Source organism: Blautia sp. HCP3S3_H10_2, from assembly GCF_052122375.1.
Lineage (GTDB): Bacteria > Bacillota > Clostridia > Lachnospirales > Lachnospiraceae > Blautia_A.
This window is the reverse complement of sequence record NZ_JBQKCL010000009.1, coordinates 1-115343: the sequence shown is the minus strand read 5'-3', so window position 1 is coordinate 115343 and position 115343 is coordinate 1. Positions and strand designations below refer to the sequence as shown.

92 protein-coding genes, 1 tRNA gene, 6 pseudogenes and 1 riboswitch (1 of these 100 running past the window's edge) are annotated in these 115343 nt (G+C 42.2%); of the genes and pseudogenes, 18 read left to right on the top strand and 81 right to left on the bottom strand.

Annotated elements, in window-relative coordinates; genetic code table 11:
- The 23 genes from ACTQWB_RS11600 to ACTQWB_RS11490 form a co-directional block, all read right to left on the bottom strand.
- Positions 1-613: the 5' end (the start) of a response regulator transcription factor gene (locus ACTQWB_RS11600; protein ID WP_441501813.1), read on the bottom strand. 983 nt of this gene lie to the left of the window's left edge; 613 of the gene's 1596 nt are visible here — the first part of the coding sequence; its start codon is at positions 611-613; the stop codon falls past the left edge of the window.
- Entirely contained in the window at positions 588-1622 is a 1035-nt protein-coding gene (locus ACTQWB_RS11595) for an ABC transporter substrate-binding protein (protein ID WP_441501812.1), read from the bottom strand. The genes ACTQWB_RS11600 and ACTQWB_RS11595 overlap by 26 nt, the downstream gene beginning before the upstream one ends.
- Entirely contained in the window at positions 1619-3058 is a 1440-nt protein-coding gene (locus ACTQWB_RS11590; protein WP_441501811.1) for a sensor histidine kinase, read from the bottom strand. Before ACTQWB_RS11590 ends, ACTQWB_RS11595 begins: the two co-directional genes overlap by 4 nt.
- A 71-nt stretch (positions 3059-3129) precedes the next feature.
- Entirely contained in the window at positions 3130-5139 is a 2010-nt protein-coding gene (locus ACTQWB_RS11585; protein WP_441501810.1) for a GTP cyclohydrolase IIa, read from the bottom strand.
- A 264-nt stretch (positions 5140-5403) separates the two neighbouring features.
- The gene (locus ACTQWB_RS11580; protein ID WP_441501809.1) at positions 5404-6111 is read right to left on the bottom strand and encodes an HAD family hydrolase; all 708 of its coding nucleotides are present in this window, start codon (positions 6109-6111) and stop codon (positions 5404-5406) included.
- A gap of 377 nt (positions 6112-6488) precedes the next feature.
- On the bottom strand, positions 6489-7892 hold the full coding sequence (locus ACTQWB_RS11575) for a S1C family serine protease (RefSeq protein ID WP_441501808.1): 1404 nt from the start codon (positions 7890-7892) through the stop codon (positions 6489-6491).
- 357 nt (positions 7893-8249) lie between these two features.
- A complete protein-coding gene (locus ACTQWB_RS11570; protein WP_441501807.1) occupies positions 8250-8753 on the bottom strand; it encodes a GtrA family protein in 504 nt (167 codons plus the stop codon).
- A gap of 14 nt (positions 8754-8767) precedes the next feature.
- Positions 8768-11203, bottom strand: a complete 2436-nt coding sequence (locus tag ACTQWB_RS11565; protein ID WP_441501806.1) for a glycoside hydrolase family 3 C-terminal domain-containing protein — start codon at positions 11201-11203, stop codon at positions 8768-8770.
- Positions 11204-11562: 359 nt separating this feature from the next.
- Positions 11563-12873 (bottom strand): ATP-binding protein, encoded by a 1311-nt coding sequence (locus ACTQWB_RS11560; protein ID WP_441501805.1) that lies wholly within the window; start codon positions 12871-12873, stop codon positions 11563-11565.
- Entirely contained in the window at positions 12870-13580 is a 711-nt protein-coding gene (locus ACTQWB_RS11555) for a LytR/AlgR family response regulator transcription factor (RefSeq protein ID WP_441501804.1), read from the bottom strand. Before ACTQWB_RS11555 ends, ACTQWB_RS11560 begins: the two co-directional genes overlap by 4 nt.
- A gap of 16 nt (positions 13581-13596) precedes the next feature.
- Positions 13597-17496, bottom strand: coding sequence for an ATP-binding protein (locus ACTQWB_RS11550; RefSeq protein ID WP_441501803.1), 3900 nt, complete (start codon positions 17494-17496; stop codon positions 13597-13599).
- Between the two features lie 51 nt (positions 17497-17547).
- The gene (locus ACTQWB_RS11545; RefSeq protein ID WP_441501802.1) at positions 17548-19014 is read right to left on the bottom strand and encodes an extracellular solute-binding protein; all 1467 of its coding nucleotides are present in this window, start codon (positions 19012-19014) and stop codon (positions 17548-17550) included.
- Between the two features lie 294 nt (positions 19015-19308).
- Complete coding sequence (locus ACTQWB_RS11540) at positions 19309-21600, bottom strand: alpha-L-rhamnosidase-related protein (protein WP_441501801.1); 2292 nt, start codon at positions 21598-21600, stop codon at positions 19309-19311.
- 162 nt (positions 21601-21762) lie between these two features.
- Entirely contained in the window at positions 21763-23244 is a 1482-nt protein-coding gene (locus ACTQWB_RS11535; RefSeq protein WP_441501800.1) for an MFS transporter, read from the bottom strand.
- Positions 23171-24331, bottom strand: a complete 1161-nt coding sequence (locus tag ACTQWB_RS11530; RefSeq protein WP_441501799.1) for a glycoside hydrolase family 5 protein — start codon at positions 24329-24331, stop codon at positions 23171-23173. The genes ACTQWB_RS11535 and ACTQWB_RS11530 overlap by 74 nt, the downstream gene beginning before the upstream one ends.
- A gap of 106 nt (positions 24332-24437) precedes the next feature.
- The gene (locus ACTQWB_RS11525; RefSeq protein WP_441501798.1) at positions 24438-25817 is read right to left on the bottom strand and encodes an ATP-binding protein; all 1380 of its coding nucleotides are present in this window, start codon (positions 25815-25817) and stop codon (positions 24438-24440) included.
- A gap of 1 nt (position 25818) precedes the next feature.
- Entirely contained in the window at positions 25819-26523 is a 705-nt protein-coding gene (locus ACTQWB_RS11520; protein WP_441501797.1) for a LytR/AlgR family response regulator transcription factor, read from the bottom strand.
- Positions 26524-26745: 222 nt separating this feature from the next.
- The gene (locus tag ACTQWB_RS11515; RefSeq protein WP_441501796.1) at positions 26746-27690 is read right to left on the bottom strand and encodes a hypothetical protein; all 945 of its coding nucleotides are present in this window, start codon (positions 27688-27690) and stop codon (positions 26746-26748) included.
- A 19-nt stretch (positions 27691-27709) separates the two neighbouring features.
- Positions 27710-28156 (bottom strand): hypothetical protein, encoded by a 447-nt coding sequence (locus ACTQWB_RS11510; RefSeq protein WP_441501795.1) that lies wholly within the window; start codon positions 28154-28156, stop codon positions 27710-27712.
- Positions 28134-31190 carry a glycoside hydrolase family 3 N-terminal domain-containing protein gene (locus ACTQWB_RS11505; protein WP_441501794.1) on the bottom strand — a complete coding sequence of 1019 codons (3057 nt, stop codon included), beginning with the start codon at positions 31188-31190 and terminating at the stop codon, positions 28134-28136. Before ACTQWB_RS11505 ends, ACTQWB_RS11510 begins: the two co-directional genes overlap by 23 nt.
- A 405-nt stretch (positions 31191-31595) precedes the next feature.
- A complete protein-coding gene (gene larE, locus ACTQWB_RS11500) occupies positions 31596-32420 on the bottom strand; it encodes an ATP-dependent sacrificial sulfur transferase LarE (protein WP_441501793.1) in 825 nt (274 codons plus the stop codon).
- 269 nt (positions 32421-32689) lie between these two features.
- Positions 32690-35866 (bottom strand): glycosyl hydrolase, encoded by a 3177-nt coding sequence (locus ACTQWB_RS11495; RefSeq protein WP_441501792.1) that lies wholly within the window; start codon positions 35864-35866, stop codon positions 32690-32692.
- A 90-nt stretch (positions 35867-35956) separates the two neighbouring features.
- Positions 35957-37180, bottom strand: coding sequence for an ABC transporter substrate-binding protein (locus tag ACTQWB_RS11490; RefSeq protein WP_441501791.1), 1224 nt, complete (start codon positions 37178-37180; stop codon positions 35957-35959).
- A gap of 137 nt (positions 37181-37317) precedes the next feature.
- Between ACTQWB_RS11490 and ACTQWB_RS11485 the strand changes: the two genes are divergently transcribed.
- Together ACTQWB_RS11485 and ACTQWB_RS11480 are read left to right on the top strand one after the other, a co-directional pair.
- A complete protein-coding gene (locus ACTQWB_RS11485) occupies positions 37318-39039 on the top strand; it encodes a histidine kinase (RefSeq protein ID WP_441501790.1) in 1722 nt (573 codons plus the stop codon).
- Positions 39040-39049: 10 nt separating this feature from the next.
- Positions 39050-40612, top strand: a complete 1563-nt coding sequence (locus tag ACTQWB_RS11480; protein ID WP_441501789.1) for a response regulator transcription factor — start codon at positions 39050-39052, stop codon at positions 40610-40612.
- A gap of 93 nt (positions 40613-40705) precedes the next feature.
- Here the strand turns inward: ACTQWB_RS11480 and cysK are convergent, their stop codons facing one another.
- The 16 genes from cysK to ACTQWB_RS11400 all read right to left on the bottom strand — a co-directional run bounded on the left by cysK (position 40706) and on the right by ACTQWB_RS11400 (position 56430).
- Positions 40706-41635, bottom strand: a complete 930-nt coding sequence (gene cysK / locus ACTQWB_RS11475) for a cysteine synthase A (RefSeq protein WP_441501788.1) — start codon at positions 41633-41635, stop codon at positions 40706-40708.
- A gap of 198 nt (positions 41636-41833) precedes the next feature.
- Entirely contained in the window at positions 41834-42055 is a 222-nt protein-coding gene (locus ACTQWB_RS11470) for a hypothetical protein (protein ID WP_441501787.1), read from the bottom strand.
- Positions 42056-42137: 82 nt separating this feature from the next.
- Entirely contained in the window at positions 42138-42680 is a 543-nt protein-coding gene (locus tag ACTQWB_RS11465) for a histidine phosphatase family protein (RefSeq protein WP_441501786.1), read from the bottom strand.
- A gap of 41 nt (positions 42681-42721) precedes the next feature.
- Positions 42722-42937 carry a hypothetical protein gene (locus ACTQWB_RS11460; RefSeq protein WP_441501785.1) on the bottom strand — a complete coding sequence of 72 codons (216 nt, stop codon included), beginning with the start codon at positions 42935-42937 and terminating at the stop codon, positions 42722-42724.
- Positions 42938-43024: 87 nt separating this feature from the next.
- Positions 43025-43570 (bottom strand): hypothetical protein, encoded by a 546-nt coding sequence (locus ACTQWB_RS11455; RefSeq protein ID WP_441501784.1) that lies wholly within the window; start codon positions 43568-43570, stop codon positions 43025-43027.
- Positions 43571-43664: 94 nt separating this feature from the next.
- A complete protein-coding gene (locus tag ACTQWB_RS11450) occupies positions 43665-43898 on the bottom strand; it encodes a helix-turn-helix domain-containing protein (RefSeq protein WP_441501783.1) in 234 nt (77 codons plus the stop codon).
- Positions 43899-44046: 148 nt separating this feature from the next.
- Positions 44047-44577, bottom strand: coding sequence for a hypothetical protein (locus ACTQWB_RS11445; protein WP_441501782.1), 531 nt, complete (start codon positions 44575-44577; stop codon positions 44047-44049).
- Positions 44578-44807: 230 nt separating this feature from the next.
- Complete coding sequence (locus ACTQWB_RS11440; protein ID WP_441501781.1) at positions 44808-45641, bottom strand: energy-coupling factor transporter transmembrane component T family protein; 834 nt, start codon at positions 45639-45641, stop codon at positions 44808-44810.
- Positions 45631-47355 (bottom strand): ABC transporter ATP-binding protein, encoded by a 1725-nt coding sequence (locus ACTQWB_RS11435; RefSeq protein ID WP_441501780.1) that lies wholly within the window; start codon positions 47353-47355, stop codon positions 45631-45633. The genes ACTQWB_RS11440 and ACTQWB_RS11435 overlap by 11 nt, the downstream gene beginning before the upstream one ends.
- A 226-nt stretch (positions 47356-47581) precedes the next feature.
- The gene (locus tag ACTQWB_RS11430; RefSeq protein ID WP_441501779.1) at positions 47582-48133 is read right to left on the bottom strand and encodes an ECF-type riboflavin transporter substrate-binding protein; all 552 of its coding nucleotides are present in this window, start codon (positions 48131-48133) and stop codon (positions 47582-47584) included.
- 137 nt (positions 48134-48270) lie between these two features.
- Positions 48271-48729: a YhcH/YjgK/YiaL family protein gene (locus tag ACTQWB_RS11425; protein WP_441501778.1), complete on the bottom strand. Its 459-nt coding sequence runs from the start codon at positions 48727-48729 to the stop codon at positions 48271-48273.
- A gap of 211 nt (positions 48730-48940) precedes the next feature.
- Positions 48941-52252: a glycosyl hydrolase gene (locus ACTQWB_RS11420; protein WP_441501777.1), complete on the bottom strand. Its 3312-nt coding sequence runs from the start codon at positions 52250-52252 to the stop codon at positions 48941-48943.
- A 101-nt stretch (positions 52253-52353) separates the two neighbouring features.
- A complete protein-coding gene (locus ACTQWB_RS11415; RefSeq protein ID WP_441501776.1) occupies positions 52354-53640 on the bottom strand; it encodes a TRAP transporter large permease in 1287 nt (428 codons plus the stop codon).
- Complete coding sequence (locus ACTQWB_RS11410; protein ID WP_441501775.1) at positions 53637-54131, bottom strand: TRAP transporter small permease; 495 nt, start codon at positions 54129-54131, stop codon at positions 53637-53639. The genes ACTQWB_RS11415 and ACTQWB_RS11410 overlap by 4 nt, the downstream gene beginning before the upstream one ends.
- A 189-nt stretch (positions 54132-54320) precedes the next feature.
- Positions 54321-55370 carry a sialic acid TRAP transporter substrate-binding protein SiaP gene (locus tag ACTQWB_RS11405; protein ID WP_441501774.1) on the bottom strand — a complete coding sequence of 350 codons (1050 nt, stop codon included), beginning with the start codon at positions 55368-55370 and terminating at the stop codon, positions 54321-54323.
- 136 nt (positions 55371-55506) lie between these two features.
- A complete protein-coding gene (locus ACTQWB_RS11400; protein WP_441501773.1) occupies positions 55507-56430 on the bottom strand; it encodes a dihydrodipicolinate synthase family protein in 924 nt (307 codons plus the stop codon).
- A gap of 274 nt (positions 56431-56704) precedes the next feature.
- On the opposite strand from ACTQWB_RS11400, the gene ACTQWB_RS11395 reads away from it, so the two are divergent.
- Positions 56705-57610 carry an AraC family transcriptional regulator gene (locus ACTQWB_RS11395; RefSeq protein ID WP_441501772.1) on the top strand — a complete coding sequence of 302 codons (906 nt, stop codon included), beginning with the start codon at positions 56705-56707 and terminating at the stop codon, positions 57608-57610.
- A 249-nt stretch (positions 57611-57859) separates the two neighbouring features.
- On the opposite strand, the gene ACTQWB_RS11390 is transcribed toward ACTQWB_RS11395, so the two are convergent.
- The 8 genes from ACTQWB_RS11390 to ACTQWB_RS11355 all read right to left on the bottom strand — a co-directional run bounded on the left by ACTQWB_RS11390 (position 57860) and on the right by ACTQWB_RS11355 (position 68536).
- Positions 57860-58216 (bottom strand): response regulator, encoded by a 357-nt coding sequence (locus ACTQWB_RS11390; RefSeq protein ID WP_441501865.1) that lies wholly within the window; start codon positions 58214-58216, stop codon positions 57860-57862.
- Between the two features lie 365 nt (positions 58217-58581).
- A complete protein-coding gene (locus tag ACTQWB_RS11385) occupies positions 58582-60723 on the bottom strand; it encodes an aryl-sulfate sulfotransferase (protein WP_441501771.1) in 2142 nt (713 codons plus the stop codon).
- Between the two features lie 51 nt (positions 60724-60774).
- Positions 60775-61542, bottom strand: coding sequence for a DUF4352 domain-containing protein (locus tag ACTQWB_RS11380; RefSeq protein ID WP_441501770.1), 768 nt, complete (start codon positions 61540-61542; stop codon positions 60775-60777).
- A gap of 70 nt (positions 61543-61612) precedes the next feature.
- A complete protein-coding gene (locus ACTQWB_RS11375; RefSeq protein WP_441501769.1) occupies positions 61613-63685 on the bottom strand; it encodes an aryl-sulfate sulfotransferase in 2073 nt (690 codons plus the stop codon).
- 45 nt (positions 63686-63730) lie between these two features.
- Positions 63731-65008: a sensor histidine kinase gene (locus ACTQWB_RS11370; protein WP_441501768.1), complete on the bottom strand. Its 1278-nt coding sequence runs from the start codon at positions 65006-65008 to the stop codon at positions 63731-63733.
- On the bottom strand, positions 64998-65684 hold the full coding sequence (locus tag ACTQWB_RS11365; protein ID WP_441501767.1) for a response regulator transcription factor: 687 nt from the start codon (positions 65682-65684) through the stop codon (positions 64998-65000). Before ACTQWB_RS11365 ends, ACTQWB_RS11370 begins: the two co-directional genes overlap by 11 nt.
- A 227-nt stretch (positions 65685-65911) precedes the next feature.
- Positions 65912-66532 carry a peptidase C39 gene (locus ACTQWB_RS11360; RefSeq protein WP_441501766.1) on the bottom strand — a complete coding sequence of 207 codons (621 nt, stop codon included), beginning with the start codon at positions 66530-66532 and terminating at the stop codon, positions 65912-65914.
- Positions 66533-66550: 18 nt separating this feature from the next.
- Positions 66551-68536: an ATP-binding protein gene (locus tag ACTQWB_RS11355; RefSeq protein ID WP_441501765.1), complete on the bottom strand. Its 1986-nt coding sequence runs from the start codon at positions 68534-68536 to the stop codon at positions 66551-66553.
- A 265-nt stretch (positions 68537-68801) separates the two neighbouring features.
- Here ACTQWB_RS11355 and ACTQWB_RS11350 point away from each other — a divergent pair, with 265 nt between their 5' ends.
- Positions 68802-71666 (top strand): bifunctional diguanylate cyclase/phosphohydrolase, encoded by a 2865-nt coding sequence (locus ACTQWB_RS11350; RefSeq protein WP_441501764.1) that lies wholly within the window; start codon positions 68802-68804, stop codon positions 71664-71666.
- Between the two features lie 31 nt (positions 71667-71697).
- Here the strand turns inward: ACTQWB_RS11350 and ACTQWB_RS11345 are convergent, their stop codons facing one another.
- The 3 genes from ACTQWB_RS11345 to ACTQWB_RS11335 form a co-directional block, all read right to left on the bottom strand.
- On the bottom strand, positions 71698-73788 hold the full coding sequence (locus ACTQWB_RS11345) for an ATP-binding response regulator (protein WP_441501763.1): 2091 nt from the start codon (positions 73786-73788) through the stop codon (positions 71698-71700).
- 45 nt (positions 73789-73833) lie between these two features.
- The gene (locus ACTQWB_RS11340) at positions 73834-74550 is read right to left on the bottom strand and encodes a PAS domain-containing protein (protein ID WP_441501762.1); all 717 of its coding nucleotides are present in this window, start codon (positions 74548-74550) and stop codon (positions 73834-73836) included.
- Positions 74551-74722: 172 nt separating this feature from the next.
- Positions 74723-74798: riboswitch (cyclic di-GMP riboswitch) on the bottom strand.
- Entirely contained in the window at positions 74796-75005 is a 210-nt protein-coding gene (locus tag ACTQWB_RS11335; RefSeq protein WP_441501761.1) for a DUF6783 domain-containing protein, read from the bottom strand. It overlaps the preceding riboswitch by 3 nt.
- On the opposite strand from ACTQWB_RS11335, the pseudogene ACTQWB_RS11330 reads away from it, so the two are divergent.
- A pseudogene (locus ACTQWB_RS11330) lies at positions 74952-75071 on the top strand (DUF6783 domain-containing protein); the annotation flags it as partial. The gene ACTQWB_RS11335 and the pseudogene ACTQWB_RS11330 sit on opposite strands and share 54 nt — an antisense overlap.
- A 48-nt stretch (positions 75072-75119) precedes the next feature.
- Here ACTQWB_RS11330 and ACTQWB_RS11325 read toward each other — a convergent pair.
- The 19 genes and pseudogenes from ACTQWB_RS11325 to ACTQWB_RS11235 all read right to left on the bottom strand — a co-directional run bounded on the left by ACTQWB_RS11325 (position 75120) and on the right by ACTQWB_RS11235 (position 95010).
- Positions 75120-76046 (bottom strand): site-specific integrase, encoded by a 927-nt coding sequence (locus tag ACTQWB_RS11325; protein ID WP_441501760.1) that lies wholly within the window; start codon positions 76044-76046, stop codon positions 75120-75122.
- A 63-nt stretch (positions 76047-76109) separates the two neighbouring features.
- On the bottom strand, positions 76110-76829 hold the full coding sequence (locus ACTQWB_RS11320) for a type I restriction endonuclease subunit R, EcoR124 family (protein ID WP_441501759.1): 720 nt from the start codon (positions 76827-76829) through the stop codon (positions 76110-76112).
- A complete protein-coding gene (locus ACTQWB_RS11315) occupies positions 76813-79074 on the bottom strand; it encodes a type I restriction endonuclease subunit R (protein WP_441501758.1) in 2262 nt (753 codons plus the stop codon). Before ACTQWB_RS11315 ends, ACTQWB_RS11320 begins: the two co-directional genes overlap by 17 nt.
- Before the next feature lie 20 nt (positions 79075-79094).
- Positions 79095-79652 (bottom strand): annotated as a pseudogene (locus ACTQWB_RS11310) (restriction endonuclease subunit S); the annotation flags it as partial.
- Between the two features lie 21 nt (positions 79653-79673).
- Entirely contained in the window at positions 79674-80147 is a 474-nt protein-coding gene (locus ACTQWB_RS11305) for an NADAR family protein (protein WP_441501757.1), read from the bottom strand.
- Between the two features lies 1 nt (position 80148).
- A complete protein-coding gene (locus tag ACTQWB_RS11300) occupies positions 80149-80565 on the bottom strand; it encodes a hypothetical protein (RefSeq protein WP_441501756.1) in 417 nt (138 codons plus the stop codon).
- Positions 80566-80575: 10 nt separating this feature from the next.
- Entirely contained in the window at positions 80576-81223 is a 648-nt protein-coding gene (locus ACTQWB_RS11295; RefSeq protein ID WP_441501755.1) for a DUF3990 domain-containing protein, read from the bottom strand.
- Between the two features lie 15 nt (positions 81224-81238).
- Entirely contained in the window at positions 81239-81853 is a 615-nt protein-coding gene (locus ACTQWB_RS11290; RefSeq protein WP_441501754.1) for a restriction endonuclease subunit S, read from the bottom strand.
- Positions 81854-81858: 5 nt separating this feature from the next.
- Positions 81859-83457: a type I restriction-modification system subunit M gene (locus ACTQWB_RS11285; RefSeq protein WP_441501753.1), complete on the bottom strand. Its 1599-nt coding sequence runs from the start codon at positions 83455-83457 to the stop codon at positions 81859-81861.
- Between the two features lie 59 nt (positions 83458-83516).
- Entirely contained in the window at positions 83517-84509 is a 993-nt protein-coding gene (locus ACTQWB_RS11280) for a Fic family protein (RefSeq protein ID WP_441501752.1), read from the bottom strand.
- Positions 84510-84828: 319 nt separating this feature from the next.
- Positions 84829-85890 carry a PDDEXK nuclease domain-containing protein gene (locus ACTQWB_RS11275; RefSeq protein ID WP_441501751.1) on the bottom strand — a complete coding sequence of 354 codons (1062 nt, stop codon included), beginning with the start codon at positions 85888-85890 and terminating at the stop codon, positions 84829-84831.
- A gap of 212 nt (positions 85891-86102) precedes the next feature.
- Positions 86103-86453: pseudogene (locus ACTQWB_RS11270) on the bottom strand (AAA family ATPase); the annotation flags it as partial.
- Positions 86454-86679: 226 nt separating this feature from the next.
- Positions 86680-87627: a BadF/BadG/BcrA/BcrD ATPase family protein gene (locus ACTQWB_RS11265; RefSeq protein WP_441501750.1), complete on the bottom strand. Its 948-nt coding sequence runs from the start codon at positions 87625-87627 to the stop codon at positions 86680-86682.
- A 9-nt stretch (positions 87628-87636) separates the two neighbouring features.
- Positions 87637-89196 carry an ADP-ribosylglycohydrolase family protein gene (locus ACTQWB_RS11260; RefSeq protein WP_441501749.1) on the bottom strand — a complete coding sequence of 520 codons (1560 nt, stop codon included), beginning with the start codon at positions 89194-89196 and terminating at the stop codon, positions 87637-87639.
- A gap of 100 nt (positions 89197-89296) precedes the next feature.
- Entirely contained in the window at positions 89297-90022 is a 726-nt protein-coding gene (locus ACTQWB_RS11255; protein ID WP_441501748.1) for a response regulator transcription factor, read from the bottom strand.
- Positions 90019-91899, bottom strand: coding sequence for a sensor histidine kinase (locus tag ACTQWB_RS11250; protein ID WP_441501747.1), 1881 nt, complete (start codon positions 91897-91899; stop codon positions 90019-90021). The genes ACTQWB_RS11255 and ACTQWB_RS11250 overlap by 4 nt, the downstream gene beginning before the upstream one ends.
- 21 nt (positions 91900-91920) lie before the next feature.
- Entirely contained in the window at positions 91921-92715 is a 795-nt protein-coding gene (locus ACTQWB_RS11245; RefSeq protein ID WP_441501746.1) for a carbohydrate ABC transporter permease, read from the bottom strand.
- 3 nt (positions 92716-92718) lie between these two features.
- A complete protein-coding gene (locus tag ACTQWB_RS11240; protein WP_441501745.1) occupies positions 92719-93612 on the bottom strand; it encodes a carbohydrate ABC transporter permease in 894 nt (297 codons plus the stop codon).
- An 84-nt stretch (positions 93613-93696) separates the two neighbouring features.
- Positions 93697-95010, bottom strand: coding sequence for an ABC transporter substrate-binding protein (locus ACTQWB_RS11235; protein ID WP_441501744.1), 1314 nt, complete (start codon positions 95008-95010; stop codon positions 93697-93699).
- 395 nt (positions 95011-95405) lie between these two features.
- Here ACTQWB_RS11235 and ACTQWB_RS11230 point away from each other — a divergent pair, with 395 nt between their 5' ends.
- The 10 genes and pseudogenes from ACTQWB_RS11230 (at position 95406) to ACTQWB_RS11185 (ending at position 101608) form a co-directional block, all read left to right on the top strand.
- Positions 95406-96623, top strand: a complete 1218-nt coding sequence (locus ACTQWB_RS11230; protein ID WP_441501743.1) for an ATP-binding protein — start codon at positions 95406-95408, stop codon at positions 96621-96623.
- A gap of 689 nt (positions 96624-97312) precedes the next feature.
- Positions 97313-97384: transfer RNA gene (locus ACTQWB_RS11225), tRNA-Arg, on the top strand.
- A gap of 416 nt (positions 97385-97800) precedes the next feature.
- Positions 97801-98142: pseudogene (locus ACTQWB_RS11220) on the top strand (ParB N-terminal domain-containing protein); the annotation flags it as partial.
- 16 nt (positions 98143-98158) lie between these two features.
- Positions 98159-98773, top strand: a complete 615-nt coding sequence (locus tag ACTQWB_RS11215; protein WP_441501742.1) for a DUF6017 domain-containing protein — start codon at positions 98159-98161, stop codon at positions 98771-98773.
- 17 nt (positions 98774-98790) lie between these two features.
- Positions 98791-99087, top strand: a complete 297-nt coding sequence (locus ACTQWB_RS11210) for a hypothetical protein (RefSeq protein WP_441501741.1) — start codon at positions 98791-98793, stop codon at positions 99085-99087.
- Between the two features lie 15 nt (positions 99088-99102).
- Positions 99103-99534 (top strand): hypothetical protein, encoded by a 432-nt coding sequence (locus tag ACTQWB_RS11205; protein WP_441501740.1) that lies wholly within the window; start codon positions 99103-99105, stop codon positions 99532-99534.
- A gap of 171 nt (positions 99535-99705) precedes the next feature.
- Positions 99706-100029, top strand: a complete 324-nt coding sequence (locus tag ACTQWB_RS11200) for a helix-turn-helix domain-containing protein (protein WP_347375505.1) — start codon at positions 99706-99708, stop codon at positions 100027-100029.
- A gap of 57 nt (positions 100030-100086) precedes the next feature.
- The gene (locus ACTQWB_RS11195) at positions 100087-100806 is read left to right on the top strand and encodes a hypothetical protein (protein WP_441501739.1); all 720 of its coding nucleotides are present in this window, start codon (positions 100087-100089) and stop codon (positions 100804-100806) included.
- A gap of 14 nt (positions 100807-100820) precedes the next feature.
- On the top strand, positions 100821-101159 hold the full coding sequence (locus ACTQWB_RS11190; RefSeq protein ID WP_441501738.1) for an MmcQ/YjbR family DNA-binding protein: 339 nt from the start codon (positions 100821-100823) through the stop codon (positions 101157-101159).
- Positions 101156-101608: pseudogene (locus ACTQWB_RS11185) on the top strand (YaiI/YqxD family protein). Before ACTQWB_RS11190 ends, ACTQWB_RS11185 begins: the two are co-directional and overlap by 4 nt.
- A 223-nt stretch (positions 101609-101831) precedes the next feature.
- Here ACTQWB_RS11185 and ACTQWB_RS11180 read toward each other — a convergent pair.
- The 7 genes from ACTQWB_RS11180 to ACTQWB_RS11150 form a co-directional block, all read right to left on the bottom strand.
- Positions 101832-102710 (bottom strand): DUF445 domain-containing protein, encoded by an 879-nt coding sequence (locus tag ACTQWB_RS11180; protein WP_262655208.1) that lies wholly within the window; start codon positions 102708-102710, stop codon positions 101832-101834.
- Positions 102704-104035 carry a citrate/2-methylcitrate synthase gene (locus ACTQWB_RS11175; protein ID WP_416888015.1) on the bottom strand — a complete coding sequence of 444 codons (1332 nt, stop codon included), beginning with the start codon at positions 104033-104035 and terminating at the stop codon, positions 102704-102706. Before ACTQWB_RS11175 ends, ACTQWB_RS11180 begins: the two co-directional genes overlap by 7 nt.
- Positions 104019-104546: a hypothetical protein gene (locus ACTQWB_RS11170; RefSeq protein ID WP_441501737.1), complete on the bottom strand. Its 528-nt coding sequence runs from the start codon at positions 104544-104546 to the stop codon at positions 104019-104021. The genes ACTQWB_RS11175 and ACTQWB_RS11170 overlap by 17 nt, the downstream gene beginning before the upstream one ends.
- Positions 104547-104597: 51 nt before the next feature.
- Positions 104598-105101, bottom strand: a complete 504-nt coding sequence (locus tag ACTQWB_RS11165; RefSeq protein ID WP_441141861.1) for a flavodoxin family protein — start codon at positions 105099-105101, stop codon at positions 104598-104600.
- 108 nt (positions 105102-105209) lie between these two features.
- Positions 105210-106823, bottom strand: a complete 1614-nt coding sequence (groL, locus tag ACTQWB_RS11160; RefSeq protein ID WP_441501736.1) for a chaperonin GroEL — start codon at positions 106821-106823, stop codon at positions 105210-105212.
- 25 nt (positions 106824-106848) lie between these two features.
- Positions 106849-107136 (bottom strand): co-chaperone GroES, encoded by a 288-nt coding sequence (locus tag ACTQWB_RS11155; RefSeq protein WP_441141863.1) that lies wholly within the window; start codon positions 107134-107136, stop codon positions 106849-106851.
- A gap of 211 nt (positions 107137-107347) precedes the next feature.
- Positions 107348-107779: a MarR family winged helix-turn-helix transcriptional regulator gene (locus tag ACTQWB_RS11150; protein WP_154433057.1), complete on the bottom strand. Its 432-nt coding sequence runs from the start codon at positions 107777-107779 to the stop codon at positions 107348-107350.
- Between the two features lie 340 nt (positions 107780-108119).
- Here ACTQWB_RS11150 and ACTQWB_RS11145 point away from each other — a divergent pair, with 340 nt between their 5' ends.
- Together ACTQWB_RS11145 and ACTQWB_RS11140 are read left to right on the top strand one after the other, a co-directional pair.
- Positions 108120-108560 (top strand): Hsp20/alpha crystallin family protein, encoded by a 441-nt coding sequence (locus ACTQWB_RS11145; protein ID WP_441501735.1) that lies wholly within the window; start codon positions 108120-108122, stop codon positions 108558-108560.
- 72 nt (positions 108561-108632) lie between these two features.
- Positions 108633-109166: an HdeD family acid-resistance protein gene (locus ACTQWB_RS11140; RefSeq protein ID WP_154433055.1), complete on the top strand. Its 534-nt coding sequence runs from the start codon at positions 108633-108635 to the stop codon at positions 109164-109166.
- Positions 109167-109757: 591 nt separating this feature from the next.
- Here the strand turns inward: ACTQWB_RS11140 and ACTQWB_RS11135 are convergent.
- The 5 genes and pseudogenes from ACTQWB_RS11135 to ACTQWB_RS11115 all read right to left on the bottom strand — a co-directional run.
- On the bottom strand, positions 109758-110723 hold the full coding sequence (locus ACTQWB_RS11135) for a hypothetical protein (RefSeq protein WP_441501734.1): 966 nt from the start codon (positions 110721-110723) through the stop codon (positions 109758-109760).
- 70 nt (positions 110724-110793) lie between these two features.
- Positions 110794-111510 (bottom strand): AAA family ATPase, encoded by a 717-nt coding sequence (locus ACTQWB_RS11130; RefSeq protein WP_441501733.1) that lies wholly within the window; start codon positions 111508-111510, stop codon positions 110794-110796.
- A 112-nt stretch (positions 111511-111622) separates the two neighbouring features.
- Positions 111623-114043 carry a DNA methyltransferase gene (locus tag ACTQWB_RS11125; protein ID WP_441501732.1) on the bottom strand — a complete coding sequence of 807 codons (2421 nt, stop codon included), beginning with the start codon at positions 114041-114043 and terminating at the stop codon, positions 111623-111625.
- A 12-nt stretch (positions 114044-114055) separates the two neighbouring features.
- On the bottom strand, positions 114056-114235 hold the full coding sequence (locus tag ACTQWB_RS11120) for a helix-turn-helix domain-containing protein (RefSeq protein WP_441501731.1): 180 nt from the start codon (positions 114233-114235) through the stop codon (positions 114056-114058).
- Between the two features lie 19 nt (positions 114236-114254).
- Positions 114255-114509 (bottom strand): annotated as a pseudogene (locus tag ACTQWB_RS11115) (single-stranded DNA-binding protein); the annotation flags it as partial.
- A 641-nt stretch (positions 114510-115150) separates the two neighbouring features.
- Here ACTQWB_RS11115 and ACTQWB_RS11110 point away from each other — a divergent pair.
- Positions 115151-115343: hypothetical protein (locus ACTQWB_RS11110; protein WP_441501730.1), on the top strand; the 193-nt coding region annotated here is incomplete at its 3' end.

Genomic DNA, 115343 nt, shown 5'->3' with positions numbered 1-115343 from the left:
CCTGTTTTCTGAGGAAGCCCTCTATCTTGTCCTTATTTTTCTCCTGCAGATACAAGAAAAGCAGATTGTACCCGGCAGCTGTGATTTCAATGGACTGGCGCGCAGCCTCATCATAAATCTCTTTTACAGACAGCTCTCCTTCCAGGATTTTCTCCATGAAGCGTCGTCTGGAAAACTGCTCGTATTCCTGGATCTCATTCTGGAACTGGGTACGGTAATCCTCCTGCTCCTGATCCTGCTCAATCTTCTCCTTCAGCTCCAGAAGCACAGTTTTCAGCTTCATTCTGGTAACCGGCTTCAGAAGATACTGATCTACCCCTACTTCGATTGCCTGCCTTGCATATTCGAAATCATCATACCCGCTGATGATGATGATCTTCATCCGCGGAAATTCCTTGCTTACTATCTTACTTAAAGAAAGTCCATCCATAAATGGCATCTTGATATCCGTGATCAGCACATCCGGCCTTGTTTTACGGATAAGGGGCAATGCCATCTCCCCATCTGCTGCTTCCCCCACAAAACGGTATCCGAACTGGTCCCACGGGATTCTGTCTCTTAGACCCTCACGGATAACGGTCTCATCTTCAACCAGAAATACCTTCAGTAACATTTTCTTCCTCCTCGACGTTCTCCTGGGTATATACCCGCTCTGGAACGTAATATGCTTTTTCTACTTCTTTGCCAGCCTGTATATCCTGAATAATCTGCTCCACATATTTTCCCTGATCCGGGTTGCACTGCACATCAATGTTGATCTCACCATTTCTCACAAGCTCCACACCCGCATCCACTGCGTCAAAAGAGATCACCGTAATATCGCCATTCACCCCGGCAGTTTTGCCAGCCTCCCGGATTGCTTCAAGAGCCCCAAAGGTCATATCGTCATTCTGGGAAACCACCACATCAATATCATCATACAGTTCCAGCAGACGTGCCATCTCCTCTTTGCCTTTGGCCGTAGTAAATTCACCATCTGCCTGTTTCAGGATATTCCAGTTATGCTGCAATCTGGCAACCTGATTAAAACCCTTGGTTCTTCCGATTGTGGCAGATGCACCTTTGGTGCCTTTCAGAACCACGATATTTACCTCTTCCTGCTCTTTGCCCTGCTTTTTCAGATAATCTTCCAGCCAGTAGCCTGCGTCCTGTCCCTCTCTTACGAAATCAGAGCCAACCCATGCTGTGTAAAGGGACGGGTCATTTACGGACACCATACGGTCCATAAGGATCACCGGGATTCCGGCATCCTTCGCTTCCTGAAGAACGGTATCCCATCCGGTCTCCTCAATCGGGGAAAGTACAATATAATCCACCTGCTGGGAAATAAAGCTCCGGATCGCCTTGATCTGATTGGCCTGCTTCTGTCTTGCATTGTCAAAAATCAGCATATAGCCATTTGCCCGGGTAAAAGCATCCTGCACAGACTGGGTATGGGCCGTCCGCCACACGGATTCACTTCCCACCTGGGAAACGCCCACTACGATCAGATTGTCGTCTTTGTCCGTCTGGCTCTCCTGTACATCTCCTGCCTGCAGGGGATTTCCCATAAGGAGAATCGCTATCAGGACAAATAAAACCGGAGCTGCCGCCCAGATATTTTTTCTTATAAACTGTCTCATAGCTTTGTCTCCTCCAAAATCGCCGGAATCACGATCTCAACTGTAGTTCCCTTGCCTTTCTGTGACTGGATCTTCATGCCATATTCCGGACCGAAATACATATGGATACGTTCATTTACATTCGCCAGGCCAAAGCCTTTCTCTGTCTCCTGGCAAGGCTTCTCGATCTGGCACCGGAGCTGCTCCAGCTCTTCCTCATCCATACCCACACCATCATCCCGGACGGTCAGACGGATGATATCTCCCTCTTTTTCCCCGTGAATGTGGATGCAGCCTTTCGCACGTTTATATTTAATACCATGATAAAGCGCATTCTCTACCACAGGCTGTAAGGTCAGCTTCAGGATCTGATATTTATAAAGCACCTGATCCAGCTGAATATCATATTCCAGAATGTCCCGGTAGCGCATTTCCTGAATCTGAAGATAGCTGCTGATATGCTTTTCTTCTTCCCTGATAGAAATAAATTCTTTCCCCTTACTGAGAATTTCACGGAAAAAGTCAGACAGGGTGACAACCATGGTCACTGCTTCATCCGGCTCATTGGACTCGATCAGCCACACGATAGTATCAAGGGTATTATAAAGAAAATGAGGCTGGATCTGTTCCTGAAGAAGACGCAGATCTGCCTTGCGCATTTTGCGCTCATCCTCTTTTACCTTGTCAATAAGGGACTGCATGTTTCCAGCCATTTTGTTAAAGCTCACTGCCAGCTCTGCGATCTCATCATCAGAATCCACCTGGGCTCTGGCATTAAAATCCCCCTGGGCGATTTTCTCTGTGGCCTGGTTCAGCTGCCGGACTGGCTGCAAAATCCCGGAACCGATCATCACCGCACTGATTGCAACTACAATGATCAGTACCACGATCAGCACACTACACACCACCATGAAACGCCCGATCTGACTCTGCAAGGTGTCCGTAACCTGATCCATATATCTGGTCTGATAATAAATGTAATACTGGATATCATCCTGGATCAGTTCCGTCAGAATATAAATATTGTTATCCAGCTTTTCGATATTCTCACTATACCTGCCCCCTGCGGAAATACTTTCTACAATATCATCCACTCTTTTTTCCAGGGTATCGATGTTTCGCAGCAGGCTTTCCAGCCACATTTTGCTCTCGGATTCTGTGGAAATCGCTGTAAGCCGGGTGAATTCGCTGCGCAGCTCTTCAATTAAAGTGTATGGATTTTTCAGACTTTTATCTGCTTCTATGGTGTCCAGAGTGACGTAGCCTACAACCAGCTTGTACAGGCTCTCGTCCATCTCTTCCTTAAAATTCAGATTATAATTGTTGGCTACCGTCATGTTGCTTACGATTTTATCATAAGTATTGCTATAGCTTGCCATTGAAGCAAGAAGATATATTACAAGAAGAATAAACGGCAGTGTTACCACTGCCGCCAGTGTAAGAATTTTCTTTTTCATAAAGTAAACTTCCCCCACCTCTGCGGGCACCCCTACCCGCAGTTTCCCAATACATGATAATTTGTAACAGCTTACTGCATCGTCTCAATCATTTTCCCCACATAAGTGCTCTGGGTAAGCGTCGGCTGCTCGGCCGCCTTTTTCATCTCCACCCGGATGCTGCCCTGAATATCCTTCAGACACTCCAGAAGCAGTGGATTAAAGGTTCCGCATTCTCCTGCCAGAATCATCTCCATGGCTTTCTCATGGGAAAATGCTTTCTTATATACACGCTCACTGGTCAGCGCATCATATACATCTGCAACGGAAACCACCTGTGCTGCAATCGGGATCTCTTCCCCTTTCAGACCGTCCGGGTATCCCTTTCCATCGTAACGCTCATGATGCCATCTGCAGATCTGATAAGCGACCTTCACAAGCTCTTCATCCTGATATACCCCAAGACTTTTCAGCATGGAGGCACCGATCAGCGTATGCTTCTTCATCTCTGCGAATTCCTCATTGGTAAGCCGGCCAGGTTTGTTCAGGATCTTCTCATCAATTCCCACTTTTCCAATATCGTGAAGTGCAGAAGCCACTGTGATCATGTACTGGTCTGACCACTGAAGCTTGTATTTATCCGTTTTCTGCACCAGTCTGTCCAGCAAAAGACCTGTGAGCGTCTTGATATGCTGTACGTGCAGACCACTCTCTCCATTGCGGAATTCTACGATATGGCTGAGAATATCCACCAGAATCTGACTATTTTTTTCTTTTTCCCGAATTTGATCCGTTACAAGTGTGATTAGACGCCTCTGTTTTACGTATAATTTAATAGTATTATATACACGCCGGTAGACAACCTTGGCATCAAATGGACGGCTGATATAGTCCGAAACCCCCATCTCATAAGCACGGCGTATATATGATTCGGTCTCCTCACTGGAGATCATAATGACTGGAATATCCTCCAGCCAGTGGTTCCGGTTCATTTCTTCCAGAACCACAAAACCGTCCATGCCAGGCATAACAATATCAAGCAACACCAGCGAGATTCCTGCACCATATTGCCGCAGCATCGAAATACATTCTTCCCCGCTGCAGGCTTCCATAGTCTTAAAATCCGGGTGCAGGATCTCCGCTAGGATCTCACGGTTCAATTCGGCATCGTCTACGATCAGGATCTGCTGCTTCAGATCTTCACGGTCAACCTCTTCTCCACCTGCATTCCCATCTTTTATCTCATTGGATTCGGTTACGACCAGGTCTTTACGGCTTTTCGCCTGATACATAAAATAATCTGCCCTGCCTACAACGCTTTCGATAGTTTCGTCTGCACCGGCAATGGTCCCTCCAATGCTTACAGAAAGCTGAATTCCTGCATATCCCGGAACACTTGCCACATGTATCTTATCATGGATTTCCTGAAGTCTGCGGGCAAATTCCATTTCCCCTACCTCAGGCAGCACCAGCAGAAACTCGTCTCCGCCGTACCGGATCAGCACATCTGCTTTACGGATATATTTGCAGATGGTCTCTGCTACAGCTGTAAGTGCCAGATCTCCGGCATTGTGCCCATATGTATCATTGTACAGCTTGAAATCATCCAGATCGATCATGGCAATTCCTACCGGGCCGGTCTGGTTCTTCAGTTCTTCTTCGTAGTAGCGTCTGTTATATACCTTAGTCAGTACATCCCGGTATAACCGCTCATTATATCCCGTAAGGCTGCTGATCAGACGCTCTCTGTCCTTCTGTTCGATCAGGGAATTCTTATCCAGAGCTTTAAGAAGCTCCATCACGTAAGGTTTCCCGTCGATTTCCAGATATTTCACCATGATCTGGTAGATATCATCATCAATAAATTCCAGCTTGGACAGCTCTGTCTTCTGGAAAAAAGCGTCCATAGCCGCACAGCCAGAACACTGGTGGCCAAATTTTACACACTCTTCTTTAGAAGAGTTCTCTGCTGCCGCTTTTCTCTCAGCTTCTAACCGTAACAGTTCCTCATGGTCAAGAAGCCGTACAATACTGAACACCTTACGGTAGCAGGCCATCTCTTCTTCTGCCTGCTGCATTGTAATTTTGTAATCTGAATCCATTCTTTATCTTCCTCTTCGTTGTGAAGTGCACACGATTTACTATGAAAGTCCTGTATGACAATCAATTTTCATTCATGGTGATGTCTACATAGGCAGACATGTCCGTTTATATGAAAAAGTCCGCACAGCCACAGTCACCACCGTGGCCATACGGACAGCGCCAGTTGTAAAACAGAGAATCTCTCTCTGTTTTCTCATATCTTCATTATAGTCAAACTGGCGTTATTTGTCTATAACTTAAAGTTCCCGAAGCTGGATATTTTTTCAAGCACGCTCTGACACAATGTTTCTTAACTCTTCTTCCGTATACGCAATATGATCCGGTGCCTCCATGCCTTGCGGAAGTGGATATCTGTGGTGGTTCATCCAGATAGTCTTCCATCCGGCTTTTTTCGCTCCGGCAATGTCATTCTCCAGGGAATCACCGATCATATATGTACATTCCGGCTTCATCCCCCATTTTTCCTCTGCCATGCGGAAAATGCGGACATCTGGCTTCGCCACGCCTACGCCGGCAGATACCAGCAGCCTCTCTTCTGTAAACCATTTATCCAGGCCCAGTGTATGGAATTTCTGTACCTGATGGGCAAAGGGACCATTGGTGATCACACCCATTTTCACACCTGCTGCTTCACATTCATCCAGCATCTGCGAAAGCACTTCTGATACATGCAGATGGGACTGGTTTTCTTTATATCTTGCCTGGAAAATCTCTGCCTGTTCCCGGGTAAAAGGAATTCCCAGGTCTTTCATGGTATTTTCTATCCGGTAAATCCTGGATTCGTGGATAGAGACCTGTCCACTCTCACTGAACAGAAACATTTCAGCACTTCTTTTGCCAAAGATCTGATAGAACAGCTCCGGATCCGGAAGCTTATGCCCCAGACTGAATTCACAGGCTGTAAGCAGCGGTTCCATCTGACTGTATAATGTATCATCTATATCAAAAACCAGGGAAATTTCTTTCTTCATATGGTACGCCCTTTTCCGGCTGCCAGCCGTGACAGCCTTTCCTTTTCATATTGTAAATTGATTAAATAATCACCATAGCTGCGCATAGCAGTTTGTAAATGATTATACATTTTTACAGCAGGTTGTGCAATGTATTATTGATTTGTAAAATTTCCTACTTTCTTTTAACACCACTATTCACAACGAATCCAGAATGATATCTGTGACCAGTAGCCTTTTAGCTTTTTTCCACTGTCTTTTCGCAGAAAAAAAGAGGCCCACTATAGGTGAACCTCTCATTTTCCTATCACTCTATTTATTTTGCAATTCAGATTCCGATTCAGCCCCGATTCTTAAAATCCAAACTGCGGATTGCAGGAACGATTTTCAGACAGGCTTTAGTTCCAGCCCTCGCCGTACTGAAGTCCGGCGCCGCCTTCGTTATTCTGCCAGTCTTCCAGAAGATTGTCGTCCTGACTTCCGTCCTGGTTTCCATCCTGGCTGTTATTGGAATCTGCGTTCTGGTTATCCTGGCTTTCACCAAGAGTTACTGTAACCGTCTCTTCTTTATAACCTTTTCCGTCTGGAACCTCGATGGTGAGCTCTACATCCTCACCTGGCTCATAGTAGGAAAGGAAGTCAACCAGCTGTTCTTTGGTTGTAACAGTCTTGCCTGCGAATTTGGTGATAATGGATTTCGCTTCGATACCAGCATCATCAGCTGCACCGCCCTCAGTTACCTCTCTTACAAGGACACCTTCCGGAACACCGTAAGCTTCGCTTACATCACTGTCTACAGTCTGAACGGTGATTCCGAGAACACCGTGATTATCTACTTTATCTCTGGTCTCCTCATTCATCAGAGTTTCAATTGTATCTGTTACATCAGAAATTGCGATTGCATAACCGATACCCTCAACTTCTGTAGAAGCAAGTTTCGCAGAGTTAATACCAACGACCTCACCATTCATATTCAGAAGAGCACCGCCACTGTTGCCAGGGTTGATAGCTGCATCTGTCTGGATCAGGTTCGTAGCGGAATTGCTGTCGCTATCATAATCACCAACTGTATCATCGGAATTCAGCTGACGGTTCTTAGCACTTACAATACCAGTCGTTACGGACTGACCATAGCCAAGTGCATTACCAATTGCAACGACCTGCTCACCAACCTTCAGATCATCGGAATTACCGATTGTTGCGATTGTGATTGCATCCATTGTATCACTGTCAATATCATCCAGGGAAACTGCTACAACTGCAAGGTCTTTCTCGCTGTCGTAACCTTTTACCTTCGCTTCATGTGCTGTGCTGTCGCAGAAGCCAACGGATAAAGTATCTGCACCTTCTACTACATGGTAGTTAGTAGCAACCAGAAGCTCAGTGTCGTTCTTACCAATAATAATACCGGAACCGCTTCCCTGAACCTCTCTCTGCTCTGGAGAATAAGCACCATACTGGCCAAACATTCCGTAATAGTTCTGAACCTCTTCTACAGATTTGGTTGTGATGGAAACGATGCTTGGCATTGCCTCTTCTACAATATCAGATACATCAAGGCTTCCTTTACTGGATGAGCTGTCCTTGCTGTCATCCTTTGACTCGGAATCATCTGATTTCTTCTCGGACTTCAACAGTTCTACCTGATCTTTACCAGCTGCCTGCACACTCTGTTCGTAACCTGACAGATAATTGACTCCTGTATATGTTCCTGCTGCAAGACCACCTGCCAATACTGCGCAAAGACTAATGCTTGCTGCTTTTTTAAGTTTTCTCTTTAATTCTTCATTTCTATTCTTCATGATAAAAGCCTCCTTTAGAAACTCCTTTTGTTCTCTTTCATTTGATAGTTCAAAGTATATAGATAATTTGTGTTCTCTTTGTGGGAAAAATGTGTTTAAATTGTTAAATCCCAGGCATAAAATCATTATACCTGGGATTTCTTTATCTGTCACTATATCATTTTGAAAGTCCTGTGCGGCAGCTATGAATCCAGCATGCTTGCATGATGGATTCATAGATATCACACAGGCTGGACTGTATGAGTAAGTAGGGCGATAGCCCGGATTACGAATACAGTGGTTGATTGTGGGAGCGCCAAGGGGCGCGGAACAATCGACTTTCATTCATGGATATGTCTGCGTAGCAGACATATCCGTTTATTTATTCGGCATAATCCAGAATTTCATGGTCGGGTAGCTGAGTACTACCTGGACCAGGATATTCACTACGTTCGCAAGGGTAGGTGCAAGTGCCTCAGAAATGCCGATGTTTACGAAAAAGCTCTGGCTGTATGCCGGAAGTGCTGCGGAAACAAGTACCAGCACAACTGCAAGTACGATATATTTCAGTACCGCTTTTTCAAAAGCGGCATTGGATTTGAATACCAGATTCTTCTGTACAAAGAAATTTACGGTCTGAGCTGCTGCTGTTGCAACCAGGAAGCTTAAGAATCCACATAAACCAAGGTTGGACTCGATGTTGTCTGCATAGTTGAACATCAGGAACTTAAATGGTGTATTTGCAAAACTTTTGAAAATGAAGCCTGTGCACAGCCACATAATGATAAAATTGGTGATAGTAGCGCAGTTTGATAATACATTGAATTTAATAAACTCCCAGATATTCGGGTGATCCGCGATCAACTGTTTGATTTTTCCCATAATAATTTTCCTCCTTATTTCTGCTCTTCCAGCTCTTTCTCATACTGCTTGTTCAGCTTCCGGTTCCTGAAAAATCCGCTGATCACTTTGCCCAGTCCGCTGAAATGTCCATTTACAACCTTCAGAAGCCCTTCCACCATTTCCATGGAAACCATACCGCCTGTCATCTTGGCGATCGCACGGAATGGCATGTTATACTGGAATAATGTGTTCAGATCCGGCACACCTGCTGCCTCGCTCTTTTTCAGCTTCTCGCCCAGCTTCTTGCAGATGAAACGGGCGATTCCGCTCTTCGCGTAATACATCTGACAAAGGGCATCATTCATGCCAAGCTCTCCGCTCCAGCTTCCATCTGGAATGGAATGTCCAAGGATTGTCTCATATTCCTCATTGCCAACCTGCTGGATTTTTCCATCTACATAAGATGCAACACGGTTGGTATAATATGGCATCACTTCTGTAGTACCGATGATGGCAAGGGTATCCTGAAGACGGATGTCTGCGCAGCTTGCACCGATCATAATGCTGTAAACGCCGCCTTCTACTTCCCATTTATTTGTTCTCATGTTCCAGTAACGGAATGTCTTATCGTCAAATTTGATGGAAACGGTTTTCTCTTCGCCAGCTTTAATAAATACCTTTGCAAAACCTTTCAGCTCTTTTACAGGACGGAATACTTTCGCTTCCGGAAGACCTACATAAAGCTGTGCGATCTCTGCACCGTCATATTTTCCGGTATTGCGGATGGTAAATGTCACTCCGTCTGGTTTCACCTGGAGATTGCCATACTCAAATGTAGTATAGGACAGACCATATCCAAATGGATAATTTACCGGCACTCCTGCAGTGTCAAAATAACGGTATCCTACATAAATTCCCTCTCTGTACTCGGAGTTGCGCTCCTGGGATGGATAATAATTGTAAGAAGGTGTGTCTTCATATTTTTTGATATAAGTTTCTGCCAGCTTTCCGGACGGATTTACTTTACCGGAAAGAATGTCAAGGACTGCGCCAGCACCAGCCTGTCCCATCAAAGCAGTATGAAGCAGAGCTTTGAAATGATGATGCCACGGCATCTCAATAACAGAACCGGCACTGATGATACCGATCATATTTGCATTGGCTTTTGCCAGCTCCTGGATCAGATTGATCTGGTTCTGCGGAATACGGAGGTGCTTACGGTCAAGTCCCTCTGTCTCGCTTTTCTCGTTCAGTCCGAAGAAAAACAGAACTACATCTGAACGGCGTGCCAGATCTACTGCCTCTTTTTTCATGGCTTCGTCTTCTTTACCGTCACGCTGATAGCCGTGAACGATTCCGGTTACAGCGATTCCACTGCTCTCTAACATATCTTTGATAGAATCCACTTTTGTGGAATTTACCATGGAAGAACCAGCGCCCTGGTATCTTGGCTCAAATGCGAAATCACCGATCACTGCAGCACGGACTTTTTCTCCTACCGGAAGAATTCCGTCTTCATTTTTCAGAAGGACTGCACTATTTTCACAGGCCAGACGGGCCAGCTTGTGATGTTCTTCGTGAAGTGCCTTTTTGTCAGCCACTTTTTTATAATGCTTTGCATTCTCTGTTGTGGTAAGTACCAGGTCAAGAAGCTCATCTACACGCTCATCAATATCTTTTTCACTGATCTTTCCGCTCTCTACACTGGCAAGCAGCTCTCTTGCAGCATCAAGCCCAGGTGTTGGCATCTCCAGAGTGGAGCCGTTCTTTACACCCAGGGAATGATCGTTGGAAGCTCCCCAGTCTGTGATAACAGAACCCTCGAAGCCCCACTCATTGCGAAGAATATCTTTCAGCAGGTGCTCATTTTCATTGGCGTAAACACCGTTTACCTCGTTGTAACTGCTCATAACGGTTTTCGCATCTCCCTCTTTGATGGCGATCTCGAAACCGGTCAGATAAATCTCACGGAGTGTTCTCTCATCTACAACTGCGTTCATAGCCATACGGCGAAGCTCCTGGCTGTTTACTGCAAAATGCTTTGCACAGGCTGCTGCACCAGTACTCTGTACACCACGGATAAAGGCAGCTGCCATTTTTCCGGAAAGATATGGATCCTCGGAAAAATACTCGAAGTTACGTCCGCAAAGAGGATTTCTCTTAATATTCAGTCCAGGTCCAAGAAGAACGTTTACATCCTCTTCCATGGATTCTTCACCAAGCGCTACACCAACCTTCTGCTCCAGCTCTTCATCCCAGCTGTTTGCCATTGCTGCTGCCGTCGGAAAACAGGTGGCCGGTACTGACGGGTTGATTCCTAAGTGATCGCCTGTTCCAGCCTGCTTACGCACCCCATTTGGTCCGTCTGAACAGAAAATCGCCGGAATGTCCAGTCTTGGAAAATCCCTTGACTGCCATTCGCTTTTTCCACTTAAAAATGCTGCCTTTTCTTTCAGCGTCATATTGTCAATGATGTTCTGATATTTCATTGCTGCTGTCTGCTCCCTTCTTTTATTTCTCTGCTATTTTTATCTGTTCGAAACAACTTCGTATTTCAGACTTTTTTTCTATTGGCATAATAACACAACCCCGTCTGAAAAAGACGGGGTTGTCACAAACTGTCATTATTTTGCGCAAGTTGCATTTTATATGAAAGTTCTGTGCGGCAGCCATGAATCCAGCATGCTTGCATGGTGGATTTATGGATATCGCACAGGCTAGACTGTATGAGTAAGTAGGGCGATAGCCCGGATTACGAATACAGTGGTTGATTGCGGGAGCGCCATAGGCGCGGAGCAATCGACTTTCATTCATAGTGATGTCTGCGTAAGCAGACATGTCCGTTTAGTTACTGCTCAGGAATCAGGATCCGCACCTCAAACCAGTGATCCTTCGCCCGCAGCGACATGGTGCCCTTATATTTCTCTGCTGTCTGACGGATGCTCTTCAGGCCATAGCCATGGTTCTCCCGGTCACGCTTGGACGTCGCCGGCAGGGTGCCTTTTTCCAGAACCATATCTTCTGCGATATAGTTGGAAACATTTATTAATACAAAATTCTTCTGTCTGGAAAGTGCCACATGGATCATCCGCTTATCAGGATCCTCCAGGGTAACTACACTCTCAATGGCATTGTCCAGCGCATTTCCAAATATGGTACAAATGTCCGTTACATGCATGAAATTCAGCAGCTTGCCGTCTGCCACGCAGGTAATGCGGATACCATTTTTCCTTGCCTGGAAAATCTTGGCCGCCAGAATGGTGTCCAGCACATTATTTCCCGTACGCTCCATCAGCCGGTTCTCATCCAGCTCATGCTCCAGCTGATCCAGCCAGGCCTTTCTCTGGGCCTCATCTGTCACTCCCCGGAGTCCTGTGATCTGGTGCTTCAGGTCATGATATTTGATATGGATCATCTCCATACTTTCCTGATAGTACCGGTACTGGTCGTACTGTTTCTTATATACGGACTGCATAGCGGATAATTCTTTTTCCACCATGTACTCACAGATCCTGGTCTGATAAGCATACAGGATAACCAGACCACACAGGTCACCGATGGTTCTCATGTGAAATGTATCTGCCAGAACAGCGCTGCTGAACGGGGAGTTCGTGATCACGTAGCTCATGTTACTGAAAAGGAATGCGGATACTGCAATAGCCACAGCTGAAACCAGTTCCTTTACCGTAAGCTGCTTTTCAAAAGAAACAGACCTCATTTTCCGCTCAAAAAAATATATTCCACAAAATACGATTTCAAAGATCAGCGCCAGCAGAACAATCTGTAAAAACAAAGACTCTATTCCCAGAAATTTCCAGAGAAAAGAATCGATCTGCCATTCCAGGGATGCGGCAAACTCTGCTACCAGAAATGCCTTGGCGCAGCAGTAGCCTGCCAGCACAGGAGTACTGGCCGTACAAAGCAGGATCAGTCCATACATCAGTCCTACCGCAGCTATCATCACCGGAATCCAGAGAATGATCGCCACATTCTCCGTAAGTACAAGAAATGCACTCTGGATCACAAGTCCCAGGACACACATTGCAACCGTCATCCATTTGTTCCACCGCTTTGGCAGCATGATAATATAAATCACGCAGGCCAGCCACTCAGCCAGCGCCGTATAGATCCGTGGAATATCACCAGTTATCTCTATCATCTGACTGCCTCACTCATATAATTTACCAGGGCTTCCATAAATTCCTTTCGCTTCTGACGGCTTACCTGAAGCCGTTCACCATGAATCATGCAGCAGCCCTCCTGGATTCCCTCCACATATTTCATATTCACCAGATAGCTTTTCGCGCAGCGGAAAAAGTCATATTTCAGAAGCTCATCCTCCGCTTTTTTCATGGTCATCCGGGACTGCAGATTGCCATGCTTCGTTACGAAGATCATCTGGTGTCCATAACTCTCCACATAATAAAGATCCTTCACATTCAGCCGCTGGACTCCTGTTTCTACCGGAAGCAGCAGATAATGCTCATTGTTCTGCGGAATCCGGTCAATGGCACGCTTCAGCTTCTGGCTGAAGGAAAAATATTCTACCGGCTTTACCATATAATCCAGAGCATCCACCTCATATCCACGCACTGCATAAGATGTCATATTTGTTATAAACATAATAATGACCTTTTTATCCATTTGCCGGATCTTCTCAGCAGCTGTCATACCATCCATGAATTTCATCTGAATGTCCATGAGAATAATGTTGTACTCTGCGCTATATTTCTCCACGATCTCATCCCCGTCCCGGAAAAAGGACAGATGTATCTCCTGGGAAAATTCCTGCCGGAAACGCTCCATATATTCCGTCAGCTGCCGGATATAAACATCTTCATCTTCTACAATTGCAATATGGATCATAGACTCCACCTCATATTTATTTCCCTAATACTTCCCACAGCGTCTTCTCCAGAGCCTGCACATTCACAGGTTTGGAAAGATGGCCGTTCATACCGCTTGCCAGTGACCGTTTTACATCCTCGTCAAAAGCATTCGCGCTCATTGCATAAATCGGAATGCTCTTACAATCTTCACGGTCCAGATTCCGGATTTCTTTTGTAGCTTCCAGTCCATCCATTACCGGCATCATAATATCCATGAAAATCATATCGTAATATCCCGGAGCAGATTTTTCCACGCTAAGAACTGCTTCTTTTCCGTTAACAGCCTGGTCTGTCTCAATTCCATAATCTGCCAGAATGGTGCAGATGATTTCCATATTCAGCTCATTATCCTCTGCAACCAGAATCCGTTTTCCTGGGAAATGAACTTTCTCCGGCTTCTGTGTGGTCTGGGTCATCTCACCATTTACCGGGTGAAGTTTTACAGTAAAGCTGAAACTGCTTCCCTGGTCAGGCGCACTTACCAGCTTGATATCCGAATCCATCATCTGCACGATCCGGCTGCTGATGGCAAGTCCAAGACCTGTGCCCTGCTTTCTTGCATGCTCCGAATTGTCCGCCTGCTCAAACTGACGGAAAATCAATTGTTGCTTCTCAGGGGCAATTCCGATTCCATCATCCTTCACCTGGAAATACACACTGGAAACTCCATTTTCCCCTTCGGACTCTCTGATCGTCAGCCACACATGTCCGCCTGGTCTGGAATACTTCACTGCATTTCCAAGAAGATTTACCAAAACCTGGTTCAGTCTCAGGGAATCTGCCATAAACCAGTGATTCTTCAGCTGGATATCTGCTGCATACTGAATCTTCTGCTCTGTAAGCTTAGCTTCCAATAATGGCTGAAGCCCCTGTGCCATCTCCATGAGGTTGCATTTATCTTCTACCAGACGCATTTTGCCGCTTTCAATCTTTGACATATCCAGAATGTCATTGATAAGGCCAAGCAGATATTCTGATGAGTATTCAATCTTTCTCAGACAGTCTATTCTCTGCTCTTCTGTCTGTCCATCCTTTAGTGCGATCTGTGTCATACCGATGATACCATTCATAGGAGTACGGATTTCATGGGACATACGTGCCAGGAAATCAGATTTTGCTTTCGCGGACAGATCATGCCGCTCCAGATTCAGACGGTTCTGGATAATAGCACTGATTTCTTCCAGGCATTTATATTCTTCTTTCTTTTCCAGAACAGACTGGTCAATTCCTGCAAATACAATGCTTCCGGAATACTGGCCATTGTCTGTCATATGGAATACGATATCCTGCCTGCTCTCTGTATAAGGGCTGATCAGTGGCTCTTCCTGGATTTTCTCATCAGCAGTAAGAAGCTGCTGCAGCTCCTGAGTCTCCACAAAATGCTGGTATTGTTTTTCGGAACAGTGTACCATGCCATCCCAGTCTTCTTTTTCCTCATCTGGCTTCCAGCTGTAAAACAGATCATTTACCATATATTCCCTGGTGAAACGGGTAATCAGAATATTATCCAGACGGTACTTCTCCTGTAATTTCAATGCAAGAATATCCAGGACAACAGAAGTATCACCCTCCCTGTCAAACAGATTCAATGCAATAGACGAAAGTCCCATTTCCTTCAGACGCTCTACAGATGCCACTTCATCAAACGTAACATTAACAGGGATCTGTTTCTCAACAGCTGTAAGGCTGTCATAAAATATAATCTCTCTATTGCTCTGCCGCGCTGCACATAATGCAGTCTTGGTCTGTTCCAGTGCCTTCCCCAGGGTATTGTGCTCATTCATGACTGCCACACCGCATTTCAGGGAAAGGGAAAGATATTTCTCATCCGTAAGTGCTGCAAAATCCTTCTGAAGCTTATGCACACTCTCAATAACCATCTGAGGCGTACAGCCTGGCAGCCATACCATCATCTGGTCTGCTCCGGCCCTTATATAAACGCCATCTTTCAAGTCATCTCCCTGGAATCTTTCTGCCAGAAGTCTGGCAAATTGTTCCAGGATGATATCTCCGAAAATCAGTCCATACTGTTCATCAATTCTGGAAAACTGCTGGATTTCCAGAAGACCCAGAAGCCCCTCACAGTCAGCCTGACACACAGTTTCCACAACCTCCAGTCCGCTTCCAAGGCGGTAAAAAGAAGTAATAGAATCGTAGATCTTTTTCCTTTTCTGCGCTTCCTCCAGAAGCTTATGCTGGTGGACGTTATGAAGACAGCCCACAATTCTGGAACGCTCTCCGTTTTTGTCAAAGGTAACACTTCCTGAAAGATTCACCCACTGGAATTCCCCATTTTTCTGACGCAGTCTGAAATCCACACCCAGAACACCACTACAATTCTTCACTGCTGCCATAAGTCTGGCTTTGTCCGCAGGATGAACCACATCATTGTCAATAAATTCCGGATGCTTTACACAGTCCCACACGCCATCATTTCCTCTGCTGTTTACCATTTCCAGCATTTTTTCATTACACTGGTAGGTAAAAAACGCATCCTGGGAGCTCTCTACTGCGATCCGGTAGCGTTCCTTTTCCTCCAGAAGCTGGTTTTCTGTCTGCATCTGGATATCTGTCAGATGTTCCACTACATCATGAAGCTCATCGATTTCCTGGATACCTGAATTCTTAAAATCATGAATCGCTTTTACACCATTCCGTACACTATCAACCAGCCGGTAGACAGGATCTGTTGTATACTGTACCAGCAGATAGACCAGAATTACCGCCAGCAGGGCACTTCCCAGAATCGCGCCAAGAATCCTCTGGTAGACCTCGGATATAAGTCCGTAAACAGAATCCTCCGTGACAAAGCCACACAATGCCCACTGCGTATCTTCATAAGGCACATTTCTGCTGTACAGATTCAGGCTGCTGGTGATCCCGTAAATCTTCTGCTTACCAATGACAGCATCCCTCACCAGCTGCAGGTTTTCCTGTTCAGGTTCCTCTAGCACAAATGTATCTCTGTCTCTGGAAACAGTATCATACAAAGCACCCTCCCCGGCAATTCCTTCATAGCTTCCATCGCCATGGTCTACAACAAGAGCAAAGCCTGCATTCAGATCCGCATCCAGATCTTTTACCGGAAAATAATTGGTCAGATCATTTACACCAATCTCCACACCCAGAACACCATAAACGGTTTTGTTGTAAACAAGAGGTACGGAATAGGTGATCATCTTATGATTATCCATATAGAAGTCTTCCAGGATAAACGGCTTCGCCCAGTATCCCAGATTGGCCATGTTTACATTGGAATCCACATAATCTCCAGCGGTAATATACGGCTGGTAAAAGAAGTCATCTGCACTCCTTTTTCCATTTCCTTCAAAACGAAAATCGGTTCTCCAGGGAGTATCCAGTGAAATCGACATACTCTGGGACAGTGCCTTACTTCCACGCTCCATCAAAAGATCTGTATGGGAGGCAGTCTTATTCAGTCGGTCCGAATCCCTTACCCAGAAGCCATTATATTCTCCCGCTTCATCCACTGAACCATTATTTCCCAGTACCAGGAAGATTCCCGAAGTCGAGTTATACTGCAAAACCTCCACCATATCAAAAAAAACCGTTTCCAGATATTCTTCCTGCACTTCATTGGAGCTAAGGAATCCCTGCATATCCATCTGGTGACTGTCAAGCACTTTCACCAGTGCTGTAGCAAGTCCACCACTTTCCTTATATACACTGCTCCACTGCTCCAGCATATCATTTTCCAGAACCACTTTACGGTTCTCCACCGTATGGCTGTCAAGACCAATAACTGTGTTCTCCACACTGGAACGGATTCCGCTGAAAATAAGGGTCAGAAACGGCACTGCGCCCTGCACGAATACAATAATCAGTATCGGTATTAAAAAAATATCAAGGAGGGATCTTTTTTTCCGCTTCACAGTTCCGCCTCACCACCTTTTATACTTTTTGAATCAGGGATTCACCCGCCATCAGGAATTCGCAACCGCCTGGTTCAGTCCATCGCAAAACTCTGTATACCAGTTCTCGAAATTCTCGTCTGTCAGGTATTCTGCCAGTGCATCCTCTTTGCTCTGACCACCTGCGATCGCAGCATCCAGAGCTTCCTTATCTGCTTTCGCCTTGTCAGACAGGGAATAATCCAGAATCTTACGTGCGCTGTATCCATTATTAAAGCTCTTTGGTGTATAGAAGCTGGTCTTATCGAAATCTTCCATCTCGGTCTTAAAACAGTCATAAACCTTCTGGTTGATCTCTATATGGTTCTCTTTGATCACAGAGTCCATTGCCTCTACGCTATTTGCTTCCTTCAGTACCGGCATGTAAGAAGACTCGCAGACAAAGCGGAGATTCTGGTCTTTCTGGGTAAACCATTTCAGGAATACACTTGCAGCATACTCATGCTCCTCGTCAGACTTGGTGACTGCCATTCCAGCCCCTTGCTGTACCTTCACATTCTCGCCGCCTTCCATGACCGGTGGGTTGCAGACAATGTAATCAATAGGATAGCTTTCTTCATCTGTCTCCACAGTATCCGGGAAATAGACAGCGGATGAAGTAGAGCCTGTATAAGCCAGAACATCCCCTGTTTTTACATCATCAGAACGGAATTTACCCAGAGAAGCAAAATACCCCTTCATATATGGTACATAATAATTGTCCCAGAGACGGCGGATCAGATCTTTGTCTGTGTTGAATGTCACTTTGCCATCTTTTACCTCGAAGATTTCTTTTCCCATCTGTTTCATGCCAAGGACAAAATAGTTGGACATGGAATCCCTGCCATAAAACGCCTTGCCATCGTCAGGCACATCCGGGGTCTGCTCATCTGTCCACTCGTAATAGCGCTGGGCGACCTCTGTGATTCCCTCTGTAGTAGCCAGCTCATCCACTGTGGTCCCGGTAGCCTCTGCAAACGGCTCCCAGTCTGTCTTATTGATCATGGTGATCTCCGTGGATTTCGCAACCGGGAAAAGATATAAAGCTCCATCCTGGTTAAAATACCCCTCCTGGATATAGGAATCCACATATTCCTTCAGCTCATCCTCTGTAAAATACTTGGAAAGATCGGCCAGCTTGTCTTCCTGCTGTACTGCATATGCAGTATCGGAATAAGAAGAAAAAATATCCGGCAGCTCGTCTGCACCTACTTCCCCTTTCAGGGAGCTGGTAACTGCCTCCTCCAGATCAGATACGGAACCCTGGCTGTAACCCTCTACATAGATTCCCTCATCTTTTCCAACAGATGCATTGAACTCCTTCACCAATGTATCAAACATTGCCTGCTGGGCGCCATTGTAATAATGCCAGATAGTCAGTGATACCGGGTGATCCGGATCCAGTTTCACGGACTTACTGCTGCCATCACTGCCTCCGCAGCCTGCCAGAGACATGGTCATCATTGCACACAACAGCATTGCTACACATTTTTTCTTCATATTCTTTTTCTCCCTCCCGGCACCTGGTGCCGCAACAAAATGGACGTGCCTGGCTGTTCATCCCGGCATGACTCACACTTTCGTACAAAAATCTGCCTGACTCTGAACATTACACATTGACGTAAATAAAAAGCCCCTGTAATGTGCCCCATACACCGCTGACTTCTGCGAAATGCAATGTCATTTCCGGCGCTTTCACACATCACAGGGGGTGAATTTATAGCATATATGTTTATTATAGAAAATATGAGGAAAAGAATCAACAAATTTTCTCAGAAAATACTAAAAATAAAATTATTTTTCTGTAACTTTTTCAGCATTTATGTAAACTTCTTTGTCTTCCTTATTCCATTCCACCTGAACCGCCCCCTTGGGCGTAATCACTTCCCCTTTTGCCCACGTAAGATAACCAGATACCGGTTTCACCTCCATGTCTTCATATCCTGGTTTCGAAGGGCGTACGCCAAGGATCACGGAGGGCAGTTCATAGAGAAGCAACGCGCCCCAGGCGTGGCAGTCGCTTCGCTCCTGCACGTCATCCTCCACGCAGGTTGTGGCATGCTTCTCGATCATCTTCTGCCAGATATCCCAGTAGGATTCGGTCAGTTCATACATTCCTGTTTTTTCCAGGGCACGGAAAAGATAGTATGCCATGGCAACGGAACACTGGGGATACTGGTCTTTGTGCAAAATGGTTTCCCTGAGATTCTTTTTTCCCCGCTCTCCGGTTACCGTATCAGTGAGAACCGCAAAAACCTGGGTGTGCTGGCTGTACGCATCGATTCCAGGGCCATCCTGCAGCATTCCATTCGTTCCAGTGCAAAATGTTCTAACCGCAGTCTGTACGGCTGCCGCTCTTTCCTCAAATATATACTTTAATTCGTTTCTTCCAAGGTACTCCGCTATTTGGGCAGCCTTTTGAAGTCCCAATATATAGAGAAGGCTTTCCATGGTCACAGGACCTTTCAAGGTTGCAGGTGGGATTCCTGTGGTGTCTGCCCATTCCACAGCCCAGTCAATAAAAGACCAGAATCGGGCCTTTCCGTTTAATCCTCCGATCTTGTCCACGTATCCCTCTTTGCTTCGGTGGAAATGGAAAAAGTTCAGAATTCCTTCTACTGTAGGCATATGTTTTTCCAGCAATTCTTTGTCGCCAAAATACATCATGTGATCGTACAGCATGAGAATATAATAGATAGAAAATCCCGGTATCACACTGGCATCATATCTGGGCGCCGCACAGTTTAAAAGTCCGTCGTATCTCTGGGAACGCCGGAAATCTTCCATGCAGCGTCTTGCCAGGCGGTCATCTGCCGCAACTGCATAGGTGTACAAAATCTGGGTTCTTGCATCCATTGCATACTGCAGCTGTTCATAGAACGGACAATCTTCATAGGTTTCATGCATACAACGGCGCAGAGTACGCTCGCTGATTTCCCATATTTTTGCAAAGCGCTCATCGGAAGCAGTTACCTTTGTCTTTACTTCCAACGGATATCCGGTCTCTGTATAATCAAATTTCTGCAATATCAGCGGCTCTTCCTGGGTAATAATTTCCAGGCGGATAAACCGGAACGTCCGGAACCAGAATGGCTCGTAGATTTCCGGTTCATCTACGGTTCCATATCCCGCACATCTGTATTGATCGGTAAAACCATCCAGGTATCCATGCTCCATATCTTCTCTGTCACCCTTTAAGGGAACCTTCAGGTCACCAATCTCACCGCCCAGCACATAAGCCTCGGACTGCAAAATCTTTATCCGGGCACCGCTTCCTTTTTCCATAAGAAGGTGGAGATAGCCAGTCATCTCCTCACCGGCACTGATCTCTACAGATACGGTCGCCTCTTCCGGGATGCAAAGGCTTCTTTTTCCGGCAAGAAAAGCCTCCCATTCTTCTTTTGCAAAGAGAGCATTTTCGCCCAGCTGCATCACCTTTTCGAACTTCCTGTTCTTTCTGTAAAGAAATGGAATTGTCCTTTTTTCCAGGTTTCCCGGGCTGCACGCGCGGTTCATATCCGGATACACATATGGAAGCGCCCAGCCTGTGGTATCATATCCGGGCTTCATCCAGCCCTTCTGCCACATGGAACCACCTGTATTTTCCAGAATCTGTAATGGGGCAAAAAGATCGGATTCGGATACGATATGAAATGCGTCATCTTTTCTTCCCATCCATCCTTCACTTGTGTCTAAAGTGTACCGGCTGCCAAGATCATCTTCGGCGCCGCCTTCTACATACAGGAATGGATATTCTGTGCGGTAGATTCCGAAACAGCCTTTACTTTGTATGGTCGGGTATCTTAATACACGGACTGCTATTACATTTTTTCCTTTTTTTAGAAATGGAAGCAGATCAACATCATCTGCATACCAGACCTGCCGGTCTCCTTTGCTCGGGCCAGCCTCAGCCAGTTCGCCATTTACATACAGCTTGTATCTGGAATCTGCTGAAATGGTAATTTTTCCGGCAGTTGGAGTTCCTGTTATTTCCAATTCCTTGCGGAACAGAACTAAGGCCGGGTTCTCTTTGTCCTCTGCTGTCCAGGTGGGCAGCCAGATCCAGTTGGATTTTTTATCGCTCATTTTATTGTGATCTCCTTTATTTCCTGAATTCATTCATGTTAAGTGAAAAAAACTTTCTATAAACCTTATGCTCTAATTTCCCAGTTTACAGAAACAGGCAATGCATCCTCCCGCATTGCCTGTTTTTGCCATATATGAACCACATTGTTTTTCAAATAGTCTCTATATCTGTCCCTTTCTTCTGGCAATCAGTTCCTGCTCTTCCTTGATATTCTTCTCCACATTCAGGAAGGATACCACGATAATCAGGATTCCATGTGCCGCGATCTCGAATCCCAGGAAAAAGAATGCGGCTGTTCCTTTATGGGAAAACATGGCGCTGTCGTAGAAGAAATTAAACACTGCTACTGCCAGACCATTTACCACTGTCAGCACCGTATTGTAAACCGACATGGAAATTCCATCTACGCGGTAACCAAGCTTCGCCTCCAGGTGATCCAGCACATCTGCGAACAATGCCATCATAATGTATGCACCTGGTACGCTGGATAAGCCTTTCAACGTCTGACCAGCCAGCATCACTACGAAATTATCCGGTGCCAGGAGACACACGATACTTCCTGCAATGGAAACCACACAGCCTGCCAGGATCATATTCTTTTTCCCGAACCGGTTTGCCAGAGGCCAGATAAAGAGCATACCAGCAGCCAGCGGGATTCCGCTGATCAGAGCCAGAACGGACTGTGCCATATCTGCGGATAAGGTCATTCCGAGAATATGCACTTCCTGAAAAAATTCATGACAGAATATATTGAACACGTAACCGCCTTTGAACATAACGCCAGTCTGGTACAGCATGTAGAAAATAATAATGATCCACCAGTAGGAATCGGAGGCTGCGCCTTTTAGCTGCTGTAACGTGGAAGGAGTTCCTGTAGTTTCTGCTTTATTTACTTCTGCATCTGTCTCCACCATATCCTCTTCCGTGATACGTTCTCTGGTGAAGAAGTACTCCAGGATACATCCCACAAATGCCAGTACCGCGAACATGGTCATAACCATCTGCCAGCGGTTCTGCATCACACCGTTGCTGCCGGCAGAATTGATCCAGCCCAGAATCAGCGGCATTACGATACTGCTGATCAGACCGTTTCCTGCCACCGCCGGAATATTCGAAACAACGGAAAGCTTTCCTCTCTGGTCCAGGTCACGGGTGGATAAAGACACCATCAGATAGTGGGAGGTACCATAGACCGGATTGGCAATGGCTGCAAATAAATTGTAAGTTACCACCATCCAGACCATGCGCACACCCAGACTGAAATAAGGAATGCAAAATACCAGGATTCCGGAAATCAGCAGCATTGGCGCTGCCATTAATATGTAAGGTCTTGCTTTTCCCTGCTTCGTCCTTGTTTTTCCCACCATGATTCCGATCACAATGTTTGACAATGCCATAGGGATCACGGAAATCAGCGGCAATACCGTCAGAAAAACCCTCTGATTTACAACATCCTCATAAGTCCGGTAAAAGGTAAGATAATAAGACGCTACCACGCTGGTCATGGACAGCACCAGAAGTGGTCCCAGGAAATATCCGAAGATCATTTCCCTCAATGTAACCTTCTTTTTATCGGTTCTTGAATTCAATCCAGCCGTTTTCCACACATCTTGAAAAATCCCAGCTTTCTTTCCACTTTTCATCAAGAGGCTCCTTTCGATTTGGTTTAAACTGATAGCTCCAGTAGATCCAGCCAGCACCGCTTTCCCATGCCTGAAGCTGCATGGCTGCGATTTCCAGATAACGTTTCTTCCGCAGTTCGTCTTGCGCGGCTGCCTGCGCACTCCTGTCAGAAGATTCTTCTGCAGGCTTTCCGGAAACCGCTTTCTCCGCATATTTATTACAGATACACCATTCGCCAACCACCACTGGCACATCCTTCTGGATTCTCTCTATCAGCCGCTGCTGGCTCTTTATGTAAATCTTATAAACCCACGGCATATGAATCGGCACGAAGCTTTCCATGGCAAAAATATAAATGTGGGTGTCCAGCACCACATTTTTCATATGTTCCTTACGGAAAAACCTTCCCCAGTGTCTCAGGCGGAAGCCGTCATGGAACACGATGGGCTTACTTTCCGGGAGGATTTTCCGAAGACGCTTATAGCCATTCCGATAGAAGTTTTCCAGAAACGGAAGGGGAACATAGCCGGAGCCTTTGGCCTCTTCTTTGTCCACCGCTTTTCCGGTAGAAGGTGCTGTCGCATACACAAGAAAGCTGATCGGCTCATTGAGAACTTCAATTCCATATAATCCCTGGCGCTGGCCATAACGCTTCGCCAGCCGTTCCAGTACGGTAAGGGCAAACTCCACTTCCTCTGGATTTTTGCACCATTTACATACACCGGTCAGACCGCCATTATCATATCCATTCTGGCTTCCCGGAACTGTATGCAGGTCGATTAATATCTGCAAGCCATACTTCTCTGCCCAGTCAAAGGCTTTGTCCAGATATTCCACACATCCGTTAAAAGGTGGTCGGTCACCGAATATAAAGTATGGAACCGGAATGCGCAGCAGCCAGATTCCCTGCTCTTTGATAAATGCGAAGTCCTGCTCCGTAATAAATGTATCACGATGCTCCTTCATCTTTTCTTTTAACTCTGCGGGATTCATCTTCCGATTCAGCCAGACCTCATCCTCTGCACCGGTTCCCTCGAACAGCTCTGGCAGCATCCATTTCTCCAGGACAAGCCAGTTGCCTAAATTGACACCTTTTATTTTTTTCATTTATACTTTCTCCTCATATTTAAAAAAGCATTCCTACAATCCGCATGCCTCTCTTTCAAAATGCCATCACCGTAGGTGATTTGAAATGCATATTTGCGAATCTTTCCTACCTCACAGGCAGCATAATCTGAAGCGAAAACGTATGGTTATTCACACTGATCCGGATATCTCCGCCATATTTCTTCGCGATCATCTGCATGCTTTTCACACCATAGCCATGATAACCTTTGTCAGCCTTGCTTGTTACCGGGAATCCGTTGCGGAATTCCAGCTCACCATCGAAATAGTTATCAATAAAAATGTGAAGCATACTGCCCCGTTCCAGAACCGCTACATTGATTACTTTTTTCTCGTTATCTTCGTACCTGGAAACACATTCAATTGCATTATCCAGGCCATTGCTTACTATTGTGTAAAAATCGAGCACATCAATGATGTCCATATGTTCTGCATGGATATTGCAGGAAAAACGGATGCCCTGTCTTGTACATACAAAACTTTTTTCTGTTAGAATAGTATCCAGCACATCATTTCCCGTCTTCACATGGGCATCATAAAACTGTACTGCTTCTTCTGTCTCCTTGAAAAGCCGGTCTCTTTCTTCCCCCTGAACCAGCTTCAGTGCCCGGATCTGCCGTTTCAGATCGTGGCACTTCTGGTTGATCAGATCCACATTTTCACGGCTGAAATTGTACTGCTGCTCCTTTTCCTTCTGAAGGATCTGGATCATCTTTTTTTCCTGCTGCAAGGACAAAATCCGGTATGTCATGCTCTGCAAAAGGACGATTACCAGATTGACAACCACATTTACCGCAATGCAAAAATACGGTACTGCCGTATGGGAAAATACTTCTATCCCACCAAACATTTTGCCACCAGCCTGCCCCCAATGGAAAATAAGACTTGTCACATCTCCCATTACTGAAATAAAAATATAAATCATCAGATAGATAAAAAAGGTACGCCAGTCCTCTTCCACTACGATCTGTCCTCTGACATTTTTCCGTACAAGAAGCAGGTATGCCATCATGTCAAACAGCGCATAACACAGAACTGTCATCACAATATACAGAACTGTATGCTCCGTCTGCAAGGAAGGAAACCACTTTTTACAAATCAGATATTGGAGAACAAGAGTCGCCAGATTTTCCAGTGCAAGTCCAAAAATACACTGGAACATAAGATTGCATACGGTTACTTCATAGCAATAATAGATAAAACACATAGACACGACGCCGATCATCAGCCACCAGCCACCGGTTATCAAAGAGGCGCTCGCAGAATTTCCGACTATTTCCCGGAACATGTACATCGGAATACATAGCAGCGCAAACAAAAGGATTCCCACTCCCCCCGTCAGCACTCTCCTCATAAAATGTTCCCGGTGCCTGGCTGCGTGCTCCACAAAAATCAACTCTGCGCTGACCATTCCCAACAGCACGCGATAAACATCAAAAATGTCAAGAAAGGATATATTTTCCAACATTTTATTCCTCTCCCCTTATGTATTTCAAATATTCTTCCTTTAATTTTTCCTTGTAATTCCGCCCTACCGGAAGAACATGCTCTCCTACGGTTACCTCTTTGCTCAACACTTTGCTTACATATTTCAGGTTCACAATATAAGAGCGATGGATCCGCACAAAATTATATTTTTCCAGTTCCTTTTCTATCTCAGAAATATTGCCTCTGGATCTGTAATCTCTTTTTGTAGTGTGAAAATACAGATAATGAGAAAGTACTTCTACATAGATCAGTGCCGGAAGCCGTAACCTTCTGGTTCCTTCCGCAGTCTCTATTTTTATGGTGTGTTCCTTCTTCTGGGCTGCCTTTGCCACCGTTCTGTGAAATTTCATGGAAAAATCGTAGTAACTTACAGGCTTCAGGATATAGTCTACCGCATCTACCTCATAACCGTTAATGGCATACTGGGCGATATTTGTCACGAAAATAATGGTCACATTAGAATCCGTCTCTCTTAGCTTTCTTGCAGTATCAATTCCGTTGATTCCCGGCATATCAATATCGAAGATGATAATGTCAAAAATCATCTTATAATTTTTCAGAAACTGCTCCCCAGATTCGAAAGTCACCGTCTCCAGCTCAATACCGGATTCCTCTCCGAATCTTCCAATATAATCCACTAATGTCTGGCGCATTTCCAGTTCGTCATCTACGATCGCTACGTTCATTTTTCCACACCTTTTCCCAAGTACAGATTTACTTAACAGCAACACTTCAATTTATCTGCCCAATTATATTTTTGCCATTAACAGCCATTGAACAGTTGCTTTTATTTTTTAATATAACATACTTGATTTGTGTGGTCAAACAAGGCTTCCGACCAGCCGGAAGCCTTGTTTCTATCTGTTACTGTTTTCTCTTTTTATCTTTTACAAGACTTCAATATTTCCTTATTTCAGTGCATCTGCAAGTGCTGCTGCCTCTACAGTGAAGTCTCCTGTAAGCTGGTCGCTTTCGCTGTATTCATAGTGGAATTTCACATTGTCGCCATCTGCCTCAGATTTTGTCTCTTTTCCATTTGCATCTGTGATGGTAAGAGTCTGGGAGTCTGCATCATAAGCATAGGTTCCGTTGTCTTTTACATCATAGCTTGCGAAATAGAATTCATAAGTTCCATTGTCATATAAGGTAAAGGTTGTCTGCTCATCATCACTTGGAATTGCGATCAGTTCATTTCCAGCTGCTGCGCTGTCAGAAGCCGCTGCATCTGCTCCATCTTTTGTTTCTTCTGTCTCATAATCTTCCGGATGGAGATAATTGTAGGTTACGATTTCGTCTTTATCATTTACCGTAAATACGGTTTCCGGAACCATGGAAGTCATCTCCGGCAGATCATCGCTGTCATAGGAACCGTCCTCTGTATTTCCAAGGACATTCATTCCTGCAGCTTCTTTCATCTGAATTGAATAAGTGTCTGTGAACATATCATGATGTACATGCTCCGGAGTATCAATTGTTATAGTGTCATCTCCATTATCTGTATAGGTACCTTCTGCAGTTGTTGTCATGGTAAAACCGATTCCGGTATCATCCCCGACCTCTGCTCTCTTTCCATTTTCCACGCAATAGCAATCGGAAACAAGCTTATAACCATCTTTTCCATCCAGCGTAAGATCAATCTGTACATATACACGGCTGTCGTAGGAAGTCATTCCTTTCATATCTGCACTTATGAACTGGAAGTTCGGCATTTCCTCTGCATTTCCGTCATTGAGATTGTAAGTAACGCTGTAGGTTTTCTCCTCTGTACCCTCAGCAAATACGGTAAGTCCGCTGCTGATCACTCCTGCTGCCATGATTCCTGCTGTTAAAACTGCTGCTACTGATTTTTTCATTCTAGATTCCTCCGTTTTATTATTTTATTTTCTGGGGAACTCTGCAAAAGCTCCCCACAACATTAAAGATCATTCCCAGAAGCATAGCTCCGGAAGCTGCCAATGAGTAATAGATGGCTTCCTCGCCGCCGTGACCGGAATCGTAATCTGTAACAATACAATTTCCGATTCCCTCTACACGGTCTCCGATCAGAAGGATCGCGCCTGCTACAAGCAATGCTGTTATGGCAAAGGTAAGAAACCGTGTCCACATTTTATCTCCCCATTTTACCATGGCAAGCAGGGAAAAGATTTCCATGCCGATTCCTACCAGGAAAAAGGAAAGAATCATAGGAGAATTCATTTCTCCGAATTTGTAATATCCTGTGGTGTAGCTGACGAAGAATAAAACAAGACCAACTATATTCAGGAGCAATGACAGAACTCCCATAACAAATTCCAGTCTACTGAATTTTCTCTGGTTCATCGTTTTTCTGCTCCTTTCTGTATTTCAAAATAAACATTATCAGGAATACGATAAACAGTACAAAGCTGATTCCCATTGCCAGCTGCAATGCCAGGATCCACCATGCGATTGCTCCTGTTGCATCTGTTTTTTCAGAAATTCCATTCATTACACTACTGTTTACATAGGTGTACAGATATCTGTGGTAAGATTCCCTTACGCCTGCCTGGATCACCAGATCATCTGCTACTTCATCCTCTGTATAACCCCATACGGAAACGTTGTTGGAGCCTCCCAGCATTCTGTCATTTCCAGCCACCAGACATTCAGATGGAAGGAAATACTTGGCAGATTTTACAGAGTCTGTAATTACATAGCCCTTGAATCCCCATTCACCGCGAAGAATACCGTTCATAAGACCTTTACTTGCTCCTACGTGGGTGCAGCCAAGACGGTTGAATGCGGTCATCAGGCTGTTTGCGTTTCCATCACGGAATGCGATCTGGAATCCACGAAGCTCATTTTCTCTTGCGGCCTGCTCTCCTAGGAACACAGCCACACCATCACGGTTTGTCTCCTGATCATTAAAGGCAAAGTGTTTACCAGCAACTACCATTCCATAAGCAACTGCCTGTCTGTAAACATTGGCTCCCATTGCTCCTGTCAGGATCGGATCCTCGGAATAATATTCCAGGTTACGGGCGTTGTACTGGTTTCTGTGAATATTTAAGCCTGGTGCATTCCATTCTGTATATCCATCCCATAAGCCTGCATTTCCGATCAGACGTCCCTGCTCACTGGAAAGCTCATGGCTGAAGGTTGCCGCTACCACATTTTCACTGACATAAACAGCGGTGGAATGTCCATAGGACGGGTCGTCTTCTGCAACTTCATAAATAGTTCCTGCGGTGTATTTTCCAATGGTTCCAAGAAGTCCCACAGGGCTGTCTGCACCATTTTCTTTTGGCATAACGATATCTTCATTGGAATTCATCAGAGCACAGTAGGTGTTCAGCATATCCTGAAGGCTGACCTCATCAAGCACCTGGTCATACAGTGGATCGTCATAATCAAGTCCCCGAAGCTGGATTGCCTGGACATTGTTGTCTGCCCCATAGGTAAATTCTGTAGGACCGTCGTATGCAGCATTTTCCCCTTCTTTGTCGTAAATCTCATTGCGAAGAAGGCGGATCATTTCTTCAGTTGCTGTGATATCGCCAATTCCGGTTGGGAAAGTATGTGACCAGTCACTTCTGCTTAAGTAATTGATTTCTGTGCCGCAATTATAGGAATTCAGATCTCCATCTGTTAGCTGGTTCTGAATGGTGGCACCGTTTGACTCGGTCAAAGTAAGCTTGGAGTCTACCGCTTCTTTATATACTGTTCCTGTAGGCTCTGCATCTTTCATCTTATCCGGGTACTGCTCTTTCAGAACAGCCTGGACTGCATCATGGGCACCATTTCCGGTTGCAAAATAATAATCGCCAGCTTCCAGAATGTAGGCACCTGTAACGCCATCATGTTCCTCTGTCGTATCATAAGAATAGAAATCTGTTGCTGTAAATGTAATGGTTACATCTTCACTTTCTCCTGGCTGAAGAAGTACTACATCCTCGAAGGATTTCTCCTGTGCTTCCCCTGTTTTTCCAAAACCAACCAGCTGAATCGCGGATTTCTCTACACCGGCTTCTTTGTCATAGTCTGTATATGGAAGAGAAACATAAAGCTGTACTGCATGTTTCGCTGCGTTATCGCCTGTGTTTGTTACTTTTACAGTCACCTCAGACTGAGTTTCCCCACTCCAGTCGATTTTTGCATCTGTGATTTCTTCTGAGAAGGTGGAACCTTCCTGTCCGTATCCAAAGCTGTAGGATACTTCGTTGTCGTAATCCCATACTTTTCCACCATCTACAGTTTCCCCTGTCAGAGCCTGGGATGCATTTCCCTGCTCCAGGATAGAATCAAAGTAACGTGTTTCATAGTATTTGTAACCGATGTAGATTCCCTCTTCTTCTGCCAGATACCATCTGCTTCGCAGGGCATTGTTGGAAGAAGTGTCAATGTCATCTGCATTTGTAAATACATATGCCCCATAGTCCCGCATTGCCGGTGCAAGTGCAGCATTTACTGCGTATGTATCGGTAAGATGTCCGGATGGGAGCACGGAGCCATTCAGAAGCTCTGCGATTCCGTATGTTCCATAGCAGCCCGGATTGCCGATCCAGAGAATGCTGTCTACTGCGTCATCCTGTTTCAGTTCTTCAATCTCCATTGCACATGCGGAGTTAAGAAGAACCACAATTTTCTTAAAGCCCTGGTTTTCTACATAGTTGATCAGCGCTCTCTCTGCATTTGACAGGCTTAAGATGTTTCCGGTAGGACTGTTGGAAAATTCCTCCGGATCTGCGATTCCGTCTGATCCTGGGTAAAAGCAGGCACCTTCGCCTGCGTCTCTTCCGAGAACTACGATTGCTGCGTCTTTGTAGCCTTCCATGGAATCCGGAGAAACTGCAAAGTATTCTTTTACAGGAACTTCGTTCACGGTAGAACCTTCGTTTGTATCTACGCAGTTGCCACCGGCAGCTTTGGTCGGCGCATATGTTTTTTCCATATCCTCGTAAAAGGAAACCATCGCCGGATTTACAGAAAATCCGTATTCCTCCAGTGCGTCAGCCAGCCGCACTGCCTGCTTGGTTTCTACCAAGGAACCCATGGAGCCGCCGTACTGCATTGCCTGGCTGCGCATTCCGAATAAGGTAACTCCGGTTCCATCAACAGCCGGTGTACCTTTCAGTGCCACCGCACCTTCGGCTTCCATTCTGGTATTCAGGGCAATTTCTGCTTTGATCAGATCTGCCGGATCTTCATAATCAGACTTGTAATAGTAGTCATCGGGATTCTGGCTTTTCACAAAAGTGTCATCCGAAATGCCCAGAAGCTCGTTTACACGGCCTTCCCAGCTAAGTGCCACTGACATGACGGTTCCGAACAGCACCATCAATGCAAGGAAAATGCTGGCAAGTCCACGGAAAATGTGACTTCTTTTTTTCTTCATCTCTTTCCTTTTACCTCCTGTTTTTACTATGAAAGTCCTGTGCGGCAGCCATGAATTCACCATGCTTGCATGGTGGATTTATGGATATCGCACAGGCTAGACTATATGAGTAAGTAGGGCGATAGCCCGGATTACGAATACAGTCGTTGATTGTGGGAGCACCAGAGGTGCGGAACAATCGACTTTCATATTGTGATGTCTGCGTAAGCAGACATTTCCGTTTGCTGAAATTTATCTTATCGGACTTTGTTTGGAAAAGAAAGGAAATGGCATGGATGACAGGATTTGTGGCGCGAATGAACCTCTCAGGAAATGCTTATATGCGGTTTAATAAAAAATGTGGTGAAGAAAAATATCTCCAACGACACTTTTCTCCACCACAACGTAAATTGCCTGATCTGATTTTTATTTCTTCAAGGTCTCATTCATACTTCCCATGCGATACCCCTGAAGATCCATTGTTACATAAGAAAATCCGTACTCTTTAAATGCTTTCACGATCTGCTCTCGGTTATCCAGCACCTTTGGCAGCTCATCCGGCAGAACCTCGATTCTGGCAAGTGTTCCGTGAATACGGACGCGGAGCTGATGGAAACCAAAATCCAGAAGCAGCTGCTCCGCTTTATCTACCATGCCAAGCTTCTCCTTTGTAATGGTCTCGCCATATACAAAACGGGAGGAAAGACAGGCAAAGGACTGTTTTTCCCAGGTTGGAAGCCCCAGGTCTTTGGACAGTGCACGGATATCATCTTTATATAATTCGCTGTGACGCAGCGGACTCTTTACCCCAAGTTCTGCAACTGCCTGCAGACCTGGTCTGTAATCCCCGTTATCATCCATATTGGAACCTTCTGCCACTGCATTCAAGCCCTCTTTTCTGGCAATTTCCCAGATTTTCTCAAATAGCTCTTTCTTGCAGATATAGCAGCGGTTTGTTGGATTCTGGCAGAATCCCTCGATTTCCAGTTCCTCAGATTCTACCGTAATGTGGCGGATTCCCTCTTTTTCGCAGAAAGCTTTCGCCTCCTCCAATTCTCTCTTTGGAAAAGAGCAGGACATAGCAGTGATTGCCAAACATTTATCCCCCAGCACATCATGAGCCGTTTTTAAAAGAAATGTAGAATCTACGCCGCTGGAAAAAGCTACCGCTACGCTTCCCAGACTGCGTAAGTACTCCTTAAGGTTTTCATATTTATTCTGCTGTTCTTTGGTTGCGGTTGTTTCACTCATATTGATTTCCTCCTGCTGCAGTTTATTTCTAAACAGGAATCTCTCCTAACAGTAAACAATAAACAGCTAGGACTTCCATTCCCATAGATCACATTTGAATTATGTTACTATAAGATACCCTAGTATGTCAATAGGGTTAGTTGCACTTAGTTTTAGGTATACAATAAGAAAAAGCAAAGCTGCCGCTTTACAAATTTGCGTAAAGCGACAACTTCGTTTCATACTTAAACTCACATATTTAATACTACATTTTTAAGATCATTACATGCTTATCCAATAACATTTAAAGTAAGTGGTCCCACAATACCGCCGCCCATAACAACCGGATCAGCTCCCATTGAACCTTCTACAGTTTTACTATAGTATTCATATTTTGCATTTGCTTCAGGATCTGCTAAATAGGCTTCTCTTAAGCCAACACGACGGTTATGTCTCAGTGGCTGCACATGAATTTCAAGAGTATTTTCTCCCTCTGTAAGAGCCGAAGTAATATCTCTTTCATATGGTGCATATACAAGCTGACCAAGATTAACACCATTTACAATAATCTCTGCTGCATACTTGGTTTCGCCAAGACTTAAAACAAGAGATTTTTCCCCGTTTGTATAAGGAGCGAGATCATCTATTGTAAAGGTTGTATTATAAATGCCCTCATCACTTACGTATTTTAATTCTCCATTTTGGAAGGAATCATCTCCCCAATCACCAAGAACATCTCCCTCATAAACTTTTGTTTCTGCAGTATCAGAAGGAACATTTGTACCAATGTTATCTGCAGTAACAGTAAGGGTAACAGCACCTGTTTCGACAGTAGAAGCTGTCTCGCTGACAAGCGCTTCTGGTTTCCCGTTTTCAGCAGTAGAATATCCATTTCCTTCTGTTTCACAAAGCAGAATAATAGAGGAATCTGGTTTCAATTCAAGAGAAAGTGTACCGGAGGAAATATCTGTACTATAAATTTTTCCCGTATTCTGATCAAGAAGATAACCATTGCAAAGACCTTCAGCAATCTGAACGTCAACCACATTACTGTTTTCCTGATCCAGATTACGGATATAAGCAACTTCGCCGCCGCTTTCAAGGGTTCTTCTGTTCATTCTTACCTGCTCATTAGAAGCATAGGTGATTTCCGGATCTGCAACTTCTGAAAGGCTTGCTTTTAATTCATCCGCAGTGGCTACAGTCTTTACAGATTCCTGTTTCTGCATATCAGCAGAAAGTTCACTGATATGGGCATCTGCTTCCTGATAAGCTCCATCAAGATAACTTGGCTGGCGATTTGGCAGTTCTCCAAAAAATACGATATTCGCACCTTCCTCAGAAAGCTTTTCCAGACTTTCCATAGTTGCTGTCGGAAGAGACTGTTTATCAACAATAAGTGCATCATAAGTAATTCCGGAAGCTGCAACAGTCAGTTTTCCATTTTCTGTGGAAAGCTCGTTCTGAATCACATCGTCATTCATAACATCATATAAATATCCCTCTGTGTTCAGTGTATTAATCGTATCATTCGCCTCAACAGAGCCAAATAATGGCATGTAAACTGCTACATCCGCACTCTGGGTACCAGCCTGCATCACATAATTATTACGTGCACTGTACATATTCAGAGTTTTGTAATAATCAGAGAGAGAATCTGTTTCATTTGTTTCGATTCCTATAGTCGGCCATGCACGCCATCCTTCTTCTCCCCATACACCTGCTTCTTTCTGTTCATCAGTGCCATAGTACGTAGCATTTAATCCATGATAGAAGAAATTGGTAACACCTGAAGTAGCCATAAGATCATAGCCTTCTTTAATAAAGGACGGTGTTAACGTATAAGGTGTACTTCCTAAAGTATATACCTCAGAAGTAATAAGATTTTTTCCATAAAGGTGTGCACCAGATGTAACACGCTTTAACTGAAGCTCATCCAATCCTTCTGTTTCCGGAATATCTACGTATTTGGAAGATTTTAAGGTATCAATTGGCGGATTATAGGCCTGCTGTCTGTAGACAAGACCATAATTTGCCAATGTTTTGCTGAAGCTTTCCATACCTGACTGGAATGCCTGGTCGATTAACTGCTGGAAATCATACTTGATTCTGGAAATTTCATCTTCACTTAAATCATAGGTAAGTGGATTATTTGCAGTTGTCTGATATGTGATTTCCGGGTTCTCCGGATTCGCTACCATACCAAGGTTAAAATTGGCAGATCCGATGTCATACATAATCGGCAAATACTTGGAAAAATCATAGCCGAGAATGTTATTGCTGTCAGCTGCTGCTTCATAAATTTTATCATTATAAAAATTATCATTATGGAACTCGTAACTGTCATTAAATGCAGCACGGAGGGTATCATTGTACTCTTCGGTAATTGTATGCAGATCACTTGGATATTCGTCATTTCCCTCAATCCAGTTCTTTACATATGTTGCAACTGCATCTGCATCCAGATGATCTACTACATAGTCTCTTTTATCTGGATTATAGTGTAATTCTGTAATTCCGACGCTATTAGAATCTTCATTGTAAAGACCAATGATTTCATAATCTCCTGCTTCGTCTGGGGTAAACGTTATTTTTCCGTCTTTAATTTGATCTACAGGAATAACCGTTGTTTTCCCTGGATCTAAAACATATTGTTTGGTATAAGATTTTGTAACCTCTTTTGTTTCCGGATCATAAAAATTCAGTGGAACAGGCTCCGCGTCAGGATCTGCGTTTTCATCAGATGCACCAAACATCCCTGCATTCGGATCAATAATATTGGCGCCTTCTGTGCTTACAATTTTTGAAATGATAACGGCCTGGAGTTTCGCATTTGTACCAGTCCAGGTTCCTTCTGTTCCATCAGGCGCACAGTAAGCATATGCAAAAGGAGTTAACTGAGTAAGATATAAAGAACTGATTTCAACAGGCGGCACATCCTGTGTGCATTCTTCACCAACAGCATCTTCTTCAATGGAAACCGTTGTTCGTCCAAGTCCCATATTTCCCATGGTGTCTTCCTGCTGAACGGAGTCGTCACTTGCACAATAGCCTGAACCGATATTCAGATCAACTGTAATTCCTTTTTCTGCCGCTGCAGCAACCACAGCTTTTAATTTTTCATAATATTCAGGAGTATCGTAATTTAAAATATTTTCCAGATCTTCCTGAGCAGCTTCTGTCATTACATATCCATTATTAAATGGATTGATTTCTACCGTTCCAAAATTGTTTTCTGCCAGGTATTCAATCTGTGCAATAAGGTCTTCTGTTTTTGCTGCACCACCAGGCCACCACCAGCGTACTCCCGGGCGATACTCCATTCCGGGTTCTTCAAATTCAGCAGCACTGATTGATGATTCTTTAAGATTTGTTCCCTCTGCCATGACAAGGGCTGGGGAAAAAGCGCCTGCAGTCATAGCTGCACTGATAAAAAGTACAGTACCTTGTTTTGTTGCTTTCTTCATATCCTTCCTCCTTCAAAATTTAATTGGTAAGTTGATAATAACAGAAGACGGAAGAACTATTGTTAAAAAAATGATGTACAAATGTTAGGTCTACTTTTCTATTTCTGCCTGCATGGCCCCAGTAATGTCAGAAATACTTTCAGTCGCTCCGGAAAGATAGGAGGATAATTGGTATTCCATGACTATTTCCACCTCGTTTGGCCATTCCTGATTGCAGAAAGGAAAAACTGGCAGATCAGAGAATTTTTCATCAGAGAATGCAGTTCTTTTCGAATTATTATATTGCTGAAGCTTATTATTATAATTTACAAGAACATTCTTCAAAAAAACGGTGTATTCTGACGCTGCACTAATACTCAAACCACCGACATAAGACTCACTGGCATATAATTGTTCTCCCCTGTGATTGGCAGGGAACGGAGCAAAATAAAATGTATTTCTTAAAGAATCCGTGTTAATATATGAATTGTAATTAAGAGATGTATCAAACATCATAGCCGCATTTCCATTCAGTAATTGTGCGGAAGCTTCTTCCATATTATAGGTTAGGCATTCTTTACTTATATAATTCTGTTCAAACAGTGAAATATAAGTTTCAAATATATGATCCCAGGTACCAGGATCCGTGAATTTAGCAGTGCCAGACCGAAGCTTACTGTCATATTCTGCAAAGTAAGGATACAGCTGATTGGCGGCAATCTGATAAAGAGGATACTGAAAACTGGATTTATTGTGTCCCTCAATAACCAATGGCTGAATACCATACTCCTTTAGTTTTTCACAACAATCTAAAAAATCTTCCCAGCATTCCGGATAAGAGAGTCCGTATTTTTCAAAAACAGATTTGTTATAAGTAAGCCCCAGCGTCATTTTCAACTGGGCTTTTCCATAAACATTTCCCTCAGAAACGAGAAGATTTTCTTCATTGCCGTCAGAAGAATTTTCTGATATTTTATAAAGAGGATATAAATAGCCGGCAGGGCCAAGTTCTTTTACGCCGTTAGGACCTGCATAATCTAATTGAACATCAATGATATCTGCTGCCTGCGTGGTAGAAAGACGACTCTTTAAAATTGTGTAATACTGATCTTCCGGATAGGAAAGTATGTCCAATCGTATTTGCGGATATTCTTCTTCAAAGAATTTTTTTAAAGAAGTCTCTGAGTATAACGGAGTCATAATTGTTATACTATCAGGAACTTCTTCAGCTGATTCAGATGCTTTTACTGTGGCTTGAGATACTGTTAGCGTACAGACACCAGCCAAAAAAACACCAGCAAGAAAAGGGAAACGAAAAAGGCTGCGAATTTTCATTGACATAAACTCCTTATCGATTGTAACAAAAAGTAACTTAAGCAAATAAATTTTATGGCTTAAATTATATCTGTATGTAAGAATAAATACAAGAGTATGCATGAAATGGTTGCTCTCAAAAAGGAAAGGACTAACGAATGAAACTTCGTAATAAATTTTTAATCATATTTCTGATCATATCTGTTCTTCCAGTGCTTATAACATCATTATATACCTACAGTCGATACCGGCAGCTAGCTGATACCCAAACCAGCCAGGTATCTGATAATATTTTAAAAATATGTACCTCTCATACAGAAGAATCTCTGGATGTTCTTGAACATATTCTGGAGGCACTATACTTGCCAGGAGAAAACCATAATTCCATTATAGATAACATCCAACGCTACCGTAATACAAATCACATAACAGACAGTAAAGACATTTTTCAGAGCAATGAAAAAGTACGCATATCTTTGCAGAATTATTATTATAACAATAATGATCTGAACGGTATTTTTCTTTTTTTACCAAATGGAACAGTTCTGGGAAGTGGTTACGGAAATGGAATCAATGTAAAGCCTGAATATGATCCGTTAGACAACGACTGGTATAAAAAAACGCTTTCTTTACACGGCGGAACCTATCTGTATGGTCCCTGTAAAAAAGATTTTTTTGATGGGAAACCTTCGGAATCCATATCTTTTTGTACTGCACTTTATGATATATATGATAAAGGTTTTCTGGGCATTTTAATGGTCGACTGCAATCCCCATTTTTTAAGCCTTGAGGAAATAAATCCAATGCCACTTATTGCCCGTCTTGTTATTTATAATAATGATCAGATTGTTTCTTCAACAGATTCTTCTGTTATCAAAAATGGAAACGTTTTGGAATATGAGCAAAAATTGACTCTGGATCCACTTGTTTTAAAGGTATTCATTAATCAGGAAGAACTGTACAGACAATTTGGCATTACAAAGATCACGCTTGTTGCAGTAATACTTACCAGCATTATCGTTGCAATTTTGATTTCCATGATATTAGCAAACAGTCTTACAAAACCGATCACTACTTTAAGCGATTTAATGCTGCAGCCAGAAGAGACTGCAGATGTATCAGTAGTTCCGTATTTTAATCTTAACAACGAGATTGGGATTTTGTATGCTTCCTATCAAAAAATGCTGGATGACAAGAACCTTTATGTGAAAAACGAGCTGGAAAACAAACTGATTTTACTGGATTCGCAGATGCGATCACTGGAGTCCCAGATAAATGCTCATTTCTTATATAATACACTGGAATCTATTAACAGCATCGCCACACTTGAAAGAATCCCTGCCATTTCCACAATGTCAATGGCACTTGGCAGAATGTTCCGTTATAGTATAAAAACAGAAAGTGAACTGGTTCCTCTCCGGGAAGAATTGCGTCATACCGCAGACTATTCCATAATTCAGGAAATTCGTTTTAATCATCAATATACCCTGAAAATAGCTGTTCCTGAAATTTGCAAAGATATTGTAGTCCTGAAACTAATTCTTCAGCCCCTTGTTGAAAATGCCTTATATCATGGATTAAATTACTGTAAGAATGGAGACAAAATTCAGGTAACTGCCAGAATAGAAAAATCTGACATGATATTAGCTGTAGAAGATAATGGAATTGGTCTTTCTCCTGAAAAAATTTTCCAGCTCAAATCACTGCTGAATAAAGAACCTAAATTTTCAGAATTAGGACAACGCTGTGCCCAAAGCATAGGCATAAAAAATATACATACCCGTATTCAGTTGTATTACGGAAAAAATTACTGTTTATTCCTGGATGAGCAGCCGGAAAAAGGTGCAAAAATTTCAATACGCGTTCCGATTTTACAGTAGGAGGCAGCAAATGTACAAATATGTTATTATTGACGATGAATTTTTAACAAGAAAAGGAACCATTGAAAAACTGGCTCCTGTATCTGATATCCTGCAATGCGCAGGTGAAGCAGAAGACGGCAAGGCGGGGCTGGAATTAATCAATACTGTCCATCCAGAACTTGTAATAACAGATATGAAAATGCCTGTTATGGATGGAACTGCCCTGCTTCCAATTCTGTCGGAGCAATATCCGGAAATTGCCTTGATCGTTATCAGCGGTTATCAGGATTTTGAATATATGCGGCAGGCTATTCACGCCAAAGTTATAGATTATATCTTAAAACCTTTCAGTACAGAAGAGATTGTTGAATCTGTAAAGAAAGTCATAAAAAAAATAGACTTAATAGAAACCGAGACTGTAAAAACCAAGCTTGAAACAGAACATTATGAAAAATCACAGGTAAATTATGATCTTGGGATAATCCGAAATATAATTGAAGGTCATCTGACAGGTGCAGGAGAATTTGTTTCCAGAAAGATACGGTTCATGTTTCAGAAAAGAAAAATCGTACTGATTACACTGTATTCAGAAAAAGCCCTTCCAAAAGAAGAAATAGAATATTTTATACAGGAAAATCAATATGAGAGTAATATTTTGTTTATAGCGCATTCAAATTCGGATAACCTGGGATTTCTCATCATGACATTTCCACAGGAAGAACTGTTTCTGGAAAATACATATGTCCGACAGATAATCAAAGAACTTTCTTCGCTGTTCTGGAAATGTAAACTGGAAGTACTTTATGGCATCAGCGCAGCACATACAAATATTTCAGAACTGACAGGTGCATTTAAAGAAACTATACTTGCTCTGAATCAGAAGAAAACAGACAGCTTTGAGAATGTATTCGAATATATCGAGCAAAGTGAGCTTCCCAAAAGGATTCCATGGAAAAACATGGAAAGACTGGTTTTTTCTGTAGAAGCAGGACGAGTAGAGGAAACAGGTAAATTGATAGACGAACTATTTGACCTTTATCGAAGAATACCCGACCTTTCCATAGCGGATATAAAGTTTAACTGCTATCACATCAGCGGTCAAGTACGTTATATGTTAAGTTATTCCATACCGGAATTACAAATCATGCGTACAGAAGCAAATACGCAAAACGCAGTAAATATAATTTTCAGTCTGTCTGAACTTTATCGGTATTACAGAACTTTTTTTACAAATATTGCAAATAACTTTATTACACAGGAGATCTATGGAGACGAAGATCTGATTAATAATGTAAAGACATATATCGAACATTATTATCAGAAAAATGTCAGTGTAGAGATTGCCGCTTCCCTATTTTATGTAAACCGAAGTTATTTAAGCCATATTTTTAAAAAGAAAACAGGGGAAAGTTTTATTGATTATCTAAATAAAGTAAGAGTAAAACACGCAAAAGAATTACTGATTTCCTCAGATAAGAAAATGTATCAGATTGCTCTTTTGTCAGGATATAATAACGTACGTTATTTTTTCAGAGCATTCAAAAAAGTGGAAGGCATGACACCGGATCAATACAGAAAAAAACAATCATAATTACAAATCAGCAGGTCTGATATGCTCTGTTCACAATGCATATCAGACCTGCTGATCTTCTGTCATTTTCTGAATGGCTGCTTCAATTCTTATTTACTCTGTAAACAATGGTGTAGAATAATATCTGTCTCCTGTATCCGGAAGAAGTGCAACGATCACCTTACCCTTATTCTCCGGTTTCTTCGCATAGTCAATTGCAGCCTTTAATGCAGCACCAGAAGAGATTCCTACAAGGATTCCTTCTTTATGTGCAAGAAGTTTGGCTGTTGCAAAAGCATCCTCAGCTTCTGCTTTATACACTTCGTCATAAACCTTGGTATTCAGAACTTCTGGAACGAAACCTGCGCCGATTCCCTGAATCTTATGCGGGCCGGCTTTTCCCTCTGATAATACTGGTGATGTAGCAGGCTCAAGTGCTACGATCTTCACGTCCGGCTTCTGCTCCTTCAGATACTCACCTGTTCCGGTAAGTGTTCCACCAGTACCCACTCCTGCGATAAAGATATCTACCTTGCCCTCAGTATCTCTCCAGATCTCTGGGCCTGTAGTCGCTTTATGAACAGCCGGGTTCGCCGGGTTCACAAACTGTCCTGGGATAAAGCTGTTCGGAATCTCCTCTGCAAGCTCGTTTGCCTTGGCAATGGCGCCTTTCATACCCTTCGTTCCATCTGTAAGAACAAGCTCTGCGCCGTATGCTTTCAGAATGTTTCTACGCTCAACACTCATGGTCTCCGGCATGGTAAGAATGATTCTATATCCCTTCGCTGCAGCGATAGATGCAAGACCAATTCCGGTATTACCGGAAGTAGGCTCGATGATAACAGAACCCTCTTTAAGAATTCCCTTCTGCTCTGCATCTTCGATCATGGCCTTAGCGATTCTGTCCTTAACGCTTCCTGCCGGGTTAAAGTATTCCAGCTTTACAAGAATGGTTGCTTCCAGTCCAAGCTCTTTCTCAATGTTCGTAACCTCAACAAGTGGAGTATTTCCAATTAATCCAAGTGTTCCCTTATAGTATGCCATATCCATTCCTTTCCCGGTCTGCAGGCTGACGTTGAAAAATACTTCCTATAATATACCAGGACTGAAATATTTCCCAGACAGATTCTGCACCGCTTTACAGTAGTATAATTTCTTTGTTCTATAATTTCCTAGTATTTTCATCTGATAAATGGATATTACCACTATTATCCTACTATGTCAATAGGTTTTTAGGATTTTTTATATTTCATCTGCCACAATATCCGATATAATATCGTAGGCATCTTCCAGCGCATCCAAAGCATCTGTCATTGCATCCAGCTTATCCTGGTCTGCATTATCCTCCTCATATTCTTCGATCAGCTCGGCGAAATCATCCTTCAGCTCTTCCAGAAAATCCTCCACCCGCTGCAATTTCTCCTCTTTTTCCAGTACTGATGATAAATCGATAATTTTTCCCATGGTTTTGTGTTCTCCTTTTTATAAAAATGTAATTGTACAGAAACATCTTTGACAAATATACCCGAAATCGTGCTCTGAACAATTACTTGAATTCATACCGTACAACCGCGCAATTTTTCACACCAAATGCCGCGTATTCCTCATTTGTCATATCATAAAAATAAGACTGTACCATTCTGGCGATTCCGTTATGGGCCACTAGAATGTAAGTTTTCTCACTGGATTCTGCCTTGATTTCATCCAGCAGATTATAAACTCTCTGAGCCAGACGGAGCATAGATTCCCCTCCCTCATAATTGCAGGCAAAAAGCTCTTTGGCTTTTCGGAAATCGGCGCCATCTCTTGGTGTGGATTCCCACTTTCCGAAATTCTGCTCCGTCAGCCTTGGCTCTTCCCGCCTTGGAATCCCTGTAATTTCTGAAATATGTCTGGCCGTCTCAGCCGCCCGGATCAGTGGGGAATACAGAATCTCATCCGCCTGGATTCCCTCTTCCAGAATCTTTTTCCCAGTCTCAATTGCCTGTTCATGGCCAAAATCTGTAAGTGCAATATCTGTCGCCCCACAGATTTTATTCTCTACGTTCCAGATTGTCTGTCCGTGTCTTACGAAATATAAATGTCCCATTTGTTATGGTACCTCCTGGTGTAATCACAATTTTAGAAAACTCATTCTTTTTTCTTTAGTTTCATGCTCTCATCAAACACGACAAAATCTCCCACATTAATCTCCCTGTCATAAAGCATCTGATCCACCTGCCGGGTCATCTTCTCGCTTCCATCCTCACCCTTCAGCAACACCACTGCCATCACCGGAGAATCTTCACTTCTTTCCTCGCACCCGAAATCCAGATCTTCCTGGATTTCCAAAACCTTGTATTTCATTTTCTTAAGTATGATTCCTTTCTGACCATGTCACATATTCCTTGTATTGCTTAATTCTTAACCGCTAAGTTGTAATTTTTTCGCGGATCATAACTTATCTTCTGCCAACAGTTTCTCAAACAGCTTCAGATATTCCTTCTCAACCGATTCAAAATCCCGAACCGTATAATCCAGCTCAAAATGCAGCTTCGGTGCCTCCCCCGGCTGCTTCTCCTCCAGCAAAATCTCCAAGTCATACCACAGAAGATCATCATCAATTTCCTTTAAAAGCCGCTGTTCCTCAGCTGTCAGCATACTTCCCAGAAACTTCTCATAGATTACTTCCAGAAGCTGATCTTCTATCTCTCTATATCTTGGCATTTCCTGTTTCAGTGGTCTTGGCACATCAGACATATAACACTCACTTGCATCATGAAGAAGACAAGCCAACGCCAGCCGATGGGAATACCCCCGTCCCAATGCCTCTTTTGCACAGCAGATACAATGCTCACCAACTGACCAGAAGGTACTTACATGCCCATTTCCACGACAGATCATGGACAATGCATGGGCAATATCCTGGATGCAGATTCCTTCCGGCTCCGGATGAACAGGGTCGAAATGTTTTCTTGTGTATGTAGTTATACAGCTCATGTATCTTTCCTCCTGTAATATCTGTAGTTTATCGTTTTTATTATAACTGCTTCGTACATTGTAACATGCTATGTATTTTATTGTATATTACGAATTACAACAATTTTTGACCATCTGAATCTTCAATAATTTCAACATTCTCTTTTCCCACTTTTAGTTCTATTTCAGCCCGATATTTCAGCAAGCGCAAAAGATAATCCGGAAGTTCCCGCTTTTCAGCTTCCCAATCCTGAACTGTTCGATATGGGATTCCATAATAGTTACTAAATTCTCTTCGGTTCATTCCCATTTTTTCCCGTAATTCTTTTACTTCTTTTCCCCTGCTCACAGTTATTCTCCAATCTATAAAAATCAATGTATTATTTATAATAATTTTTCACTTTATAAAGTAAAACCTTTTTCAAAATTACATTGACAAACTCTTCTTTCCAAGTTATTCTTTAAATAAAGAAATGGGTTTTGTGTCGTGTACAATCTTATGATTCAAGCGGGTTGCCCGTTTCTTTTTTTATATCTACAATGTCATACAAATACTTTTTTCCATCTTCTGAATGCCTTATAATCATAGACGCATGAAAAATATTATATCTCTCGACCTCGTTCTTTTCACCATATATCGGCAACGCAAAATATGAATCATATCTATACCATCCAAATTTAGCATTCCGATTATGTTTTTGTTCACTATTTTCCCGGTAATTTCCACCTTGTGCTATTTTCAATAACTCTGGTAATCCCTGTGTTGCATTTGCTTTTGCTTTTGCAACAGTTCCTTTTAATTTGTAGGTATATTTTGATCCAGTATATTCATTCGGCAAATCATTTCCAATATAGATAATTTCATCATCAGATATAATTCTATAGAATTCTCCTACATAAGTTCGAAGATATGCCTTAACATCTTCCCAATTAATTTTCCTCTTTCCTTTAAATCGTATATCGCGAATTACAACAATCTTTCTACCATCTGAATCTGCAATAATATCAACATTTCCCCTTCTACTCATACGATATACTACCCTTTCATAAACAAACATCTTGGTTCAGTATCATTTTTATACACGCAATGCGTTATATCATAGTAACTTCTTTCCTAATTTCTGTCAATAGTATTATCTTACGTTATCTTAATAAATTGCCTTAAACTTGTCTCTTATCTTATCCAAAAATTAAGGAGCTGCGCACTATCACAACAAATTGTGAAGCGGCAGCCCCTACTCATTCCCTCTATTCACTTTCATCCCACAAACGGATTATAAAATCTCCCCCACTTTATGGTCACCGCCAGGCTGACCGCCAGCAGCGCCACACCGATTCCAATCGCCACGAAATCCCGTTTCTCAAACGGCCGTTTCATGTACCATGTCCTCTTCTTATCTTTTCCAAATCCACGTAATTCCATAGCATTGGAAATAGTATCGATCCGGTTCAGGCTGGTAAGGATCAATGGCAGAAGAATATTCACCGAATTCTTCAACCGGGCAAAAAAGTGCTCATTTTTCCCCAGCTCCACGCCTCTGGCCTGCTGAGCCTGGCTGATACTATGGTAATCACGCTGGATATCCGGAATGTAGCGAAGCGCAATCGCCACCGAATAGCCCACCTTATAAGAAATCCCGATACTGTTCAGACTGGCAGCAAACTCACTTGGGTTCGTTGCAGAAATAAACAGGATAGCAACTGGCAGCGCCACAAAATATTTCAGGGAAATATTCAGCATATAAAACAGCTGCTCAGCAGTCAGATCATACCGCCAGAACAGATGGCAAAGTACATGTCTGGTGCCATACAATGTTGTTCCCTGGTTTGGATCAAACAGAAAAATAAACAGATTGTTCAACAGCAGAAATACCAGCATAAAGATCATCATGAACCGCACTTCGCGGAAACGGATCTTACTCAGCTTAAATGCCGCCAGGCTCACAGCGAATAACCCCAGCAGCACCCAGGTATTATAAGTAATCATGCTTGCAAAAGTAAACAACAGGAAAAATGCCAGCTTGGTGGTTCCGGTCATTTTGTGGATCACACTTTCCCGGGGCAGATAATTCAATACGGTCTTAGCGGCCATGGCTTCGCACCTCCCTGTCCTCCTCAATAAAACGCTCTACAAACGCCTCTGCCGGACTGATTCCCAGCTGATTCGCCAGAGTAAAAAGACTGGTCTCCTTCAAAGCAGCCTGACTGATCAGCTGTGGATCACAGAGAACAGCAGCCGCGCTTCTGTCCGCGATCAGCCTGCCGTCTGCAAATATCAGCGCCCGCGGCGTGTACTCCAGCATCAGATGCATATCGTGAGTGATCATCACAACGGTCACTCCTTTTTCGTTCAGTCCACGAAGGAACTCCATAATCTCTGTATAATGGTGAAAATCCTGCCCTGCTGTAGGCTCATCCAGAATGATCAGCTCCGGATCTTGCACCAGCACACTGGCAATGGTCACACGCTTCTTCTGTCCGAAGCTGAGTGCTGAAACCGGCCAGTTCCGAAATGGGTAAAGTCCACAGACTTTCAACGTCTCCTCTACTTTTTCCCGGATTTCCTCCTCGCTTTTTCCCATATTCCTAAGGCTTAATGCCACCTCATCAAAGATCATGGTCTTGGAAATCATCTGGTTGGGATTCTGCATCACATAGCCGATATGCTTCGCTCTGTGGCGGATATTCTCCTGCAAAAGGTCTTTTCCCTGGAAAAGAATCTCTCCGCTGTCTGGTGTCTCGAATCCACAGACCAGCTTGGAAAAGGTCGATTTACCTGCACCATTTTTGCCTACGATGCTTACCATTTCACCTTTATGAATGGTAAGGGAAACATCCCGCAGAGTCTGCTGTCCTTTCTCATATCCGAAGCTGAGATTCTTGATCTCAAGCAGCGGTTCGCCTTTAGCCGCAGCTTCCACAGATGGACCTGCCTGAAACCAGTTTTTCACCTTCATCTGGTCTGCCTCATCAAGTACCACAGACGTTACATGGGCAGGCTTTTTCCCAGAAGTGATCTCCACCCCGGCATAGCGCATAGCCGTAAGGTAGAGGGGCTCACGTATTCCATTTTCTTCAAGAAGACTGGTGGACAAAAGTTCATCCGGGTGAAGGTCTGCCAGAATCCGGCCATCCCCCATAAGGATAATACGGTCAACATTCCGCCAAAGAACGTCCTCCAGGCGGTGCTCAATGATCACCACTGTCGTATCTGTTTTTTCCTGGATCTCATCGATCAACTCAATAGTCTGTTTGCCGGTAGCCGGATCCAGGTTCGCCAGCGGCTCGTCGAAAAGCAGGATTTTCACCTGGTCAACCATGACACCAGCCAGGCTGACTCTCTGCTTCTGCCCGCCGGAAAGCTCATGAGGCGCATAACCCAGATGATCCTGGATTCCCACCAATTCTGCTGCGTGGCGGGTGATCTGATGCATCTCATCCTGTGGCATGCAGCTGTTCTCCAGGGCAAAGGCAATGTCTTCCCCCACCGTCAGCCCGATGAATTGTCCGTCCGGATCCTGGAGCACTGTTCCCACATGTGCGGAAAGCTGGAAAATGCTGCTCTTCGGAGCATCCACGCCATCCACCATAAGCTGTCCCGTACATTCTCCTGGATTGGAAAAAGGATTCAGTCCGTTTATACAGCCTGCCAGCGTACTTTTCCCACAGCCGGACGGGCCGGCGATCAGCACACGCTCACCTGGATAAATGTCCAGGTTGATTTCTTTCAGTGTAGGCTTTTTCTGTGCCCGGTACTGAAAAGAAAAATTTTTAAAAGAAATTATAGGAGATTTTTTCTCTGTCATATAGTACCTCAAAAAACGAATAAACTATAATACATCTTTATATCAGATTTAAACTATTTGTAACGGTTCAGAACTAAATATTTTTGAGGTTAGATCTGAGCTGTTAACTATTCTATAACAAAAAAAGACTGAGCACAAGTCTCAGCCTAATCTCAAATGTTACCTTTCGCATCCGATTAATAACTGCTTCACGAATGCCTCAGCAAGCATTACCCTCTGAATTACCTTACTCCTGATCCAGAGAACCTTTCTTTGCAATTGTCTTAGTATAAGCCAGAATCAGAAGTCCGCCAACTACAACACCTGTAATGGTATTGGAAATTGCAGCGAATGCACCCTGTGCAAATACTTTGTTAGCCGGCTCAGCATAGATCACAATGTCAAGTACCGGGGCAACAACTACCCATCCAACTACATGTGCGATCACGTTTGCAACAGTGAAAACAGCAACTTTGCTTTTACCGAAATCACCTTCCTGTACCTGAAGCTTCTTCGCAAACAGACCAACTACTACTCCCACAAATGCAGATGTGATAACCCAGCTCCACCATGGGCTTCCACCCCAGGACAGGTCGATCAGGGTATGTCCGATGAAGCCGATCAGTCCGCCTGCAACCGGGCCATACATTGCTGCGAGAAGTCCCAGCACTGCATACTGAAGACTGATATTTGTGTTCGGAACCGGACTTGGGATCGCAACGAAACGTCCCAGCACAAAGAACAGCGCTGCACCGATACCAATGGCAACTACGGTTTTGATACTGTTGTTGTTTTTCATAGCTCTTTCCTCCTAAATGTATTCTCTCCTGCTTTTCCCAAAACAGGTTTTAACACGTTATAGTATACGCTTATGGAAAAGAGCTTGTCAATCTGTATCACTGGAAATGCGTTTTCTCTCTTCACGTATTAATAATTTCACCCTTCCACCGGAATCTTAAACACAATCTTCACCATCTCCTGTGGTTCACTATCTGTAATACACGGCATATGTCCATCTTCCGGACCATAGAAGCCGAACATCCCGGGCTCCAGCCTGGTGAAGCCCTGCTCCGGGCCGCTCTGGTAAAAAAGAATATCCGCGTCCGGCGTCTTGTCGTCCACTACTGTAAGATTTCTAAGGGATGCCCAGTAAATCCGCTCCACACCTTTGGCAATATACTGCAGATCACAGTATTTCTTATGGGATTCCATCATGGCACCTTCAAGTGGCTTGGTCGTATATTTCTGAACCAATGCAAAAATACCGTTTTCCAGATCGTATCTGCCTTCCGGAAGCTCTTCCGCTTTCTGTCTTTCAATAAACTGCTGAATCATTTCAGCGTAATCTTTAAATTCTTTATATAAACTTAATTTATCTGCATAATCTGCAATCATGGTAAATCCTCCTAATCTCTGTAACTTCATTTTTTTATGATGCCAGGGTCAAAAGGTCAGAAAGCTGTTCATGCTTGCACGATAAAGCTTTTGACCTTTTGACCCGCCAAACATGAGGAAATAGCGATTTACGCAGTAAATCAGCGAATTCCGCATGCCCCCCGGATTGTGAGAGCAGCGTAGCTGCGGAACAAACCGTGGCATCGGGAAATTACTGCTCTTCATATTCACAAATATAACTCTGCCCCATCATTCCATACGGTTTCAGCACCTTTCCATCAGTGTGGAACATGCCTTCTGTGCGGAAGTCTGCCCAGCTGATCCGGCTGCAGCCGGTGTAAGACTGGTGGAATGGTCCGAACATATTTCTGGGGCTTCCGGAAATTTCGATTTCCAGGATATTTTCCTCTTTCTCAAATAAACCAGTCACATCTGTAACACAATTCTTCTTTTCGAAATGGAAGCCAGCCTCCTGACCGTTTACCCTGACTTTCAGAAGAGTTCCCTTCCACTCTCCAAGATGAAGAAGAACCTGCTTATCAGATATCAGCTGCGGAACCTTGTACTGGTAAATCATTCCTCCCGGATAGTTTACATAACCTTGCATACTCCAGTCACCTGTGTGTATCATTTCTTTTTCCCGGAAAATATTTCCATCCAGATCAACTGCAAAATTTCCCGTTATAAATACATCTTCCAGTTCCCGTTTCTGGTCGTATGCTCCTCTGACTGTAATTTTATGCGCTCCTTTTGTCAGCGCAGGTAATCTGAAACAGATCATATCTTTATCAATAAACCAGGAATCCGTCTGCTCGCATTTTTTCCCGTCCAGATATACTTCCAGACCATACGGTTTCTCGATCACGAAGCTGCACGCACCGGAAATATCCTCCGCCACATGAAATCTGAAATGCATAGCAAACTCTGTTCCATCTGACGGGTGTGGCTGATCCACCCAGGTATATCTCTGGGGTGCACCATTGTAATAAACCTGCTGCATATGCAGCTTCTCCCGGATTTCCCGCTGTGCCTGCCAGATTTCCATTTCTGCGGACTCTCCCGTATTGCCTAAGCAAAGCCGGTCCAAGCTACTCTCATTTCCTGATTCTGCTTCTTTTCCAATTTTATCAGCTTTTACCATATTATTTCCGACGTAAGCTTCATTTTGCAAACGAAAAATCGGATTTTCTTCTCCGCCTAGTTCATAAGTGCACCGGTCTATAGTCAGCACATTTTCCATAGTCCTTCTAAATCTGGCATCCGGTCCGAAAGTTGCCAGAACCGGATCTGTATAATGAGGATGACGGTATGGGAAAGTGGCAGCTTTTTCAGAAAGCTCTAATACTTCCCAGGCTCTTTCTTTTCGGATAAAATAAACCCGGCTCATTCCCGTGGCAAATGTTCTTGTAAAGCAGACACCTTCCCGCTCTTTCACCGTATCTACCTTATGGAGTTCTCCCGTCAGAGGATCAAATTCTTCCACCACATTCCCGCAGTCTATCTTTATGTAAACCTGATGTTCCTTGTTCCGGTCATGGTTGCTGAGGAAAAGAATATGCCCATCTTCAGTTTCACGAAGCATAGAAAGAATCTCCCCGTCTTCTGCCCCGCTGGCATTTCTCACTGAGAAATCTATTCCGGTGCACCTTCTCACAGCTTCCGTCAGCTCCCATTCATGCTCCACGGTATGAACAAAAGCTTCCTCGCCAAGAAGCTCCCGGATGTCTCCATATTTTTCACCGCAGATTTTTTCCCCTTCGATCATCACCGGATAAGGTTTCAGCCAGATCACAGTGCCGCCAGATCCAATAAATTCCTTCAGCAGCTTCACTGTATTTGCAAATAAATTGCATACTCCCGGAACCACAACCACCTGATAACGGCACTTTCCAGCTATAAACATTCCGTTCTCTACCTTGCCATCCTGTTCCAGCAGAAGCTCATCCCCAAAATCAAAATCCACATGTCCCGCGGTCAAAGCCTTTGCGATCCGGTTATAATACTCCCCTTTCCGGTTCAGTGAAGTAATATGTTCATCCAGCCATCCCATGTTCATTTCCAGATGGGTGAAATCCTCCTCCCGGTCACTGCGGCACTGGGTCCAGATGCTGGAAATCGGGTGGAGCATCAGCACTTTGCGTACCGGCTCACCCTGGGAAAGGCACAACGCCAGGCGGCCGAAATAATCCTCCATTTTATCATTGTCTTCCCACCAGGTATTCTGGTAATTAAAAACAGGCGGATAATCTCTTTTCCTACAGCCCGTGATGGAATATAAAGCAAGATGCTGGCATCTTCTTGTGATTCCCAGGGCAAACTGCCAGTCCCCCAGCCATTTCTGGGTGGAAAAATCCAGCTCCCATCCAGTACAGCCGTAAGCCTCACTGATGGTCATGGAACGGTCATACTGATGCGCCACACTGGCACATTGTTTCACGGTCAGATACTCATCTGTCTGCGCACCCAGAAGATCAATTCCCGGATTGTGCAGATAGCGGAGCTGCGGCATTGCAGCACCACATACACGGGTCTGGTACCCCAGGTCATTTTCATATAAAATGTGTCCCGTTGTACGAAGTCCTCTTTCGTCACACCACTCATAAACCTGCTTCATGTAGCTCTCTTCAAACCGCTGCGCCACTGTCTTCCAATAATCGTGACGGATCTTAGACGCCTCCTCCCCGTCAAAAAACAGATACGGCATCTTTTCCTGGGGATCATAGCCTCTTTTTTCCACGAAATATTCTTTAAATCCAATGCTCCACGGAATCCACGGTCTTCCTTCATGAAATACACTGTAAAAATCACAGCAATTGGGCTCATCTGTAAAAAAGCCCTTCACTTCTTTCGGGAAGCTTCCGCCAAATGCTTCCTCATAATGCTCATGGGTCAACTTCAGGAAGGCTTTTACGCTCTCCGGGTTCAGATTGTCCGGCGGCATTAAGCCGTTGTACCATTCACTTTTTCCGGAAATTTCCTGGCGGAGGATGAGAATCTCCTCATCAGTACCGCAGGCCAAAACAGCCTCTTCGTAAGTGGCATATTCTTTCATTCGTTTTATAAATCTGCCATTATTCTCCGTACTGATTACATAAACTCCCTGTATAATCTCTGTATCTGTTACTTCATTTGCGCGAACCTCTTGCTGCGTATCCTTCGGCCGTACACACTCCATAGTGAGCGCTCTTGCGGTAAACTCTGCCGGATTCTCCCGGCTCACCATTCCACCCGCAGCACCTGACGGCCATTTATCTTCATCATATATCCACAGCTCCAGGTCATTTTCCCGTGCTTTATCCACACAAAACTTCACGTCCTCCATCCATTCTGTGGAAAGATACTCTGTCTCTAAGCCTTCTCTTGAATGAATAAAAAATCCACCCATCCCGACTTGTTTAAATCCTGCGATCTGTTCGCCCAGATTCTTTTTTTCCAGCTTATCATTCCATCCCCAGAACGGAGCACTGCGGTACTCCTTCGGCGGGTCTGCAAGCATTTTCTTCATTTCCTCTATCGTGCCCATATTTTTCACCTTTCCTTTACAAAACAACCTTCGCCATTTCCCTCAAAAGTCAGCAAAAGGGACTGCAAAACAGTCCCTTTCTCATTACCCAAGATCATATTTTACATGAAGTTGTTAGGTATAAACATGATAATATCCGGTACATAAGTAACAAGGAATAACAATGCGATCATGATCAGTACCATCGGCAATATCTCCCGTATGACACCCTTGATCTTCGTTTTTCCAAGTCCGGAAACAATAAACAACAGCATACCAAATGGCGGTGTGGAAAGACCGATCATCATGTTCAGGCAGATAACAACACCGAAATGAACAAGGTCGATTCCCATAGCCTGTACCAGCGGCAGTACCATCGGTACGAAAACCAGCTGGATGGTACTTACATCAAGTACACAGCCCAGAAGAAGGAATACGATGTTTACAATAAACAGGAAAATGTACTTGTTGTCTGTGATTCCCATAACAAGGCTTGCAACTACTCTCGGAACCTGCTCCAGAGAGATAATGTAGGAGAACAGCATGGAGGTTCCGCAAAGGAGAGCCAGTGTAGCTGTGTTGGCAGCGGATTTCTTAATAATACCCCAAAGCTTTTTCCATCCCAGTGTTTTGTAAACCAGTGCAGAGATGATCAGCGCATATGCAGAAGCAACAGCACCAGCCTCTGTAGGAGTACAGATACCGGAATAAATTCCGCCAAGAAGAATAACAACTGTAAAAAGTGCCGGAAGAGCCTGTAATGTAGCTCTCAGAAACTCTCTCTTGCTCATGACAACACCAGCCGGATAATTTCTCTTGTGAGAAATAAACGCAACGTAGATCATAAGAAGAATGGCAAGTAAAACGCCAGGAACCATACCGCCCATGAACAGCTTACCAATGGAAGCACCAGACAACATGGCATAAATAACCATTGGAATACTTGGCGGGAAAATCGGTCCTACAGTTGCAGAAGCGGCTGTAATGGCACTGCTGAACTCTGCGTCGTAACCCTCTTTTTTCATCTGGTCGATTTCCATAAGACCAATACCGGAAGCATCTGCAATAGCAGAACCGGTCATACCGGAGAAAATAAGGGAAATAAATACGTTAACCTGTGCTGTACCACCTTTTAATCTTCCAAGAAGACCATTACAGAAGGAGAACAGCTTGTCTGTTACCTCACCTTCGTTTAACACATTTGCCATGAAAATAAACAGCGGAGCTGCAAGCATGGTATAGTTGGCAAACATGTTTCCAGTGATAACTGTGAATACCTGGCCCAGCTTATCCGGGGCTGCAAGCAGAAAATAGGTAATAGAAGCTGCAAGCATGGAGAATGAAACAGGCATACGGATTATGAAACAGATGGCCATAACAACAAACAGCATGATAATCGGCATACTCATGATTCTTTTCCTCCTTCCTTGTATTCTTTGAATGCATTTCTGATATTAATGCAGGTTCTCACAATGATCTCTGCAAGCATATACATAAATGGCGCAAATACCACTGTATATGGAAGCTTCAGCACACCTGTCACCATCTTCTTTCCGATCATGGACTGGAAGCATGGTACAAAACATACTACAAGCAGAATCAGCAGAAATACGTTATAAACTACTTTAAAAATAAACTGGGTGCGCGGTTTCACCGCATCGTAAACCAGACCAAATACTACGTGTTCATCCGCTTCCATTGCTTTTCCAACGCCGAAGAACATGGTCCACATATATCCCAGTACAGATACCTCATAGCTCCAGGTTACAGGAGTTTTGAAAAAATATCTGGATATGATCGTTACCATAAATGTAAGGAAAATTACCAGGAACGTAATATTGGGAATGGTTACGCCCAGGAAATCCACGATCTTTTTCACGATCTTTTTGAACTTATCCACAGTTTCCTCTCCTTTCGAAGGTATTTCATCAGTTCCTTTCTAGTGCCTTTTTTTTACACACTCTAGTGAAAATCCCAGGCCGCACGCAGCCTGGGACTTTTTCTTTTTATAAGTCAGACAGATGTCTCAAGTTTACCGTCGGTTTTATAGCTTTATTGTCATATCTTACATATTATCCTGACCGCCTGGTTACTCAGCAGCTTCCTCTGTAGTTGCCATAGCCTGGATCTCATTGTAAAGGTCCATATCCCAGTCTTTGATCATGTCTTCGTTTTCCATGTACTTAGCCTGAACTTTTTCTTTGAACTCGTTGATGTCAGGATAGGTAACAGTAAGTCCCTGCTCTTCGAAGAATTTGATCAGCTCTGCTTCTCTGTCAAGTCTTGCTGTGTCGTTTACGTCTCTTGCATATTCCATAGCCTCTGTAACAGCTTCCTGCTGAGCCTCTGTCATCTCATTCCAGGTGTCACCGTTGATACATGGCATAATGGAGTCAACTACATGGTTTGTGATTGCGATGTATTTTGTTACTTCGTAGAATTTCGCACTCTCGATACTTGGAAGCGGATTGTCCTGTGCATCTACAGCACCTGTCTGAAGTGCGGTGTACAGCTCACTGAAGGAAAGCGGGGTCGGGTTGGCACCAAGTGCCTCGCCAAGGAACAGCCATGCTTCAGAGTTTGGCATACGCAGAAGTAATCCGCTCATGTCATCGTAGCTGTTGATTTCTTTTTCTCTTGTATTGATTACACGACTTCCAAGATAGAAGCTGGAAAGAGGTTTGATATTCAGCTTCTCTTCGATTTCCGGACGGATCTTATTTAATCCGATATCGCCGTTCAGTACGCTTGTCATATGCTCATAGGAGCTGAACAGATATCCGGAAGCAAACATGCTGTAGGACGGAATCTGTGTTGCGATGGTCGGGAAAGAAATATAAGCCAGGTCAGCATCTCCGTTCAGAAGAGCGTCGAACTCATTCTCAGAAGAGAACAGGGAGCCGTTATCATAGCATTTACATGTTACGGAGCCGCCGGATAATTCCTCTACCTTATCTGCAAATGCATACATAGCCTCTGTATGGGAGTCACCGCTTACAGATACAGATGTGAAGATCAGCTCTACTGCCGGGTCATTTGCTGCAGCTGCATCTGCTGCCTGTACACTGATGCTTCCTGTTAATAACATTGTAGCTGCCATAGCTGTTGATAAAACTGCTGCCATTAATCTTTTTTTCATTCTCTCATCCTCCTGATTTTACACAATATGTGTTTTTGTTTCCCTTTTTACTTTGTTTCACGTATATTTGTAACCCCAATTACAAATCTTAAGAAATACCTCTCGGCTGCTCAGTGGTTCTGAGTCCATTTTACATTTACTTTGCGAAAAAGTTCTTGCGGAATGTGTCTGTGATTGCACAGAACTCTTCGATCTCCAGCTTTTTGCTTCCTGTGAGAAGCTTATAATCCTGTCTTCTTGATCTAAGTGTCATCGGCACTCCCACCAGATTCATATGGTATTTACTGTTTACCGGATATACCTGGCACTCGATGGTGGAAGCTGCACCAAGGAAATTCATCATCTCCTGTGCTTTCTCCGGCTGCTCTTTATAGTTTTTGCAAAGCCATACATATAAGTCCGGATGGAAGTTTGCCATAACTCCTGAATATCCTGCACATCCCATCTGCATACTCTTCAGAAGAGTAGCTGCATTTGCGTTAAAGATCTTTAATCCGGTTCCCTCAACAGCCTTGCACTTTGCTTCCAGCTGGTCAAGATCACAGCAGGTGTCTTTCAGGAATGCGAATTTCTCTGTTTCTGCACACCATTTCAAAAGCTCCGGAGATAAAAGTCTCTTATATGGTGCCGGGCATTCATAAACACCGAACATATCTCCATCAATGTGATCCAGCAGATATTCAATATTTTTCTTAGCCACATCTTCGCTTTCGTTCTCTTTTGCAAACTGATTGGAAATAAACACGTATGCATCTACACCAGCATCGATCACAGTCTGTGCTTCGCGGATCTGATCCTCTACTTTCTCAGCACAGTGTCCGGAAGCGATAACTCCCATATGCTTTGGTGTATTGTTGATGATGAATTTCGCAAGCTCTACACGCTCCTCTGGACTCAGCTCAAACATTTCGCTTGACTGGCATACTGCAAAAATTCCATCAACACCATTCTTGTCATACCATTCAATGATTCTCAGGACTGCATCATAATCGATCTTGTTGTCCTCTGTAAATGGTGTGATCATAACCGGCCATACGCCGCCTGCAATTGTTTTTTTCATTCTCTTCTCCCTCTTGATGTCAGTTACTTTTCCTCTTTTTTCCGTCACTCTTTTTCTGAGCTGCATGCCTGCCCCGCGGTGGCCGGCACTCTGCAATTGCTTTTCAACTGTGGTTATAGTATAATATAAATAATTTAAAATTGCTTTCAGCAAAATATTTAGTACTATTTTATAATTTTCGGTAACTGTTCAGAGTAATTACAGTTTCCAGCTATTGGACAAACTCATTTGAACCTGACTTTAAACCTGACATCTAGGATAAGAGGCGACTTGAATGGAACAGGAAATATTTGACGACTATGTATGGAACGAACACAAAAAAATACTGACAGCAGACAGACACAAGATTCCAGGTCTGAAGAACCTTTCCCATTTTACACCAATGGCACCTGGTACCCCCGTTCCCCTGCACTATCATTCTGACATTGTAGAGCTCCACTTTATGGTAAAAGGCCAGCGGAAAACTTACGTCATGAAGGGTGGTATCCGCACCAGCTATTGTTCCACCGGGAATAATGTTTTCATTACCCGTCCCTATGAACTTCATACCACCGGACCGATTGCACAGAACCGCTGTGAATTTTTTGCCATGCAGCTGGATCTGAAGGAACACAATAATTTCCTTGGGCTGAACCAGAATTACAGCAATATCCTGTGCTATCGTCTTCTGAATATGGATCAGCATCTGTATCATGTAGGCAGTTCCCAGATTTCCATGCTGCGCACCGCTTTTAACCTGATTTCCTATGGAACCCCGGATGATTCCATTGCCGGAGTCCAGTATCTGACCTGCGTTCTGGCAAGCCTTAATTATCTCACGGCCGTTTCTCCCCAGGAACAGGTCAACGAACAGCTTAATTCAGATATCGGTCTTGCCCTGAAATACATCGAGCAGCATATTGAGGAGCCGATCTCCCTGCAGGAGCTTGCACAGGAATCTAACTATTCCCTGTCCCGGTTTAAGACGAAATTTAAAGAAGAGCTTGGCATCACACCAGCAGAATACATCACCCTCCAGAAGATGGACCGTGCCCAGATGCTTCTGAAAACCACGAACGCTTCCATCACGGATATTGCCTACCAGCTGGGATTTTCCTCAAGCAATTATTTCTGTTCTGTTTTCAAAAAGACACTAAGCTACAGCCCGGCAGCATACCGCCGGAGCTTTTCCCAGATATGAGAAAAAAGAAAATGCTGCAAAATCACCATATAAAATGATTTTGCAGCATTTTTAATTTGTAACTGTTCAGAGTCAAGCGGATTTATGTGCAAAAGTGTGAATCATGCTTGCATGAATGAACACTTTTGCACATAAATCCATTTGGCGGATACGCCACACCGACGAAATGGGTCGCATTTTGGAGGTTGGCTCTGAACAGTTTCTATAATTTATTCTGTCAACATCACTCTTAGGTCAAATGCTTTCTCTTTATTCTGTTCCCTCAATCAAAGTACTCTCAATGTCTTTAATATTCACAGGCTTGGCAATATAACCGTTCATTCCTGCTTCCCGGCAGATTTTCCGGTCACTTGCAAAGGTATTAGCTGTCATGGCAAAGATCGGAATGTCATTATCCTGACGTTCACATCCCCTGATGCACTTTGTAGCCTCCACACCATCCATAACCGGCATCTGAATATCCATAAACACTGCAAAGTATTCGCCTACACCAGAATCCTGGAATTTCTTCACACCCTCAGCTCCATTCTCTGCCCAGTCAACGACCAGGCCGATACTTTTAAGGAGCTCTGTAGCGATCTCCGCATTCAGCATGTTATCTTCCACCAGAAGCACATGTTTGTCGTCAAACAGCTCCCAGCATCACGACTTTTTTCTGATGTTAGAAAGCTGCCCAAATCTGTTTTTATAATTAAAGTTTACAACGGTCACGTTATAATTTCAACTGGTTTTATTTATTTTCGCTAATTTCTCACATACGAGCACTTTTTCACATTCTTGTTTCTGAACAGTAACCATATTTGAGACCATGATAGAAAAAAGCGGCGTGTCAATTCTGCTTTTACAGAATTGGCCGCCGCTCTGTGAGGGTGTTTTATATCGATCAATAAGAATTTTACGCTACGTTCATAGTGATGTCTGCATAAGCAGACATGTCCGTTTAATACCTGAGCCAGATATAAGATATAGATTTATGACTGGCTGTATTTATATCCGGTGTTGTAAAGGACACCATCCAGATCCAGATAAATATCCCAGTCCTGGCCTTCCAGTCCATCCACAGACGTCCAGCCTTTTACAGTCACATTTGTGCCATTATCACCTGCTGCCGCGGACTGGGTCAAAGCATAAGCCCGCTGGGAATCCCCGCTTACCAGGATCATTTTTCCAGGAACCAGTGCATCTGCTGCAGCATCTGTCTGGAAGCTTCCGTTTACACTGATCTTGCTTCCATCCAGAACCAGATTCCAGCCATCCGGCAATGCCTGTGCACTGCTTACATCTGCATCGGCTTCCTCATAGCTTGTTTCCCCAAGTGTACCATATACTTCCGGAACTGCTTCCACATCATACTTTCCCTCTGTATAAAGAGGCATCCGGAAAGAACGGAAGGTAAGTGCATTGTAAGTATCTCCGGAAATGGTAAGCTCGAAGCTGAGCTCTCCATTATCCACCTGATCGATATGTGTGGTTTTGATAAGACCTGGCACAAACATATCCTTTGGATAATAGTCGCTGCGGTTTTCCTCGTCGCTGTGTAAATGGGAACCTGCTGTGATCCACAAGTGATCCTTCGTGCCATCCAGGGAAACCACACCGGAGATCCAGTCTGAATACCAGTCTGCCCCACGTTCTTTTCCATATTCGCCCACCTGGGAAACTGTCATGTTTTCCGTATCAATCTGGTAAACAACAGCTCTTGAATACACATCACCACCGCTTACCCGGTTCTCACCGTCTACCCTTTTTACCTTTGCAGTACCATTGTCAAACAGAGCAATGTCACCATTATCAAGGATAGAAACATTGTGCTGTGCATAAAACCATTCGAAATCCTCGCCCTCCGGGGTAAAGAAGTAGGACTGGTAATCCTCTCCCCATCCTGTGGGGTCTCCCAGAATCCAGGCAATAGATTTATCTTCCATTTTTACTGCAACGATCGCATCTTTATGTCGTGCAGAAAGCAGAACCAGGTCATTCGCCTCATCATAGGCGAGGCCATTGTTATGGAACCAGTCCGACTCCTCGCTTCCATCTGAATCCATGGAGGCTGACTGACCATCTTCTGTTCCCATCAGGTCTTTCATATCCAGCTCCCAGACCACTTCTCCGGTCTGACAGTCAAGCTCTATCACATAATCCTCTACCGTGCTAAGATCCGGACTATCGGAAGCTATCAGTAAATTTCCATCTGGCATTTCTACAAAATCATGATGCTGTCCTCCGGGAACCATATATTCTCCATAGATTTTTCCCATCAGATCTGTCTCGATCATTCCTTCTTTATAATAACTGGTTTTTAATACATAGGAAGCTGGCATAAGCAGATGTCCGTTTTCCAGCTGGTGGACACCAAGGGAGCCGCCCATATTGGTGTAGAAACGAATATCCCCTGCAGCATCTACTGCATACAGCGAGCCCATTGTGGAGCAGACAAAGGTCAGATCATTGTAATCATAGCTTGCCTCTCTTTTCATTTCTGTGGAAATTGTTCCGTAATCCACATTGATATCTTCGGTAGTTACTTCGAAGGTTGCGGATGTTCCATCATCCAGTGTGATCACAACTTCTGTGGTATCGTTATTGTAAAGACCATAAATCGGAACAATGTGATCCGTGGCAGTCTCAAAGGTACCAGTCACATCATTTTCTGCTGATTTTCCTTTTACTGTTACAGTTCCGCCACAAGCTTCTTCTGTGAAAAAAACAGCAACTGCGCTCAAAGGGGATGTGCCATATGGATTAACTACGATCAAGGCATCTTCCAGGGAATAACCATTCTGGGCTTCCTGAAGAAGCGCTTCGTCTATTGCAGTCTGCTGGGCGAATCGGTCCGTTAATTCCAATGCAGTATTCTCAGATGCGGTATCTTCAGATGCTGTATCCGCAGATGCTGTCTCTCCGGACGCTGTGTTTTTGGATGCAGTATCCTCATTATGTGCATCCGACGCATCCACAGCAGATTCCGCAGTACCTTCTTCCACATCGTCTGTCCCAGCCTGCCCGGATACAGCTTCCGTATTCTCTTCTGCACTTACAGTTATAGCAGGACCTGCTGCCATTGTTGCCATTACAAGTATTGCAGCCAGTTCCCGGTATCTCTTATTCTTCATGCCGGCCTCCTTGTACTATCTTTTCAAACACGCTCTAGTATTCCAGTATCATTACAATGCGTAATTATATGCTTCTTCCTCAAATGGATAGCTAAGCTCCAGACCTTCCGCATTCTCATTGATTTCAAATGCGATCCAGCCTTCGTTTGAACCAAAATTCAAAGAAGTTCCTGCCATACGTGTCATACCAAGCTCTGTAATAAATTCATCATCCATTCTGGTATACTCATTGCCTTCGCCATCTGTCAGCTTCAGGTTTGCCCAGTCCAGAGTCTCTTTGCTTCCATCTTTTTCAATCTTTAATTTAATGAGACAGAAGGTTTTGCCTGCATCTGCCTCTTTTTTGTAATCGCTTGTCTCCACACCTGTATAGCCAAGATCCACGCTTACATTTTCCAGAGAAGAATTGATCTCCACATCTTCCACTGTAATATTCCAGCCTGATACTGAAACTACATCCCCATAGTTACTGTTGGTTCTTGCAGTATTCGCCTTAGTGCCCTCACTTGCGTCCTCTTCGTCTTCGCCAGACTCTTCCTCCTGGCTATCTTCTTCCTCAGAATCCTCTGCCGCAGCAGCCTCAGTATCTTCCTCAGCATTTTCATCTGCGTTTTCATCTGCGTTTTGAACGCCAGCATCTTTTGCTTCATCTGTGCTTTCCTTGTCATCACTTTCTGATGCAGAAGCAGTATCCTCGCTGTCTGCTGCGCTTTCTGTCTTCGTGCTTTCTTCTGTAGCACTATTGCTGCTACCACAACCAGCCATCATACCAGCCGCCAAAACAATTCCCATTAACCTCAATAAAACTTTTTTCTTCATTTTCCACACTCCTCAAATCTGCTCTCTATAGTGCTCCCCAACCGTCGACAGTATGAGTAAACACTTTCTTTTATTTTATCGTAATTTTCTGTGCAGTATCATAAAATCCATCCTGATACATTACATAAATTTCATATTCATCTGCAGCCAATCCCTGCAGCGGTACCGGAAGGTGTTCGTAATACGCCAGATAATCCTCATCATGCAGTCTGATATCTGTCGTATCATACACATAGGTATTGTCCTTTCCATGAAAAAGGATCTGGGAAATCTGATGATCATAAGTCCCCACATAAAGGACCTGACCCGTAAGATGGAACGTAACGTCTTCATCTTCCAGTATCTGTTCCGGTTTTTTCGTCCAGAGCCACTTGTTTGTTTTTACTGGCTGGAAAAGTTCACCAAGAATATAATTTTCTTTCAGCTCCATAGGAGCGGCAAGGTCGTTATAATCAAGCTTCATTTCTGATGCCCGGTAAAAATAATCTTTCAGGCTGAACTGATTTATGAGCTCTTCTGTATCGTAATCAAATTCATAGGTCATTCCATGTCTTTTGTCTTCCGCAACTTTAACATGTCCACTCATGCCAAAAATATGATTACTCTCTTCATCATAAATAGTAGAAGAGGTAATATTCGACCAGAGAACCGGAAGCTTCTTAATCTGCTGTACTGTTTTCTCTTTTTCATTTACAGAATATACCAGCAGATAGGATTCTTTCTTTCCATCGTAATATTCCATGGCCTTTTTTCTCAGCTTCACAGCGTGATTGTCAAACATACTGATCTCAACAGTCTCACTGTCGCCATCCAGGTCTGCATCCAGCTGATATGCTGTATGCTGCTGGAAATGATAGACAAAATCGCCCTCTGGCTGAAGTACATATTTCTCATATTCCGTGCCTTCCCAGAATCTCGGATCACATAGGATCCACTGGATTTCCTTTGTCGTCCAGTTAATCTTGATCACAGATTCCAGGTTTCTCGGACTGATCACAATGGTATCTGTTTCCGGCTGGTAGGACACGGTATTTAAATGGGTCCAGTCAACCCTGTCTTCATATTCACTGTCGATAATGTCTCCCATAATAAGCTCATTTACCACTTCACCAGTCTGCCTGTCAATTTCCTGAATCTTATCTTCAATATGTCCTTCCAGTGAGCTGGTAAGTACAAGAAGATTTCCTCCTGGCTCCTTTTCAATCACTTCATGATGATTTCCTGCTGCCACATAATACATGGTATATGCACGCCCCAGATAATCCAGCTCATATAGATTGGTTGGCTGCGGTTTTTCCTGCGATGGGACATATCCAGCCTTATCTGCTACTATCATCCGGCAATTAGACAACATATACAGACCGGTTGTTTTTTCCCCGCTCAGATACCAACGGATATCTCCCATACAGTCGTAAGCAAATGGATATGTCGTCTGTTGTCCATACACCATCGTAAGCTCAAATGCAGATTCTCCACTGACTTTTACCGGTTTCACTGCGTCTGTCAGCTTCTCCGGCAAAGCCTCTGTTGTAATCGTCAGTTCCTGGGAAGCAGTTACCTTTCCATTCTCATCCAGAAGCTCCAGCACCACCGTATTGTCCATATCCGGATAAAGACCGATTACCGGTACTCTGTGGGAAACACTGGCTTCTATTTCTCCACTGATATCTGCCGCCTCTGTTTTTCCCTTCACGGTAAAACGGACTGCACATTCTTCTGGTGTATCAAAAATCACAACGGCAGTAAGCGGCGCACTCTGATAAGGGTTCTGGATCACCATGGGTTCTTCCCAGCTGTAACCATTTTCCTGTTCAGCCTGCAGCTGCCTGTCGATTTCATAAGAAGCTGCCACTAACGTCTCCTCTTGGGGAATCGTAGTTTCTACCGCTGCTGCGGAATCATCGTTTTCTGCTATGGGAATAGTATCTTCCAGATTCATAGATACGTTCAGCTTCTGCTCATAATAACCATAAGCCTTTTTTCTTTTTTCCTTCACGGAGTAGGGGATTTCCTGGCCTGTCAGCTTCATATAAGTATTATAAATTCCCCGGCGCTTTTTCCAGCATAATGCCGCGAATAATACAAGTAAGATTAAAAATATAAGCAGTACGATTATTTTTGTCTTCTTTTTCCATTTCTTCATGTTTCTAAATTCCTTGTTTCCATTCTAATTATTTCGTAACGGTTCTCATAAAAGCATTTCCGGAAGCTTGATCCAGAACAGGACACCATTTTCCTGGTTGCTGGCGCCACAGGTTCCATTATGTTTCGTCACGATCTTGCGTACAATAAACAGGCCAAGCCCTACATTTCTCACATCATTTTCTGACGTAACCGGTTTCTTCTTCTGGGAAGTTGTGTAAAAGCTATCCCAGATATGTTCCATCTGGTCTTCTTTAATCGGCTCCCCGTCATTGTAAACCTCCAGACGTATCTGTTTTTTCTCTTTCTTCAATGTGATACAGATACGCTTGCCCTGCTCGGTATGCTGAAAAGCATTCATCACATAATTATTAACCGCCCTCTCCAGATACATCCGGTTTCCATATACAATACAATTTTTATCAATTTCTGTTTCCAGCTTGATCTCATTTTTCCGAAAAATGGCATCATAACGGAGAAGCAGGTATTCAACCAGCTCTGACACATTCACCCTGCTCATTTCCATAGCACTCATCTCATTATCCAGCATGGAAAAATCCAGCAGCTCTCCTACCATTTTGGACATCTTATCCAGTTCTTCATGGATGGAAGAATAATAATAGGAACGGTCAATTTTATCACCTGCGATTTCCAGCATTTCCACCTGGCTGGATACTACTGCCAGCGGAGTCTTCAGTTCATGGGAAATATTTGCCACAAATTCTCTCTGACTTTCCAGAAACTGGTAATCCGACTGCTTTTCCCGCTTCTGTAATCCCTCTTTACTTTTCTTCTCTAAAACATAAGTAAAAACTGCCATCAGAATCAAAACTGCAGCCAGGTAGATCCGGGTAGCTTTCATGAGCTCCAATACAGATTGGACATCCTTTTTCATGTATATATAATAAGTCTGTTCTCCCTGTTGGATTTTCCCCCGGAATTTCAGCACATGCCGTGTATCGACATTCCGTTCCTCTATAGTTCCCTTTTCTGTATATAAGTCGATCTTATTCACAATCTGCTTCTGTACGTGCGTTGTCTGCATCCAGGTTCTGGAGGTATAAATTGCCTTGTAATTCTCATCCATGATTACCAGTTCAAACTTTTCTCTCTGGTAATCATTTAGTGTTTCCTCGTCCTCTTCACTAAAGTCTTCCAGATCCATATCCTGAATATCCTCATACAACTGGCGCATAACTCGTATTTTGGACGCCGTATATAAAGGATAACAGCAGACGCTGTACAAAATAGCAGCAATTGCAAACACAATGACTACCGTCCACGATGCCTTACCCTTTTCCCAGAATCCTGATCTACTTTTCATGGCTGTCCTCCCCGAAAATGTAACCTACGCCATAGACCGTCCGTATATAGTTACCACCGTCACCCAGCTTCTTGCGGAGCTGCTTCACCAGGGTATCAATGGTCCGTACATCCCCTGTGTAATCGTATTCCCAGACTGCATCCAAAATCGTATTTCTGGGCAAAACCACTCCAGGATGTTCCATAAAATAAAGCATCAGGTCAAATTCCTTTCTGGTTGTCTCCAGGACTTTCTCCTTATAATAAATAAGCTGTGCATTCACATCCACCTGCAGATCTTTATATTCCAGCAGGGTACGCATTTTCCCGGCACGTTTTAAGACTGCTTCAATATGCATTTTTACAAGTGCCAGGGTAAACGGCTTCGTGATATAATCATCTGCGCCTTTTTCAAAACCACTCATCTGGTCTGCTATCGCCGACCTTGCAGACAAAATAATAACCGGAACTTCCGATATCTTTCGTATCTCTTTCAGTACGGTATATCCGGAAATATCTGGTAGCATAAGATCCAGAAGGATCAGATCCACCTTCTGTTTATTCTGAAGAAAATATTCCAATGCTTTGTTTCCTGTGAGCACAGTTTCCACTTCGTAATTCTGGATCCTCAGAAAATCCGAGATCGTCTGTGCCAGCTTTGGCTCATCCTCTACTACAAGAATTTCTATTTTTTTCACGGCTCTTTCCTCCCGCATTTTACCTTATTCATAATATCATTAGATTTTGATGGAAATATGAGGAAAATACATTTTTGTTACTATTTTATTACAGAATAATGAAAAAAGATACAAGAAACCGCCGCTAACAGCCTTTCCCTTAAAGAAAAATACTTCCTGCTATCCGACTTTCAAATATGCTTTAAGTCAGATAACAGAAAGTATTTGTACCAGATAAGGTATTTATATTAAATAAAGTATTCGATAACCTCTTCCACCGGAATTCTGGTCTTCTCGTTATAGACCAGCACCGCTTCCCGGGCGTCTGTCTTGCCTAAGGCATACAGGGCATCCTCCTCCCGGTTAAAATAATGAAAAGGAACTTCCCTGTTGTATTCTCTTGGATGCTCCAGATCAATACGGATATCCTTTTCTTCATAAGGTTCATCCCAGTAATAGGGGTCAAACAGCAGAATACTTCCATCCCTGACACCGGTAAGAAGCACATAATGAGGCTCATCAAGAAACAGCCTGACCACAGCAACACCGCCATGGCTCAATGCCTGGTTGATTCTGCTTCCTGCGCCTATGTATACATCCGCACCAGACAGATATTCACTGCTCACACTCATTGTTTCCAGGCTTCCATATTCATTCAGCCAGTTACTTAGAAACATCATCGCTGCCCTGGAGGTTCCCCTTTTTCCCGGAATGCCCTCCTTGCTGTAACAATCCAGGCAGTAGAGCATGGTGTTCCGGATCACCTCCGGCGGAATCTCGTCCCGCTCAAATAAATAGATGATCGCATTTAACATGGAGGTAGGTCCGCAATCGTATTCTGATATCTGATAGTGTAATGGATTTTTCATGTTTATTTTCTCCCGAAGTTATTCCACATCCAATGTCTGCGCGAGCACATTCAGCAGCTTCGCCACTTCAATCGGCTTCGCGGCGTAGGCATTCATCCCTGCATCAAAAGCGGCCTGGCGGTCTTCCTCGAAAGCATTAGCGGTCATTGCAACAATCGGTATTTTTGCCCGGGCATCCGGTAACTCACGAATTGTCCTTGCCGCCTGATATCCATTCATGACTGGCATCTGGATATCCATAAGAATCAGGTCATAGTATCCTATCGGAGCCTCCTGAAGCCGACAAACTGCCTCAGCTCCATTCTCCGCCAGTTCCACATAAATCTCGGTATCTTTCAGAATCGTAGTTGTAATTTCCGCATTCAGCGCATTATCCTCTACCAGCAGAATTCTTTTCCCTGCTAGGGAAACCTGTTTCGCCACTGAAGCAGCAGCCTGTCTGCATTCTGCTTCTGAAGCAAGCCGCAATGGAATCTCCACGGTAAAGCAGCTTCCTTCTCCTTGTGTACTTTCCACTTCAATGGTTCCATGCATCAAGTCTACAAAGGATTTCACGATGCGAAGTCCCAGTCCGGTGCCCATAATACCACTCTGTGCGGAATCCTTTTCACGGCTGAACGCCTCAAACAAATGAGGAAGGTAATCCTTTGCTATGCCCATTCCATTATCTTCCACCCTGAGCCGCAATATTATCTGTTCTGATGTCTGCGCCGGAAGCTCATCGATCGTGAGATGGATTTTTCCACCCGCCGGAGTATATTTCACCGCGTTACTCATCAGGTTCATAAGAATTTCACGTATTTTCGCCACATCACACATTACACTGGTATGAGAAAGCTGAATGTGACGTGTGATATCCAGATTTTTCCTTTCAATCTCATTTCTCAGAAGGATATCCATCGTCTCACTTAATTTGCGGGGATTCCACACCGTTTCATGCATGGTCTCCTTGCCATTCTCGATTCTGGATACTTCCAGCACATTTCCGATCAACGTCAGCAGGAACTGACTAGCCACCTTCAGCTTCTGCAGATAATCCCAGGTTATTTCCTTCTCCCCCCAATGGGCCTCAAGAAGTTCTGCATAACCAATAATGGCATTCATAGGGGTGCGAAGGTCATGGGACATGGCAAAAAGAAATGCTGACTTCGCTTCACTTCCTTCTTTCGCCTGCTGCAAAGCCCTCTTAAGCATCATCATATCGGAAACATCAATAAATGTAGTTACTGCCGCTCTTTCTCCATTGGGCATATAAATAGCCTTGGTCTTTGCCATTGCGTGGCACTCGTTTTTCTGGCCCTGATTGATAATACATTCATAATCCACTACCACATCTTCGCTGCGAAGCCGCCTTAATTTCTCACGTACCTCCGGCTCCGGATAATGTACCTTGGAAAGGATGATTCCCAGACTGTGCTGTGCTTCCTCTATATCCTTAACCCCATACATACGCAAAGCTTCCTTATTCATATGAATCACCCGGTGTCCCGGCAGTGTGTACGCCAACAGACCACAATTCTGCACATCCAGCAGATCCCGGTAATAATCCTCCTGCATAACCTGCTCTTTACGAAGTGTTATATTCTGCTCTGTAAGCCATCGCTCCGTTACCCTGCTCTTCTCCAGCCGCAGCATACCTGAAATATCCTGATGGATTCCTGTTACACTGATATAATTCTTCACTGACATATCACGGGAACCGCCGCAGCGGACCATCATTTCACCAGAAGCGGGATGTATGTAACGATAAACGATCTCTGTACACACTTCTGTCAGTTTATTCACATATTCCTGAAATAGCGCCTTATCATCTGGATGAATATGTTCAAAGAAAAAGGCAAGTCGTTCTTCGGCAGTCACTGGCTTCTGTATTCCCAGAAGCTCATCCATTACAGCATTTCCATAGAACCGTACAATCCGTTTACCCTCAAATTCAACCCGCCAGAGACCTATCCTTGCATTTTTCAAAATCTCTTTCTCATTGATCTGTTCCAGACTTTCCATAGAAATCATCTCCTTCTCCGTGTTTCTTGCAGACACTGATTTTGTTTTTCCGGTCGGTGATTCTCTTTTTTTCATTATAATAAAAATCCTGTAAATGTCCAGCTATTTTGCCTTCATTATCCAGCGCCTGTTTTTCTTTTATTGGCTGCACTCTAAATTGTGCCCGATTTTTACAAGACTTTTTCATACTTTTGTAGTATAATTATGCTACAGAAAAAAAACTTAAACCTGGCTATACACTTTTACTTCAGAAAGGAGAATTACCTTGAAAGAAAAAAAAGCCCCCGTCTGTCAGGGCTCTCGTTATTTTTTCTATATTTTGATGCTTGCCATTCTTGGGTGGTTTCTTTATATGCAGATTTTCGGAACTGACGAACGAACACCTGATACCAATTCCGGTTCCGTTCTCTACTCCGGCACCTTCACCTGGCAAAAAGCAGATGGAACCAGCGAAGAAATCACGGTTCCCGGTGATTATAATCTTCCAGCTGGTCAGACCATGGTGATCACCACCATACTTCCTCTGGATTTTAACGAAACCTCTTTCGCCATCCGCTCCTCCCTGCAGGATGTAGATTTCTATGTGGGCGGCGAATTGCGGGAGCGTTACAATACCCATGATACCCGCCTGGTTGGGAAAAATTCTGCCAGCCGCTATGTATTCTGTCCGGTTTCTTCCGAAGATGCAGGCAAAGAGCTCCGGATCGAGCTGACTACCTACACTACTAATTATTCCGGTATCGTCAACTCCGTTTACTGTGGCAACAAAGCAGATATCTGGCAGGCCATTTTCAATCAATTCGGTCTTCCTACATATATCGCTTTCTTCATCCTGTTTGCCGGGCTGATCACTATTTCATTCAGCTTTGCGCTTGGCGCCATTTACCACACGCGCTTTGATATGGAATACCTGGGCTGGTGCATGGTCATGGGCGCTATCTGGATGCTTGGGGAATCTAAGATTCGCCAGCTGCTGGTTCCAAATGCGTCTTCTCTTGGTTCCTTATGCTTCGTCATGATCATGCTGTGCCCCATTCCCCTGCTTCTCTATGCGGACAGTGTCCAGCAGGGGCTTCACCGCCGCCTTTACAGGTATATAGGTGGAATTGCAGTTCTCAACTTTGTCGTCTGCACCAGTCTCACTGCCCTGGGCATCGCAGATTATATTGAGACGCTTCCGGTTGCACATATTATACTTACTGTGACATTTTTAACTATTTTTATTCATCTCTGCCTTTACATCCGTACAAGCCAGAGCCGCACTGACCATCTTCTGCTTCTTGGCCTGCTGCTTGCCTTGCTTTGTGTTGCAGTGGAAATGATTTCCGCATATTTTGTCCCAGTACTATCTGGTATTTTTATCGGTATCGGCATGCTCATTCTGTTTTTTGTAAATATTATCCGCACCTCCAGCCATGTCCAGGACATGGAACTGCAACGCCAGAAGCAGGAACTTCTGGAAAAGCAGAAGCAGACCGAAAAAATGTCCCTGCAGATGATGCAGACGCTTGCTACAACCATTGAGGCAAAAGACGAATACACCCGCGGTCATTCCCACCGTGTAGCAGAGTACTCCGCATTGATTGCCAAAGAGCTAGGCTGGGCTCCTGAAGATGTGGAGCATATCCGGCACGCCACTTATCTCCATGATATCGGTAAAATTGGTATTCCTGACCAGATTCTGAACAAGCCTTCCCGGCTGACCGATGAAGAATATAATCTTATAAAGAGACATACGGTTATTGGTGCAGAGATCCTGAAAGATGTTACTCTGATTCCTCATGTGATTGAAATTGCCCGGAACCATCATGAACGTTTTGATGGTAAAGGCTATCCGGATGGACTGACTGGAACTGATATTCCCCTTCACGCACGCATCGTAGCAGTTGCAGACAGCTATGATGCCATGAATTCCCGCAGGATTTACCGAAATGCCCTCCCGATAGAAATGATCCGGGAAGAAATCAGTAAGAACCGTGGAACACAGTTTGACCCGGAAATTGCAGATGTTTTCCTTAAACTGCTGAATGAAAACCGTCTTTCCCAGATTGATTCCTCCGCAAACGCATCTTCTGCCGAGACAGTCACCCTGTCACAGCCAGAACTGGAACACACCATTAATAAGTTTATATCTGATGTGGTTACCACCATCAAGAGCCAGGAGGATACCAAAAGCTACGATTTCCTTACCGGTCTTCCCATGCGTAGTCTGGGTGAACGGCTGATTGCAGAACTAATGCAGAAGCACAATGGCTGCCTTATTTTCCTGGATATGGATAACCTGAAAAAGATCAATGACATCCACGGACACAAAGCTGGTGACCGTGCATTGAAAAATCTGGGCAATCTGCTTTCCCGTTACGCTACAGACGGAATCGCCTGTCGTCTTGGAGGTGATGAATTCCTTCTGTTCCTGCCCGATGTAACTGCTGCGTCTGTATCCGAAATAATGACTGGATTATTTAAGCAATTCCACTCCATTGCAGAAGCAGATCCTGAGATCCGATATGCTGCATTATCTGCCGGACTATACATGTGTACAATCAGTGATACATTTGCAGACTGCTATTCCAAAGCAGATAAAGCTCTCTACTACGTGAAACAAAATGGGAAAAACCAGTTTTCCTTCTACCAGCAGATCAGCTACCAGAAGCCAGATGCACCTGGCATTGGCAAAGATCTGCGACAGGTTGCGAATACACTTCGGGAAAGTGGTAACTACTCCGGCGCCCTTGACCTCAGCTACCGGGATTTCTCCAGACAATATGAATATATGCGGCAGCTCATTGTCCGCAGCAACTGTCATTGTTATCTGGTCATGGTCACCATGGAAACCACGGTGGATACCCTTCCTCATATTGAAGAAATCGAACAGGCCCTTTCCCAGATGGAACAAGCGATCCGCAAAACCATCCGAAGGGTAGATATCTGTACCAGATACAGCGCCATGCAATATCTGATCATCCTGTTCGAGCCTATGGAAACGGAAATCCCCAATATTATGGAGCGTATTTTCATGCAATATTACAAGCAGACGGAAAACTATGATTTCCATCCAGGGTATGAATATCTGACCATGTCGGAGAATGGTGACACACCAACCGGCAATGAAATGGCCGATACAAAATAAACAATACTATTTAGAATTTTTCAAACACACTCTACTGCAGCCACCGTCTCATCACATCCCGCAGCCTTGTCATATCCAGCGGCTTGGCAATATGCTCATTCATTCCCGCATTCTTCGCCAGCAGGATATCTTCTGCAAATGCATTCGCCGTCATGGCTACGATAGGGATTTCTTTCCCATCCGGCCTGTGAAGAGAACGGATCGCAACAGTCGCCTCATACCCATTCATAACCGGCATCTGAATATCCATAAACACAAGGTCATAGTATCCCTCATTAGCTGCTGTCATCATTCCAACAGCATCTTTCCCATTCTCCGCTGTCTCAATAATAGCGCCTGTCATTCCGATAATTTCCTGGGCAATTTCCCTGTTCAGGTCGTTGTCCTCCACCAGCAGGACTCTCTTGCCCGTATAATCACAATTGGAAATATCCTCCAGGTAATGTCTGGCTGCAGCGCTTGGTTTTCCCTGGATAATATTCTTAAGCGTTGCTGTCAGGCGTGAACGGAACAACGGCTTGGCAATAAACTCGTCCACGCCGGCTTCCCTGGCCTCCTGCTCAATCTCCGCATAATCATAAGCAGACAAAATAATGATCGTCACATCATTTCCTACTTTTTTACGGATCTGCCTGGTTGTCTCGATTCCGTCCATCCCCGGCATTTTCCAGTCAATGATAATGGCAAAATAATTGTCATCCCTCTCATATCGCTCTGTTGTCCGTGCCACTGCCTCCGCACCGGAAGTTACCCATTCCCCATCAATACCGATCTCATTTAAAAGTGCCACTGTGTTTTCACAACAGTCCCTGTCATCATCTACCACAAGCACTGGCAGATTGATCAGCTCATCAATTGCTTTGATTTCTTTATTCTGCTGCTTCAGGAAAATGGTGATGGTAAATTTACTTCCTTTACCAGGAGCACTTTCCACCTTAATATCGCCATTCATCATCCTGGCAAAATTTCTGGCAATCGCCATACCAAGACCGGTTCCCTGGATTTTGGAAGTTCTTTTATCATCTGCGCGGGTAAATGGCTCAAACATCACCTTCTGGAATTCTTCCGTCATTCCAATACCATTGTCCTGCACCACGAATTCATAGCAGCCAAGACCGGTTGAATTGGTGGGGAGCTCCCGGATGGTAAATTCAATTCGTCCGCCATCTGGTGTATATTTCACTGCATTTGACAAAATATTGGTGACCAGCTGCTGGATACGCATGCTGTCACCGCATACATCTTCGTGCTCGATCCGGTTGATCCGGATATTGAATTCATGATGGTGCAGGTCTGTCTGCGCTTTCGTCAGGGAAACCAGATTATCACAAAGATCAGACAGATTGAACTCCTCTTCCACCAGCGCGATCTTTCCACTTTCAATACGTGACATATCCAGCACTTCATTGATTAGGCTGAGAAGATGGCGGCTGGACTGGGTGATTTTTCCCAGACAATCTACCACACGATCCTGATTCTCAATATTCGCTCCTGCGATCGCTGTCATTCCCACAATGGCATTCATAGGCGTACGGATATCATGGGACATATTGGACAAAAATTCCGTTTTGGCCTTGCTGGCCCGCTCTGCTGCCTCGTAAGCCTCGCGAAGTGCCTTCCTGGACTGGATCTCCACCATTTTTTCTTCCGTGATATCCTGTGACATAAGCAACACAGCACGTACTTTTCCCTTTTCCTTTTCAGACCAGGACAAAGGCGTGATTGCAACGGATTTAAACTGTTTTTCATCTTTGGAGCAATATTCAAAACGGTAAATATCATCTGTTTTTTTCAGGTTCTCCCGTATATTTTCCGGGGAAAAGGCCTGTTCCAGCGTAAGATCTGTGGAAACGGTCTTAAATCTTGACGCCATTACTATCACAAAATCGTGATATGCCCCAGTTGGTGCATAAACAGAATCTTCCAGACTCTGACTGTAAAAATGATAAATATCTTCTTCAAAATCACATGCCGCATAACGGTCTACCAGTTTTACCGTTCCCTGAATCAGCAGATCCATAATCTTATTTTTCGCGCTCAGCTCCTGGCGCTGTGCATCCACCTGCTGTGTGTATCGCAAAAGTTTCTCTTCTTTATCTACATTCACGAAAATACCAGCCATACGGTAGGCCGCTCCATCTGGACGTCTGGTGATCTCGGCGCTGTCCTAAAACCATTCATAGCTGCCGTCAGCCAGGCGCATGCGGTATTTTACATCATATTTTCTCTGATTGGTCTTATCCGCGATAGCACCGAAAAATGCTTCCTCTACCCCAGCCCGATCATCTGGATGAATGGAAGCTTTCCAAATATCCAGCTGGTTTGGAAAATCCAATGTGTCATGGTATCCCAGCATGGCACGAAATTCATGGCTGAAAAAAACGGACTTATATTTCCCATCTCCATCACACTCCACTGACCAGAATCCGGAACGGATTACCTGGTTCACCAGCTTCAGGTTCTCCTGCATGTGATCCATATGTGCGGAAAGCACCCACATGGGAACTCCCTTTGCATCTACCGTGTCCGTCTTATAACAGGTTATATCCAGCGGTATTCCATCCCGGGACATAATCTGCATTTCCCCATGCCCCTGGATTTTCTGGAATCGGCCGCACTCTACGAAGGAGCTATTTTCCCCGTAAACCACATTTTTCAACGAACCAGAGGTTACCTGCATGAATTCCTCATAGCTGTATCCCAGGTTGTGCAGGAAATACTGGCTTATATATGCAATTGTCATCTGTTCATCATAATATCCTGCGATAAATCCTACCGCATGATTGTTCTGGATTGCCGTCTGGATTGCCCCGTATGTCTCCTCACATAGCTGGGGCTCCACCACTGAATACAGAAGTTCCTCTTTGTATAGCTGGTTATTCATTCTAAATTTGCACCGTACTTTCTATTACAACATATTTATGGATAATCTATAAAAAGGAATCCTGCCCGGCAGGGCTTTTTATGTAACAGAGCATTCCAATGAAATTTCCTATTATATAAAAAGCGCGTACTGCAGTATTCACCATAGTACGCACTTATCCCTATTTCGTTCATTCTGCAGCTGGCTGCCATTTTACAGGCCCTATAGTTTTGCGTCACAGCCTTTCGGCTGCTTTGCCCTTATATTCAATTGCTCGCCGTCTGCCCCGCAGGGTGCGGCTTAATGTCTTTTTTACACACGCTAGAGCGTGTTTGAAAAAGGCTTTCTGCAAGATGTGCGTCACAATTTGTGGGAGATTTTGTCCGATTGAATGAGGCGTAGCGGGCTACGCCGACTGAAAGAGGGCAAAATATACCGCAAAGTGGGGCGTGCAGATTGCAGGAATGATTTTTCAAACACGCTCTAGAGCGCTCAGACTATTGTATATAATATTGGTTAGGATTGCAATTGTTTTTTTATAATCAGCGTAAGTATTTTTGTTATAAATTTACATTATGCTTCTACAGACTCTATAAACCAGACAAAGTTCTCATTACCAGATCCACATCCTTATTTTCAAGTTCCTGAATAATATGAAGATATGTCTTCTGTGTCGTCGTCATACTCGCATGCCCTAATCTGCGCGCTACGCTTGCAATTGATACACCAGCAAACAATAATAATGACGCATGTGTATGCCGCAAGCCGTGAATCGAGATTACTGAAATACCACATTTTTTACAATGTCTTGTAAGTACGTCATTTACTGTGGAGTTATAAATCTTAGCATCTCCCACAAAAATAGGTTTATCTTCTGGAAGCCCCTTCGTCAGCTCGGAAAATTTAACAACGATCTGCCAGTCTATTTGAATTTTTCGTACAGAAGATTTGTTTTTCGTTGGCAGAAATCCTCCTTCTCCTTTGTAATCCCATGTTTTACTAATTGACAAGGTTTGTCTGGAAAAGTCAAAATCTGACGGTGTAATAGCAAGAGCTTCCGAAAAACGCATTCCGGTCTTTGCAACTAAAAGAATAAACCAATCCCAGTTTGCCTTTTCCTTTATATCTAAATCAGCAATTAAAGTGTGAAGTTCAAACTGATTCAGATATTTGATTTTTTTAGCACGTGGTGTTTTTCCCTTGATAATTGCCTTTCTGGTTGGATCCCTTTCAATCAAGCCCTCATCTACTGCGTCCAAAATTGCACCTTTTAGCTGATGATGGAAATCTAAAGTTGTCTGTCTTTCATGTTCTTTCGCGTAATCATTCAACAGCTTCTGATATGCCGTTCTTGTTAGTTCCGAAACTCTCAATGCAGGTACCAGTTTTTCCACCCATTTTTGTGTCATCAGGTACTTCGCCATTGTTGCTTCCCGAATTGCCCCACGTTTGTATATTTCTACCCACTGTGCATAATAATCACAAAATAGCGCTGAATTGCTCATATCATTTTGCATAAGTTTCCTCCATTTTCCCAAATCACTTACGCTGACATAAACAATAAAAATAGTCGTAAATCTTTATGCTGTCATTAGCAGTGGCTTGACTTCTTCCTCCAACGTTTTTTTCAACTCTTCTATCAACCGCTTATAATAAGTATATTTAGGCAAAGGTCTTTCCTGTGTTTCATAATAACTAGTATAATCTGCGGTTGACTTGATTACACTCTCATTGGGAATTTGTCCATTTCTATAATGAACTGCAGCATACATAACATCCTCTTTCGAAGCATGCCAGGTTCTGCAAAAATCAGTAATGATTCGCTCCACGCAATCTTGTTTCGTATTTTCCACAATATTCAGAATAGACTGACCCTTGTACTTTTTCTCATCCACCTCAATTTCATCTATTAACGTAGACATAATATCCGCAACTTTTTCATTATTCTTACGTAATTCTTCTACATACTGCCTTACTTCTGCAATCTTCTTCTGCCGTTCCTCTGGAGTAACTGCTTCTTCTCCCTCAGACGGAGTGACAATATTTTGAATCAAATTGATGATATATTCATAATCAATTTGGGTATGGCTATACGCCATTAATTCATAGTCTGGATCTGGAACCGGATCAACTTTGTCGTCCGTACCTGGATCAGGACGAATTTCTTCCATTACATTTTTATAATGTCCCACATAATCCTCATATTCTGCTTCCGTTATGCCATATTGCTCCAACATCGTATCATCGTATTTGGTAAAGGACTTTAACTCTGCAAACAGACTATCAAAGGACTGAAACAATTTGGCAAATATTTTCTTTTAAAGACATATTTGGAATTTCGGAAGGAGTTTTTGCACAAACCCTAAGTGCCAAAAGAGCTTTTCGGAATGCAGGTTCCACTTCTTCCCACTCTGCCATTATTGCTATTCCCGTACTTCCCGCTGAATATAATTTTATTGCATTATCTACACTTGATTTAAACAGCTTTGGAGCCTGGAAAGTCACAATCTGTCCATATGTTTTATTTTTATCCAAAATACGGTTAGTCCTGGAAAATGCTTGAATCAGATCGTGTGGTCCCATGGGCTGTCTATCGATGAATATGGTAGACATACATGGCGCATCAAAACCTGTCAACAATCTGTCTACTACAATCACCAGATCTAGCTGTTCGCTTCTTCTCTTATACTTTGGCGCTTTTCTGGCAAGCCTTTTATTTAAATTTGCATTATATCCCTGTATCTGCGAAACATCGTATTTCGTACCAAACATACCATTATAATCATCCAGAGATTTCTGCATTTTTTCCTGGTTTACGCAGGAGCCATCCTCATTTTCTGTTACCGAATAGGTAATGGCAAATTTGGGAAAATCTGGAAGCACCTGTTTCATTTTTTCATCAATTACAAGAGAAGTTTCCCCATTTTTTACTCTGGTCAGCAGCTCATAATATTTCTGGGCAATAGGAATCGAACTTGTTGTAAGCATGCCCTCATATGTCTGTCCTTTTCCATTCTGAAAGCCAAGTTTGTGATAGGATTTGTTCAAAATAATATCCAAAACTTTCAACATATGAGTTTCATTTTCATATGCTTTGCTGTCAGTTTCATCTGCAATATGCTTTGGTCCATTATGCTCTACCTGGAATCCTAATACAGATTTATCATGAATTGCATTCTGTATAGTATAACGGTGAAGACATTCTCCATATAAATCTTTTGTTGTTCGAGGCAAATCTCCCATCTGTGGATAAGGATTTTCTGAAAATCTTGGCGTTCCAGTAAATCCATACCACAAAGACCGTCTGAAAAAGCGTTCCAGTTCTCTTTTCATTTTCGGCGTAACGGCTCTATGACATTCATCTACAACAAATGCAATTTTCAAATTTTTAATCTTTGTATACTCCGGAGTATCTTCCTGAAGCCTTTTTCCTATCAGAATCTGCATTTTCTGGATTGTAGTCACAATAACCTGGCGGTCACCTGATTTCAGCTTTTTCTTCAGATCCCCCACATTATTTGTTTCATCCACATCTATCAGATCATTATTTGCATATGCCTGAAATGCCATAGTTGTCTGTGCATCCAGATCCTTCCGGTCTATCAGAAATATAGCTTTATCAATTGCAGGGATATCCATCAATAAATTTCTGGTTGCCTTATAGGATGTCAACGTTTTCCCAGATCCGGTTGTATGCCATACGAACCCAGACTTTCCTTTTTTTGAGGCATCCCGTATAGATTCAATCGCATGAATCTGATATGGGCGAAGGAGAATCAGCTGCTTTGCAACCTCATCCAGAACTGTATATCTGGCAATCATTTCATGTGCTTCTGGAATTCGAAGAACGCTCTTTGCAAAAGCCAGATAATCAGACACCGGATTATTCTCCTTATCTACCCAGCCGCTCATAAATTCTGCCTTCAGTTCATTTTCCCCAGCAGCTGCAAAATACTTGGTGTCTGCACCATTACTAACAACAAACATCTGCACCGCCGAAAAAATACCAGTAAATTTTCCTTCTGCAATATATTTTTTTATCTGTCGAAAGCCTTCCATATAGGAATGATGCTTATTTTTTAATTCTATATGTATCATTGGCAGACCATTAATCATCAAGGTAACATCAAACCGCCGGTCTCTCTCCGCAGCCCTGCTGTCCTCATCCGTTTTTAAAGCATTATACTGATTAATTACCTCATACACACTACTTCCACCAGCTATATGTTCGTGATTCATCACTACAAGATGCAGTTTTTCCGTATCCCGCTGTACATGAACCTGAACTTTCCCATTTTCACCAACCAGCCACTCACCAGCCTTATAAAATGAGGGAAATTGCAACTGGTTCTTTACCTGCTCAAACTCAGAATCAGACAGCCCTTTCCCATTTAGCCTGTCCTTATTATTCTGTTCCAGAATATATCTGAAATTTGCCCATAAATCAGACTCCGTTTTCAAATCATCCCGGTAAACCCACTGAGATTCCCCATAAACCAATTGATCAATTAACTTTTTCTCTATCATTGACTCTAATTCTGGCATAGTTATGTTCTCCTTTGTGATTAATTGTTTGAAAATGGTGTTTTTCGCATGTAAAAAGAATAATTGCACTTCCGCTGGTGAAGAGTGATGAGGTGATCGAGAGATTGAAAATATTCTCCCACTTTCTTTTGTTCTTCAAAACTCGGCAAGCAAACCGATGTATCTGACAATTGCGTAATCGTATAATGTGCTATTGTTCCTACATGGGAAATACTTGCTAAATAGTTTCTGAATGTTGGCGAAAAGAAAAATTCATATAAAAAATATGGATGAAACTTTCCCTTATTTTTTATCCATAATAAGTCTGCATCCTTTGTATAAAGTGGCTTGTTATCCGGCACAATATAAGGTTTTCCAACCGATCCGCCGCCAGTAACAAGAACATCCCCTTGTTCTAATTTTCCGGATATATTTGAGAGCTTTTCATACAGTTCTTCTGAAATAAATGCTTTCTCATTTTCGGTTCCATTAATTGCAGCCATTACATCACTAGATCTATAAAAAGGCACACCTTTTGAAGTCCACTCCTCTTTATGAACTCGTGACGCAGATTTCAATTCTGTTATTTCCCCCAACTTACGCTGTTCCCAAGCGCATGTCTATAATCTGTCTCTTACCACCATTAACGTATATCCCAACAAATTTTGTCCTCTCCATTTTTCTAAATCAAACCGGTTTGGATCTTTCATAGACAATCCAATTCCCCATATCCTGTCTTTTACAGCACATTCGGCCAAGATATTATTCTCAGTTCCTTTCAGCTTTATCTTCAGTTCTTCATTTTGGGCGAATTTTTCTATTAGACCTTCATAAACAATAAGCTGACGGATTCCATTCCAATAACTATCATTATAATTTTTTACTTGGCGTCCTAATGTCTTTATTACTGCCACATCCGCTGTTTTTAATATTTCTTTTGCAATATCAGTATCTCCAAAGCAAACCGCCTTTTTATACATCATATATTGTTCCATTGATCTATAATTAACACCATCTACTTTAAATTCAGACAAATACCAATTGCTTAAATATCCATTTTCTTCCTCTGGATTGTGAAAACATATAATTTCCATATCAAAGCTTTCCTACCTTTTTTACTGCAAGTTCCAACTCTAGATCATGAAGCCCATAATAAGCCTTTTCTAGAAATTTCAATGGCACTTTATCAATGACTTCTGTGCTAGAAATGTTATAGTACCATTGATAGTAAGCATAAAATTCGCCAATCCAATCAGGCATAAACCCTTGCATTGCTTTCCCCGGTCTTTCCACGTACTTCTCTGTTTCAAAAAAATACTCTAACAATTCTCCTGCATTCATTGTATTTATGTATGCTTGAGATTCGTCTATATATTTTCTGGTTTTACTTTTCATGTAGTTTTCAATAAAGTCTTCCGTATCTTTATCAGGAAATTTCTGTGTATATAAATCAAACAGCTTCCCTTGATTTTCTACTACATCATCTAAATATGCTTTCGAATATGCCTGCATATCAATCACCTCACAAAAGTGTGCTGAATACATTTGTTACCTTATTTGCATCTGAATCAATCAACTTCCGCATTTTCTCTCTGGCGGTAATATCTCTTTCATTGTAACGATCATTAAATTCTTCAAATGAGACCGAAATAAGATCATCTTCCATCTCTTGCAATCTTGAATATCCAATTTCTGACTTTATACAATACTGAATTCCCAATCCGCCTAATGAAAGAAGTTCTTCCAATATATCAATATCAATTTCATCCCGCACAAATGCTTTTGCAATATAAAAGTACGAAGCATTTGCCCGCCATCCTTTTATTACATCATATCCATCCGTATCTATACCATATTTTTCAATAAATTTTGCTGCCAGCACTCTATACCTTTTTGAATCAGCCGCTTCCCGATGTTTCATCAATTCTGCCAGCCATGATAAAACACTCACAGACTGAAAATCCAGTATTTTTAGATTGTCCGTCAGCAACTCATACTTATGAACCCATCCATTAGATTTATCCGGTCTGCATACTGCCCATTCTTTAGCCAGATCAATGTTTTCTGTTAAGTAAAATCCCTTTCCATAGTCATGTTTTTCTTCTCCAAGACTATATTGAGGCTGAACAATCTTGTTGGGGCTACCATGAAATAATATAATCTTTCCCATAAGCAATACCTTTTCTTATACAAACATTTTTTCAAGCATATATTTTTTCACTTTTTTCAATTCTTCCTGCTTCCGCTGGTGAAGAGTGATGAGGTGGTCGAGGGTATTTAAAAAGTTTGCAATTTTCTTTTGTTCTTCTAATTTCGGCAGCAAAAATTCAAAAGCACAAACCTCTATTGTAGATATACTTGCTTGATTAACAGCAGGTTTTGCAATAAGTCTAAACCACTTTCTACTTGTCTCATTTTTTAGTAAATGGAGAAGAAAATAAGGAACAATATTCTGAGATTTAGCTCTTATGTTTAATAAGTTCATTCCATGATATATTTCTCCAAAATCAGCAGTATATATAGCTGTATTAGCAATGTATGGCAGACTATTTATATGGCTAAATAAAATATCTCCATCTATCAATTTATAGTTCTCGTTAATATCTTCTGAAGAACCTAATTTGTCAGTGTTTATTATTCCTGACGAGATGCTTTCAATCCTTGTTATTTTATATCTGTGGTTTCTTTTTCCATCTGCCTTATAACTATATCCATTTCGAATAAACTCAGTAACATCCCCCAACTTACGCTGTTCCCAATCATCTCCATACCCCTTAAATCTGATCTTCGGTTTTCCCATATCCATCACCCCTTCATTTCCCCGATCAACTCACTCAATGATGCCATTATGTTTTCATCATCTGATGTCAATTCCTCCAAAAGTGACAGAAATTCCCCCTGCACCTGCTTAATTTCGCTATCCGTTTTCTTCATTTCCACCAATAGTGCATTTAAATCAATTTCTTCCTCTTTTTCAAAATTATCCACATAGCGGGGGATATTAAGATTAAAATCATTTTTCTCAATGTCTTCAAAGCTGGCAAGAAATGTCTCTTTTTCCACTGTTTCTCTTCTACTGTATAATTCAAGAACTTCATTAATATGTTCATCTGTCATTTCATTTTGTTTCTTACCTTTGTTGAACTTCTTTGAAGCATCTATAAACAATACATCCCGACCATCTCGGTGCTTCTTCAGCACAATAATACAGGTAGGAATAGATGTATTATAAAATAAATTTGCAGGTAAACCAATCACAGCGTAAATATTACCTGAACGAAGTAATTTTTCTCTTATTTTCCCTTCAGCAGCACCACGGAAGAGAACTCCGTGAGGTAAAACAATCGCCATTGTTCCATTACTCTTTAAATGATACAAACCATGAAGTAAAAATGCATAATCCGCTTTTGATTTCGGAGCCAGTACCCCATAATCACTGAATCTTTCGTCCTGCAAAAAACCCTGTGCGGCACTCCAATGTGCTGAATATGGTGGATTCATAAGAACCATATTAAAATCCGTTTCTTCATCTGTAGGCCAGTCCTCATCCAGTGTATCACCATTTCGCAGTTTCTGATTCTCTGCTGCAACACCATGCAAAATCATATTCATTCGTGCCAGATTATAAGTAGACGTATTCAATTCCTGTCCATAATATCCAATATATCTTGGAGCTGCTGCATATTTTTTCACGTTTAAAAGCAACGATCCCGAACCCATACATGGGTCATATACAGACAATCCCCTTTTATCTTCCTGCCCCGAAATCGCAATTCTGGTCAAAATCTTGGATACTGCCTGTGGTGTGTAGAATTCTCCAGCTTTTTTCCCTGTCTCTGACGCAAACTGACCAATCAGATATTCATAAGCATTCCCCAGTATTTCCTCGTTTGAATTCAATAAATCAGCTTTATCAATTTCTTTAATCAGACTGACGACGGTATCACTTTGCTTCTGATCCCCAGTTCCCAAACGGTTGGAATACAAATCAATATCCGCAAAAAGCCCTGCAAACATAGGATCACTTTGTTCAATAGTATTAAATCCCTTCTGCAACTGTTCACGGCTAAAGCAACTATTCCGTGCTGCATCTGCAAAATAAGTATAGGTAAGCTCCGGTTCCATCACATAATGGCACTCATCCATCATTGCTTGCTTTAAATCTCCTGCACCTTCACTTTTCAATTCTTTTTCATAAACATTTAAAGCTTCTTTTAGAGATTCCGGTTTGCCATTGCGGATCATATCATACGCTTTTATAAGAAAAGAATCCGATAGATATTTATAAAAAACAATTCCCAGCAAATAGTTTTTGTATTCATTCGCATCCATTTTAGAACGGAGAATGTCCGCACCACTCCATAATACACTGATTAAATCCTTACTATTTCCCACTTCTGCCATCTCTTAATCCTCCGTTTTATCCTCGTTTATAACACAATTCTTGAATTTGCTTTTCCGCCCTACTTTTTAACATACCTCTGATTCCTGCTATTCGGCTTCTCCGGAATTGTCATCTCCACAACTCCAAGCTTCAATGCCGGATTCATGTAATTTTTCCGGAATGTCTCCCGCGATTTTATGCCCAGATTTTCCATAATTGCAACCGCCGTATAAGGAACATCATATTCCATTACATCCAGCATTCGCTTTACATATTCACTTAATTCGGCATTTGATTTTTTCATCTGCAAAATAACCTGATCCAGGATCCCGTCAATCTGTTCCAACATAAATTCAATGAATACATTAGAATCTCCACGGACATGGCATCTGGCAATCGCATCATAATACTCACTTTGAAATTTTTCAATCTGACTCTCCAATGGGATATACTCAAAGATGCTTCTCCACCTATACAGCAGTACAGTATGCCATAATCTTGCCATTCTTCCATTTCCATCAGCAAAAGGATGAATAAATACAAATTCGTAATGGAATACAGCTGACAGAATTAAGGGATGCACGTTTTCCCGGTTTGCCTTCATCCAGGAAAATAAATCTTTCATAAGTTCTGGTACCATATTTGGCGGTGGTGCAACAAAAATGCATTCCTCACCGTCAAAAACTCCCTCTTCACCTCTGCGGAAAGTTCCTGATTCTTTCACGATCCCCGCCGTCAAAATTCTATGGATTCGTTTTAATTCTCCAATACTATATGGATTAATTTCTTCAATTTTTTCATATGCTTCATAAGCATTTTTTACTTCCTGGATTTCCAGTCTGTCTCCCAGCACAAATTTTCCATTAATAACATCCCTTACTTCCGACAATGAAAGAGAATTTGCTTCAATTTTCAATGAAGAATGAATCGATTTTATTCTGTTGTTTCTTCTGAGATGCGGTTTCGTATCCAGTTGGTAATGGCTGGTGATGTTTCCTACCTTCTCAGAGATAGAAGCCACATAATCAAGCATTTTATTTGTAATTGTAAAAGGTGGGGCATAGTTTTCCATGTGTTTTCACCTCATATCTTGCTTATTATCTTGCTTATTATCTTACCACATTTCCCATTGCTTATACAATTAGTATTTGTTTGCAATAAAAATCCGACCTCATATATTACATATCGTTACGAAATGAGAAACGGCTACAAGGCTTGATTTACAAGGTTTGCAATCGTTTTTTAATCATTTAACTGTCAAAGATAGGATTGTACCATATTTTCCATAACCCCACCAAAATTTTGTCGTATTCTGACTGATATTTCCATCCAATATCAATTGTAGAATTCATGAAAAAAGCACTTTAACCTATCGGCTAAAGTGCTCATCTTTACATTCCCATTTCTTCCATCTCTTTTAACATAAATTCTTCTAGTCTCTTCTTATCTGGCAAATGCAGCATATATGTTGATACAAATAATTGATTATCCATACCTGATAACGCATATTCAACCATTTGTGAACCTTTATCTGTGCAAAGAAGTATTCCTACAGGTGGATTATCCCCTTCATTCATTTCATTTTTCTTATAATAACCTACATAAGCATTGAGCTGTCCTAACTCTTCGTGCTTAAATTCATCATTCTTAAGTTCAATAATGACATTACAATGTAAAATGCGATTATAAAAAACAAGGTCAATAAAATAATACTTATCATCTATTATAATACGTTTTTGCCTGGCTTCAAAACAAAATCCCTCACCAAGTTCAAGCATAAACTCCTGCAAATGATCCATAAGTGCCTGTTCTAAATCAGATTCAGACACTGCTTCCTTCGCATCCAGCCCCAAAAATTCAAATGTAAATGGATCTTTTATCGAAAGCATTGTTTTGTTTCCACTACCTTCGGATTTTTTTAATAATAATTCAGGCTTTTTACTTATGCCAGCTCTTACATAAAGATTGGTCTTTATCTGTCTGCGAAGTTCTCTCACATTCCAATTACACTTCATACATTCTGTTTCATAAAAAAATCTCTCAAAGGCATCTGCCAGTCCCATAATCTCACGTATATGCGAGAACGATAAGTTATTGACCAAAACATCTGGAGCTGTGACAAATTGGTTCGACACTGTCGAACTTTTTCCAAAATCTGGTAATTCAAATTCGCTCGACACAGTCGAACCAATTTGAGGATATACTTTATAAAACTGTCTACAAACCTTGAAAAGAGTTGCGTTCATTCCTTTTTTATTAATTCTATTTTCCAAATTTTTCAAAAGATGTGAACCATATTCAGCTCTGTCACTACCATCTTGTTCATATTCAACTATATAATATCCAATTGCCCAATTTCTCAATGTCATAAGCTGATTTACAGCACTTTTCGCCGCCGAACTCGCTTTATCATTTATCTGTATAATGCTATCTGCCAGCAATTGAAATTCCATTAACTAACCTCCAATAGATTATCTTACAATAATTATAGAAATGCTTTCTTTACTTCTTCTTTCTGATCCGATGTATTTCTTTTCTAGCCTTGCCACTATTCCATCAAATATTCCTCAATCACACACTCATGCTCTTTTGTCTTCTTATTATAATTCACTCCCACCAGCAAAATATTTCCCCTGTAACCTTCCAGACTTCTGCAATACTCCTTCTGCTTAATCTGGCTGATCAGCTCTTCTATATTTTCGCTTCTGCTTAAAAACTCCTGTATATTCAGGGAAATCGTATTATATTTGTTTCTGTATATTTCAAAATCCTTACTTTTCGAGATTTCAAATTTTGAAAAAAGTTCTCTGGAATCACAGCCTTTGCTGTAATATGCAGTCAGCATATTCGCGGCCAGCGATTTTCCGAATCTGCGTGGTCTGCTGACGCAGACATAACTTTGCATTGTATTCATAACCCGGTTGGTATATTGGATCAAGCCGGTTTTATCTACATAAATTTCAGAATTTACACTTCTGGCGAAGCTTTCATTTCCCTGACTCAGATATCTTCCCATATTCGCCTCCCGGGTTGTAATTCCCACCTATATTTCATCGGAATATCTTGCTTATTATCTTATCACATTTCCATCTGCTTATACAATTGGTATTTGATCGCCGCCAAACTCTTTTCCGAATCATATAAATACAGCCATCAGCACAAAAAAAATCCCGGCATTTCTGCCGGGTACTGCAAACTCATGATGCCAGGGGCAAAAAGTCAGAAAGCTGTTCCTGCCTGCATCATTCAATATTTTTTCTCATTCTCAGCATCTGCACTGCGCCTTCCACTGGACGCCTGTCACACATCTTCACATCCAGTTTTCCCTGGCAGATGCAGCCCAGAGATTTGCGCAGCAGGGAAAGATACTCCTCCGGCGCCGCCTTCGTCAATATGGATCCGGAAAAATATACTGGAATTTTTTCATGGGAAAATTGAAGATTCCTGACCGCCGCATCAATGGTGTAAGCTGCACATTTCACCATCCGGTTCGCCAATACCTCTGTTTCTGGATTGTACCGCTGAAAAAGTGCAAAAAACAACTGGATGATTTTCTGATGCAATTCCCTACTCTCCGGGTCATCCACGCTTTTCAGTGCCGCCCAGGAATTTATAAAATCTTCTTTTCCGCTAAGAGACAGCCTTTCCATATAAGCCTCTACTAATGGAGTTCTGGAATTTTTCAAAATCAGATCTTCGTAAACCTTACGGTACATATGCATTACGATCCAGTTTCCTCCACCGGCATCCCCGGACCATTCATCCATACCCGCCAGCTTGATTTTGTTTCCCAGTTCATCAATGGCCGCACAACACATTCCCGTTCCACAATTAAGGGAAACTCCCCATCCAGCCGGATTTTCAGCCCAAATGGGGAGATAGCCATCATTCATTGCAAGAAAACGGGAAAAACCTATTCTGGAAAAACAGGCATCCATATGCTTCTGGTCTTCCGAGGTATCCAGACCTGAAATTCCTCCTGCTACGTCCTGAATATCCGAAATTGTCAAACTGTTACGTCCCAGCAGGGCATCCAGTGAATCCCGCAGCAGCCGCTGCACATCCTCCCAGCCTTTTCCAAGGAAATCGTGATTCAGACAGCCTCCCAGATAACGATCTGTTACCTGGAAGTTTTTATCCAGAAGCAGATATTCTGTTTTGGTTCCGCCTCCGTCTATTGCAATATACATAAATATCCCTTACTTTCCAGCAAAAAGAACAACCTTTACAGGACCATCAGAATGTCTTCCTGTAAGAGAAATATCCACGATCAGCTCCAGTCTGCTCTCTTTAAATTCTTCTGTATTGATTTCAAATTCCTTCTCCGCGCAGGAAAGATAAAGATTATTTAATGGCAGCTCTGCTGTAGATGCTCCGACAGCTGTAACTCCATCCGGAAGATATAACTTGATTTTTACCCACTGCTGTTCACGCATTGTATTTGAATTTACTACTTTAACTTTAAATTTTCTTGTTTCACCTGGTGTGAAGAAAACAGAATCCTCATAGTCAACCATAACACTAAATGCAGGGAACTGATATCTGGCAACATAGGAAGAAAGAGAGCACAGATCACGGATCGGCATTTCTTCTGATTTTCCATTTCCATTGATCAATGGCAGATAATCTGTAGTCTGACTACAGAACAATCCATCTTTTTCCAGGCACTCAATTGTCATACCACCTTCTGCAAACGCATCGCACAGATCCTGTCCAAGGAAGCCCGGTACAACACGAAGAATACGCTCCGCAAGCTCTGTTGCCGTATCCGGAACCCAGATTCCATGGCTTGTCTTATCAATACACATCGTTACGATCTTGTCATTAAGAGGCTTGGTCCATTTTTCCGGCAGCCCGGATGCGCCATAAATAATTCCCAGAAGGGCGCCAAGCGTTGCACAGGTACAATCTGTATCTTCTCCACAGTTATTGGCAATAATCAGACTCTTTCCGAAATCCCCTTCTCCATAAAGAAGTCCTAAAACTGCAAATGCTACGTTCTCCGGAGCATCAAAACCAGGCTCTCCAATTTCCATTCCCTCATTATTCTCTTTCGGTATTTCATTTAACTTGCATTCCTGGATTCCGAAAGTTCCAGGTGCTGTATTATGTACGATTTTTCTTGCTTCCAGATAATCAATTCCATTGTGATAGCACTCCACTGTCTTGCGGATTGCCCTTGATACTGCACAATTTTCCGGAATATAGGAAAGACCAATATCAACCAGCTTCTCACGATCGCTTTCCACAAATGCAGCACTCTGTATCGCTGCTGTAAAAATCTCTCCATACATGCCTTCATCAGCATGATCTACAATCGCATCTTCAAATGCGTATCTGGTGGCAATTTCCGGATGTCCCGGAGCCAGGCAAGCCCAAAGCTCGGAACGAATCCAGCAACCGTTGCTGTTTTTGTAAGTATTATCCACATCCCCACATAAAGGCGGAACGATTCCAGCCTTCAGATTAGCTTTTCCTGTTCCATATTCTACCCAGTTCGGAATTACATAGGACAGCCAGTACTCACCAAGAATAGACGCATTTACATTTCTGCCATAACGCTCTACTGCTGCCAGCCACACAATCTGAAGGTCAAGATCATCATTTGCCGGTGGTCCCATAGTCAGATCCTGAATATAGAAATCTACGTCCGGCACCATTCTTTTGCACTCAAAAGGTGCTCCCAGAACACCTCCTACATTTTTTCCTGCCCAGCATCCTGCCAGCTTGTCACGGAATTCATTTAATCTTAAAACCATAATACTACCTCCCATATTATAATAGTGATCTTATGACCAAAAGCTTTCTTGTCCCCCACGAACTGCTCTTTGATCTTTACTCTTTGATTCTTGTATCCTGCTATTTACGGAATTGCGAAGGTGTTACCCCCACAATTCCCTTAAATATTTTTGTAAAAATACGGTAATCACTGAACCCAACCTTTTCTGCCACAACCGTGATCGGCTCATTTGTCTTCTTTAAATATTCTTTTGCCTTCTCCACACGCGCCTGATTCAGATAGGTATGATATCCATATCCCAGTTCCTTTTTAAACAACTGACTAATATAATTCGGATTCAGATTCATATTACGGGCCAATAAAGTAAGCCTCATATCCTCGTTTTCAAGATTTTCGTTGACATAATCGACTACTTTTTTCAAGGTATCCGACAAAATCATCTGACGGTCTGGATTTTCCATTATTTTCGTAACAATACTCTCAATCACTTCTCCAAAAGCATCAAAATCAATTGGCTTCAATAAAAAATCTGAAACTCTCAGCCGAAGTGCCTCCTGGCAATAGGAAAACTCATCATATCCAGTCACCACGATCATATAAATAGGGTGATCTACTGGTACACTTTCCTGAATCGCCCGGATTGCTTCCAGCCCGTTCAGTTTGGGAAGATTAATATCCATGATCACAATATCTGGATTTAATTCTCCCGCCATTTTCACTGCTTCCTGTCCATCCATAGCAGTTCCCACAATTTCACAATTGTATTTCTGCCAGTCAAATAGCAATTTGTAACCTTCCAGAATAGCCGCTTCATCATCTGCTAAAAGTACTCTGCAATTTTTCATGTTTCCTCACTTGCTGTCCTGATCTTAATTTTTACAGTAGTTCCTCCAGTTTCATTTCTCATATAAACGACTTCTACGTTTTCCTTATAATACAGTTTTAATCTGCTTATTACATTGATTACGCCCAGATGGGTGCGATCCCCCTGGCTTTGGGTCTGTACACGGTAAAGAGCTTCATTGTCTTTGTCATTATAAGCATTTAATTCTGCAATTTTATCATCTGGAATTCCGATTCCATCATCAATCAGCCAAATATCCAGTTCTTTTTTATCCTGCTCATTTACCCATATACGAAGGGTAACCGTGCCTTGATAGCGTCTATCTTTCAAACCATGCATCAAACTGTTTTCCAGCAATGGCTGTAAAATAAAATTAGGAATCTCCATATCCAGCGCTTCCGGCATAATGTCCGAATGATACACAATATCTGAATACCGATAACACATCAGGCTCATATAGGCATCCAACATTTCCACTTCTTTCCTTACTGCAACCATGGAATCATGCACCTTGGTACTGAGCCGATAAAAGCTGACAAGCTTCATCAGCATCTGGGATACTTCCATATCTTTATTAATAGCCGCTTTCAGCCGGATCATATCCAATGTGTTATAAAGAAAATGAGGATTGATCTGTTGCTTCAGATACAGCATCGCCATTTTCTGTTCAGAAATCTCTGCCTTCTGCAACTCATCCTTCGCCTGATATTCTGAAATAACCAGATCATTCAGCCGACGAATCATTTTATTGAAAGAATCCTTCAGCACACCAACCTCATCCATATATCCAACCTCATAATGACGGGTCAGGTCATCTGGCTGAAAATTCTTAATATCTACAGAAAAATCAGTAAGACGCTTCAGATTTTTTCTGGTAAGCGCACCTACACTGAACAGCACCACCAGAGCACTTACAATCGTTATAATGATACAGGTAACCACCAGAGGTGTCAGTTCATCATATATAGATTCATAGGTTTTCAGTGTGATCAGAAGCATATTACTGTAACTTGAGCGCTGGTATGCACACAAGTATTTTTCTCCCTTCAGCTTCAGGCTGAAAGATCCTTTGGATCCATCCATATGATTTAGCAATTCCGGATAAACATCTGACAGATTCCCGCTGATAATCGTCTCATTAGAGCTACAGGCAATATTACTATTCTCATCCGCAACAATATAAGAAACATTACTTTCCAGATAACTGCTGCAGATTTTCTGTAATGTAAAAATCGGAGTCCGCAGTGCAATATAACCGATTACCTCATATGGAGAAAAGCTGCGGATCGGACGCACCAGATAGATATTATTCTCCTGGAAAATATTCTTCGTGTAGGTTTGAACATACTTGAATCCTTCCGGAAGTGTATCCATATACATATGGCACCCTGAAATATTGGTAGTAAGATCGGAATTTACTTTTACCTTCTGGAAAAAGGGTGTCACATCCCATTCAAAACCCAGAAACGGATTAGCCACATCGCTGTAGAACACCATATCATCCTTGTTAAAAATATAAATTCCTTTTACATCATCTCTGATGGAAATCATGGAAGAATACAACTTTGTCAGATATTCATCGTTCTCCATCTTTTCATTAAAGGAATAATCAGTGCCCTTTAGAATGTCTTGTACGGTCTGATCTGAAAATGCAATCAGGGATACTCTTCCCATATCCTTCAGGGTATTATCAACGGAATTTAAGGTATTAGAAATGTACACCCTCATCATCTGGGCATCACGGTCAATATGATATTCCACATTCAGCTCCAAAGTCGCCAGAATACTTAAAAGACATGCAATGATAAAGATGCCAATATTCGTAATGCTGATACGTTTTACTATGCTGATTTTTTTGCGGGAAGAATTCTTTTTCATAAAAACAGGCCGTCCTTTGGATTATCCCTTCACAGCTCCTGCTGTAAGACCTGCCATCAATTGCCTGGATGCAAAAATATAGAACACGGCAATTGGAAGAAGGCAGATAATACATGCTGCAAAAAGATTATTTATTGTAAATCCGGAGCCCGAGGTTGTCTGTGCAAATCGAAGCGGCACAACAGAAAGTGGCTGTTTGGTGGTATCATTAATAAAGATAATTGCCATCTGCAGCTCATTCCATGCGGAAAGGAAGGTCTGGATCAATACAAACACCAGTCCTGGCTTGGCGATTGGAAGCATAATCTGTAAAAATGTGGTCCACTTATTGGCGCCATCAATTTTCGCCGCGTCAATCAGCTCATCTGGCAATGCATTATAATAATTTGTCAATACCATAAGATTGAAGCAGGCACTTGCTGTGGCATATGGAAATACCAGTGACCAACCGGTATTATTCAGATGAAGACCTCTTACGATCTGATAAAGGGGAAAGATCAACGCAGAGGTAGGAATCATCATACCAGTAAGAATCAGATAATACACTGCCTGTTTATGCGGGAATTCCAGCTTGGAAAATGCGTATGCGGCCATCGAAACTACAAGCGCAACAACAACAAGGGTTCCTCCTACCACGATAATACTGGTAATAACGTTTGGAATCAAGTTGAAATATTCGAAGACTTTTGTATAATTGCCAAATCCATTTACTGCCAGTGATTTTTCTACCATCAGATACAGTGGAAAGACCAGGATGACCAGCAGCGCCACACAGATAACCTGAGTGACAATTTTATATGGTAATGAATTTTTCATCAGCTAGTTCATCTCCTTGTCTTTTTTATAGTAAATCTTTAATTGGATCACAGTCAGCACCATAGCAATCAGAAACATAAACACAACAATGGTAGACGCCTGCCCCTGTTGGAAGGTGTTAAAAGACTTCGTGTATATATATGTAGAAAACGTTTCTGTCGCATGAGCTGGTCCACCATCTGTCAATACATAGGAAAGGTCAAAAAACTTCAGTGCACCCAGAATATCCAGAATGATCAAAGTAATATGTGTACCACGCAGAAGCGGAAATGTTATGTACACAAACTGCTTGAAGCTTCCAGCTCCGTCAATGGTAGCAGACTCATAAAGTTCCTGTGGAATATTCAGCATATTGGTGTAGTACATCAGCATGCTGTAACCTGTCCACTGCCAGATATTTACAAACAACAGACAGGCAAGGGCTGTTTTTGGCGTTGCCAGCCATTGCTGACAAAGAAAATCCAAATGAAGTGCCCTCAGAATTACATTCAGGTATCCACGGTTTGTTTCAAAAATCTTGGAAAATACAGTACCGACAATTGTAGAGGTGCAAATCGCCGGAAGATAAAAAAGGATTCTGTAAAATCCTGAAAATTTTATTTTCCTGATAAAAAAGGATGCCAGCATCAACCCCAGCGCAGACTGAATAACAGTAGTTGCAATGGCAATCACAACAAAATTCCAAAATGTTTTTTTCATTACAGGATCAGCCAGAAGCTTCGTGTAGTTTGCAAAGCCTACAAAAACCTTCTCCACACTGATTCCATTCCAGTCATAAAAGCTAATGATAATGTTATAAATGATCGGATATGCGAAAAACACAAGGAACAAAGCCAAAAGAGGTAATACAAATAGAAAACTGGTAAAAGAGTCTTTCCGTTTTCGAGCCGAGACCATAGTTTTCCTCCTGCTATAAAAATATATTATGCTTTTGTAAAAGGCTGCCCTGGGAATGAGGGCAGCCTTTTATTTTATTTTTATTTATCTCTCCTGTGCCTGGGAAGCTGCTTCAATTGTCTCTGCTGCCTCTTCTGGTGTCACATCTCCCAGTGCCAGTTCTGTAAGCTCATTGCTGATGGTTTCTTTCAGCTCTGCATAAGCCATCTCTCTGTATCCACCTACATTATCTTTACCCTGCTCTACACAATAGTTAAGATTTTCAGTGCCATTCTCGTTCAGACCTTCTACATTCAGTTCCATGTCATTACGTGCAGGCATGTACTGTAACTGTCCGTTTACAAGAGTTTCTGCACCTTCATGGATCATCCAGTCAACAAATGTCCATGCTGCATCTTTTACCTTAGACTGATTATTAATAGCAAGAGATACGTCAACCGCTTCTTCTACTGGTGCGATCTTTCCATCATTGTTCCAGTCCATAAGGAATACCTTGTGATTAGCACCTTCGCCATTATAAACCTCCTGACTCTGCTCATCACTGTCTTTATATGCTCCAAGTGCCCAGGAACCATTGAGGATCATTGGGATAGAGCCCTCTTTCTGATACATATCTGTGGAATCTGTATACATTCCAACTCCAAGTGCTCCATCCTGGAAAATGCCATCTGTAAAGCAGTTCTGCCATATCTGGAAGGACTGAACCAGATCCTCATCTGTAAATGTGGTTTCTCCTTCAATTGCGGAATACAGCTTCTCTGTATTGATATCTGCTGCAATATTCATCCAGGTATCAATGTTGATCCAGGAATCCTTAGCTCCGATTACCAGTGGATATTCCCCGTTATCACGGAAGGTCTGGCAAACTTCTTTCAATTCATCATAGTTAGTTGGCAGCTCCAGATTGTATTTATCAAAATATTTCATATTTGCCCATACATATCCGGCGTAGCTAAGTCCAAGAGGAACTGCATAATACTCCCCATCATCACCCTGAAGAAGGCTCATTGCGTATTCGTTATAGTTTGATGCCCAGTCATCTCCATATTTGTCTACCAGATATGGCGTAAGGTCTTCTTCAAAATCACGGAATTCTTTATACATTGCTCCTGTCTGAACTCCGTAAACATCTGCTGCATCACCTGCTGAAAGATCAACTTTCAGTTTCTCTACGTGATCAGTATACGGCATAAACGTATAGTCAATCTGGATATCCGGATGCTCTTCTTCGAATTTTGCCAGCATGGCATGCGTGTACTCTTCATCGCCAGGGTTCCATGTCTGGAATTTTACAACGGTCTTCTCTCCACTATCCCCGTCTTCTGCGAAAACAAATTGTGTAGGCATAAGTGCAGCCATAACACCAGCCATCAGGATACATACCATTTTCTTTTTCATGTTTCAAATCTCCTTTCATAATGGAATCACGTTTTGTTTTATTTGACTATAATTTATCATCTCTCCCAAGTTTTAGATAGGCGTTTTCGTTATAAAAATGTGTCAAAAAATTAGTTTTATGTTCATTTTGTATATTCTTATTGCATTCGCATTATTCAAGAGCCGTTACAATGTATTTATTCACATGCCGCTCATAAGGCCGGTCAAAGCCTGATAGCCGCAGTTCCTTTTTCTCATCAATCCCCATACGATGTGAAGCTGTTTTCGTTCGTATCTGTCGATTTTTGTAAAATTATACAATTTATCAGTTATATCTTATAAATTTACAAAAGCAGCGTTGAATTTCAGATATAAATATGATAAGCTATACTCAGTTACAGGTAAGGAGGCTGATTATGATGATTAAACGTGAAATGTATATGAAGCGCATCCGTCCATTTATCGAAACGGACCTGATAAAAGTCATGACTGGTATCCGCCGATGCGGTAAATCTGTCATGTTAGAGCTGATCAAAGAAGAACTTATAGAGTCCGGTGTTAATCCTGCTCAGTTTATCTCTATCAACTTTGAGGATTTAAACTACGCTCATCTGCAAACTGCAAAAGCATTACATGATGAGATTACCGGAAGGGCTGCGGATATCCCCGGCAAGGTCTATCTTTTTTTCGATGAAATTCAGGAGGTAAAAGACTGGGAGAAGTGTATCAACTCCCTGCGTGTAAACCTTGATTGCGACATATATATCACCGGCTCAAACGCCAGGCTCCTGTCCAGCGAGCTTTCTACCTATCTCGGCGGACGCTATGTAAAGTTCATCATTTACCCATTCTCCTTCGCGGAATTTCTAGAACTGTACCGTCCCATCGCACCTGATGAATCCATTCAGAGATGCTTTCAGAAGTACCTTATATCCGGCGGTATGCCGTACCTTGCCCATATTCGCTATGAAGATGCTCCTTCCAAGTTGTATCTCCATGATCTGTTTAACTCTGTCCAACTCAAGGACATTGTGACGCGGAACAAGATTCGTGACGTAGACTTGCTGGAACGCATCATTACCTATGTAATTGCGAATGTAGGTACGACCTTCTCCGCTACTTCTCTGGCAAAGTTCCTCAAAAGCGAGAATCGAACTATTGCACCGGAAACCATCCTTAACTACATCAAATACTGCTGCGATGCATTTTTATTCTATCAGGTCAAGCGCGAAGATTTGCAGGGAAAACAGATTCTTGCCTCTAATGAGAAATATTACATTGCCGACCATGGTATCCGGGAGGCTGTTTTCGGCGGTAATATGCGTGACATCAACCTCATTTTGGAGAACATCGTGTATCTGGAACTACTGCGCCGGAACTATAAAGTAACCGTCGGCAGAACTGGTAACAAGGAAATTGACTTTGTCTGCGACAAGCGCGGAGAAAAACTGTATGTTCAGGTTACCTATCTGCTGGCATCCGATGAAACCATCCAGCGCGAGTTCGGCGCATATGATCATATACGCGATAATTACCCGAAATATGTTGTCTCTCTGGATGAGTTCGACATGAGCCGCAATGGAATCAAACACCGCAACATACGCGATTTCCTGTTGGCAGAAGAATGGAATTAAAAGAAAGTTACTGTTCACTCCGTTCACAGAAAACACCTCGCGGAATGCTGCCAGTGAACAGTAACAAAAGAAAATACAAACTTACTTGGAATATTAATTGGACTTGTAATTTATCCCAAATTATAGTACAATATTTCCCGTAAGTTCGTTCCCTTAGTTAAACGGATATAATAAGGGCCTCCTAAGCGGTGACCAGAGTTATCGCCTCGGCGTATAACAGAAAAATGAATTTGAGTTCGATTCTGTTATGTGATGTCACAATTAAGAGGACATGCGTTTTTGGAAAAGGCGATAGCTTCATACCAAAAAATTTCATCATATAAGATTGATTCAGCTGACGCAAGTCAGTTTTAAATCATAAAATCCAATGCCGTTGAAATGGCTGAAAACCTTGATTTTAAGCCAAAAATCCGGTATTTGTCCTGTTAGTTTAATGGATAGAACAAGTGCCTCCTAAGAAGGAGCCGCGGCTGAACCCTGAGGGAAAACAGAAAAAAGAACTTGGAGTTCGAATCGATTCTGGAAGAGACAAAATTAACAACGAAGCTTTCCCCATTCTGGCGGATGCTCTACTGTTAATAAAATGAATAATCTGATGATATCCAGCTAATCAAAATTAGCTGAAAATCATAAAACGGTTACCGAACCAAAGTGGCAAAAATCCAGTGTTTAAGCCAAAAATCGGTAATGTCCTCTTAGTTTAACGGATAAAACAAGCGCCTCCTAAGCGCTAGCTGTGGGTTCGATTCCCGCAGGGGACGGTTGCAAACAAAGCGGTAATGATTAGCAGAAAATGCTATGTCATGAACCGCTTTTTTGTTTTCAATTAGATGAAAAAAAAGCAGGTCGGGAATGAATTTCCAGCTAATTTGAAGTGATTTTCGTTAGCTGGCGGCTAATCAAAAATACTGTTTTGCAAACAGGAAAAAATACGATTTCTGCTAACATCGGGGTTCAGTCTTGTTGCAACCTCAGATTGGGGATGTAAAACAGTGTAAAAAGGGGTAAAATTCTTTATGGAGTAAACCCTCTGCAAATTTTGGTTAGCTGAAACAATAGAATATTTCATTAGCTACAGCTAATGGCAATCGAGATGCTCGTTTGGATCAGATTCAATAAAAAAGAATCTAATCTGAACGGGCTTTTTTGTTTGGATTACAGGAAAAGGAGGAGTTTAATGGCAGAAAAAGAAACAGCCACTCGGTTTGATGATGAACAGATAATTGAAATTGAGATTGAAAGGCTCAGATCTTTTAAAAACCATCCATTCAAGGTTGAAGATGATAAGGATATGCATCTTCTGAAAGACAGCATAAAGAAATATGGTGTTTTAAATCCGCTGATCGTCAGACCTGTACCAGATGGTGTATATGAAATCATTTCAGGTCACAGAAGAAAATATGCGGCACAGCAGCTTGGATATCGGAAAGTACCTGTGATCATCCGGGTTATGAATGATGAGGAAGCCATTATAAAAATGGTGGATTCTAATCTTCAAAGGGAACGGATCAGTTACAGTGGTCTATGAGGAACAGGTGGAACAATCAGCAGAGGAAGCACAGAAGTTTACAAAACAAACCAATGTTGATACTCTGGAAAATGCAGAAGTTTATAAAACAAACTCCATGAAGTCCCAAAAACAAACTTCAAGAAGTCCTGAAAATAAACTTCAAGAAGTTTGCAATTCAAACTCTAATTATAATAATACTAGCAATATTAAAGAGAGTAAGAATAAATCAGATCAAATCATATCTGATAGAGAAAGATCGGATACCGATGTGCAGGATATGCTGTCTGCCTATCAGGAACTGATCAAAGAAAATATAGATTTTGACTCTCTGATCATGGCTCACAAGTATGACGAACCATTGATCCAGGGAATATATGAGCTGATCGTAGAAACGGTTCTGTGCAGCAATGAAAAGATCCTGATCGCAAGCAACTGGTATCCGGCAGAACTGGTACGTAGCAAGTTTTTAAAACTGAATTATTCCCACATCGAGTATGTTCTTGAATGTTTCAAGAAGAATACATCAAAGGTGAAAAATATCAAGAAATATATGCTGGCAGCATTGTTCAATGCCTCGACAACAATCGATGGGTACTATAAGGCAGAGGTGAATCATGATATGCCACAGTTTGCTGTCTGACTGAGAGGAGGAGAAAGATGTTTTGTTTAAAAATCATTGGAAAAATATTATTGATTCCGGTCTGGTTTATTCTCATAATCGTGGGAATAATCGTTAAGCTGGTTGTGAATATGGTTTCAATTGCTAAATCATTTGTAGTGCTTGGACTAGTAGCTTTGGTAATTGGAACAATTATCTGTTACCAGGATTGGATGCAGGTTGCATTTTTGCTCTGCCTGATCGTTTCAGCATTTCTGGTTTTGTATGTAAGTGCATTTATAGATGCTGCGATTGATCTGGCCCGGGAAAAAATAGTAAGAATATTGTTAGCATAGAGGGGGAAAAGAACCATGAGTAAAGAAAATGATTATATCCAATTGCCACCGCTTCGAAGAGATACGGATTTGAAAGTGATTATGGCATTGTGGGAATATGTAAAGATGCCAGAAGAATCAAGACAAAAGGTCTTGGCATTTTTAGATGAATCAGAGAATAATAATCCAAGTGGGGAGCTTCCCCCACTTGATTATCTTCAATCACTTCCCGTTGAAGATATCAATGATTTTGATAAAGTTATAGGAAAGATTATTAATGGCATTATTGTAGAAGCTTGTGATCTGGCTTGTTGGGTGTATGTTTGTAAATTTATAGAAGGATTGTCATTGGAGCAGATTGTGAATCAAAATAGAAGCGCAGAACAGTTTATTTTTGCTCTATTTTCTATGTTTGATAAATACATAGATATGCCTGATAACGATAACAATAATATCAGACCATCATGAGTAAATTGATGCAGAACTGGGAATAAATATGCTATACTAATGTAGTTCCTTATTTTTTTACCTGTATACTTCGTTATACCTAAGTATTTTACATTGGAATATACAATCTGATAAGTTTCCTTAATTATAAGTACAATAAGGGTATCATATCGGAAATGAGGTGTAGAATACTTGCAAGCTGAGAACTATATTATTGCCAGAATTGAGCAGTTGTGTGAAAAGAAGAAATTCAGCAGGTACAGACTCGCTCAGAAATCTGGTATTGCCCAGTCATCTATTTCTACATTGCTTAACAGGAAGAGTGTTCCAACGATTCAGACTCTTGAGAAAATATGTGAGGGATTTGATATCACCCTTGCACAGTTTTTTGCTGGTGATGAAGAAATTCCTGATTTAACAGCAGATCAGAAACAGCTGCTTTCTGACTGGAATGCGATGGATGAACATCAAAAAGAGCTGGTAAAAGCGTATATACAGGGCATTATTAGAAAATAAGGACGTCTGTGCTGAGGGATGGCATAGTACGTCCTTATTTCAGCTTCGGGGGTTTTTATGAAACGATATAATATTTTATGCTTTGTACTTCTAATAGGAATTACGCTATGTGGTTGCCAGGCACATCCTGCAGAAACATCAAAAACAAAACAACAGTTGGATCAGACGGAGTATGAATCCGATGATGACTTTGAATTGTCACTTCAATCATCAATCGGTAAAGAACAATGTTTTATTTGCGGAACACCGGCTGGTGGTCTTCTGGAATATTATAGAAAATTCGATTCGATTGGGATCATCCATTGGGCCGATATGTCAGTCACTGACACCCGGATCCGGGAATATGATGATGATGGAAATGAAAAGATTGATTCTGGACATATGAACACAATGGTAAATTCTTTTGGAGAGGATTATGGTTCTATTATGACATACTCTCAACCGGATAGATGTATTGCGGAACCAAATATACACCTTGGTGAGAAAGATACAATAGATTGTGAATCTCTTACAGATCAATTGTGTCAGGATTGTCTGGATAAGGTGTGTGAATTTTATGAAGATCAGGTAAACAGTGATAATGATGAATATCTGGAAAGCACAGGGTACTCTCTGATCGATTTTACAACAGGAGAACTTTATACCCTATCCGATCCGTATCGCGGATATAGTATTCGGGATTATATGATCCGATATGATTATAGAGAACAGGGAGACGGAGAAAAGTATATAGATTTGTTAATCTTCTATGCCCCGGTTCGTGGAGAGGAAGATTAAGAAAAGAGGAAACTATGCAGACAAGGCAGGAGGCAATACAATATTGTCATTCATTTAAAGATGTATATGAGGATTATCCTTTTCATGATGATAACTGGTGTGTCATGCGTCATAAGAAAAATAAGAAGACATATGCGCTTATCTATGATAAAGATGGACATATTTGGATCAATGTGAAGTGTGATCCGGAATGGAGAGAATTTTGGAGAAGTGCTTTTGCAGCGGTTGTACCGGCATATCATATGAATAAAAATCACTGGAATTCTATTATTTTGGACGGAACTGTTCCGGATCAGGATATAAAACGGATGATTGCGGAAAGTTATGATTTGACGAAAGGTAAGGTAAAATGAGAATATTAGTAGATGCGGATGCCTGTCCGGTGGTGTACATCGTAGAACGGACAGCAAAAAAATAAGACATTCCTGTTATACTCTTATGTGATACAAACCATGTTTTATATTCAGATTATAGTGAAGTGATTACGGTAGGGGCCGGTGCGGATGCAGTGGATTTTAAACTGGTCAGTTTATGCCGGAAAGGCGATATTGTTGTAACACAGGATTACGGAGTAGCGGCTATGATTCTGGGTAAAGGTGCATATGGTATTTATCAGAGTGGTAAATGGTATACAGATGAAAATATAGATCAAATGCTGATAGAGCGATATCTAGCGAAGAAAGCCAGAAACGCAAAGAAAAAACGTCATTTGAAAGGTTCGTCTAAAAAGACGGAGGAAGACGATAAAAGGTTTGAAGTGTTTTTGAATAAATTGATTGAGATGTATATTAAGGATAGGTAGCAGAAAAATAAGGACGTAGGGTTTCACTCCCCTATGTCCTTCTTATTCTATTCCCAATTCTACAAACTGGAGGTTATCTCTTACAAACAGTGTTCATCAATACAATCACAACTACACAGTAAATTCCTGTTGTCCTCTTGTCCTATTTGTGCTATATCATATATATCTTTTCATTCATCCATGAAAACTTAGTTTACAATCATTATCTTCTTTACATAAGAAATTATATAATAATATTTAAAACTCCTAAAACTGCACCTACTAAAGCCCCAAGATTTACAATTGTATCCAATTCTTTTTTCATCACAGTCAGCACCAGTTTCTCCAGACTATCTACATTCATAGCATTGATTTTATCTTCGATAATTTCTGCAATATTCAAATTACCGATCAGCTTTCCGATGACAGAATCAATTGCTTTGTGATAAAAATCTGCTACTATTTTTCGAACGGCTCCTTCCGAAATATTCATATGGTTACAGAGATCTATGACAGATTGTTCTCCTAACGTATCAATTTTAGTTTCCAGTTCTTCCTTTATAAAATCTGGTCCTTTTTCATTAATATACTTTACTATTTCTCCTCCAACAGGCTGTATCAGGGAATTAAGCATTTCATCATTCAGAAACATTTCCAACATGGAGCCCTTTGTTTTGGCTTTAACAGCTTTTCCGGCTTCCTGAACAATAAGATTATCCAGATTCATATGTTGAACAGAATCAAGGATCTGGCTGGACAGTTCAGAAATCAATCTGTTTTTTATCTCTTCATAATTCAACTCGGACGAACATACTTTTGAAACACAGGTATGAAGATCAACAGATAATCCCTGAACAATCTGATCCACAACAGCATTTTCTGTTTCCAAAGAAATCATTTTCTGTTTAATATCATCTTCCGTTAGAAGATCGTCCGCCACAATAATTCCGATTGCTCTGGCAAGCCTTGGCTTTCCTTTAGGAATTGCCCCCGGAGTAAAAGGAAGTTTTCGTCCAAAGATTCTGACTTCCTGTTTAGGATAAAACAGCATTTTGACAGCGATATAATTAGTACAGTATCCAATCAATGCCCCTATAATGGGTCCTGCCAGTTTTTCTAACATTTTTCTTTTTCCTCCATAACACTCATATAAGCCGGACGGATAATCTTATCTGTGCAGATCAGTTCTTCCATACGATGCGCACTCCACCCGACTACCCTCGCTACTGCAAAAATCGCAGTATATAATTCACGTGGAATGCCTAGCATGTCATATACAAATCCGCTGTAAAAGTCCACATTCGGGCTCACTCGTTTTATAGTATTTCTGTTTTCTGCAATCAGTTTAGGTGCAATCACTTCAACATTCTCATAGAGCTGGAGATCGCTCTCCCGGCCTTTCTCTCTTGCCAGCGCTTCCACATATTTTTTAAATACTCTTTCTCTTGGATCCGACAATGTATACACCGCATGTCCCATTCCGTAAATCAACCCTTTTTTGTCAAATACCTGTTTGTCAATTATCTTCATAAGATATGCTGATATTTCTTCTTTATCAGAAAAATCCTTTACATTTTCCCGTATATTATCCATCATCTCCACAACTTTTATGTTTGCGCCGCCATGCTTCGGTCCCTTCAAAGATGACATAGCGGCAGCAATTGTTGAATATGTATCTGAACCGGAAGAGGTCACCACTCTGGTTGTAAAAGTAGAATTATTTCCGCCGCCATGTTCCATATGAAGAATTAATGAAGTATCCAGAACTTTCGCTTCAACCGGTGTGTATTTCTGATCATGCCTGAGCATCATTAGAAGATTCTCAGCTGTAGACAGTTTCGGATCCGGATTATGGATATACATACTCTGGTTTTTTTCGTAATGATTATAGGCATGATATGCATATACAGCAAGGAGTGGAAATTCACTAATCAGTTGGATGCACTGCCGCAACGAATTACTGACGCTGATGTCTTTTGCCTTTTTATCATAAGCAGCCAGTGTCAGAATACTTCTTGTCATTGAATTCATAATATCCTCAGATGGTGCCTTCATAATAACATCTCTGGTAAAGTTCGTTGGAAGCGTTCTGCATGTGCCAATCACTTCCCGGAACTTTTTTTCTTCATCTTCTGAAGGCAATTCCCCCATCAACAGAAGATAAGCGATCTTTTCAAAACCAAGCTGTTCTTCTCCAAGATTGCCAATCAATTTTTCTACCTTATATCCACGATACCACAATTCCCCGTCACAAGGTACTTTTTCTCCATCTTTCACACATGATGATACAATACGGGAAATCTTAGTCAAACCGGTAAGCACACCTTTTCCATTTTCATCCCGCAGCCCCCGGTTAACACCAAACTCTTCATACAATCTAGGATCAATATGATCATTTTTCCGGCAGATAGCTTCATTCTGCACAGCATAATCATTCATCCGCTTCATCAGCTCTCCCATACGAATCGACCTCTCCCATCCCTTTTATTTCGCTGCACATCAGGTTATCCAGTTGTTTCATCATTTTTAATAATATGATCAAATTATCTTTTCCGAATTTGTTGATCACTTTTCCATAACATTCTCTCAGAATCATTTCCTGACCCTTAAACAGTTTCTGTCCCGTTTCTGTAACAGTCACATATGTTCCTTCACTTCCGCTTCCTTCATAAGACCACAGTACCAGTCCACGATCTTTCAGCTTTTCTACCATTTTTGATGTCTGCCGTATTGTCAGCTGCATCTTTTCTGATAAATCCTTTAAATACGTTCTCCCATTATTATTCGGAGAATTTTCTCTCTCAGATTCTATAGTATACAAAGCAATATACTCCTGAAGTGTCATTTTACGAAACAGTTCCTGTATTTTTCCTTTGTTCATCAGATACCGACGATAGGTTAATTCATTTGTAAACTTTCTGATTTCATTTGCATTCAATATTTCTCTCTGCTCTGGCATCTTCAACCGCTCCTCTCTTTTTATTTACATCAATACATGTTATTTTCTTATTTAATCCCCAATTTCTGCCTGAATTTTAATGGCAAAATCAACCGCATTTTCCAGATCTTCTTCATCCGGATGGGTATTTCCCAGTCGAAACATCTGCTGCATCTCTTTTTCTTTACTTGGCATCTGGCTGATCATAATTTTCCTTCTATCTGACTCCACATTCCCCTGACAGAGAAACATTCCCAGATACTCTCCCCCGTCCGGGTACCAGACTTCAAGATTTTTTTCAAGCTTTTCTTTATATTGTTCTGTCGGCACATAACCGCAGGTAACGAACACTGCATATTTTCCGCCTGTAATCTGCTCAAATACATCTGAGATATCCATGCTGCAGGAATAACCATGAATTCCAAACCCGATCAGATAGACATCCGCCGCAGGTATATCCTGCTCTGTATCAATATCTACAATTGTTTTATCCTCTGTATTTAAAGCACCATAGATCTTTTCTGCTATTAAACGTGTATTGCCACTTTTTGACTGATATATAACTGCATATTTCATAATGAACCTCATTTCATATAAAAATAATAAAAGAGAACAAAAAGAGGAGATGTACCAGCCATCTCCCCATTTTGTTGCTCTCCAGTTATTTGATTTTACCTGTTCTCTTTAATACATTTCCGGCTGTGGCTGCGGCGCAGGTGTATTTTCTTTAATGTCCGCTACCGCAGCTTCTGTAGTAAGAAGTGTAGCTGCCACACTTACCGCATTCATTAATGCGTTCTTTGTTACCTTCACCGGATCAATAATACCCTGTTTCATCATATCCACAAAGGTTTCTGAGGCTGCATCAAATCCCATGCCAGGCTCACTCTTCTTTACCTTGTCTACGATAACCGGGCCTTCCAGACCGGCATTTTCCACAATCGTATACAGTGGTGCTTCCAGTGCCTTTGCTACGATTCCGGCTCCGGTCTTCTCATCACCCTCCAGAGCTGCCAACAGTTCCTCTACCTTTTTCTGTGCATGGATATATGCAGATCCGCCGCCGCAGATAATGCCTTCCGATACGGCTGCTTTTGTTGCGTTCATGGCATCTTCCATGCGGTATTTAGCTTCCTTCATTTCTGTTTCTGTTGCCGCGCCGACACGGATCACTGCAACGCCTCCGCCCATCTTAGCGATACGATCCATGAGTTTATCTTTATCAAAATCGGATGTTGTTTCAGCCATCTGTCTCTTCAGGCTGGCAATGCGTGCATCAATGTCTTCCTTGTTCCCGGCACCGTCTACGATCGTAGTATTTTCCTTTGTAACCTTTACAGATTTTGCACGGCCAAGCATGTCCATCGTGGTATCTTTAAGTTCAAGTCCCAGATCTTCCATGATCACCTGACCGCCGGTAAGTGTTGCGATATCTTCAAGCATTGCCTTTCTGCTGTCACCATATCCCGGTGCCTTTACAGCAACGACCTTCAGAGTGCCTCTCAGTCTGTTGACAATCAATGTGGTAAGTGCCTCTCCCTCCACATCTTCTGCAATGATCAGGAGTTCTTTCCTCTCTCTCATCACATTTTCCAAAACAGGAAGGATATCCTGGATGTTTGAAATCTTCTTATCTGTCATGAGGATATAAGGATCCTCCATGTTGGCGATCATTTTTTCTTTATCATCACACATGTATCCGGAAAGATATCCATTGTCAAACTGCATACCTTCGACTAAGTCGATCTCCGTCTTCATGGTCTTTGATTCTTCAATCGTAATAACGCCGTTCTCTCCGACTTTTTCCATTGCATCGGCAATCATCTCACCGACTTCTTCATTACCGGAAGAGATTGCAGCTACTTTTGCAATATGATCCTTACCGGTAACAGGATGGCTCATTTCTTCAATTGCCTGCACAGCCACATCTGCTGCCTTCTTCATTCCTTTTCTTAAAACAATGGCATTTGCACCTGCTGCGATATTTTTCATTCCTTCTTTTACAAGTGCCTGTGCCAGAACTGTAGCTGTTGTTGTTCCATCTCCTGCAATGTCGTTTGTCTTGGTAGCCACCTCTTTTACAAGCTGTGCGCCCATATTTTCAAAACGATCTTCCAGTTCGATCTCTTTTGCAATGGTCACACCATCGTTTGTAATTAATGGTGCACCGTAAGATTTATCCAGTACAACATTTCTTCCTTTTGGCCCCAATGTTACCTTTACTGTATCTGCCAGTCTGTCTACACCGGCCTCCATCTTTTTTCGAACATCAATATCAAAACTAATCTCTTTTGCCATGATAATTTCCTTCTTTCAACACTTTCTATTTCTCTACAATTGCCAGAATATCGTCCTGACTTACAATTTTATATTCTTCGTCGCCAATTTTTACTTCTGTGCCGCCGTATTCAGAAATAATGACTTTATCTCCTTCTTTTACCTGCATGGGAACTTTCTGTCCGTCTTTACATTTTCCCGGACCAACTGCGATTACTACAGCTTCCTGCGATTTTTCTTTTGCGCTGTCTGGCAGAATGATTCCTGATTCTGTCTTTTCTTCAACATCCTGATACTGAAGAACTACTTTGTCACCCAATGGTTTTAATTTCATATGAATAACCTGCCTTTCTTTTGTTAGCACTCTTGCTTGTTGAGTGCCATCGTGTTTCGCAAAAAATATGTTTCTTGCGAAACATGTTTTATTTTTAAATTATTTATTTTTAAAGTATTATATCACCTGTATTTCTCTTGTCAATAGGTTTCCAAAATAATTTAAAAAAGATGCGAAGCACCTTAACCATTACTTTGCATCTTTTGATCATCTAAATTAATTCATTTATATTTTTCCTGATTTTTTCCGATACTTCCCGAAAAACCTTCAATTCTTCTTCCGACACACCTTTTAAAATCATCCCGTTCATTGCTTCCCTTCTCTTCGTCATTTCTGTTACCAGATCCTTCGCATAATCAGATATTTCATAATGAATATATCTTCTATCATTCTTATCCGGTATCGCAATAAGATAATTTCTCCTGCAGAGACTGTCAACTGCCTGCGAAATATGTCCACGGTTCATCATCAACTGATGGTGGATATCCGTAGAGGTATTATGTGTTCCGCATTTTGACAGGAAGTATAATATCTCCAGTTCTGCTCTTTTCATATCATATTTTTCTCGTAATTCAACGCTCTGTTCCTCTAACAGCTTTTTAAACTGTCCTCCCTGCAATATGATATCAATTTGTGTATCCATTTAGTTCAGCTTCTTTCAATGTTTTTTTCATTCTATCACAAGTTTAATAATTCGTCACCATTTAATTTTAAACGACTTTTTTGTTTCCTCTTAATTAATGATTAACATCTGGAATCTATTCCGCTGAATCTAATATCAGTAATTATTTTATTTCGCAAAGTTCACAAAATCTTCACACAATTATTAGCACTCTCTATTGACGAGTGCTAATTCATATGTTATATTACACATAGAACAAAGAAAGAGAATATGATTTTTCTTCCTGATATTCATAAATCAACACTTCGGGTTTCTCCGATAGTGCAAACTTTAGTTTATGTCATGAAAGGAGATATGACTTATGTTAATGCCTAGTATTTTTGGAGAAAATTTATTTGATGATTTTATGGATGATTTTGCTTTTCCGGACATCGATAAAAAATTGTATGGAAAACATGCTCCCCATATCATGAAGACTGATGTGAAGGAAGAAGACAACGCTTACGAAGTGGCAATTGATCTTCCTGGATTTAAGAAAGACGAGATTCAGATCCAGCTTGAAAACGGTTATGTAACTGTAAGTGCAGCAAAAGGTCTGGATAAAGATGAAAAAGATAAGGAAGGAAAATATATCCGCCGCGAGCGTTATACCGGAAATGTAAGCAGAAGCTTTTATGTAGGAAATAATGTTCAGAGAGAAGACATCCATCCGAAATTTGAAAATGGTATTCTTTCCTTTACTGTTCCAAAAGAGCAGAAGGCAGTAGAAAACAACTCACATTATATTTCCATCGAAGGTTAATCTCAAACGGGCAGGGAATAAAACCCCTGCCTGTTTTAAAAGCCAAATGCAATCGGAAAAGAGGTTTTTGATATGAGTAAAACGACATCAAGAGTATTATGGATTTTAGCCGGAATCTTTCTGATTATAACCGGGATCGGATGTTTGAGGAATCCCGGAAAAATTCTTTATGGTCTTCCCATTATCTTTGGAGTTGCCATGATGTTTTCCGGCATTATAGATATTGTGATATTTGCAGCCGGTCATGATTATATGGCAGGATCTGGCTGGTTTCTTGCTGACGGCATTCTAACCGTACTGATGTCTTTATTCATTTTGGGAAATGGATGGTTTACAGCAATGACTATTTCCTTTATTTTAGGAATGTGGCTGATTTTTTCAGGTATCACCAAACTGGTTAATTCCTTTGACCTTCAAAAACTGGGAGTAAAGGGCTGGGGCTGGTTTACAGTACTTGGAATCCTTCTGACTGTGATTGGTTTTCTGTCATTCACACATCCATTTGCAAGTATTGCAGCTATGGCCTGGGTAATCGGATTTTTCCTGATCCTACAGGGTATTGTATCTGTCATGCGTGGATGCTTTTCCAATCGCTTCTGGATGTAAAATATAACAAAAAATAACATTGCCAAGGAGGAAAAAAGGCACCTCTTCATATAGATTCGGCTGCATACAAAATTGTGTGCAGCCTTTTTTAACGAATGCCTAATTCCAAAAACAATTTGAATATTCTTGTGCGATGAAATCGCACTTCCGGAAATCTGGAAATCAGATGTTTGGGAAGTGGAAATCATCTTATGCGAGTTTACTCGCGTAATGTTTTATTGCTAACTTCCCATGTTTTTCCTACTCAAACCAAAACGCGCCATCAATCACATGCTTTCTGCCAACTGTTCCTGTGTAATATTCTTTTCTTTTCGAAGCTCTTTAAGAAAACTTCCAACTTTTTCTTGTTTCATTTTGTTCCTCCTTCCACCGATAGATTAGTTTATTTCATCGATTTCAACCACGATACAAAGCGAGAAATTGATTTTTTTATATGGACAACCATGTCTATTTCTATTTTTTGCTTGCTTTTCCCAAAAAATAAGAATCCACATCCCGGCAAATTCAAATTAATGCGTGTTTGCAGACTCACCAAAAGACTGAAATTTGCAGCTATAAGTGATAACGCATTATGTATTCAACCAGTCCAAATCAGTGCCAAGTATTTATTTGTTCATCTGTAACTTCCAGTGATTGACGATCAATCAGATAGAAATCCAGAATAACCGGCGAAGATAATTGTGCGCCGTCCGTTCCATAATGATATTCTTCAAGAACATACTCGTTTCTCAAATCATCATAAGCCTCATTAAAAATCAGATGCTGTTCGATTCTTTCTCCAGAAGTAACCTCTGTTTCAGATAAAATCACAGCATAAGGACATCCTTTGGCAGACAGATAGAACTTGATCTCAGCATCCGTGTTTTGAGCTATCTCTCCAGCAATTCTCAATAATTCGCTTTTATATGCCTGGTATTCTTCCGAAAGCGGATAGCCGTCTTCATCGGTCTGCTCCTCGTCACAATTATCTAAAACAGGATCGTCTGTTGTTTGAGAATCCACTCCTGGTTTAGTTTCGTCCCCCTGCTGTTGCCGACTTTCCTCAAGTCTCTGAAGATTTTCTTTTCGACGTTCTTCATCAGTCTTTCCATACTTCGTTTCCAACTGATTAGAGTCTGTTTTTCCATCAAAATATAGAATGTACTGTTCATCATTCTGCTCTTCCCCACTAATCACAGCCTCCACGCTATCCTCCTTCCAGGTAACCTGCCATGAATCGGAATGAACAGAAGCACCATCATTTCTTACATCAAAAGAATACTTTGCAATCGTTCCTAATTCATCTTTAAGAACCAGTCTTGCATGTGTAAATCCAAATGGCCAGTCTGGGTCTCCTATCTGTTGAAACAGTAATTCATACTTCCCATCTTGAGAGATGGAAGAGTCAACTGAATTAACCCGATATCTTGTCGTATAGGTGAAGCTACCAATCAGAACCGTAAGCATTAAGCCCAAAGCAACTATGATTCCAAGTCCAATCCTTACCGCAGGTTTCTTTATGCAAACGCATCCAATCAAAGAAACAATAGTTATGACAACCACTATTGTAAATATCATTTCCTTCAACTCCCATATATAGCAATAAATTTAAAATTTGTTATCGTTCCAAAAAACTGAAAGTTTCACCTTATTCTGATAGTAATCTTCCAAGCAAAACTTCTCGATTATTAATAAACATTTCCGTGACTTTATAACTTTCTGTATCTTCATATTCACAATTATGCACTTTTCCGTCATCAAAAGATACAATCTGTGCGTCTGGTATCCCTAATAGAATAGGAGAATGAGTAACTATTATAAATTGTGAACCTTGTTTGGCGCATGAACATATTTCCATCAGTAAGGTTAATTGTCTTTGTGGAGATAATGCAGCCTCAGGTTCATCAAACAAATATAAACCATTAGGTCTTAACTGTTTTTGTGCAAGTGCAAGGAAACTCTCTCCATGTGATTTTTCGTGATATTTTTCTGATGGATGTGCAATATCTGCGTATTCCTCCTCTTTAGTTGCTACATTATAAAAGCTTTCCGCTCTAAGAAAATATCCCCATTTGGCTTTACGAAATCCTTTTGAAACTCTTATAGCTTCATATAATTGCGAGTGTGAATCATACGTTGAAAAGGAATAATTTTTTGTGCCTCCTTCTGGATTAAAGCCATACGCTACTGCAAGAGCTTCCAATAAAGTGGATTTACCGCTTCCGTTTTCTCCCACAAAAAAAGTAATTTGTTTTTCAAACACCAACTCTTCCAAATCTTTTATAGCTTCAATTTTTCTTAAGTAACTACTTTGTTCTATTTTATCCCAATCAATAGACAACCGCTGTATAAATTGTTCATTCATCTAATATCTCCCAAAACATATATAACAGAAAATTCAAAGTTTCTGTTCCCTATAAAATTAATCTATCGGGATTCACCAAATCGCCAAACAACGATTTTTATAATTCTTTTTGTCATTTTGCCAGAAAATTACTCTGTATCTCCATCGGCATGTGATAAGCCTGCCCGCGTTTCATCAGGCTGTAGAGCTTGAAGCTCATGAGTTCTGGACTGGCATTCAGGCTGCTACAGAATCCAAAGTAATTCAGGTCTTCATTTTTTGACATTTCAGCCACATCGTCATCTTCAAGGAGAAGATCGGCGGCAAACAGATTGGCTTCATATTCTGTAGAATCCATCATATTGTAAAGCACATCATCCTTCATTGGAGCCATTTTCAGCTGTGACCGGTGCAGGATGATATGCCCCAGTTCGTGTGCAGCAACGATGCGCTGCTCTTCTTCCGAAAGAAAACTGCTGATCATCGCTTTTGGCTCATTATCTAAAAAATCCTGATATTCATTTTCCTCAATAATCAAATGTCCACCATCAGCTGGTCGATTACCAGAAGTCATTTTATATACGTTACAAAGTGGTTTCGTACGAGTTTCAATAAACACATTTGGCGCACTTATCAAATACGCATTAATATTATCAACTTCTTTGAATCGTCCATCTACATACAATTTTCTTTTTTTAAGATTTTGTGCAACACTAAATCCAACTATTACACAATGTACATGAGCTTTTAAGCTCGCCTCACTATCCCAACGAAACGTCCTATGGGCAAAGTCAATGTGAATACCAAATCTTTCATATAAAGGCTTCCAAACGCCAGCAACCTGTTCTCCTTGTGTAATAGAATTGGTAGATACAAATGCAGTTCGTATTGCTGTTCCCTGCATAAATTTTGATGCTTTAAAATACCATCCTGCAACATAATCAATTTTACCGGCAGTCTTATATGGCTTTCCTTTTTCATCCATATAAATAGACAGAATATCATTTTTCTGTTCTTTACTCTGCAAGGAATATCCAATAAACGGTGGATTTCCCATAATGTACGACAATTGATTTTTTGGAACAACATCCTCCCAATCCAACTGCAAAGCATTACCTTCCACAATAAAGGCATTTGTTGTCAACGGAAGAAAATCCAAATTCATATGAACAATATCTTCTGTTTCTTTCATCATCTGGGATTCTGCAATCCACAGTGCCGTCTTTGCTACCGTAACTGCAAAGTCATTGATTTCAATACCATAGAACTGGTCAATGGATACCTGAATGGGCGATGAACCATCAAAGCCAAAAGTAATCTGACCACCCTGCAATTCTTTTATAACTACATTTTCCAATCGCCGGATACTGATATACGTTTCTGTAAGGAAATTTCCACTTCCTGATGCCGGATCCAGCCACCGCAGCCCTGCCAGTTTTTTCTGAAATTCTTTCAGTTTTTTCTCTTTTGTGCGCTGGACGGGTATTTGCCTGATCTCTTCCAGTTCATTTTTCAGGTCATCCAGAAACAGCGGATCAATCACTTTATGAATATTTTCAATACTTGTATAATGCATCCCGCCGGATCGTCTGGTTTCCGGATTCAATGTGCTTTCAAATACAGCTCCGAAAATAGTCGGACTGATTTCTGACCAATTAAAATCTGCGGATGCTTTTTCAAGCAGCAACTGACGGATTTCTTCTGTAAACTGAGGAATCTCAATATTTTCATTTGCAAATAAGCCGCCGTTTACATATGGAAACGCAGAAAGAGATTCTTCCAGATAGGGGTCTCTGTCTTTCGGTTTTGTGTCAAGCACCTGAAACAATTCGATAACGGCCTTTCTCATATGCTTTGCATCAAATTCTTCCAGATAATCATGAAACATACCATGTCTGCCAAAAATACCTGCATCCTCCGCATACAGACAGAATACAAATCTGACACATAGGATATTCAGGCTTTTCATTGCCCGTTCTGTTGTCGGGTCTACATATTGTTTTGCCAGTGCATCATAGAGCAGCCCGACAATATCACCCGCAGCAATGGAAACTTCCATTTCTCTCTGAAGGTTAGTATTCCCTTCTTCCACCAGAAATTGAAGCCGATAATACTCCCTTTCCAGTTCTTCTAACAAAATAATTTCCGGATCACCGCCCGGTTTTTCCATATCATAAATGTAAAAAGACTTAAAATTGCTGGTCACAATCCATCTCGGACGTTTCGAATACGGTAATTCTGATGAATATCTCTTCGCCTGCTCAAACGGTGTCAGCATGGAGCCATCAGACTGCTTAATTGCAGCCGTCAGGCTCTTGTTGATACTTTTCTGTTCAATCATGACATGCGTTTTTTCTATGTATCCATCTATAAAACTGGTATGATCAAGATGAACCTGATCTTCAAAAGAAATAAACTGGGAAATATCCGTAACACCAAATACCGTTGTCAATAACTCTACCCAGAATATCTGGCTGTCTCCTTTTTCATATCCCCGGTCTTTCCAGTTTTTTGCAAATATTTTTGCAGCTGCCCTTTGCTGTGCATCTGTCATTGCTGCAACCTCCTATACTTCATCATCGGTAAATTCCATCATCTCATCAACGGAACATCCCAGCTTCTTACAAATTTTCTCGACTGTTTCCATGGAAACATACTGATTTTTTCCCATTCGGGCAAGGATATTTCCACTGATGCCAGTCAGATTCTGCATTTCGATCCGTTTCATATTTTTATCAATCAGCAATTTCCACAGTCTGTTATAGCTTATCCTTATAGTTGCCGGTGCTGATACGACCACCAATTACGATACGCATCCCTTTCCGAAGATATTTTTGTGCAAATTCAGCGCTCCTGCCAAATGTAACACAGGAAATAAAATCTGCCTCCTGTTCCCCATCACGCTTATATCTGCGGTTCACAGCTAGCGTATATCTAGCCACTGCCATATCATTGTCTTTGCCGGCATATTTGATCTCCGGATTTCTGGTCAGTCTACCCATTAAGATAACTCTATTCATAGTTTTTGTCCTTTCTGCAGCTATGCTGCCATACAATCATCATTCGGTACCATTAATGCACTGGTTCCCGGCGGTCTGGTTCCATCATCAGGCGAAAACAATTCGCAGATATGGAAATATATCATCGAATACTGTTCTGACAAACATCTTCTTTCCAGCTTATTGCATAACCTGATGATTCTTTTTTTTATACAGTTGTTTAGGTCAGTTTACAAGGAACTACACGCAGACCGTGAAACGGGCTGCTGACAACAAACGGCGCTATGCTCCCGGCTGGGTGCATAGCACCTGTTTGTTGCGGGGGTTTCCAAAGGGGGCAGCGCCCCATTTGGCACACGACTTTGCGGAGCAAAGTGTAGTGTGTTATACGCTCTGTCGGCGTTGCCCTGAAAATACCGTTGCCGCCGGGGAGGGCAAGGGCATTTGACGCGGCAGGAAAGCAGGGCTTTGTTTGGGGCTGGTAAGCCGGAAACAAAGGGCTGATTTCAGCAGCAGACAGGGCGTATTATGAAAGCCCCCGTCCCTCGTCCTCCGCCCCCGGCCTATGGGACAAAAAGTCCCAAAGCTCTGGACACCGTGACCAGATGTGTGGCCACACTCCGGGAAAAGTAGCAGGACGGCAGGAAACCGTCAAGGCTGAAATGAATGGGCTGACGCCCGGCCTTGACCGTTCCCCGCCGCCCCGCTGGATGGGTGGACAAGGTGGCCAATCCCTAAAAGTGTTTGGCCGCACTCGTTCATTTTGGGGCCTTTCTTCTCCCAAAATTGAAATGGGCGGGAAAGCCCTAAAATGGCTTTCCCGCCTTGATTACCCATTAGCAAAGACGGGCGAGA

Coding starts and splice junctions, on each gene's coding strand:
- ACTQWB_RS11595 (WP_441501812.1), bottom strand. CDS start 1,622: ATGAGACAGTTTATAAGAAAAAATATCTGGGCGGCAGCTCCGGTTTTA.
- ACTQWB_RS11590 (WP_441501811.1), bottom strand. CDS start 3,058: ATGAAAAAGAAAATTCTTACACTGGCGGCAGTGGTAACACTGCCGTTT.
- ACTQWB_RS11585 (WP_441501810.1), bottom strand. CDS start 5,139: ATGGATTCAGATTACAAAATTACAATGCAGCAGGCAGAAGAAGAGATG.
- ACTQWB_RS11580 (WP_441501809.1), bottom strand. CDS start 6,111: ATGAAGAAAGAAATTTCCCTGGTTTTTGATATAGATGATACATTATAC.
- ACTQWB_RS11575 (WP_441501808.1), bottom strand. CDS start 7,892: ATGAAGAATAGAAATGAAGAATTAAAGAGAAAACTTAAAAAAGCAGCA.
- ACTQWB_RS11570 (WP_441501807.1), bottom strand. CDS start 8,753: ATGGGAAAAATCAAACAGTTGATCGCGGATCACCCGAATATCTGGGAG.
- ACTQWB_RS11565 (WP_441501806.1), bottom strand. CDS start 11,203: ATGAAATATCAGAACATCATTGACAATATGACGCTGAAAGAAAAGGCA.
- ACTQWB_RS11560 (WP_441501805.1), bottom strand. CDS start 12,873: ATGATAGAGATAACTGGTGATATTCCACGGATCTATACGGCGCTGGCT.
- ACTQWB_RS11555 (WP_441501804.1), bottom strand. CDS start 13,580: ATGATCCATATTGCAATTGTAGAAGATGAAGATGTTTATATCCGGCAG.
- ACTQWB_RS11545 (WP_441501802.1), bottom strand. CDS start 19,014: ATGAAGAAAAAATGTGTAGCAATGCTGTTGTGTGCAATGATGACCATG.
- ACTQWB_RS11540 (WP_441501801.1), bottom strand. CDS start 21,600: ATGAGCGATAAAAAATCCAACTGGATCTGGCTGCCCACCTGGACAGCA.
- ACTQWB_RS11535 (WP_441501800.1), bottom strand. CDS start 23,244: ATGAAAAGTGGAAAGAAAGCTGGGATTTTTCAAGATGTGTGGAAAACG.
- ACTQWB_RS11530 (WP_441501799.1), bottom strand. CDS start 24,331: ATGAAAAAAATAAAAGGTGTCAATTTAGGCAACTGGCTTGTCCTGGAG.
- ACTQWB_RS11525 (WP_441501798.1), bottom strand. CDS start 25,817: ATGTTGGAAAATATATCCTTTCTTGACATTTTTGATGTTTATCGCGTG.
- ACTQWB_RS11520 (WP_441501797.1), bottom strand. CDS start 26,523: ATGAACGTAGCGATCGTAGATGACGAACTGGAAATGCGCCAGACATTA.
- ACTQWB_RS11515 (WP_441501796.1), bottom strand. CDS start 27,690: ATGAAAAAATCAGTAGCAGCAGTTTTAACAGCAGGAATCATGGCAGCA.
- ACTQWB_RS11510 (WP_441501795.1), bottom strand. CDS start 28,156: ATGAACCAGAGAAAATTCAGTAGACTGGAATTTGTTATGGGAGTTCTG.
- ACTQWB_RS11505 (WP_441501794.1), bottom strand. CDS start 31,190: ATGAAGAAAAAAAGAAGTCACATTTTCCGTGGACTTGCCAGCATTTTC.
- larE (WP_441501793.1), bottom strand. CDS start 32,420: ATGAGTGAAACAACCGCAACCAAAGAACAGCAGAATAAATATGAAAAC.
- ACTQWB_RS11495 (WP_441501792.1), bottom strand. CDS start 35,866: ATGAAGAAAGCAACAAAACAAGGTACTGTACTTTTTATCAGTGCAGCT.
- ACTQWB_RS11490 (WP_441501791.1), bottom strand. CDS start 37,180: ATGAAAATTCGCAGCCTTTTTCGTTTCCCTTTTCTTGCTGGTGTTTTT.
- ACTQWB_RS11485 (WP_441501790.1), top strand. CDS start 37,318: ATGAAACTTCGTAATAAATTTTTAATCATATTTCTGATCATATCTGTT.
- ACTQWB_RS11480 (WP_441501789.1), top strand. CDS start 39,050: ATGTACAAATATGTTATTATTGACGATGAATTTTTAACAAGAAAAGGA.
- cysK (WP_441501788.1), bottom strand. CDS start 41,635: ATGGCATACTATAAGGGAACACTTGGATTAATTGGAAATACTCCACTT.
- ACTQWB_RS11470 (WP_441501787.1), bottom strand. CDS start 42,055: ATGGGAAAAATTATCGATTTATCATCAGTACTGGAAAAAGAGGAGAAA.
- ACTQWB_RS11465 (WP_441501786.1), bottom strand. CDS start 42,680: ATGGGACATTTATATTTCGTAAGACACGGACAGACAATCTGGAACGTA.
- ACTQWB_RS11460 (WP_441501785.1), bottom strand. CDS start 42,937: ATGAAATACAAGGTTTTGGAAATCCAGGAAGATCTGGATTTCGGGTGC.
- ACTQWB_RS11455 (WP_441501784.1), bottom strand. CDS start 43,570: ATGAGCTGTATAACTACATACACAAGAAAACATTTCGACCCTGTTCAT.
- ACTQWB_RS11445 (WP_441501782.1), bottom strand. CDS start 44,577: ATGAGTAGAAGGGGAAATGTTGATATTATTGCAGATTCAGATGGTAGA.
- ACTQWB_RS11440 (WP_441501781.1), bottom strand. CDS start 45,641: ATGGCCGCTAAGACCGTATTGAATTATCTGCCCCGGGAAAGTGTGATC.
- ACTQWB_RS11435 (WP_441501780.1), bottom strand. CDS start 47,355: ATGACAGAGAAAAAATCTCCTATAATTTCTTTTAAAAATTTTTCTTTT.
- ACTQWB_RS11430 (WP_441501779.1), bottom strand. CDS start 48,133: ATGAAAAACAACAACAGTATCAAAACCGTAGTTGCCATTGGTATCGGT.
- ACTQWB_RS11425 (WP_441501778.1), bottom strand. CDS start 48,729: ATGATTGCAGATTATGCAGATAAATTAAGTTTATATAAAGAATTTAAA.
- ACTQWB_RS11420 (WP_441501777.1), bottom strand. CDS start 52,252: ATGGGCACGATAGAGGAAATGAAGAAAATGCTTGCAGACCCGCCGAAG.
- ACTQWB_RS11415 (WP_441501776.1), bottom strand. CDS start 53,640: ATGAGTATGCCGATTATCATGCTGTTTGTTGTTATGGCCATCTGTTTC.
- ACTQWB_RS11405 (WP_441501774.1), bottom strand. CDS start 55,370: ATGAAAAAAAGATTAATGGCAGCAGTTTTATCAACAGCTATGGCAGCT.
- ACTQWB_RS11400 (WP_441501773.1), bottom strand. CDS start 56,430: ATGAAAAAAACAATTGCAGGCGGCGTATGGCCGGTTATGATCACACCA.
- ACTQWB_RS11395 (WP_441501772.1), top strand. CDS start 56,705: ATGGAACAGGAAATATTTGACGACTATGTATGGAACGAACACAAAAAA.
- ACTQWB_RS11385 (WP_441501771.1), bottom strand. CDS start 60,723: ATGAAGAATAAGAGATACCGGGAACTGGCTGCAATACTTGTAATGGCA.
- ACTQWB_RS11380 (WP_441501770.1), bottom strand. CDS start 61,542: ATGAAGAAAAAAGTTTTATTGAGGTTAATGGGAATTGTTTTGGCGGCT.
- ACTQWB_RS11375 (WP_441501769.1), bottom strand. CDS start 63,685: ATGAAGAAATGGAAAAAGAAGACAAAAATAATCGTACTGCTTATATTT.
- ACTQWB_RS11370 (WP_441501768.1), bottom strand. CDS start 65,008: ATGAAAAGTAGATCAGGATTCTGGGAAAAGGGTAAGGCATCGTGGACG.
- ACTQWB_RS11360 (WP_441501766.1), bottom strand. CDS start 66,532: ATGAAAAATCCATTACACTATCAGATATCAGAATACGATTGCGGACCT.
- ACTQWB_RS11355 (WP_441501765.1), bottom strand. CDS start 68,536: ATGGAAAGTCTGGAACAGATCAATGAGAAAGAGATTTTGAAAAATGCA.
- ACTQWB_RS11345 (WP_441501763.1), bottom strand. CDS start 73,788: ATGGCTGGTATTTTCGTGAATGTAGATAAAGAAGAGAAACTTTTGCGA.
- ACTQWB_RS11340 (WP_441501762.1), bottom strand. CDS start 74,550: ATGAATAACCAGCTATACAAAGAGGAACTTCTGTATTCAGTGGTGGAG.
- ACTQWB_RS11325 (WP_441501760.1), bottom strand. CDS start 76,046: ATGCAAAATGATATGAGCAATTCAGCGCTATTTTGTGATTATTATGCA.
- ACTQWB_RS11315 (WP_441501758.1), bottom strand. CDS start 79,074: ATGCCAGAATTAGAGTCAATGATAGAGAAAAAGTTAATTGATCAATTG.
- ACTQWB_RS11305 (WP_441501757.1), bottom strand. CDS start 80,147: ATGGAAATTATATGTTTTCACAATCCAGAGGAAGAAAATGGATATTTA.
- ACTQWB_RS11300 (WP_441501756.1), bottom strand. CDS start 80,565: ATGCAGGCATATTCGAAAGCATATTTAGATGATGTAGTAGAAAATCAA.
- ACTQWB_RS11295 (WP_441501755.1), bottom strand. CDS start 81,223: ATGGGAAAGATTATATTATTTCATGGTAGCCCCAACAAGATTGTTCAG.
- ACTQWB_RS11290 (WP_441501754.1), bottom strand. CDS start 81,853: ATGGGAAAACCGAAGATCAGATTTAAGGGGTATGGAGATGATTGGGAA.
- ACTQWB_RS11285 (WP_441501753.1), bottom strand. CDS start 83,457: ATGGCAGAAGTGGGAAATAGTAAGGATTTAATCAGTGTATTATGGAGT.
- ACTQWB_RS11280 (WP_441501752.1), bottom strand. CDS start 84,509: ATGGAAAACTATGCCCCACCTTTTACAATTACAAATAAAATGCTTGAT.
- ACTQWB_RS11275 (WP_441501751.1), bottom strand. CDS start 85,890: ATGGAATTTCAATTGCTGGCAGATAGCATTATACAGATAAATGATAAA.
- ACTQWB_RS11265 (WP_441501750.1), bottom strand. CDS start 87,627: ATGTATATTGCAATAGACGGAGGCGGAACCAAAACAGAATATCTGCTT.
- ACTQWB_RS11260 (WP_441501749.1), bottom strand. CDS start 89,196: ATGGTTTTAAGATTAAATGAATTCCGTGACAAGCTGGCAGGATGCTGG.
- ACTQWB_RS11255 (WP_441501748.1), bottom strand. CDS start 90,022: ATGAAAAATTGCAGAGTACTTTTAGCAGATGATGAAGCGGCTATTCTG.
- ACTQWB_RS11250 (WP_441501747.1), bottom strand. CDS start 91,899: ATGAAAAAGAATTCTTCCCGCAAAAAAATCAGCATAGTAAAACGTATC.
- ACTQWB_RS11245 (WP_441501746.1), bottom strand. CDS start 92,715: ATGAAAAATTCATTACCATATAAAATTGTCACTCAGGTTATCTGTGTG.
- ACTQWB_RS11240 (WP_441501745.1), bottom strand. CDS start 93,612: ATGGTCTCGGCTCGAAAACGGAAAGACTCTTTTACCAGTTTTCTATTT.
- ACTQWB_RS11235 (WP_441501744.1), bottom strand. CDS start 95,010: ATGAAAAAGAAAATGGTATGTATCCTGATGGCTGGTGTTATGGCTGCA.
- ACTQWB_RS11230 (WP_441501743.1), top strand. CDS start 95,406: ATGATGATTAAACGTGAAATGTATATGAAGCGCATCCGTCCATTTATC.
- ACTQWB_RS11210 (WP_441501741.1), top strand. CDS start 98,791: ATGTTTTGTTTAAAAATCATTGGAAAAATATTATTGATTCCGGTCTGG.
- ACTQWB_RS11205 (WP_441501740.1), top strand. CDS start 99,103: ATGAGTAAAGAAAATGATTATATCCAATTGCCACCGCTTCGAAGAGAT.
- ACTQWB_RS11195 (WP_441501739.1), top strand. CDS start 100,087: ATGAAACGATATAATATTTTATGCTTTGTACTTCTAATAGGAATTACG.
- ACTQWB_RS11190 (WP_441501738.1), top strand. CDS start 100,821: ATGCAGACAAGGCAGGAGGCAATACAATATTGTCATTCATTTAAAGAT.
- ACTQWB_RS11180 (WP_262655208.1), bottom strand. CDS start 102,710: ATGTTAGAAAAACTGGCAGGACCCATTATAGGGGCATTGATTGGATAC.
- ACTQWB_RS11175 (WP_416888015.1), bottom strand. CDS start 104,035: ATGAAGCGGATGAATGATTATGCTGTGCAGAATGAAGCTATCTGCCGG.
- ACTQWB_RS11170 (WP_441501737.1), bottom strand. CDS start 104,546: ATGCCAGAGCAGAGAGAAATATTGAATGCAAATGAAATCAGAAAGTTT.
- ACTQWB_RS11165 (WP_441141861.1), bottom strand. CDS start 105,101: ATGAAATATGCAGTTATATATCAGTCAAAAAGTGGCAATACACGTTTA.
- groL (WP_441501736.1), bottom strand. CDS start 106,823: ATGGCAAAAGAGATTAGTTTTGATATTGATGTTCGAAAAAAGATGGAG.
- ACTQWB_RS11155 (WP_441141863.1), bottom strand. CDS start 107,136: ATGAAATTAAAACCATTGGGTGACAAAGTAGTTCTTCAGTATCAGGAT.
- ACTQWB_RS11150 (WP_154433057.1), bottom strand. CDS start 107,779: ATGGATACACAAATTGATATCATATTGCAGGGAGGACAGTTTAAAAAG.
- ACTQWB_RS11145 (WP_441501735.1), top strand. CDS start 108,120: ATGTTAATGCCTAGTATTTTTGGAGAAAATTTATTTGATGATTTTATG.
- ACTQWB_RS11140 (WP_154433055.1), top strand. CDS start 108,633: ATGAGTAAAACGACATCAAGAGTATTATGGATTTTAGCCGGAATCTTT.
- ACTQWB_RS11135 (WP_441501734.1), bottom strand. CDS start 110,723: ATGATATTTACAATAGTGGTTGTCATAACTATTGTTTCTTTGATTGGA.
- ACTQWB_RS11130 (WP_441501733.1), bottom strand. CDS start 111,510: ATGAATGAACAATTTATACAGCGGTTGTCTATTGATTGGGATAAAATA.
- ACTQWB_RS11125 (WP_441501732.1), bottom strand. CDS start 114,043: ATGACAGATGCACAGCAAAGGGCAGCTGCAAAAATATTTGCAAAAAAC.